The 110721-nt window shown below is 71.2% G+C and carries 111 protein-coding genes and 9 pseudogenes (1 of these 120 only partly in view); 59 read left to right on the forward strand and 61 right to left on the reverse strand.

What is annotated here, in order from left to right; translation table 11 throughout:
• The first annotated feature begins 184 nt into the window (after positions 1-184).
• Positions 185-382 carry a hypothetical protein gene (locus AB0M76_RS14550; protein WP_365953209.1) on the forward strand — a complete coding sequence of 66 codons (198 nt, stop codon included), beginning with the start codon at positions 185-187 and terminating at the stop codon, positions 380-382.
• 162 nt (positions 383-544) lie between these two features.
• Here the strand turns inward: AB0M76_RS14550 and AB0M76_RS14555 are convergent, their stop codons facing one another.
• The gene (locus AB0M76_RS14555) at positions 545-1267 is read right to left on the reverse strand and encodes a DUF4344 domain-containing metallopeptidase (protein ID WP_365953210.1); all 723 of its coding nucleotides are present in this window, start codon (positions 1265-1267) and stop codon (positions 545-547) included.
• 147 nt (positions 1268-1414) lie between these two features.
• Here AB0M76_RS14555 and AB0M76_RS14560 point away from each other — a divergent pair, with 147 nt between their 5' ends.
• Positions 1415-4651 (forward strand): tetratricopeptide repeat protein, encoded by a 3237-nt coding sequence (locus tag AB0M76_RS14560; protein ID WP_365953211.1) that lies wholly within the window; start codon positions 1415-1417, stop codon positions 4649-4651.
• Between the two features lie 195 nt (positions 4652-4846).
• Here the strand turns inward: AB0M76_RS14560 and AB0M76_RS14565 are convergent, their stop codons facing one another.
• Together AB0M76_RS14565 and mca are read right to left on the reverse strand one after the other, a co-directional pair.
• A complete protein-coding gene (locus tag AB0M76_RS14565; RefSeq protein ID WP_365953212.1) occupies positions 4847-5080 on the reverse strand; it encodes a hypothetical protein in 234 nt (77 codons plus the stop codon).
• Complete coding sequence (gene mca, locus AB0M76_RS14570) at positions 5077-5964, reverse strand: mycothiol conjugate amidase Mca (RefSeq protein ID WP_328620457.1); 888 nt, start codon at positions 5962-5964, stop codon at positions 5077-5079. The genes AB0M76_RS14565 and mca overlap by 4 nt, the downstream gene beginning before the upstream one ends.
• Positions 5965-6085: 121 nt before the next feature.
• Between mca and AB0M76_RS14575 the strand changes: the two genes are divergently transcribed.
• Both AB0M76_RS14575 and greA read left to right on the forward strand, forming a co-directional pair.
• A complete protein-coding gene (locus AB0M76_RS14575; protein ID WP_365953213.1) occupies positions 6086-6511 on the forward strand; it encodes a DUF4307 domain-containing protein in 426 nt (141 codons plus the stop codon).
• A 136-nt stretch (positions 6512-6647) separates the two neighbouring features.
• The gene (gene greA / locus AB0M76_RS14580; RefSeq protein ID WP_266664378.1) at positions 6648-7145 is read left to right on the forward strand and encodes a transcription elongation factor GreA; all 498 of its coding nucleotides are present in this window, start codon (positions 6648-6650) and stop codon (positions 7143-7145) included.
• A 66-nt stretch (positions 7146-7211) separates the two neighbouring features.
• Here greA and AB0M76_RS14585 read toward each other — a convergent pair.
• Positions 7212-7508: pseudogene (locus tag AB0M76_RS14585) on the reverse strand (ABC transporter permease); the annotation flags it as partial.
• Positions 7509-7614: 106 nt separating this feature from the next.
• Positions 7615-8847, reverse strand: coding sequence for a threonine ammonia-lyase (ilvA, locus tag AB0M76_RS14590; protein WP_365953214.1), 1233 nt, complete (start codon positions 8845-8847; stop codon positions 7615-7617).
• A gap of 249 nt (positions 8848-9096) precedes the next feature.
• Between ilvA and AB0M76_RS14595 the strand changes: the two genes are divergently transcribed.
• The 3 genes from AB0M76_RS14595 (at position 9097) to AB0M76_RS14605 (ending at position 10364) form a co-directional block, all read left to right on the forward strand.
• Positions 9097-9618, forward strand: a complete 522-nt coding sequence (locus AB0M76_RS14595; protein ID WP_053786297.1) for a MarR family transcriptional regulator — start codon at positions 9097-9099, stop codon at positions 9616-9618.
• Between the two features lie 69 nt (positions 9619-9687).
• Positions 9688-10116: a sigma factor-like helix-turn-helix DNA-binding protein gene (locus AB0M76_RS14600; RefSeq protein ID WP_365953215.1), complete on the forward strand. Its 429-nt coding sequence runs from the start codon at positions 9688-9690 to the stop codon at positions 10114-10116.
• Positions 10113-10364, forward strand: a complete 252-nt coding sequence (locus tag AB0M76_RS14605) for a hypothetical protein (protein WP_030290839.1) — start codon at positions 10113-10115, stop codon at positions 10362-10364. The genes AB0M76_RS14600 and AB0M76_RS14605 overlap by 4 nt, the downstream gene beginning before the upstream one ends.
• A 43-nt stretch (positions 10365-10407) precedes the next feature.
• On the opposite strand, the gene AB0M76_RS14610 is transcribed toward AB0M76_RS14605, so the two are convergent.
• Positions 10408-11565, reverse strand: coding sequence for a cystathionine gamma-synthase (locus AB0M76_RS14610; protein ID WP_266664390.1), 1158 nt, complete (start codon positions 11563-11565; stop codon positions 10408-10410).
• Positions 11566-11693: 128 nt separating this feature from the next.
• Between AB0M76_RS14610 and AB0M76_RS14615 the strand changes: the two genes are divergently transcribed.
• The 5 genes and pseudogenes from AB0M76_RS14615 to AB0M76_RS14635 all read left to right on the forward strand — a co-directional run.
• Positions 11694-12800: a hypothetical protein gene (locus AB0M76_RS14615; RefSeq protein WP_365953216.1), complete on the forward strand. Its 1107-nt coding sequence runs from the start codon at positions 11694-11696 to the stop codon at positions 12798-12800.
• Between the two features lie 209 nt (positions 12801-13009).
• Positions 13010-14617, forward strand: coding sequence for a M48 family metallopeptidase (locus AB0M76_RS14620; RefSeq protein WP_365953217.1), 1608 nt, complete (start codon positions 13010-13012; stop codon positions 14615-14617).
• Positions 14605-15693: a hypothetical protein gene (locus AB0M76_RS14625; RefSeq protein WP_365953218.1), complete on the forward strand. Its 1089-nt coding sequence runs from the start codon at positions 14605-14607 to the stop codon at positions 15691-15693. The genes AB0M76_RS14620 and AB0M76_RS14625 overlap by 13 nt, the downstream gene beginning before the upstream one ends.
• Before the next feature lie 87 nt (positions 15694-15780).
• Positions 15781-16446, forward strand: coding sequence for a peptide-methionine (S)-S-oxide reductase MsrA (gene msrA, locus AB0M76_RS14630; protein WP_365953219.1), 666 nt, complete (start codon positions 15781-15783; stop codon positions 16444-16446).
• Positions 16447-16546: 100 nt separating this feature from the next.
• Positions 16547-16729, forward strand: a pseudogene (locus AB0M76_RS14635) (MerR family transcriptional regulator); the annotation flags it as partial.
• Here the strand turns inward: AB0M76_RS14635 and AB0M76_RS14640 are convergent.
• Positions 16696-17742, reverse strand: a complete 1047-nt coding sequence (locus AB0M76_RS14640) for an NAD(P)-dependent alcohol dehydrogenase (protein ID WP_365953220.1) — start codon at positions 17740-17742, stop codon at positions 16696-16698. The pseudogene AB0M76_RS14635 and the gene AB0M76_RS14640 overlap by 34 nt on opposite strands.
• A gap of 168 nt (positions 17743-17910) precedes the next feature.
• Between AB0M76_RS14640 and AB0M76_RS14645 the strand changes: the two genes are divergently transcribed.
• Complete coding sequence (locus AB0M76_RS14645) at positions 17911-18894, forward strand: helix-turn-helix transcriptional regulator (RefSeq protein ID WP_365953221.1); 984 nt, start codon at positions 17911-17913, stop codon at positions 18892-18894.
• On the opposite strand, the gene AB0M76_RS14650 is transcribed toward AB0M76_RS14645, so the two are convergent.
• The 3 genes from AB0M76_RS14650 to AB0M76_RS14660 all read right to left on the reverse strand — a co-directional run bounded on the left by AB0M76_RS14650 (position 18884) and on the right by AB0M76_RS14660 (position 21807).
• Positions 18884-19915, reverse strand: a complete 1032-nt coding sequence (locus AB0M76_RS14650) for a GNAT family N-acetyltransferase (RefSeq protein ID WP_365953222.1) — start codon at positions 19913-19915, stop codon at positions 18884-18886. The two genes, AB0M76_RS14645 and AB0M76_RS14650, sit on opposite strands and share 11 nt — an antisense overlap.
• A 128-nt stretch (positions 19916-20043) precedes the next feature.
• Complete coding sequence (locus AB0M76_RS14655) at positions 20044-21315, reverse strand: Ig-like domain-containing protein (RefSeq protein WP_365953223.1); 1272 nt, start codon at positions 21313-21315, stop codon at positions 20044-20046.
• Between the two features lie 147 nt (positions 21316-21462).
• Positions 21463-21807, reverse strand: a complete 345-nt coding sequence (locus AB0M76_RS14660) for a hypothetical protein (RefSeq protein ID WP_365953224.1) — start codon at positions 21805-21807, stop codon at positions 21463-21465.
• 107 nt (positions 21808-21914) lie between these two features.
• Here AB0M76_RS14660 and AB0M76_RS14665 point away from each other — a divergent pair, with 107 nt between their 5' ends.
• Complete coding sequence (locus tag AB0M76_RS14665) at positions 21915-22265, forward strand: hypothetical protein (RefSeq protein WP_266996702.1); 351 nt, start codon at positions 21915-21917, stop codon at positions 22263-22265.
• A gap of 77 nt (positions 22266-22342) precedes the next feature.
• On the opposite strand, the gene hutH is transcribed toward AB0M76_RS14665, so the two are convergent.
• Together hutH and AB0M76_RS14675 are read right to left on the reverse strand one after the other, a co-directional pair.
• The gene (hutH, locus tag AB0M76_RS14670) at positions 22343-23884 is read right to left on the reverse strand and encodes a histidine ammonia-lyase (RefSeq protein ID WP_365953543.1); all 1542 of its coding nucleotides are present in this window, start codon (positions 23882-23884) and stop codon (positions 22343-22345) included.
• A gap of 105 nt (positions 23885-23989) precedes the next feature.
• On the reverse strand, positions 23990-25105 hold the full coding sequence (locus tag AB0M76_RS14675) for a GGDEF domain-containing protein (RefSeq protein ID WP_365953225.1): 1116 nt from the start codon (positions 25103-25105) through the stop codon (positions 23990-23992).
• Positions 25106-25337: 232 nt separating this feature from the next.
• Between AB0M76_RS14675 and AB0M76_RS14680 the strand changes: the two genes are divergently transcribed.
• The gene (locus tag AB0M76_RS14680; protein WP_365953226.1) at positions 25338-25601 is read left to right on the forward strand and encodes a hypothetical protein; all 264 of its coding nucleotides are present in this window, start codon (positions 25338-25340) and stop codon (positions 25599-25601) included.
• Positions 25602-25652: 51 nt separating this feature from the next.
• On the opposite strand, the gene AB0M76_RS14685 is transcribed toward AB0M76_RS14680, so the two are convergent.
• The 3 genes from AB0M76_RS14685 to AB0M76_RS14695 all read right to left on the reverse strand — a co-directional run bounded on the left by AB0M76_RS14685 (position 25653) and on the right by AB0M76_RS14695 (position 28670).
• The gene (locus AB0M76_RS14685; RefSeq protein ID WP_328620468.1) at positions 25653-26450 is read right to left on the reverse strand and encodes an enoyl-CoA hydratase-related protein; all 798 of its coding nucleotides are present in this window, start codon (positions 26448-26450) and stop codon (positions 25653-25655) included.
• A 26-nt stretch (positions 26451-26476) separates the two neighbouring features.
• Entirely contained in the window at positions 26477-27568 is a 1092-nt protein-coding gene (locus tag AB0M76_RS14690; protein ID WP_266633280.1) for an adenylate/guanylate cyclase domain-containing protein, read from the reverse strand.
• A gap of 223 nt (positions 27569-27791) precedes the next feature.
• Positions 27792-28670, reverse strand: a complete 879-nt coding sequence (locus AB0M76_RS14695; RefSeq protein WP_365953227.1) for a biotin--[acetyl-CoA-carboxylase] ligase — start codon at positions 28668-28670, stop codon at positions 27792-27794.
• Between the two features lie 131 nt (positions 28671-28801).
• On the opposite strand from AB0M76_RS14695, the gene AB0M76_RS14700 reads away from it, so the two are divergent.
• From AB0M76_RS14700 to AB0M76_RS14715, 4 genes are all read left to right on the forward strand, one after another.
• On the forward strand, positions 28802-30397 hold the full coding sequence (locus tag AB0M76_RS14700; protein ID WP_053786314.1) for an acyl-CoA carboxylase subunit beta: 1596 nt from the start codon (positions 28802-28804) through the stop codon (positions 30395-30397).
• A gap of 19 nt (positions 30398-30416) precedes the next feature.
• The gene (locus AB0M76_RS14705) at positions 30417-30626 is read left to right on the forward strand and encodes an acyl-CoA carboxylase epsilon subunit (protein ID WP_365953228.1); all 210 of its coding nucleotides are present in this window, start codon (positions 30417-30419) and stop codon (positions 30624-30626) included.
• A gap of 110 nt (positions 30627-30736) precedes the next feature.
• Positions 30737-30868 (forward strand): hypothetical protein, encoded by a 132-nt coding sequence (locus AB0M76_RS14710; RefSeq protein ID WP_365953229.1) that lies wholly within the window; start codon positions 30737-30739, stop codon positions 30866-30868.
• Between the two features lie 64 nt (positions 30869-30932).
• Complete coding sequence (locus AB0M76_RS14715) at positions 30933-31550, forward strand: nucleoside triphosphate pyrophosphatase (RefSeq protein WP_365953230.1); 618 nt, start codon at positions 30933-30935, stop codon at positions 31548-31550.
• Here the strand turns inward: AB0M76_RS14715 and AB0M76_RS14720 are convergent.
• Positions 31531-32046, reverse strand: a complete 516-nt coding sequence (locus AB0M76_RS14720; RefSeq protein ID WP_365953231.1) for a hypothetical protein — start codon at positions 32044-32046, stop codon at positions 31531-31533. The two genes, AB0M76_RS14715 and AB0M76_RS14720, sit on opposite strands and share 20 nt — an antisense overlap.
• 387 nt (positions 32047-32433) lie before the next feature.
• Here AB0M76_RS14720 and AB0M76_RS14725 point away from each other — a divergent pair, with 387 nt between their 5' ends.
• Positions 32434-34197 (forward strand): biotin carboxylase N-terminal domain-containing protein, encoded by a 1764-nt coding sequence (locus AB0M76_RS14725; RefSeq protein WP_365953232.1) that lies wholly within the window; start codon positions 32434-32436, stop codon positions 34195-34197.
• 192 nt (positions 34198-34389) lie between these two features.
• Here the strand turns inward: AB0M76_RS14725 and AB0M76_RS14730 are convergent, their stop codons facing one another.
• The gene (locus AB0M76_RS14730; RefSeq protein ID WP_266664432.1) at positions 34390-35340 is read right to left on the reverse strand and encodes a DeoR/GlpR family DNA-binding transcription regulator; all 951 of its coding nucleotides are present in this window, start codon (positions 35338-35340) and stop codon (positions 34390-34392) included.
• Positions 35341-35515: 175 nt separating this feature from the next.
• Positions 35516-36955 (reverse strand): NAD(P)H-quinone dehydrogenase, encoded by a 1440-nt coding sequence (locus AB0M76_RS14735; protein ID WP_365953233.1) that lies wholly within the window; start codon positions 36953-36955, stop codon positions 35516-35518.
• A 221-nt stretch (positions 36956-37176) separates the two neighbouring features.
• On the opposite strand from AB0M76_RS14735, the gene AB0M76_RS14740 reads away from it, so the two are divergent.
• The 3 genes from AB0M76_RS14740 to AB0M76_RS14750 all read left to right on the forward strand — a co-directional run bounded on the left by AB0M76_RS14740 (position 37177) and on the right by AB0M76_RS14750 (position 40261).
• On the forward strand, positions 37177-37614 hold the full coding sequence (locus AB0M76_RS14740; RefSeq protein ID WP_053786320.1) for a gamma-glutamylcyclotransferase: 438 nt from the start codon (positions 37177-37179) through the stop codon (positions 37612-37614).
• 143 nt (positions 37615-37757) lie between these two features.
• Positions 37758-38564 carry a purine-nucleoside phosphorylase gene (locus AB0M76_RS14745; RefSeq protein ID WP_365953234.1) on the forward strand — a complete coding sequence of 269 codons (807 nt, stop codon included), beginning with the start codon at positions 37758-37760 and terminating at the stop codon, positions 38562-38564.
• Positions 38565-38614: 50 nt separating this feature from the next.
• The gene (locus AB0M76_RS14750; protein WP_365953235.1) at positions 38615-40261 is read left to right on the forward strand and encodes a phospho-sugar mutase; all 1647 of its coding nucleotides are present in this window, start codon (positions 38615-38617) and stop codon (positions 40259-40261) included.
• A gap of 475 nt (positions 40262-40736) precedes the next feature.
• Here AB0M76_RS14750 and AB0M76_RS14755 read toward each other — a convergent pair.
• The 4 genes and pseudogenes from AB0M76_RS14755 to afsQ1 form a co-directional block, all read right to left on the reverse strand.
• Positions 40737-41105, reverse strand: a pseudogene (locus AB0M76_RS14755) (GNAT family N-acetyltransferase); the annotation flags it as partial.
• 14 nt (positions 41106-41119) lie between these two features.
• Entirely contained in the window at positions 41120-41737 is a 618-nt protein-coding gene (locus tag AB0M76_RS14760) for a hypothetical protein (protein ID WP_365953236.1), read from the reverse strand.
• On the reverse strand, positions 41721-43148 hold the full coding sequence (locus tag AB0M76_RS14765) for a HAMP domain-containing sensor histidine kinase (protein ID WP_365953544.1): 1428 nt from the start codon (positions 43146-43148) through the stop codon (positions 41721-41723). Before AB0M76_RS14765 ends, AB0M76_RS14760 begins: the two co-directional genes overlap by 17 nt.
• Positions 43149-43201: 53 nt before the next feature.
• Positions 43202-43879 (reverse strand): two-component system response regulator AfsQ1, encoded by a 678-nt coding sequence (afsQ1, locus tag AB0M76_RS14770; protein WP_266664443.1) that lies wholly within the window; start codon positions 43877-43879, stop codon positions 43202-43204.
• Between the two features lie 178 nt (positions 43880-44057).
• Between afsQ1 and AB0M76_RS14775 the strand changes: the two genes are divergently transcribed.
• Positions 44058-44762, forward strand: coding sequence for a SigE family RNA polymerase sigma factor (locus AB0M76_RS14775; RefSeq protein WP_365953237.1), 705 nt, complete (start codon positions 44058-44060; stop codon positions 44760-44762).
• A gap of 151 nt (positions 44763-44913) precedes the next feature.
• Here the strand turns inward: AB0M76_RS14775 and AB0M76_RS14780 are convergent, their stop codons facing one another.
• Positions 44914-45612, reverse strand: coding sequence for a uridine kinase (locus AB0M76_RS14780; RefSeq protein WP_266672769.1), 699 nt, complete (start codon positions 45610-45612; stop codon positions 44914-44916).
• A gap of 53 nt (positions 45613-45665) precedes the next feature.
• Between AB0M76_RS14780 and AB0M76_RS14785 the strand changes: the two genes are divergently transcribed.
• Positions 45666-46010, forward strand: a complete 345-nt coding sequence (locus AB0M76_RS14785) for a hypothetical protein (protein ID WP_266664445.1) — start codon at positions 45666-45668, stop codon at positions 46008-46010.
• A 109-nt stretch (positions 46011-46119) separates the two neighbouring features.
• Here the strand turns inward: AB0M76_RS14785 and AB0M76_RS14790 are convergent, their stop codons facing one another.
• Genes AB0M76_RS14790 through deoC form a run of 3 tightly spaced genes read right to left on the reverse strand, consistent with a single transcriptional unit; the run spans position 46120 to position 49428 of the window.
• Positions 46120-47031: an aldehyde dehydrogenase family protein gene (locus tag AB0M76_RS14790; RefSeq protein ID WP_365953238.1), complete on the reverse strand. Its 912-nt coding sequence runs from the start codon at positions 47029-47031 to the stop codon at positions 46120-46122.
• On the reverse strand, positions 47024-48460 hold the full coding sequence (locus AB0M76_RS14795) for an aldehyde dehydrogenase family protein (protein WP_365953239.1): 1437 nt from the start codon (positions 48458-48460) through the stop codon (positions 47024-47026). Before AB0M76_RS14795 ends, AB0M76_RS14790 begins: the two co-directional genes overlap by 8 nt.
• 5 nt (positions 48461-48465) lie before the next feature.
• Positions 48466-49428, reverse strand: a complete 963-nt coding sequence (deoC, locus tag AB0M76_RS14800) for a deoxyribose-phosphate aldolase (RefSeq protein ID WP_365953545.1) — start codon at positions 49426-49428, stop codon at positions 48466-48468.
• 295 nt (positions 49429-49723) lie between these two features.
• Here deoC and AB0M76_RS14805 point away from each other — a divergent pair, with 295 nt between their 5' ends.
• The 3 genes from AB0M76_RS14805 (at position 49724) to AB0M76_RS14815 (ending at position 51852) form a co-directional block, all read left to right on the forward strand.
• The gene (locus AB0M76_RS14805) at positions 49724-50440 is read left to right on the forward strand and encodes a hypothetical protein (protein WP_365953240.1); all 717 of its coding nucleotides are present in this window, start codon (positions 49724-49726) and stop codon (positions 50438-50440) included.
• Between the two features lie 109 nt (positions 50441-50549).
• On the forward strand, positions 50550-51182 hold the full coding sequence (locus AB0M76_RS14810; protein ID WP_365953241.1) for a class F sortase: 633 nt from the start codon (positions 50550-50552) through the stop codon (positions 51180-51182).
• Positions 51183-51207: 25 nt separating this feature from the next.
• Positions 51208-51852, forward strand: a complete 645-nt coding sequence (locus tag AB0M76_RS14815) for a PH domain-containing protein (RefSeq protein WP_365953242.1) — start codon at positions 51208-51210, stop codon at positions 51850-51852.
• A gap of 26 nt (positions 51853-51878) precedes the next feature.
• Here the strand turns inward: AB0M76_RS14815 and AB0M76_RS14820 are convergent, their stop codons facing one another.
• Positions 51879-52016 (reverse strand): hypothetical protein, encoded by a 138-nt coding sequence (locus AB0M76_RS14820; protein WP_266664464.1) that lies wholly within the window; start codon positions 52014-52016, stop codon positions 51879-51881.
• A 176-nt stretch (positions 52017-52192) separates the two neighbouring features.
• Between AB0M76_RS14820 and AB0M76_RS14825 the strand changes: the two genes are divergently transcribed.
• Together AB0M76_RS14825 and AB0M76_RS14830 are read left to right on the forward strand one after the other, a co-directional pair.
• Positions 52193-52774, forward strand: coding sequence for a VanZ family protein (locus AB0M76_RS14825; RefSeq protein WP_365953243.1), 582 nt, complete (start codon positions 52193-52195; stop codon positions 52772-52774).
• A gap of 66 nt (positions 52775-52840) precedes the next feature.
• Positions 52841-53041 carry a PspC domain-containing protein gene (locus tag AB0M76_RS14830; protein WP_365953244.1) on the forward strand — a complete coding sequence of 67 codons (201 nt, stop codon included), beginning with the start codon at positions 52841-52843 and terminating at the stop codon, positions 53039-53041.
• Positions 53042-53056: 15 nt separating this feature from the next.
• Here the strand turns inward: AB0M76_RS14830 and AB0M76_RS14835 are convergent, their stop codons facing one another.
• From AB0M76_RS14835 to AB0M76_RS14845, 3 genes are all read right to left on the reverse strand, one after another.
• Complete coding sequence (locus AB0M76_RS14835) at positions 53057-53821, reverse strand: hypothetical protein (RefSeq protein WP_365953245.1); 765 nt, start codon at positions 53819-53821, stop codon at positions 53057-53059.
• 165 nt (positions 53822-53986) lie between these two features.
• Positions 53987-54265 carry a hypothetical protein gene (locus tag AB0M76_RS14840; RefSeq protein ID WP_365953246.1) on the reverse strand — a complete coding sequence of 93 codons (279 nt, stop codon included), beginning with the start codon at positions 54263-54265 and terminating at the stop codon, positions 53987-53989.
• Between the two features lie 140 nt (positions 54266-54405).
• The gene (locus tag AB0M76_RS14845) at positions 54406-55554 is read right to left on the reverse strand and encodes an adenosine deaminase (protein WP_365953247.1); all 1149 of its coding nucleotides are present in this window, start codon (positions 55552-55554) and stop codon (positions 54406-54408) included.
• A gap of 113 nt (positions 55555-55667) precedes the next feature.
• Between AB0M76_RS14845 and AB0M76_RS14850 the strand changes: the two genes are divergently transcribed.
• Positions 55668-56399, forward strand: coding sequence for an alpha/beta hydrolase (locus AB0M76_RS14850; RefSeq protein WP_365953248.1), 732 nt, complete (start codon positions 55668-55670; stop codon positions 56397-56399).
• A gap of 97 nt (positions 56400-56496) precedes the next feature.
• Complete coding sequence (locus AB0M76_RS14855) at positions 56497-56862, forward strand: cupin domain-containing protein (protein ID WP_365953249.1); 366 nt, start codon at positions 56497-56499, stop codon at positions 56860-56862.
• A gap of 84 nt (positions 56863-56946) precedes the next feature.
• Here the strand turns inward: AB0M76_RS14855 and AB0M76_RS14860 are convergent, their stop codons facing one another.
• The gene (locus AB0M76_RS14860) at positions 56947-58407 is read right to left on the reverse strand and encodes a CehA/McbA family metallohydrolase (RefSeq protein WP_365953250.1); all 1461 of its coding nucleotides are present in this window, start codon (positions 58405-58407) and stop codon (positions 56947-56949) included.
• Positions 58408-58826: 419 nt separating this feature from the next.
• On the opposite strand from AB0M76_RS14860, the gene AB0M76_RS14865 reads away from it, so the two are divergent.
• Entirely contained in the window at positions 58827-59867 is a 1041-nt protein-coding gene (locus tag AB0M76_RS14865) for a helix-turn-helix transcriptional regulator (RefSeq protein WP_365953251.1), read from the forward strand.
• On the opposite strand, the gene AB0M76_RS14870 is transcribed toward AB0M76_RS14865, so the two are convergent.
• A complete protein-coding gene (locus AB0M76_RS14870) occupies positions 59810-60808 on the reverse strand; it encodes a LysR family transcriptional regulator (RefSeq protein ID WP_365953252.1) in 999 nt (332 codons plus the stop codon). The two genes, AB0M76_RS14865 and AB0M76_RS14870, sit on opposite strands and share 58 nt — an antisense overlap.
• A 99-nt stretch (positions 60809-60907) precedes the next feature.
• On the opposite strand from AB0M76_RS14870, the gene AB0M76_RS14875 reads away from it, so the two are divergent.
• The 3 genes from AB0M76_RS14875 to AB0M76_RS14885 all read left to right on the forward strand — a co-directional run bounded on the left by AB0M76_RS14875 (position 60908) and on the right by AB0M76_RS14885 (position 64146).
• Complete coding sequence (locus AB0M76_RS14875; protein ID WP_365953253.1) at positions 60908-62191, forward strand: MFS transporter; 1284 nt, start codon at positions 60908-60910, stop codon at positions 62189-62191.
• A 168-nt stretch (positions 62192-62359) separates the two neighbouring features.
• On the forward strand, positions 62360-63055 hold the full coding sequence (locus AB0M76_RS14880) for a L,D-transpeptidase family protein (protein ID WP_365953254.1): 696 nt from the start codon (positions 62360-62362) through the stop codon (positions 63053-63055).
• A 77-nt stretch (positions 63056-63132) separates the two neighbouring features.
• Complete coding sequence (locus tag AB0M76_RS14885; RefSeq protein ID WP_365953255.1) at positions 63133-64146, forward strand: sigma-70 family RNA polymerase sigma factor; 1014 nt, start codon at positions 63133-63135, stop codon at positions 64144-64146.
• Here AB0M76_RS14885 and AB0M76_RS14890 read toward each other — a convergent pair.
• The 12 genes and pseudogenes from AB0M76_RS14890 to AB0M76_RS14945 form a co-directional block, all read right to left on the reverse strand.
• Entirely contained in the window at positions 64033-64359 is a 327-nt protein-coding gene (locus tag AB0M76_RS14890) for an STAS domain-containing protein (RefSeq protein WP_365953546.1), read from the reverse strand. The two genes, AB0M76_RS14885 and AB0M76_RS14890, sit on opposite strands and share 114 nt — an antisense overlap.
• Before the next feature lie 111 nt (positions 64360-64470).
• A complete protein-coding gene (locus AB0M76_RS14895; protein ID WP_266664494.1) occupies positions 64471-65748 on the reverse strand; it encodes a thymidine phosphorylase in 1278 nt (425 codons plus the stop codon).
• Positions 65749-65841: 93 nt separating this feature from the next.
• Positions 65842-66240: a cytidine deaminase gene (locus AB0M76_RS14900; protein ID WP_365953256.1), complete on the reverse strand. Its 399-nt coding sequence runs from the start codon at positions 66238-66240 to the stop codon at positions 65842-65844.
• A complete protein-coding gene (locus tag AB0M76_RS14905) occupies positions 66237-67502 on the reverse strand; it encodes an ABC transporter permease (RefSeq protein ID WP_365953257.1) in 1266 nt (421 codons plus the stop codon). Before AB0M76_RS14905 ends, AB0M76_RS14900 begins: the two co-directional genes overlap by 4 nt.
• Positions 67499-68614, reverse strand: a complete 1116-nt coding sequence (locus tag AB0M76_RS14910) for an ABC transporter permease (protein ID WP_365953258.1) — start codon at positions 68612-68614, stop codon at positions 67499-67501. Before AB0M76_RS14910 ends, AB0M76_RS14905 begins: the two co-directional genes overlap by 4 nt.
• Positions 68611-70236 (reverse strand): ABC transporter ATP-binding protein, encoded by a 1626-nt coding sequence (locus tag AB0M76_RS14915; RefSeq protein ID WP_365953547.1) that lies wholly within the window; start codon positions 70234-70236, stop codon positions 68611-68613. The genes AB0M76_RS14910 and AB0M76_RS14915 overlap by 4 nt, the downstream gene beginning before the upstream one ends.
• Before the next feature lie 257 nt (positions 70237-70493).
• Positions 70494-71555 carry a BMP family ABC transporter substrate-binding protein gene (locus AB0M76_RS14920; protein WP_365953259.1) on the reverse strand — a complete coding sequence of 354 codons (1062 nt, stop codon included), beginning with the start codon at positions 71553-71555 and terminating at the stop codon, positions 70494-70496.
• 218 nt (positions 71556-71773) lie between these two features.
• A complete protein-coding gene (locus tag AB0M76_RS14925; protein WP_365953548.1) occupies positions 71774-73018 on the reverse strand; it encodes an amidohydrolase in 1245 nt (414 codons plus the stop codon).
• Between the two features lie 137 nt (positions 73019-73155).
• Entirely contained in the window at positions 73156-74421 is a 1266-nt protein-coding gene (locus tag AB0M76_RS14930; RefSeq protein ID WP_365953260.1) for a hypothetical protein, read from the reverse strand.
• 92 nt (positions 74422-74513) lie between these two features.
• On the reverse strand, positions 74514-75425 hold the full coding sequence (locus AB0M76_RS14935; RefSeq protein ID WP_030154928.1) for an N-acetylneuraminate synthase family protein: 912 nt from the start codon (positions 75423-75425) through the stop codon (positions 74514-74516).
• Positions 75426-75472: 47 nt separating this feature from the next.
• Positions 75473-76177: pseudogene (locus tag AB0M76_RS14940) on the reverse strand (acylneuraminate cytidylyltransferase family protein); the annotation flags it as partial.
• Positions 76174-77547 (reverse strand): DUF6716 putative glycosyltransferase, encoded by a 1374-nt coding sequence (locus AB0M76_RS14945; RefSeq protein ID WP_365953261.1) that lies wholly within the window; start codon positions 77545-77547, stop codon positions 76174-76176. The pseudogene AB0M76_RS14940 and the gene AB0M76_RS14945, both read right to left, overlap by 4 nt.
• Positions 77548-77723: 176 nt before the next feature.
• Between AB0M76_RS14945 and AB0M76_RS14950 the strand changes: the two genes are divergently transcribed.
• The 3 genes and pseudogenes from AB0M76_RS14950 to AB0M76_RS14960 form a co-directional block, all read left to right on the forward strand.
• A complete protein-coding gene (locus AB0M76_RS14950; RefSeq protein WP_365953549.1) occupies positions 77724-78701 on the forward strand; it encodes a glycosyltransferase family 2 protein in 978 nt (325 codons plus the stop codon).
• Positions 78701-80068, forward strand: coding sequence for a polysialyltransferase family glycosyltransferase (locus tag AB0M76_RS14955; protein ID WP_365953262.1), 1368 nt, complete (start codon positions 78701-78703; stop codon positions 80066-80068). The genes AB0M76_RS14950 and AB0M76_RS14955 overlap by 1 nt, the downstream gene beginning before the upstream one ends.
• A 79-nt stretch (positions 80069-80147) precedes the next feature.
• Positions 80148-80480, forward strand: a pseudogene (locus AB0M76_RS14960) (acyltransferase); the annotation flags it as partial.
• 33 nt (positions 80481-80513) lie between these two features.
• On the opposite strand, the gene leuE reads toward AB0M76_RS14960, so the two are convergent.
• Entirely contained in the window at positions 80514-81182 is a 669-nt protein-coding gene (leuE, locus tag AB0M76_RS14965) for a leucine efflux protein LeuE (RefSeq protein ID WP_365953263.1), read from the reverse strand.
• A 57-nt stretch (positions 81183-81239) separates the two neighbouring features.
• Complete coding sequence (locus tag AB0M76_RS14970; protein WP_365953264.1) at positions 81240-82820, reverse strand: methylmalonyl-CoA mutase family protein; 1581 nt, start codon at positions 82818-82820, stop codon at positions 81240-81242.
• Positions 82821-82997: 177 nt separating this feature from the next.
• On the opposite strand from AB0M76_RS14970, the gene AB0M76_RS14975 reads away from it, so the two are divergent.
• Complete coding sequence (locus AB0M76_RS14975) at positions 82998-83870, forward strand: L,D-transpeptidase family protein (RefSeq protein ID WP_365953265.1); 873 nt, start codon at positions 82998-83000, stop codon at positions 83868-83870.
• 314 nt (positions 83871-84184) lie between these two features.
• On the opposite strand, the gene AB0M76_RS14980 is transcribed toward AB0M76_RS14975, so the two are convergent.
• Positions 84185-85261, reverse strand: coding sequence for a hypothetical protein (locus tag AB0M76_RS14980; RefSeq protein ID WP_365953266.1), 1077 nt, complete (start codon positions 85259-85261; stop codon positions 84185-84187).
• Positions 85261-86004: an RNA polymerase sigma factor gene (locus AB0M76_RS14985; protein WP_365953550.1), complete on the reverse strand. Its 744-nt coding sequence runs from the start codon at positions 86002-86004 to the stop codon at positions 85261-85263. The genes AB0M76_RS14980 and AB0M76_RS14985 overlap by 1 nt, the downstream gene beginning before the upstream one ends.
• Before the next feature lie 365 nt (positions 86005-86369).
• Between AB0M76_RS14985 and AB0M76_RS14990 the strand changes: the two genes are divergently transcribed.
• The 7 genes from AB0M76_RS14990 to AB0M76_RS15020 all read left to right on the forward strand — a co-directional run bounded on the left by AB0M76_RS14990 (position 86370) and on the right by AB0M76_RS15020 (position 91963).
• Complete coding sequence (locus AB0M76_RS14990; RefSeq protein WP_365953267.1) at positions 86370-86993, forward strand: 2-oxo-4-hydroxy-4-carboxy-5-ureidoimidazoline decarboxylase; 624 nt, start codon at positions 86370-86372, stop codon at positions 86991-86993.
• 133 nt (positions 86994-87126) lie between these two features.
• Complete coding sequence (sdhC, locus tag AB0M76_RS14995) at positions 87127-87507, forward strand: succinate dehydrogenase, cytochrome b556 subunit (protein ID WP_078987295.1); 381 nt, start codon at positions 87127-87129, stop codon at positions 87505-87507.
• Positions 87508-87515: 8 nt separating this feature from the next.
• Positions 87516-88013, forward strand: coding sequence for a succinate dehydrogenase hydrophobic membrane anchor subunit (locus AB0M76_RS15000; RefSeq protein ID WP_365953268.1), 498 nt, complete (start codon positions 87516-87518; stop codon positions 88011-88013).
• Positions 88014-88036: 23 nt separating this feature from the next.
• Positions 88037-89791, forward strand: coding sequence for a succinate dehydrogenase flavoprotein subunit (sdhA, locus tag AB0M76_RS15005; RefSeq protein ID WP_365953269.1), 1755 nt, complete (start codon positions 88037-88039; stop codon positions 89789-89791).
• On the forward strand, positions 89791-90558 hold the full coding sequence (locus tag AB0M76_RS15010) for a succinate dehydrogenase iron-sulfur subunit (protein ID WP_365953270.1): 768 nt from the start codon (positions 89791-89793) through the stop codon (positions 90556-90558). Before sdhA ends, AB0M76_RS15010 begins: the two co-directional genes overlap by 1 nt.
• 154 nt (positions 90559-90712) lie before the next feature.
• Positions 90713-91354, forward strand: coding sequence for a Uma2 family endonuclease (locus AB0M76_RS15015; protein WP_365953271.1), 642 nt, complete (start codon positions 90713-90715; stop codon positions 91352-91354).
• Between the two features lie 42 nt (positions 91355-91396).
• On the forward strand, positions 91397-91963 hold the full coding sequence (locus AB0M76_RS15020; protein WP_365953272.1) for a hypothetical protein: 567 nt from the start codon (positions 91397-91399) through the stop codon (positions 91961-91963).
• Positions 91964-92185: 222 nt separating this feature from the next.
• Here AB0M76_RS15020 and AB0M76_RS15025 read toward each other — a convergent pair.
• A pseudogene (locus AB0M76_RS15025) lies at positions 92186-92353 on the reverse strand (DUF4132 domain-containing protein); the annotation flags it as partial.
• Between the two features lie 53 nt (positions 92354-92406).
• On the opposite strand from AB0M76_RS15025, the gene AB0M76_RS15030 reads away from it, so the two are divergent.
• Both AB0M76_RS15030 and AB0M76_RS15035 read left to right on the forward strand, forming a co-directional pair.
• On the forward strand, positions 92407-93210 hold the full coding sequence (locus AB0M76_RS15030) for an alpha/beta fold hydrolase (protein WP_365953273.1): 804 nt from the start codon (positions 92407-92409) through the stop codon (positions 93208-93210).
• Positions 93211-93246: 36 nt separating this feature from the next.
• A pseudogene (locus tag AB0M76_RS15035) lies at positions 93247-93525 on the forward strand (Uma2 family endonuclease); the annotation flags it as partial.
• Positions 93526-93529: 4 nt separating this feature from the next.
• Here AB0M76_RS15035 and AB0M76_RS15040 read toward each other — a convergent pair.
• Entirely contained in the window at positions 93530-94141 is a 612-nt protein-coding gene (locus AB0M76_RS15040; protein WP_365953274.1) for a CAP domain-containing protein, read from the reverse strand.
• Positions 94142-94276: 135 nt separating this feature from the next.
• Here AB0M76_RS15040 and AB0M76_RS15045 point away from each other — a divergent pair, with 135 nt between their 5' ends.
• On the forward strand, positions 94277-95155 hold the full coding sequence (locus AB0M76_RS15045; RefSeq protein ID WP_365953275.1) for a 5'-nucleotidase: 879 nt from the start codon (positions 94277-94279) through the stop codon (positions 95153-95155).
• Between the two features lie 67 nt (positions 95156-95222).
• On the opposite strand, the gene AB0M76_RS15050 is transcribed toward AB0M76_RS15045, so the two are convergent.
• Positions 95223-95462, reverse strand: a complete 240-nt coding sequence (locus tag AB0M76_RS15050) for a DUF397 domain-containing protein (protein ID WP_365953276.1) — start codon at positions 95460-95462, stop codon at positions 95223-95225.
• A complete protein-coding gene (locus AB0M76_RS15055; RefSeq protein ID WP_365953277.1) occupies positions 95459-96232 on the reverse strand; it encodes a helix-turn-helix transcriptional regulator in 774 nt (257 codons plus the stop codon). Before AB0M76_RS15055 ends, AB0M76_RS15050 begins: the two co-directional genes overlap by 4 nt.
• 177 nt (positions 96233-96409) lie before the next feature.
• Between AB0M76_RS15055 and AB0M76_RS15060 the strand changes: the two genes are divergently transcribed.
• The 5 genes and pseudogenes from AB0M76_RS15060 (at position 96410) to AB0M76_RS15080 (ending at position 99475) form a co-directional block, all read left to right on the forward strand.
• On the forward strand, positions 96410-96775 hold the full coding sequence (locus AB0M76_RS15060) for a hypothetical protein (protein WP_365953278.1): 366 nt from the start codon (positions 96410-96412) through the stop codon (positions 96773-96775).
• A gap of 25 nt (positions 96776-96800) precedes the next feature.
• Positions 96801-97799: pseudogene (locus tag AB0M76_RS15065) on the forward strand (protein kinase family protein).
• 87 nt (positions 97800-97886) lie between these two features.
• Complete coding sequence (locus AB0M76_RS15070; protein WP_365953279.1) at positions 97887-98291, forward strand: hypothetical protein; 405 nt, start codon at positions 97887-97889, stop codon at positions 98289-98291.
• A 3-nt stretch (positions 98292-98294) separates the two neighbouring features.
• Positions 98295-98732 (forward strand): DCC1-like thiol-disulfide oxidoreductase family protein, encoded by a 438-nt coding sequence (locus tag AB0M76_RS15075; protein WP_365953280.1) that lies wholly within the window; start codon positions 98295-98297, stop codon positions 98730-98732.
• Positions 98733-98743: 11 nt separating this feature from the next.
• A complete protein-coding gene (locus AB0M76_RS15080) occupies positions 98744-99475 on the forward strand; it encodes a TetR family transcriptional regulator (RefSeq protein WP_365953281.1) in 732 nt (243 codons plus the stop codon).
• Positions 99476-99703: 228 nt separating this feature from the next.
• On the opposite strand, the gene AB0M76_RS15085 is transcribed toward AB0M76_RS15080, so the two are convergent.
• Positions 99704-101050 (reverse strand): metallophosphoesterase, encoded by a 1347-nt coding sequence (locus tag AB0M76_RS15085; protein WP_365953551.1) that lies wholly within the window; start codon positions 101048-101050, stop codon positions 99704-99706.
• 8 nt (positions 101051-101058) lie between these two features.
• Positions 101059-101274: pseudogene (locus AB0M76_RS15090) on the reverse strand (hypothetical protein); the annotation flags it as partial.
• 206 nt (positions 101275-101480) lie between these two features.
• On the opposite strand from AB0M76_RS15090, the gene AB0M76_RS15095 reads away from it, so the two are divergent.
• Entirely contained in the window at positions 101481-101723 is a 243-nt protein-coding gene (locus AB0M76_RS15095; RefSeq protein ID WP_365953282.1) for a hypothetical protein, read from the forward strand.
• 750 nt (positions 101724-102473) lie between these two features.
• A complete protein-coding gene (locus AB0M76_RS15100; RefSeq protein WP_365953283.1) occupies positions 102474-102707 on the forward strand; it encodes a GntR family transcriptional regulator in 234 nt (77 codons plus the stop codon).
• Between the two features lie 41 nt (positions 102708-102748).
• Here AB0M76_RS15100 and AB0M76_RS15105 read toward each other — a convergent pair whose 3' ends face one another.
• From AB0M76_RS15105 to AB0M76_RS15115, 3 genes are all read right to left on the reverse strand, one after another.
• Positions 102749-103540, reverse strand: a complete 792-nt coding sequence (locus AB0M76_RS15105; RefSeq protein ID WP_365953284.1) for a protein kinase — start codon at positions 103538-103540, stop codon at positions 102749-102751.
• 121 nt (positions 103541-103661) lie between these two features.
• Positions 103662-104108: a hypothetical protein gene (locus tag AB0M76_RS15110; protein WP_365953285.1), complete on the reverse strand. Its 447-nt coding sequence runs from the start codon at positions 104106-104108 to the stop codon at positions 103662-103664.
• An 811-nt stretch (positions 104109-104919) separates the two neighbouring features.
• Positions 104920-105180: a hypothetical protein gene (locus AB0M76_RS15115; protein WP_365953286.1), complete on the reverse strand. Its 261-nt coding sequence runs from the start codon at positions 105178-105180 to the stop codon at positions 104920-104922.
• Positions 105181-105808: 628 nt separating this feature from the next.
• On the opposite strand from AB0M76_RS15115, the gene AB0M76_RS15120 reads away from it, so the two are divergent.
• Together AB0M76_RS15120 and AB0M76_RS15125 are read left to right on the forward strand one after the other, a co-directional pair.
• Positions 105809-106828, forward strand: coding sequence for a transcriptional regulator (locus tag AB0M76_RS15120; RefSeq protein WP_365953287.1), 1020 nt, complete (start codon positions 105809-105811; stop codon positions 106826-106828).
• Positions 106829-107830: 1002 nt separating this feature from the next.
• Positions 107831-108802, forward strand: a complete 972-nt coding sequence (locus tag AB0M76_RS15125) for a hypothetical protein (RefSeq protein ID WP_365953288.1) — start codon at positions 107831-107833, stop codon at positions 108800-108802.
• A 501-nt stretch (positions 108803-109303) separates the two neighbouring features.
• Here AB0M76_RS15125 and AB0M76_RS15130 read toward each other — a convergent pair.
• The 4 genes from AB0M76_RS15130 to AB0M76_RS15145 all read right to left on the reverse strand — a co-directional run.
• Positions 109304-109570, reverse strand: a complete 267-nt coding sequence (locus tag AB0M76_RS15130) for a hypothetical protein (protein ID WP_365953289.1) — start codon at positions 109568-109570, stop codon at positions 109304-109306.
• Between the two features lie 324 nt (positions 109571-109894).
• A complete protein-coding gene (locus AB0M76_RS15135) occupies positions 109895-110140 on the reverse strand; it encodes a hypothetical protein (RefSeq protein ID WP_365953290.1) in 246 nt (81 codons plus the stop codon).
• Between the two features lies 1 nt (position 110141).
• Positions 110142-110312 carry a hypothetical protein gene (locus AB0M76_RS15140; RefSeq protein WP_365953291.1) on the reverse strand — a complete coding sequence of 57 codons (171 nt, stop codon included), beginning with the start codon at positions 110310-110312 and terminating at the stop codon, positions 110142-110144.
• Positions 110309-110721, reverse strand: partial view of a sigma factor gene (locus AB0M76_RS15145; protein WP_365953292.1) — the 3' portion only. Its footprint extends 391 nt past the window's final position; only the last 413 of its 804 coding nucleotides appear in the window; the start codon falls outside the window, past its right edge — the gene reads right to left on this strand; it ends in the stop codon at positions 110309-110311. Before AB0M76_RS15145 ends, AB0M76_RS15140 begins: the two co-directional genes overlap by 4 nt.

Here is a 110721-nt window from a genome sequence, read left to right on the forward strand (position 1 = left end):
GCACGCTTGTACTGGACGTACCAGGGTGCTGCGACAACGCGGCGAGGCGCCGTGCCGGGCGGCGCGGGGGCGTGCCCCACTTCCCCGAGACCGCTCAGCGTGCACGGCTGTCTCGGCTGGTGATCACGCGGAGACGGCCGGCGAGTTCCTCGCGAGGATGGTCGGCGGTGATCCGGGAGAGACAGTGCGTCAGACGCCGGCGGCGGAAGAGATGTCGCCGTTCGCGGGGGCGGAGAGCGGCGGTTCGTGGGGGGACGCTCCCGGGCCCGTGCGGGCCGAGCAGATCATGCCGAGGATCGGCCTTGCGGCCGAGACCGCGAAGATCGAGGGGGCACGCGCGAAGCAACTCGCCCCGAACCTCGATCCATCGCGTGAGTTCTGATCACGGGTGTCGGGCGGGTTCGAGTGGTCTTTCGGGTGCGGGCAGCACGGTGTGCCGGGCGGCCGTCCGGTGCGGGTTCTCCGATGTCTTTCGGGTCGTGGGCGGGCAGGGCGGTCGCGCGGGTCAGCTGAGCATGCGCTGCCCGAGTACACGGCTGCACCCTCACCTGAGCAGCGGTCGCAGGTCGTGGGTCCAGGCGTCGCGGGCCTGGCGCCAGGTGGGGGTGCAGCCGCGGGTGCGGTCGGCCAGGTCGGGGTGGCGCTCGGGGGCCGCGCCGTGGAGCAGGCAGAGGTGGGCGGCGGCCCGGGCGGCGGGCGGTGCGTGCTCGTCGCGGCCGGGGCCGGGGTCCGCGGGCGTACGGGCGTAGGCCTCGGCGGCGGTGCGGAGCGCCCGTTCGCCGTCCGGGCCCTGGCGGATCAGCATCAGCGCGGCGAAGCGGTCGGCGGCGTCCTCCTCGGCGCGGTCCCCGCCGACCGGCAGGTCGAGCGCGTCGACGAGGGCGTGGCCGGCCTCGTGGTACAGCGTCTCGGTCATCACGTCGGCCACTTCCTCGTCCGTCGTGACGAGCTCCCGTTCCTCCGCCAGGTCGTCGTAGCAGAGCTCGATCCGCCGGGTGTCGGGGTCGTAGCCGGAGCCCTCCCCGGCGCACGAGCGGGCGAGGACGGTGACCGCGTACGGGAGGTCGAGGTAGGCGTTGAGGGCGTCGGCCGCCCGCTCCGGCAGTCGCCGCTCGCGCAGGAAGCGGGCGTGGGCGGCATCGGCCGCCGCCGGCTCCTCGTAGCGCGGTACGAATCCGCGCGGCGCGGCCTCGGGTCGTGCGTCGCAGCCGGCGGAGGCGAGGAGTACGGACACGCACAGTACGAGGGTCTTCCACCGTCGGCTCATCCGCCCAGCCTAGAACGTACATATATGCGCGCGAGCGACCGAACTTGGACCAACTCCCTCTGATCTAGCTCAAGTTCCCTCGCGCTCGCGGCAGTCCCGGCGGACACTTGGGGCACGTTGCCGGAGCTCTCTTGAGGGGGATTGCCGATGCGGGACAGCCATCGCGGTGAGGCCGAGCGGCTGTTGGAGCGGGCCGTGGACGAGGAAGTCCAGCGGGCTGCCGGGACGGGGCAACCGGTCGACAAGGCGGCGCTGCTGGCGCGCGGCCTGGAGGCGCTGGACGCGCTCGCGGCGAGCGCCGTCGAGGAGTACGAGGCGTACGTACGGGCCCTGGACGAGGCGGCGGCCGGGGACGAGTCCCTCGGCGAGGCCTTCCGGCGCGGGAACACCTCGACGGCTCTGCTCGTGACGGCGGTTGCGGCGGCCGCGGCCGTCGGGGCCGACCTGTCGCTCGGCGTGGCGGCGGGCACCGCGCTGACCGCCGGGGCCGTCACCGGCATCGCGGGGGCGGCGGCCACGGTGGCCAAGGTGACCGCCCTGCACCTGCCCGCCGCGAACCGCCGGGCCGGGGTGCGCGGCCGCCCCGGCGGGCCGGAGCAGCTGAGGCTCCAGTGGCTGACGGCGCTGGAGGTGCGCGGGATCCGTCCGTTCCTGGAGCAGCAGCGCGCGGTGGCCGCCGCGGCGCGGGTGCCCCGGCAGCCCTCCCGGCCGGCGGCTGCGTCGCTGCGCGGGACCGACCGCAGCGCGGAGGCCCGGCGGCGCAGCGTGCTGGAGCAGTCTTTCGGCCAACTCCCGCAGTCCGGGACCCTGTTCTCGGGCCGGCGGGCGGAGCTGACGCGGATCGCGCAGTGGGTGCAGGCGGCCCGGGCCAGTACGGAGACCCGCCCGGTGGTCGTGGTGCTGCACGGGGAGCCGGGCGTGGGCCGCACGGCCTTGGCGCTGCGGGCGGCGGACGCGCTGCGGGACCAGTTCCGCGGCGCCTGCGTGGTGGACCTGCGGGGCGGCTCGCTCAGCGGGGAGGCGCCGCTGTCGACCCGGGAGGCGCTGCTGCACCTGCTGAACCGGCTGGGCGCACCGCGCGAGCAGCTGCTGTTCCGCGAGGGGTTCTCTGCGGAGCAGCAGGTACGGCGCCTGGGTGAGCTGTACCACCAGCACCTCCAGGGGCTGCCGGTGACGGTGCTGCTGGACGACGCCGTGGATGCGGCGCAGGTGCGGATGCTGGTGCCGGAGCGGTCGGAGAGCCTGGTGCTGGTGACGGCGCGCGAGCCGCTGGAGCTGCCGGACCTGGCGGCGTGGGTGCATCAGCTGCCGGTGGAGCGGCTGTCGGAGCCGGAGGGCGCGGAGCTGGTGCGCGCCGGTGCGGAGGCGGCCTGCGGGGCCGCGTACGAGGAGGAGGCCGTGCGGGGGCTGTTCGCGCTCGGCGGCGGACTCCCGCTGGCCCTGCGCGTCCTGGCCCCGCTGGGGCCGGCGCCGGAGGAAGGTCCGGCCGCCGGTACGGACGGCCCCGCGGGCGCCGATGCGCTCGAGGGCGCCCTCGGGCTGGCCTACGTACGGCTGCCCGAGGAGCGGCGTCGGCTGCTGCGGCGGCTCACGCTGGCCGGGCGTGCCTCGCTCGGCCCGTCGGCCGCGGCGGCGCTGATCGACGCGGACCAGGCGGCGGCCGGGCGGCTGCTGCGCGAGCTGGCGCAGGCGGGCCTGCTGGACCCCGTACGCGGGGAGCGGTTCCGGATGCACGACGCGGTGCGCTCGTACGCGGCGGCTCGGCTCGCGGCGGACGAGGACCGGGCCGAGGCCTCGGCGGCGCACGGCCGGCTGATCCGGAACTACGCGCAGCTCGCGGACTCGGTGATCCGGATGGTCGACGGGAAGATGTCGACCCGGGCGAACCACTTCGGCGGGCACGGCTTCGCCTCGCTGGACGCGGCGCTGCGCTGGCTGGACGACGAGTCCAGCTTCATCACGGCCGCGCTGCGGCACTCGCAGGACGTGGACCAGCAGGCGGTGCTGGACCTGCTGGGCGCGCTGTGCGACTTCTGCCTGCTGCGCGGGGACCTGTACCGGCTCGGCGAGATCAACGAGCTGACGCAGGCGGTGGAGGCCGCCCGCCAGGGCGAGCCCGGCCAGGGGCGGATGGTCCGCTCGGTGCAGTGGCGTACGGGTATCGCGGCGCGCCAGCTCGGCGAGCTGGACAAGGCCCGCACCACGCTGACCTCGGTGGTCGACCAGTACATCGAGGCGCAGCAGGACGCGGGCGCGGGCATGGCGCTGATCTCGCTCGGCATCACCCTGCACCACCAGGGGCAGCTGCCGGAGGCTGCGGCCCGTATCCGCGAGGCGCTGGTGCTCCAGGAGCCGGACAAGCTGGCCGGCGACCGGGCGTGGGGGTTGCACGCGCTGGCGGCGGTGGAGCGGGACCGGGCGCACCTGGCGGAGGCGATGCAGCTGCTGGAGCAGTCGCTGGCCCTGCACCGGGAGAGCGAGAGCGTGCACGGCGAGGCCTGGGCGCACTTCCAGCTGGGGCAGGTGTACCTGCGGCTCGGCGACGTTCCGCGGGCGGAGGCGGAGCTGAAGCTCGCCCTCGAGCTGTACGGGCGTACGCGCGACGAGCGTGGTCAGGCCTGGGCACTGACCCAGCTGGGCCGGGCCCGGGTGGTGGACGGGGATCCGGGACCGGCGGTGGAGCGGCTGCGCGAGGCGCTGGCCCGGCACCGGGAGCAGGAGGACGCGCGCGGGGAGGCGTGGACGCTGTACTACCTCGGGCAGGCGCTGGAGGAGGGCGGCGAGCGCGACCAGTCGGTACGGGAGCTGGAGCGGGCCCGGACGATGTTCTCGCGGATGCGCGACGTGTACGGGCTGGCCCACGCCCGGCACCACTCGGGCCGGGTGACGCGCGACCAGCGGGCGGCGCAAACGGGGAACCTGAAGAACTCCGGGTTCGCGCGGCAGCTGCTGGTGGATGCGCGGGCGGACTTCCGGCGGATCGGGCTGGCGCACGGGGAGGCGTGGACCTGCCTGGAGCTGGCGGTGGTGGACGCGGGCAACGGCCGGGCGTCGCAGGCGCTGGGCCTGTGCGAGGAGGCGGCCCGGCTGTTCATCTCGTACGGGGACCGGCGCGGGGAGGACTGGGCCCGGTTCCTGCGCTGCACGCTGCTGCCGTACGCGCTCCCGGGCGCGGGCGTGGACGAGGCCCGGGCGGAGCTGGCGCGGCTGGCCGCGGCGCCGCATCCGATGCGGGACGGGCGTCTGGAGGACAGCCTGGACACCTATGCGGTGGTGCTGGGGCGAGGTGTGGACCCGGCGGAGGGCTGGCAGGCGTGGCGTCTCGCGCTGGTCCCGAACCTGCACTCGCGGGAGATCATGGGCGTCCCGATGCCACCGGCCTAGCCGCGGCCTAGCCGGCCGTATGACCGCGTACCGCATCAGCCGTACGGCCCGGTGGGCCGAAGACCGCCGACCGCGGTACAGCCCCGCCCGTCGCAGGACTGCCTGGCGGCCGTACGGCCCGACCGCAGACACGCGCAGTCGCCGCCCCGCCCGCGCAGCGGGAGGGCGGCGGCGCACAGCCCGGAGGACGGCTCCCTACGGAGCCTGGTCCGCGGCGGGGGCGGCGGCGGGCGCCGCTCCGGCCTCCGGGGCCTCCTTGAAGTCGACCTTGCCCATGTGGCGGCTCATCGACTTCATCAGGCCCCACACCGCGAGGGCGAGGGCCGCGAACACGATGAAGCCCAGGACTCCGGGGGTCACCTTGTTCTTGTCGAAGGTGTCACCCGCCAGCGGAAGGAGCTCGGTCAGTGCTGCCTGCGTAGCGCTCATAGCAAGGCATTCTCCCGGATGCCCGCGAAGAGGTCGGACTCGGGGAGGGAAGTGTCGACGAGCGACTTCGCGAGCTCGTACTCCTCCGTGGGCCAGACCTCCTTCTGGATCTCCATCGGCACGCGGAACCAGCCGCCGTCCGGGTCGATCTGCGTGGCGTGCGCGATGAGCGCCTTGTCGCGGATCTCGAAGAACTCGGCGCACGGCACGTGCGTGGTCAGCGTCCGCTCGGTGCGCTCGAACTCCTTCCAGCGCTCCAGCCACTCCCCGTAGGGGGACTCCATGCCGCGCGAGAGCAGCGCCTCGTGCAGGGCGATGGTGCGCGGCTTGTTGAAGCCCTGGTTGTAGTAGAGCTTCTGCGGCTGGTACGCCGGGCCGAACTCGGCCTCCGGGTACTTCTCGGTGTCGGCCGCGCCCTCGAAAGCCACCATCGAGATCTTGTGGGTCATGATGTGGTCGGGGTGCGGGTAGCCGCCGTTCTCGTCGTACGTGGTGATGACCTGCGGCCGGAACTCGCGGATCTTCTTCACGAGGCGGCCGGCCGCCTCGTCCACGTCCTCCAGGGCGAAGCAGCCCTCGGGCAGCGGGGGCAGCGGGTCGCCCTCCGGGAGGCCGGAGTCGACGTAGCCCAGCCACTCCTGCTCGATGCCGAGGATCTGGCGCGCCTCGTCCATCTCCTTGGCGCGGACCTCGTGGATGTTCTCCTCGATGTATTTGTCACCCTGGAGCTTGGGGTTGAGGATCGAGCCGCGCTCGCCCCCCGTACAGGTCACCACCAGCACGGGAACCCCCTCGGACACGTACTTGGCCATGGTGGCCGCGCCCTTGCTCGACTCGTCGTCGGGGTGGGCATGGACGGCCATCAGTCGAAGCTGCTCGGTCAAGACAGGATCCTCTTTAAGTCGTCAGGGGCATCGCCTCTTATAGTGACCGAATCGGGGGGTGGAAAAATTCCGGGGCTGCCCCTGGGATGCTGGAGTCCGGCCCTCCCGAAAGGAACGATCGATGAGTGCGGTGCGCGAGGAGCTGCCCGAGGGTCGCTACGGGCGGTCGGCGGACGAGCGTGCGGACCGGAAGCTCAAGATCGTCGGGTCGGTGCTGGGCGTCGGCCTGCTGGCCCTGGTGGGCTGGATCGGCTGGGACTACGTCGCCGGCCAGAGCGTCAGCGCCGAGGTGATCAAGTTCCAGGTGGTCTCGGACACCGAGGTGAAGGTGCACCTGGAGGTGCGCAAGGATGCCTCGGTCACCGGGGTGTGCACGCTGAGCTCCCAGAACAAGGAGCACGCCGAGGTCGGCCGCGCCGACTTCACCTTCGGGCAGAAGGACACGCGCGTGGACGAGATGCTCTCTCTGAAGACCACCGGCCGCGCGACGATGATCGAACTGGTGGGCTGCCAGGCAGCGGCGGGCACCACGCCCGCGGCAGACTGAGCTCTTTCCTGCTCACGGGCCCGATGACACACTTCATACACATGGTGTCCTCCCCCTTTTCTTCCCGAATTGTTAGGCTCGTGGTTTCGCCCGCCGCTGGCGGCTTTGAAGTCCCCTGTACCGACGAGGAGCACCCGTGACCCAGACGAGCGAGAGCGTCACCTGGCTGACCCAGGCGGCGTACGACCAGCTGAAGGCCGAGCTGGACTACCTCTCTGGTCCCGCACGCACGGAGATCGCCACCAAGATCGCAGCCGCCCGCGAGGAGGGCGACCTGCGCGAGAACGGCGGTTACCACGCGGCCAAGGAGGAGCAGGGCAAGCAGGAGCTCCGCGTCCGCCAGCTGACGCAGCTCCTCGAGAACGCAAAGGTCGGCACCGCGCCCGCCTCCGACGGCGAGGTCGCGCCCGGCACGGTCGTCACCATCGCCTTCGACGGCGACGAGGACGACACGATGTCCTTCCTGCTCGCCTCGCGCGAGTACGCGTCCGGGGACTTCGAGACCTACTCCCCGCAGTCCCCGCTGGGCACCGGTGTGATGGGCAAGAAGATCGGCGAGGAAGCCGAGTACGAGCTGCCGAACGGCAAGAAGGCCGCCGTCAAGATCCTCGACGTCAAGCCCTTCACCGGCTGATCACCCCACGACATCAGAAAGCCCCCGCCGGAGCGATCCGGCGGGGGCTTTCCCGTGTCGTGAGACCTACGCGGCCGCCGAGCGGTACTTGCGGACCGAGAGGGTCCGGAAGACCGCGATGATCAGTACGGACCACAGGACGGACGCGAGCACCGGGTGCTGCATCGGCCAGGCCGCCGGTGCCTCGTACCCCGGCGGGAAGTTGCCGAACAGCCCGCGGGCCGCCTGGACGGTCGCGCTGAAGGGGTTCCACTCGGCGATGGTCCGCAGGAAGGTCGGCATGTTGTCGGAGGGGACGAAGGCGTTCGAGATGAACGTCAGCGGGAAGAGCCAGATCAGCCCGCCCGAGGTGGCCGCCTCCGGGGCCCGGCCGTTCGGGGGACTTACGCTATCGCGTTATATCGCGTGCCGCTATGGGGCTGCGGGCCGTTCCCCGGGAACCGGTCGGCTCGGCTCAGGTCGGCTCGGCTCAGCCCATGACCGTGTACCCGGCCGCGTGCAGCGAACGCGCGACCTCAGTGCAGTGCTCCGGGCCCTTCGTCTCCAGGTGCAGTTCCACCTCCACCTCGGTGAGCCCCAGCCGCGGGTCGGTCCGTACGTGGCTCACGTCCAACACGTTCGCATCCACCACTGACAACACCCCCAGGAGACCGGCCAGCGCCCCCGGCCGGTCGGCCACGCGCAGCCGCAGCGAGAGGTAGCGGCCCGCCGCCGCCATGCCGTGCCGCAGGATCCGCTGGAGCAGCAGCGGGTCGATGTTTCCGCCGGACAGGACCGCGACCACCGGGCCGCCGCCGTACAGCTCGGGCCTGCTCAGCAGGGCGGCCACCGGGCTGCACCCGGCGGGCTCGACGACGAGCTTGGCACGCTCCAGGCAGAGCAGCAGGGCGCTGGAGAGGGCGTCCTCGGAGACCGTGCGGACGCCGTCGAGGAGGTCCGCGATGATGTTGAAGGGGATGTCGCCGGGGCGGCCGACCTTGATGCCGTCCGCCATCGTGACCGGGTTGTCGATCGAGACCGGGTGCCCGACCCGCAGCGAGGGCGGGTAGGCGGCGGCGCCCTCCGCCTGGACCCCGATCACCTTGACGTCCGGCCGCAGCGCCTTCACCGCGACCGCGATGCCCGCCGCGAGGCCGCCGCCGCCGATGCCGACGAGGATCGTCCGCACCTCCGGGCACTGCTCGAGGATCTCCAGGCCGACCGTGCCCTGGCCCGCGATGATGTCGCGGTGGTCGAACGGGTGGATGAACACCGCCCCGGTGCGGTCCGCGTACTCCTGGGCCGCCGCCAGGGTCTCGTCGACGACCTGCCCGGACATCCGCACCTCGGCGCCGTACTCCTGCGTGGCCGCCACCTTCGGCAGCGGCGCCCCCACCGGCATGAACACCGTCGAGCGGACGCCGAGGAGGGAGGAGGCCAGGGCCACGCCCTGCGCGTGGTTGCCGGCGCTGGCCGCGACGACGCCGGCGGCCCGCTGCTCGGGGCGCAGGCCCGAGATGCGCACGTACGCACCGCGCAGCTTGAAGGAGCCGGTCCGCTGGAGGTTCTCGCACTTGAAGTGGACCGGGGAGCCGGTGAGGGCGGTCAGGTGCCGGCTGCCTTCCATCGGCGTGACCCGGGCGACGCCCGAGAGCATCTTCTGGGCCCCCCGGATGTCGTCGAGGATGACCTGCGGGACGGGCACGGGCACGCGGTAGTTCATGCCGCCAGTCTCGCAGCCCGCGCAGATCACGGCGCCCGGCCGACAGCCGGGCCTGCAGCGCGGCCACGAGCCCGGCCAACGGCCCGGCGAGGAAAGCCCACAGGGGGCGAAATCCGGCCATCCGGGACGGGTCCGGGGCCCGGGTCCCAACCGCCCGCACCAGTTCTCGTACGAGGCGTACGAGCCGCCCCACGGCCGCGTACTCTGTCCCCCATCCTTGTCGGCCCCACGTGAAGAGAGCTCACGGCCATGCCTTCCACCCCGGCCAATTCCGACCTGCCCACGGCGGCCGAGGCGTCCGCCGAAGCCGGTCTCCTCGACGCGCTCCAGCACCAGGTGGCCGTCTTCGCCCGCCGCGCCGAGCAGACCCGCCTGGGCGGGGTCGGCCAGGCCCGCAACTCGATGGACCGCGCCGCGTACCTGCTGCTGAACCGGCTCGACCTGGAAGGCCCGATGGGTGTCAAGGCGCTCGCCGGCGGCATGGGCATCGACTCCTCCACCGTCACCCGCCAGGTCGCGCCGCTCGTCGACAGCGGCCTGGTCAAGCGCACTTCGCACCCGGAGGACGGGCGGGCCGTGGTCCTCGCGCTCTCCCCGCGCGGCCTCGCCCGGCTCGAGGAGGTCCGCTCCTCGCGGCGCGAGCTGATGGCCCGGGTGACCGAGGACTGGAGCGAGGACGAGCGCGAGTCCTTCACCGGGCTGCTGACCCGTTTCAACGGCTCGCTGTCGGAGCTGATGGGCGCCGTCTCGGAGGCGGGCCCCGCTTCCTGAGGACGGGCGTGAGCCGGGGCCGTCCGACCTCTTGACCGGGGCGGTCCCGCTGCCCGCACTATGTGGCCTGTGGACGACCACGGCCCGGGCACCTACGCGGAGTTCGAAGCCTTCGTCGCGGGTGCGGCGGGGCGGCTCCTGCATGTCGCCGTCCTGCTGACGGCCGAGCCGGAGACCGAACCCGCCGCCGCCCGCCGGCTGCTCGCGGACGCGCTGGCCCGTACGTACGCGAACTGGCGCCGGGTGCGCGGCGACGACCCGTACGACCACACCCGCCGGGAGCTGTGCGACGCCTTCGCCCGCACCGGCTGGCGCCACCACGGCGGCAGGGGGCTGCTCGCCCGGCTCGGCCCGCTGGAACGGCTCGTACTGGTGCTGCGCGTGTACGAGGGCGTCGCGGAGGAGGTCACCGCCGCGCAGCTGGGGCTGCCGGTCGAGCGGGTACGGGTGCTGTGCAACCGGGCCGTGGCCGCGATGCGCTCGCGGGACGTCGCATGAGCGTCCCCGACCGCAAGGAGGACCAGGTCAGGCGGCTGCTGGAGGGCCCCCACCCGGTGGTCCCGGCCGGGCTGGCGGCCAGTGCCGCGGCCCGCGGGGACCGGCTGCTGCGCCGCCGCCGGGCCCTGCGCCGGGCCGGCTGGGCCCTGCTGTTCGCGGCGGCCGTGGCCTTCGCGGTGTGGGCCTCGCTGGCCCGCCCGTGGGAGATCCCGCCGAGCGGTGTCTCCCCGCCCCTGGAGGGCTGGTGACCGCCGCTCGGCGGTTGTTGCCGTGAAGGCCGTGAAGGGGCGGTTAGCCGAGGGCCTGGGTCAGGTCCGCCAGCAGGTCGTCGGCGTTCTCGATGCCGACGGAGACGCGGACGAGGTCCGCCGGGACCTCCAGGGCCGAGCCGGCCACCGAGGCGTGGGTCATACGGCCCGGGTGCTCGATGAGGGACTCGACGCCGCCGAGGGACTCGGCCAGGGTGAAGATCTTGGTGCGGGCGCAGACATCGACCGCCGCCTGCTCCCCGCCGACGACGCAGAAGGAAATCATGCCGCCGAAGTTGCGCATCTGCTTGGCGGCGATCTCGTGGCCCGGGTGCTCGGCCAGGCCCGGGTAGAGGACCTTGTGCACCTTGGGGTGCCGGGTCAGCATCTCGGCGATCTTCGCGGCGTTCTCCGCGTGCCGGTCCATGCGGACGGCCAGCGTCTTGATGCCGCGCAGCACGATCCAGGAGTCGAAGGGGCCGGCCACGGCGCCCATCGCGTTCTGGTGGTAGGCCAGTTCCTCGCCGAGCGCAGCGTCGGCGGTGACCAGCGCGCCGCCGACCACGTCGGAGTGGCCGCCCATGTACTTGGTCAGCGAGTGCACGACCACGTCCGCGCCCAGCGCGAGGGGCTGCTGGAGGTAGGGCGAGGCGAAGGTGTTGTCCACGACCAGCTTGGCGCCGGCCGAGCGCGCGATGTCGGCGACGACCGCGATGTCGGTGATGCCGAGCAGCGGATTGGAGGGGGTCTCGACCCAGATGACCTTCGTCTTCGGGGTCAGGGCGGCCCGTACGGACGCCGCGTCGGAGGTGTCGGCCACCGACCACTCCACGCCCCAGCGGGAGACGACCTTCGCGAAGAGGCGGAAGGTGCCGCCGTACGCGTCGTTCGGGATGACCACGTGGTCGCCCGGGGAGAGCAGCGTACGCAGCAGGCAGTCCTCGGCGGCGAGCCCGGACGCGAAGGCGAGGCCGCGCCGGCCGCCCTCCAGCGCCGCGAGGTTCTCCTCCAGCGCGGTCCGGGTCGGGTTCGCGCTGCGGCTGTACTCGTAGCCGCCGCGCAGTCCGCCGACGCCGTCCTGCTTGTACGTGGACACCTGGTAGATCGGGGGCACGACCGCGCCGGTCAGCGGGTCCGCCGTGTTGCCCGCGTGGATCGCGCGGGTCTCGAAGCTCTGGTGCTCGTGGCTGTCGTCGCTCATGGGCCGATGCTATGCCCCGGCCGACGGCGAGCCCACTGCACACCCGGTGGTGCGGCAGTGCACGCCCGAAAGCGGAGCGCTCGTGCGGCATTGGCCTTTGCGCGGGTGCGTCTGGTTCGCTTGGGGGCATGGAGATTCTGTGGTTCCTGATCGCGCTCGGCCTGCTCGTGGCCGCCTTCAGCCCGTACATACGGCGCCGGCGGGGCGGCGGCGTACGCCTGGTCGCGCCGGGCAGCCCTGACGCGGCCGACCCCGAGAACTACGGTTTCGCCCGCCAGGAGCACCTGGACATCCGCGTCCCGGGCCCCGACGAGGACCTGATGGACGCCCTCGAAGCCGTACAGCGCAGCGGCCGCTGGCAGGCCGCGTCCCAACTGCTGGCCGGGACCCCGAAGGAGGGCGAGCTGCGCTGGCAGCGGGTCCAGGCCTTCGGCGGGGCGGCTGCGCTGGAACTGGTGGAGCGGCCCGGGGTGGGCGCGCAGTGGCTGAAGGCCTGGCGGCTGGAGGCGGAGAAGGACGCGGGCGGCGCGCAGGTGCACGCCGAGCTGCTGGTGCAGCAGGCGTGGCGGCACTCGGGCGGCGTGGGCTCCACGGACCACCGGATCATCCTGGAGGAGGCCCGGGAGGCGTGCCGCAAGGCGGCGCTGCCGGCCCCGGGCGACCCCGTCCCGTACATCACGGAGCTGGCGGTCGCTCGGGCGCTCGGGTACTCGGGGGCGGAGTTCGACTCCCTCTGGGCGAAGGTCATCGACGTCGCGCCGGCGCACATGGGCGCGCACCTGGCGGCCCTGCACTACTGGTGCGAGAAGTGGCACGGCTCGCGGGAGCAGGCGGATGCCTTCGCGCACGCGGCGGCGGCCCGCGCACCGCAGGGCTCGCTGCTGGCGGCGCTGCCGCTGTTCGCGGTGTACGAGCACGTCCCGGAGGTCGTCCTGACGAACTTCTGGCAGGGCGCGGTCGTGACCCGGGCGGTGGAGGGTGCGCTGTACGCGGTGCACACCGCCCGCCAGGACGACCCGATGCTGGCGCACGTACGGCACATGCTGCTGTCGTTCCTGGTGCCGATGGAGCGCTGGGCGGAGGCGATGGAGCAGGTCCGCCACATCGACGGCTACGTCGGCGCCCTGCCGTGGTCGGTCTCCCCGGACCCGGCGGCGCAGTACGCGGTGTACCGCGCCCTGGCGGTGGCGGGCTACGAGGCCAACGGCGGCTCCCCGGCGACGCTGCCGCACTGACGCGGCGGCCGCCCTGGCCCCCGCACCCCACCTCCGCCCCGCCCCCCGGCTCCCACCTGCGGAATCCCGGCGAATAAGGTTGCTGTAAAGATCTGCGGGCTGCATGATGACCCGGCGTGACCGCCCGGGCCCGGCCGACCACCGAGCGCCCCGGCACACCCGCAGCATCTGCACATGCACCACTTCATCCCGTGGGGGGATCCGTCCATATGGGCGCTTCACTGCGCGCGCTGCGCGCTCTCGTCCTGCTCGCAGGCTTTTACCTGCTCGGCTTCATCCTGCTCGGTGTGCTCGCGGCCGCCGACTGGGCCACCGTCACCTGGCTGCACGGCGGCATCGCCTTCAAGATCCTCATCGTCTCGGTGGTCCTCGCGGTCCCGATCGTGCGCGGCATGTTCATGCTCCGCACCCCCAAGGGCGACCCGCAGCCCGGCGTGCCCGTCACCGAGCAGCAGGAACCCGTCCTGTGGCAGACCGTCCGCGACATCGCGGCCCAGGTCGGCACCCGCGCCCCGGACGAGATCCTGCTGATCGACGAGGTCAACGCGGCCGTCAGCGAGGACGCCCGGCTGCTGGGCCTGAAGTCCGGCACCCGCCGCCTCTACCTGGGCCTGCCCCTGATGACCGGCCTGGACGAGATGCAGCTGCGCGCCGTACTCGCCCACGAGATGGGCCACTACGCCAACCTCGACACCCGCCTCACCCCGCTGATCGCCCGCGGCCGCGCCCAGCTGATCCGCACCATCGGGCACTTCCACGACCGCGCCGACACCAAGGTCGCCAAGGAGCGGGCCCGGCAGGAGAAGGCGGCCGAGAAGCGGCTCGCCAAGGGCAAGAAGGCCAAGGAGGTCGACACCGCCGGCCAGGGCGCGATGTACCGGGCCATGGCGAAGATCTACACGGCGTACGCGCGCTTCTACATGCGCGCCACCCTCTCCGGCAGCCGCCGCCAGGAGCTCGCCGCCGACCTGGCCTCGGTCCGCGTCGCCGGCCGCGACTCCGCCGCCTCCGCGCTGCGCGAGCTCAACGCCCTCGGCCCCGCGCACGAGTTCTACATGGACTCGTACGCCACCCTCGGCGTCGGCGCCGGCCTGCTGCCGCCCGCCGGCCAGGTCTTCGGCGGCCTGCGGCAGCTGCTCGACGCCCGCTCGGACGAACTGGACGGCCTGCGCCGCGAGCTGTCCACCGAGCCCACCTCCCCGTACGACTCGCACCCCGCGCTCGCCGAGCGCGTGGCCCGCATCGAGGCCCTGCCCGACGACGGCCGCGGCGCGCAGGCGGCCCGCCCGGCGCTGGAGCTGCTCGCCTCCCCTGAGGCCGCGCTGGCGGCGCTGGAGCACGCGGTCCTGACCCCGGAGGCGCTCGCCCTCACCCGCGTGGACTGGGCGGACCTCGTCCACGAGAGCATGACCCGGTACGTCGGCCAGGGCGCGCAGGAGATCCGCGAGGCCGTCGCCGCCGAGGGCACGGCCCCGGAGCTTGCGGCCCTGCTGGACGCCGTCGACGCCGACCCGGCGCTGCGCTGGCGGATCGCCGACCGCTTCCCGAAGTCCGAGGAGGCTGCGGCCGCCACCGGCCGCGCCGCCCGCGAGTTCACCCGCCCCGTGCTGCGGCGCGCGCTGAAGCAGCTGGTCACCGCCGAGCTGACGGCCCGCGGCGGCGCCCGCTGGCAGCTGTCCTGGTCCGACTCGGCCACCCTGCAGTACGCGGCCGACGGGTTCGAGGAGCAGCTGGAGCTCGCCCTGGACGCGCTCGTCGCGGACCTGCCCGACACCGAACCCCTGCGAAAGCTGGTGCTTGTCCGATGCTCGGCCTGATCATCCTCGGAATCCTGCTGATCAGCGGCGCCTACAAGATGCTGCGGGCCCGCAAGGGCGGCGGCGGGAAGCGCCGCTGGGCGAGCCGGGCCGACGGCCTGGCGGCGGTCGCGCTGGGCTTCGCCCCGGCCGAGCGGCTCGACACCGACAACGGGTCCCCGCTCGCGCCGGCCGACACGGCCGCCCTCGACGCCGTACGGGCGGGCGACTGGCAGGCCGGCGCGGCCTGGGCGGACGCGGCCGGGCAGAACTGGGACGAGCGCATCCGGCGCGTACGGGAACTGGCCGAGCGGGCCGCCGAGGACGACGCCTGGCTGCTGGCCTGGCGCGCGGCGCGGCCGCAGGACCCGACGGCGGCGGCGGTGCACGCGGACGCGTCGGTGCTGGTGGCGTGGAACGTGCGCGGCTCGCTGACCGCGAAGCACACCACGCAGGAGCAGTTCCGGAACTTCCACCGGCTGATCGCCGCCTCGCAGGAGGCGATGCACGAGGCCCAGCGGCTCGCCGACCCGGCGGACCCGGTGCCGTACATGCTGGAGCAGCCGGTCGCCATGGCGCTGGGGTACTCCCACGAGCGGTACGGGCAGCTGTGGGCGGAGATCGTCAAGCGCGGCCCGAAGGTGCTGGCGGCGCACACCGGCGCCCTGCAGTACTGGTGCCGCAAGTGGCGCGGCTCGCACGAGGAGGCGGAGGCGTTCGCGCAGCGGTCGGCGGCCGCGGGCGAGCCGGGTGAGCTGCTGTCGCTGCTGCCGCTGTACGCGTACCTGGAGTACGAGATGTCGGAGTCGGAGCTCGACCCGAGCGTCTACTACAAGCGGCCGGAGATCGTGGCGGCCACGGACGCGGCGCTCGCGGACGTGGCGGCGGCGGACCCGGCGGACCGGCGGGTGGCCCGGGTACGGCACATGCTGGCGTGGAACCTGTACTGGCAGGACCGGTACCCGGAGGCCGTGGAGCAGTTCCGTGCCGTCGACGGGTACATCGGGGCGACGCCGTGGACGTACTCTGCGGACGCCAAGGCGCGGTACGTGCAGGCGAGGGACTTCAGCGTGCGCCGGGCGGTCACGCAGAAATGACGAAAGTCTGACGCGGCGGCCGGGGGCGGGTCGGGGGGAATCCCGGCCCGCCCCCGCCCGTTAAGGGAGAACCACTAGGAGGGAATCATGTTCTCGTACCGCCGCACGCCCGAGCTCCCCACCCGCGAGGAGGCCCTCCGGGGCCGCGCGACCCCGCAGTTCTCACTCCCGGACCGGCACACCGTGCTCGGCAACCCCCTCGCGGGGCCCTACCCCGCCCACCTCCAGGTGGCCGACTTCGGCCTGGGCTGCTTCTGGGGCGCGGAGCGCAAGTTCTGGCAGACCCCGGGGGTGTGGACCACGCTGGCCGGCTACCAGGGCGGCTTCACCGAGAACCCGACGTACGAGGAGGTGTGCTCGGGGCAGACCGGCCACACCGAGGTCGTCCGCGTGGTCTTCGACCCGGCGCAGGTCTCGTACGCCACCCTCCTGAAGCTGTTCTGGGAGTCCCACAACCCGACCCAGGGCTTCCGCCAGGGCAACGACGTCGGCACCCAGTACCGCTCGGCGATCTACACCCACTCCGAGGCCCAGCAGGCCGAAGCCGAGTCCTCCCGCGCCGCGTACCAGCAGGTCCTGGCGTCCTCGGGCTACGGCGAGATCACGACGGCGGTCCTCCCGGCGACAGACCGCCCCCTCTGGCCGGCAGAGCCCTACCACCAGCAGTACCTCGACAAGAACCCCGACGGCTACTGCGGCATCGGCGGTACGGGCGTCAGCTGCCCGATCGGCGTGGCCAGGGCCCAAGGCTGACGCTCCTCCCGGGAGGCCCGGGCCGGTCTGCCTCCGGGCGTGGAGGGCGTGTGACGGGCGCCGAGTCGGTGGTCCGTCCCATGTCGGGTGCGTGACCGTCCTGAACTGCCTGGACGGTGACGTGGCCGCCGGGCCGCCGTCCCCGAGGGGACTGGCGGTGGCCCGGGAGCGGCTCGCGGTCCTGGAGGCGCGGATCGCCGTGCAGACGGCCGCCCGGGACCGGCTCGCCGCCGCGCTGGAGCAGGCCGGTCAGATCGTCGACGCGTCGATGACGAAGCGGTAGCGGACGTCGCTGGCCAGGACGCGCTCGTACGCCTCGTTGATCTGCTCGGCGCGGATCAGTTCGATCTCCGAGCCGAGGCCGTGCTCGGCGCAGAAGTCCAGCATCTCCTGCGTCTCGGCTATGCCGCCGATCATCGAGCCGGCGAGGGTCTTGCGGCCGGTGATGACGGAGAACAGGTTCAGCTCGACCGCCTCCTCCGGGGCGCCGACGTTGACCAGTGCCCCGTCGACCTTCAGCAGGTCGAGGTACGCGTCGAGGCCGAGCGGTGCCGCGACCGTCGAGATGACCAGGTCGAAGCTGCCGGCCAGCTTCTCGAAGGTGGTCTCGTCGCTCGTGGCGTAGTAGTGCGAGGCGCCGAGCCGCAGGCCGTCGTCCTGCTTGCGCAGGGACTGGGAGAGGACGGTGACCTCCGCGCCGAGCGCGGCGGCGATCTTCACGCCCATGTGGCCGAGGCCGCCGAGACCGACGATCGCGACCTTCTTGCCCGGGCCCGCCTGCCAGTGCTTGAGCGGGGAGTAGAGGGTGATCCCGGCGCACAGCAGCGGGGCGGCGACGTCGAGGGCGAGGCCGTCGGGGATGCGGACGGTGTAGTTCTCGTCGACGACGACGTGCGTGGAGTAGCCGCCGTACGTCGGGTCGCCCTTCTTGTCGCGGGCGTTGTATGTGCCGGTCATGCCCTGCGCGCAGTACTGCTCCTGCCCGCGCAGGCAGTACTCGCACTCGCGGCAGGAGTCGACGAAGCAGCCGACGCCGACGTGGTCGCCGACCGCGAACTTCGTGACGCCCGGGCCGGCTTCGGTGACGACACCGGCGATCTCGTGGCCCGGGACCATGGGGTAGATGCCCTCGCCCCAGCCGTCGCGGACCTGGTGGATGTCGGAGTGGCAGATGCCGGCGTACTTGATCTCGATGAGGACGTCGTGCTCGCCGACGGGGCGGCGCGGGACGGTGGTGCGCTCCAGCGGGGCCTTCGCGGCGGGAGCGGCGTAGGCGGCGACCTGGGTGACGGACATGGGTGAAGACTCCTCGAACGCTGCTGCGGACGGTCTGCGGTGCAAGCAACGATTGCGGACCGGGCCGCCGACACCCAGACCCCTGCCCTGCCTAGGACTGGCGGTCCTACCCCTGGCGGGGTCAGGAACAGGACCACGCCGCGCGGGCCGCCCGGCGATACTGGCGTCATGGACCAGCTTGATCAGCGTGCCGAACTGGGCGAGTTCCTCCGTTCCCGCCGTGCGCGGCTGCGCCCCGCGGACGTGGGCCTGCCGGACTACGGGCGCCACCGCCGCGTGCCCGGGCTGCGCCGCGAGGAGTTGGCGCAGCTGGCGGGCGTCTCGGCGGCGTACTACACGCGGCTCGAGCAGGGGCACGGGCAGAACGTGTCGGCGGAGGTGCTGGACGCGATCGCCCGCGCCCTGCGCCTGGACGGCACGGAGACGGCCCACTTGAACCACCTGGCCAGCCCCCGGCCCCGCAGGTACCGCGGCAAGCAGCACCGGGCGCAGCGCGTCCGCCCGGAGCTGCGGACGCTGTTGGACGCGATGGAGGGGGTGCCCGCGTACCTGGTGGGGCGGCGTCAGGACGTGATCGGCTGGAACCGGCTGGCGGCCGCGGTGTTCGGCGATTTCGGGGCGCTGCCGCCGCAGGAGCGGAACCTCGTACGGCAGGTGTTCCTGGACCCGGCGACGGCCGAGCTGTACGTGGAGTGGGAATGCCGGGCCTGCGAGGTGGTGAGCAACCTGCGCATGTACGCGGGCCAGCACCTGGAGGACGAGCAGCTGTCCGCGCTGGTCGGGGAGCTGTCGGTGAAGAACGAGGAGTTCCGGCGGCTGTGGGCGGCGCACACGGTGGCCGACAACAAGACGCACGGGGTGAAGCGGCTGCGGCACCCGCTGGTGGGTGAGCTGGACCTGGCCTTCGAGACCCTGGCGCTGCCGGACGACTCGGCGCAGTTCCTGGTGACCTTCCATGCCGCTGCGGGCTCCCCCTCGGCGGACGCCCTGCGGCTGCTGGCCTCGTGGTCGGCCCCGTCCGCGCCGTCCGCCCCGTCCGCGCCGTCCGCCCCGTCCGCGCCGTCCACCTCTTCCGCCCCTGCGATCCCTTCGGCCTCCTCCGCCCCGGCCCCGGCCCCGGCCCCGGCGGACGCGGACGGGGCTACAGCTTGATCTGGAAGATGCCCGCCGCGCGTTCGCGGCGGTAGCCCAGGGCGGCGTTCACCGCGCGCATCGGGGTGTTCTCGTCCGCCACCGAGGTGGCGATCTCGCGGAGGGCGGGGAAACGGGCCGTGGCCTCCCTCAGCATGCGGAGTTTGACCGTGCGCCCGAGACCGCGGCCGCGGTGGGCGGGGACGACCACGGTGTCGTACTGGAGGGCGCGCAGGGCGGCCGGGTCCGGGAGCACCAGGGACGTGTACGCGGCCACCTCGCCGGCGGGGGTCATCGCCGCGGCCATGAGCATCCGGCCGCCGCGGTCCAGGACCAGCCGTTGCACCGTGTGCAGGCGCTCCGGGGTCCAGGCCGGGGGCTGCTCGTCCATGTCCCCGGTCGGCGCGTCCTCCATCGACCCGTGGGCGACGGCGGCCGCGGCCACCCACGCGTCCGGGACCAGGCCCTCCCAGCACACCAGCTCGTAGCCCGCCGGGAGTTCGGGCTCCGCAGTCGCCGGCCCCGCCGCCACGTCGTGCCCGTCCTGCCCGCCCTGCCCGTCGTGCCCGCCCTGCACGTCCTGCACGTCCTGCACGTCCTGCACGTACCAGCCGAGCGGCAGCACGTTCTCGAAGCCCAGCGACTCGGCGAACGCCTGTCCCGCCCCGCCCAGGTCGGCCATCGTGGAGACCGAGGTGCGGCCCTGGGCCAGCAGTTCCTCGCGGACCCGGTGCCACAGGGCCGTGCCGGTCCCCCGCCGCCGCGCGTGCGGGCGTACCGTCAGCACGTCCAGCGAGGCGGTGTGCGCATTGCCGGCGTCCGTGAACAGGAGCAGGCTCGCCACGCCCTCGTCCGCCGCGAAGTGCGCGAAGCGGCCGGTGGTCGGCGCCACGCGCAGCCGCCCCGCGATCTCCACCCGGGTCGGTACGGGTACGCCGGGCAGGTCGGCGGCGTGGGCAGCGGTCAGGACCGCCGCCCAGGCGTCCACCTCGGCGTCGGTCGGCGGCACGGACAGCTGGGTGAGAGCAAGGGGCTGGGGCATGATCCGGACCTTAGCCCCTGAAACGGGCCCCTGGCCCCTGGAAAAACAGCCGATGGCGGGGAGCCTCCGTCAGGGGCTCCCCGCCATCCGCGGGTTCGGTCCGGACCAGAGGTCCGCAGGTCAGGAGGTCAGGAGGCCGCGCCGGCCTTCCAGTCCGCCCAGCTCATGTTCCAGCCGTTGAGGCCGTTGTCCGGCTTGATGGTCTTGTCCGGGGAGTTGACCACCGTGACGACGTCACCGATCAGCGAGTTGTCGTAGAACCAGGCCGCGGGCTGGTTCGGGTCGTTGGCACCCTGGGCGTCGTTCAGACCGACGCAGCCGTGGCTCGTGTTCACGCTGCCGAAGATCGAGTCCGATCCCCAGTAGTTGCCGTGGATGAACGTGCCGGACTGGGACAGCCGCATCGCGTGCGGGACGTCCTTGATGTCGTACTCGCCCTTGCCCTCGCTGTTCTTGAAGCCGACGGTCGAGCCGTCCATCCGGGTCTCCTTGAACTTCTCGGAGATCACCATCTGGCCGTTGTACGTCGGGTTCTCCGGAGAGCCCGCCGAGATCGGGATGGTCTTGAGGACCGCGCCGTCCCGGGTGACGGTCATCTTCTTCGTCTTCGCGTCGACCGTGGCGACCTGGCTGCGGCCGATCTTGAAGGTGGCGGTCCGGTTCTGCACGCCCTGGACGCCGGGGGCGCCCTGCACCCCGTCCAGCGCCAGCTTCAGCGTGACGGTGGAGCCGGCCTGCCAGTACTGCTCGGGGCGGAAGTCCAGGCGCTGCGCGCTGAACCAGTGCCCGACGACCTCCTGGCCGCTGCTGGAGGTGACGGTGATCGCCGCCTGGACCGCCTTCTGGTCCTTGATCGCCTTGTTGAAGGTGATCGAGACCGGCATGCCCACCCCGACGGTCTGGCCGTCGTCCGGTATGAACGAGCCGACGAAGCTGTTCTCCGGGGAGACGGTGGTGAAGGAGGCGTTCTCGTGCGCCTCCTTGCCGGAGGCGTCCTTGGCGGTCGCCGACAGGGCGTACTTCGTGGAGCGCTTCAGCGCGGCGTCCGGCTTCCAGCTCTTGCCGTCGGCGGCTATCTTGCCGGGCACGGCCCCGCCCTCGGAGGTCTTCAGCTCGACCGCCGTGAGGGTGCCGTCACCGACGGCGACGTTGGTCGCATCGTTCAGGCCGACGTTGGTCGTGCCGTCCTTGGGCGTGATCGTTATCTTGGCCTTGGACGCGTCCTTGGCCGCGGCCGCGTCCACGTCCGACTGGGACTTGCTGCTCCCGTCCCCGCCGCCCTTGGGCTTGTCGTCGCCACCGCCGCACGCCGAGAGCACCAGCACGCCACCGAGTACGGCGGATATGGCCACGAGGGACCTTCTCCGCCGCTTCTTGTCCGTCCTCACACGCCACTCCATCGTTGCCTGAACCCCCGAGCTTCCCCCGGCAGCCGCCGGGTGGTGCCCCGATCAAGGCAGGGAGACACGCCCCCTGCCTCGCACCAGTCAACGCGTTGAAGGCCCGGATCGGTTCCACATTCCGTTTGAATGTGTGCAACCACACGGTCAGGCGTTGTCGGTCGTCTCTTCGTCGAATTCCCCATCTTCCTCGCCCAGGTCCCACTCCATGGACTCGGGGTCGTATTCGACGGGCTCGCTGCTCCAGGAGGCCTGCGCCAGCTCCACGCCGGGGATGTCCGCGACCAGGTCAGTGGGGTCGACGAGGTACGCGAGCGCCTCCGACTCGTCCTCCCGTACGGCCGACTCCGCGTGGCCGCGCTCCTCGTCCGGCATGAACTCGTCGGCCTCGATGTGCTCGAGCGCGGCTCCGGTCAGCGCCTCGGGGTCGGGCACCTCCAGTACCAAATCCACCCGAAGCCGTACGTATCGTGATGTGTCAGAAGGGTTCATACGACGGAGACTAAGCCCGAGGAAGCCCCGACTTTCCCACGACCCGCCCTTGTCCGTAGCATCACCGCACACGGCCAATTCGCTGCTTTCGCAAGGGGGATCGCACCGTGTCCGCACGTCGACCGCTGCTCACCGCTCTCGGAGCGACCACCCTCCTCGCCGCCCTGTGGTTCGTACCCTCGGCCAACGCCACCGCACCGGGGTCCGCGGCGCCCGGTTCCACGGCGTCCGATTCCGGTTCCGCCGCGCCGGAGTCCGCGAACGCGCCCGGGCCCGGATCGGTGACGACGCTCGTGGCCGATCCCGCGGGCGCCTCCCCGCAGACCGCCGGCCAGGTGTCCCTCGGGCTCGCCGACACCGGCGGGATCGACACCACCCCGTACCTGCTGGGCGGCACGCTCTGCCTGGGCCTCGGGGCCGGGTTCGTCACCTTCTCCGTACACCGCTCGCGCGCGTAGGACCCGTACGGGCACACACCGAAGGGCCGGCCCCGGGAGACGATTCCCGGGGCCGGCCCTTCGCGGCAGCGGTACGACTAGGCGAGCGGACCCGTCACCGGCTCCACCGCGGCCACGAGGCCGCCCGTACGGACGAACGCGTCGGCAGCCGCCAGGTCGGGGGCGAGGAAACGATCCGGCCCGGGACCCTCCACACCGGCCGCCCGAGCCGCCGCGATGGCCGCCCGGCTGGCCGGGGCCGGGGTGAGCCCGTGGCGCAGCTCGATGGCCCGGGTGGCCGCGTACATCTCGATCGCGATGATGCGGGTCAGGTTGTCGACGGCGGTACGGAGCTTGCGCGCGGCCGACCAGCCCATCGAGACGTGGTCCTCCTGCATGGCGGAGGACGGGATCGAGTCGGCGGAGGCCGGCACGGCCAGCCGCTTCATCTCGCTGACCAGGGCGGCCTGCGTGTACTGGGCGATCATCAGACCGGAGTCGACACCGGCGTCGTCCGCCAGGAACGGCGGCAGGCCGTGCGAGCGGTTCTTGTCGAGCAGCCGGTCGGTGCGGCGCTCGGCGATGGAGCCGAGGTCGGCCGCCGCGATGGCCAGGAAGTCCAGCACGTACGCGACCGGCGCGCCGTGGAAGTTGCCGTTGGACTCCACACGCCCGTCGGGCAGCACCACCGGGTTGTCGACCGAGGAGGCCAGCTCGCGCGAGGCGACCCGGGCGGCGTGCGCCATGGTGTCGCGGCCCGCGCCGGCGACCTGCGGGGCGCAGCGCACCGAGTAGGCGTCCTGCACGCGGGGGGCGGACTCCTCCTGGAAGTGCCCGGTGAGCCCGGAGCCGTTCAGGACGGCGGCCATGTTCGCGGCGGAGGCACCCTGGCCCGGGTGCGGGCGGATGGCGTGCAGCTCGGGCGCCAGCACCTTCTCGGTGCCGAGGAGCGCCTCGAGGGTCAGCGCGGCGGTGATGTCGGCGGACTTGTACAGCTTGTCGAGGTCGGCGAGGGCCATGACCAGCATGCCGAGCATGCCGTCGGTGCCGTTGAGGAGGGCGAGGCCCTCCTTCTCCTTCAGCACGACGGGCTGGATCCCGGCCGCGGCGAGCAGCTCCCCGGCGGGGCGCACGACCCCGTCCGGACCCTCGGCGTCGCCTTCGCCCATCAGGGTGAGCGCGCAGTGCGAGAGCGGCGCGAGGTCGCCGGAGCAGCCGAGCGAGCCGTACTCGTGGACGACGGGCGTGATGCCGGCGTTGAGCACGTCGGCCATCGTCTGCGCGACGGACGGCCGGACGCCGGTGTGCCCGGAGGCGACGGTCTTCAGGCGCAGGAACATCAGGGCGCGCACGACCTCCCGCTCGACGCGCGGGCCCATGCCGGCGGCGTGCGAGCGGACGATGTTGCGCTGGAGCTGGGCGCGCAGCTCGGGGCTGATGTGCCGGGAGGCGAGGGCGCCGAAGCCGGTGGACACCCCGTAGACGGGTTCGGGCTTGGCGGCGAGGGCGTCGACGATCTCGCGGGCGCGGGCGAGGGCGTCGAGCGCCTCGCCGGACAGCTCGATCCGCGCGTTGCCGCGGGCGACGGCGATGACGTCCTCGGCGGTGGTCCCGGACGTCCCCACCACGACAGTGTGCATATCCATATTCAGCAGCCTACGGACTGAATCGCTTCATGTCACTAGCAAGTTTCACGAGGGCCCCTTACGCCTCCGCCACAAGGCCTACGCGGGCCTGCGCGCGGCCTACGCCCGGCCGCGGAAGCGGCGGCGCTCACCGGCCGCCTCGTCCTGGGCGGCATCGGCCAGCCGGACCACGGCGGTGTCCCGGCCTGCGACGACGGGCTTCGACGAGCGGGCGGCCTTGGCCTTGTACTGGGCGGCGTCGGCCAGCCGGAACAGCCGCCGGGAGGATTTCACGAGCCCGATCGGGTCCCCGGTGGACGCGACCCCGCACGCGACACCCTCCCCGAGCTCCAGCTCGGCGGCGCGCAGGCACAGCTCCTCGGTCACCCGCACCACCTCGTCGGCGGGGGGCCCGACGCTCACCAGGCAGAACTCGTCGCCGCCGAGCCGGGCGACGAGCGCGCCGGGCAGCATGGCCCCGCAGAGGCTGAGCACGGACCCGAACCGCTCCAGCAGCCGGTCGCCCATGGCATGCCCCTGGGTGTCGTTGACTTTCTTGAGCCCGTTCAGGTCGCATACGACGAGACTCACCACGGCGGCGCTGCGCCGGTGCTCCTCCAGGGCCGCGTCGAGCCGCATGTCGACGGCGCGGCGGTTGGCCAGGCCGGTCAGCGGATCGGTGAAGGCGAGCCGCCGGGCCTCCTCGAGCCGCTCGTTCTGCGCGAGCCCGGCCGCGACCACGGCGGCCAGGACGGCCGCGAACTCGGCGTCGTCCTCGTCGAAGTCGGGCAGGCCGTCGTCGCGGGCGACGTACAGCTCACCCCAGGCGCGCCCGCTGAGCACGACGGGCGCGACGACGCAGGTGCCGCGGCCGCGCCGGCGCAGGGCCTCGCCGCGCCGCCCCGGGCGGCCGCCGCCGGCGCTCTCCACCCAGGCGTGCGGGCCGCTGCCGCCGACCCAGCGCTCATGCAGGAACTCGGTGATCTCGGGGAAGTCGTGGACGGGGTACGACTCGTCCTCGGGGAACGTCTCCTCCCCGGCCCGCAGCTCCCCCTCGTTCACGAGGACCCGCAGCCGGCCCCGCTCGCGCTCCCACGCGGAGATCGCGGCGAACGAGCCGTCCATCGCGAGGCGGGCCCCCCGGGCGGCCGCCCGCACACTGTCGCGCGGCGCGCATGTGGCGGCCATGGCCTGCGCCAGGCCCACGACGGCTCGCAGCCGCCCGTCGACTCCCATCACCCCAGGTTAGGGAGTTTTATCCGATTTCGTGCTGCTTGATGCAGCATCAGAGCACGGGGCAGGACCTCCGGGGGAGCCGCCCGACCTGCCGGAACACACCCCCGCGCATAAAATCGAACCGGACATCCGGGCACGGGGCCACGCACGCACGAACGCCCCGACAGGCCGCCCGGGGGCAGTCCCTCGACGACACCCCGGCCGCCGCACCCTTCTGCCGTGCCGCCCCCATGTGCGCGTCGACGGCACCCTCAAGGGCAGCGGCAGCGGGACGGTCACGTACGTATGGACGAGCGGCACAGGCAAGCGGACCGAGAAGACCACGCGCTTCCCCGGCTTCTCCACGCGCGTCGAGGAATTCAGTGTGACCGCCCCGGCGCGCACGAGGCCCAAGGACCCCGCCCCCACGGTGACCGTCCAGCTCTCGGTTCCGAAGCAGGGCGGGCAGGGGGCCATCTCGTCGGAGGTGCTGCCGGTCACCCTCAAGTGCCTGTGAGCGGCACCCGCCCGCCGGTCCCTGCCCCGGTCCCGGCCCCGGCCCCTGCCCCTACTTCCCTGGCCACTGCGGCTTGCGCTTTTCGTTGAACGCCGCCACGCCCTCCGCGCGGTCTCCCGAGAAGGCCACCGTCCGCCAGGCCGCGTCCTCGATCTCCAGGCCGGCCGTCAGGTCCATCCCGTGCCCCAGCCGCAGGGCCCGCTTCGCCGCCCGCAGGCCCACCGGGGAGTTCGCCGCCATCCGGGCCGCGAGGGCAAGGGCTTCGTCCCGGTCCGTGCCCGCCGGGACCACCGAGTCCACCAGGCCCAGCGACAGCGCCTCCGCCGCCTCCACCCGCCGCGCCGTGAAGATCAGCTCCGCCGCGCGCGCCGCACCCACGCGCCGCGGCAGCAGCTGCGTGCCGCCGCCGCCCGGGATCACGCCCACGGAGACCTCCGGCAGGCCGACCACCGCCGTCTCGTCGGCCACGATCACGTCACACGCCAGCGCCAGCTCGAAGCCGCCGCCCAGCGCGAAGCCGTGCACCGCCGCGATCGTCGGCATCGGCAGCTCCAATACGCCCCCGTACGCGCCCCGCGTGGTCGGCCGCTGCTGCACCAGCTCGGCGTCCGACAGGGAGTTGCGCTCCTTGAGGTCGGCCCCGACGCAGAACGCCCGCTCCGCCGCCGACGAGAGCACGACCACCCGTACCGACGCGTCCGCCGCGAGCGCCGCGCAGGCGTCGCCGATGGCCCGCGCCATGTCCGTCGACACCGCGTTCATCGCCTTCGGCCGGTCCAGGACCAGCTCCGCGACCCCGTCGTCGCCATGCCGACGTACCGATACGAACTCCGACTGCGACTCCGACACCACAGGGCCCTCCCGGTTAACGAACGTTACCCGGGGATCTTAGGCTTCCGCCGCGTCAGCGACCAGGGCTCCACGACCCCGAGCCCGCGCACCGGCCGCTGCCACATCGGCTGGAGTGCGAAGCGGTACGCCCCGCCGCCCTCCTCGGCCTCGGCCTCCTTCTCCGAGACCGGCGCCGCGCCCGTCCGCCCCAGCTCCTCCGCCATCGCCCCGTCGACCAGCACCGCGTCCTTCGGCGCTATCGACGTCAGCCGCGAGGCCAGGTTCACGGTGGTCCCGAACACGTCGCCCATCCGGGTCGTCACCGTCCCGAACGCTATGCCGACACGCAGCTCCGGCATCTGGGCATCGGCTTCCATCGTCTCGATCAGCCGCAGCGCGATCTCCGCCGCCGTCGCCGCGTCGTCGGCGCAGTACAGCACCTCGTCACCGAGCGTCTTGATCAGCCGGCCGCCGTGCGCGGCCACCAGGTCCGCCGAGGTCGTCTCGAAGGACTCGACGAGCTCGCCGAGCTCCTCCTCCTCCAGCCGCCGCGTCAGCCGGGTGAAGCCCACCAGGTCCGCGAAGCCCACCGCAAGCCGCCGGTCGACCATCTCCTCGTCGTCCGCCACCTGCACGACCCGCCCGGTGGCCGCCGCCAGCTGGCGCCGCCACACGTAGACGAGGAACTCCTCGAGCTCCGGCAGCAGCAGCTCGACCAGCGGGTACGTGACCTCCGTACGGGTCATCCCCGGCTCCGGCGGCTCCGTGAGCCCCTCCAGGAAAGAATCGATCTGCCATTCCGCCAGCCGGGCGGTGGTCTGCCCGGTGGACCGCGCCACCTGCACGGCCATCGGCTCGCTCAGCAGCCCGGCCTCGACGAGGCCGGCGAGGCGGCGCAGCGCCAGTACGTCCGCCTCCGTCAGGGCCCTGGCCTGGCCGATGTCCGCGAAGCCCATGGCCCGCCAGAAGCGGGAGGCGAGCTCCATCGACACGCCGGCGCTGCGGGCCGCCTGGAAGGGGGTGTACCGGCGCTCCGCACCCAGGATCAGCTGCTCCAGCCGGATGGCGAGCGGGTCCGCCGTCGGCTGTGCGGTGTGATCGACCTCGTGGTGGGGAGTGTGCTGGTCACGCCCGATCGGCGTGCCCGGACCGGTGGGCCCCGAGCCGGTGGGCCCCGGGCCGCCGGGCCGGGGGGCGGACGCGCCGGACGTAGAGTCGTCGACGGTCAAGGGCCGCCTCCTGTCCATTCCGTGCGCACTGCCCTGCCGAACCGGGTGATCGCCGGGAGGACCGGGATCGCCTAAACCATACGGCAGGTGTGCCGTAGCTCACTCCCCACTCCCTGCGGCTGCGGCCGGGCTACCGCACCGACCGCAGATGCACCACGTCCCCGGCTCCCACGGTCTCGTGCCGGTCCTCGGCGGTCCGTACGACGAGCCGCCCGTCCGCGTCCACCGCTTCGGCCGTCCCGGTGAGCGTGCGGCCGCCGGGCAGGTCCGCCCGTACGTGCCGGCCGAGCGTGACGCAGTCCGCCGCGTACGCCTCCTGGAGCCCGCTGGCGGCCGGGTCGCCGCCCGCCGCCCGCCACTCCCCGTACCAGTGCTCCAGGGACCGCAGTACGGCCTTCAGCAGGGGCTCCCGGTCCGTCACGGCGGCCTTGGCGAGGATCAGCGACCCGGCTTCCGGTACGGGCAGCTCGTCCTCGGTCAGGGTGACGTTGAGCCCGATCCCGAGAACGACACCGTCGCTGACCCGCTCGGCGAGGATGCCGCCGGTCTTGCGCTCCTCCCCCTCCACGGTGACCAGCAGGTCGTTGGGCCATTTGAGGGCCGTGTCCACGCCGGCGGCCCGGGACACCCCGGTCGCGGCGGCCACCCCGGCCAGCAGGGTCAGCCACCCCCACCGCTCCTGCGGTACGGAGTCGCCCGGCTTGAGCAGGACGGAGAAGAACAGCCCGGACCGGGCCGGCGCGACCCAGCTCCGGTCGAGCCGCCCGCGCCCGGCGGTCTGCTCCTCGGCGACGAGCACGGCCCCCTCGGGCAGCTGCCCGGCCCGGGCCGCGAGATCGGTGTTGGTGGACCCGGTGGCGGCGACCACCTCGACCGAGGACCACAGCCCCCCGTCCCCGACGAGGGCCCGCTCCAGCACGGCGGCGTTCAGCGGCGGCCGGTCGAGGCTCGACCAGCGGCCGGCGGAGGCTCCGGACGGAGCTCCTCCTGATGCATCTGATGGCGTCATGCAACCCACAGTAGGTGTGTCAAACGCCGCACTGCCGAGCGCCATGCCCGCCGATACGCTACGCACCAGTAGCCAGCAGTAGTCAATCAATTGACCAGGCAGTTGACACCACACAGGGAGCCGCGACCCCGATGTCACAACCCTCAGAGCCGATCGACATGCACACGACCGCGGGCAAGATCGCGGACCTGCAGCGCCGCATCGACGAAGCCACTCACGCCGGGTCAGCGCGCGCGGTGGAGAAGCAGCACGCCAAGGGGAAGCTGACGGCACGTGAGCGGGTCGCCCTGCTGCTGGACGAGGGGTCCTTCGTCGAGCTCGACGAGTTCGCCCGGCACCGGTCGACCAACTTCGGGCTGGAGAAGACCCGCCCCTACGGCGACGGCGTCGTCACCGGCTACGGCACGGTGGACGGCCGCCCGGTGGCCGTGTTCTCGCAGGACTTCACCGTCTTCGGCGGGGCCCTCGGCGAGGTCTACGGCCAGAAGATCATGAAGGTCATGGACTTCGCGCTGAAGACCGGCTGCCCGCTCGTCGGCATCAACGACTCCGGCGGCGCCCGCATCCAGGAGGGTGTCAGCGCGCTGGGCATGTACGGCGAGATCTTCCGCCGCAACGTCCACGCCTCCGGCGTCATCCCGCAGATCAGCCTGATCGTCGGGCCCTGCGCCGGCGGCGCCGTGTACTCCCCCGCCATCACCGACTTCACCGTGATGGTCGACCAGACCTCGCACATGTTCATCACCGGCCCGGACGTCATCAAGACGGTCACCGGCGAGGACGTGGGCTTCGAGGAGCTGGGCGGCGCCCGTACCCACAACTCCACCTCGGGCGTGGCCCACCACATGGCCGGGGACGAGAAGGACGCCATCGAGTACGTCAAGAACCTGCTGGCGTACCTGCCGTCGAACAACCTCTCCGAGCCGCCCGCCTTCCCGGAGGAGGCGGACACCGAGGTCACCGAGGCCGACCGCGAGCTCGACGTCCTCATCCCGGACAGCGCGAACCAGCCGTACGACATGCACACCGTGATCGAGCACGTGCTCGACGACGCGGAGTTCCTGGAGACCCAGTCGCTCTTCGCGCCGAACATCCTCACCGGCTTCGGCCGGGTCGAGGGACACCCGGTGGGCATCGTCGCCAACCAGCCGATGCAGTTCGCCGGCTGCCTGGACATCAACGCCTCCGAGAAGGCCGCCCGCTTCGTACGGACCTGCGACGCCTTCAACATCCCGGTGCTGACGTTCGTGGACGTGCCGGGCTTCCTGCCGGGCACGGACCAGGAGTACAACGGAATCATCCGGCGCGGCGCGAAGCTGATCTACGCGTACGCCGAGGCCACCGTCCCCCTGATCACCGTCATCACCCGCAAGGCGTTCGGCGGCGCGTACGACGTCATGGGCTCCAAGCACCTCGGCGCGGACCTGAACCTGGCCTGGCCGACCGCCCAGATCGCCGTCATGGGCGCGCAGGGCGCGGTCAACATCCTGCACCGCCGCGCCATCGCCGAGGCGGAGGAGGCGGGCAACGCCGAGGAGACCCGGGCTCGGCTCATCACCGAGTACGAGGACGCGCTGCTGAACCCGTACACGGCCGCCGAGCGCGGTTACATCGATGCGGTGACCATGCCGTCCGAGACGCGGGCCCACGTGGTCAAGGGGCTGCGCCAGCTGCGCACCAAGCGCGAGTCCCTGCCCCCGAAGAAGCACGGCAACATCCCCCTCTAGGACGCTAGGAGGCAGTCCTGTGGTGATCAAGGTCGTCAAGGGGAATCCGACGCCCGAGGAGCTGGCCGCCGCACTGGCGGTGGTCCAAGCGCGCGCGGCGGTGCTGGCCTCGGCACCGTCGGGCGCGCCGCGGGTGGCGGACGAATGGTCGGCGCCCGCCCGGGTGGCGCGGCGGACGCTGCCGCAGCCTGGGCCGCGCACGTGGGCCCGTACGTACTGGCCCGGTTAGCCGGGCACCCCCGCAGTCGCCGTCCGCTCGTGAAGATGGCGTGAACGGACCGTGGCGCCTGAGTACGCGTACTCAGGCGCCGCTCCGGTCTCCAGGGCCAGGATCGAGGCATGCTCTGGTCAGACCCGAAGAACGAGCCGCCGAAGGACATGCGCGACGCGCAGGCGATGGTCCGGCGGATGACCCTGGTGGTCGTCCTCGCGATGATGGTGGTCGTGTACGTGCTCGGCGTGGGCTTCTAGGCGTGGGCTTCCAGGGGGTCCCGGTGCGTGCCGGGCGCCGGATTGCCGCCCCTACGATGGCGGCATGACTGCTGCTGCCCAGGCCAATGCCCACGCCCTCGTCCTCGCCTCCGCCTCACCCGCCCGGCTCAACCTGCTGCGGCAGGCCGGGCTGGCCCCGCACGTGATCGTCAGCAACTTCGACGAGGACGCGCTCGGCGCGGAGACCCCGGCCGAGCTGGCGCTGGCGCTGGCCGAGGCCAAGGCGGGCGTCGTGGCGGCCCTGGACGAGGCCGCGGGCGCCCTGGTGATCGGCTGCGACTCGGTGCTGGAGCTGGACGGCGAGGCGCTCGGCAAGCCGGCGGACGCCGAGGAGGCCACCGCCCGCTGGAAGTCGATGCGCGGGCGGGCCGGCGTACTGCGCACCGGGCACTGCGTGATCGACACGGCGACCGGGCGTCAGGTCTCGGCGACGGCGTCCACGACGGTCCGGTTCGGCGAGCCGACGGACGCGGAGGTGGCGGCGTACGTGGCGAGCGGCGAGCCGCTGCACGTGGCCGGGGCGTTCACCCTGGACGGGCTGTCGGCGCCGTTCATCGAGGGCATCGACGGCGACCCCGGGAACGTCATCGGGCTGTCGATGCCGCTGCTGCGCTCCCTGCTGGCCGAACTGGACGTGTCCATCACGGATTTGTGGGCCTGAGCTCCCCGAAGGGCGGAGGCGGGGTGTCCTGGACGTCCCGCCCGTCCTGGCCGTCCGGACCGCCCGGGATGCCTCCTGCGGGCGTCCCGGCCCCGCCCGGGGCCGCGTAGAGCACCAGGGTCAGGACGAGCAGGCAGAGGATCAGCATCATCACCGCGAAGGCGCCCCAGCCGACCAGGCCGACGGCGAGGGCGCCGAGCAGCCCGTGGGTGACGGCGGCGGTGACGAGCACGATGCGGGCGAAGGTGCCGGGGGCCCGGTCGCGTACGGCCGCCACGGCGAGCAGTACGGCGCACAGGAGCAGGAACGCGCCGATGCCGGCCCCCATCCCGTACGTCGCCAGGGACATGACATCCGGATCCATGCCCGCGATGGACATCGACTGGTTGTGGGTGGTCCGGCCGAGCACGAAGTGGACGAGAACGAGCACCGCCGCCTCGGCGACGAGCACGATCGCGGCCAGCCCGGCCACGAGTCTGCGCAGCACGACGCCCACGACGACCCACCCCTCCCCACACGTCCCCGGCCACAAGCCTGTTCGACGCCTGGAGGCTACTAACGGGTAAACGTACGGACAAGGGGTCCGGGCAGCTTCGTTACGTGAAGGGCCTCCGGACCGCGGACACGCAAAGAATGTGTGGGCCGTTCGTAGGGACTCGACAAAGAATCACATGGGGCCGCTGACCCGGCGGACAGAGACCTTGGATACATGACGGGGTTACTGTGCAGTTGGGGATCCCCCTGACCTGGGGCGCCACAAGGGCTTTCCTCCTTGGAGGTGGACTCGAATCACACTGCGTGTGGGCAAGGTCACCACCGGGGAAGGGTCGAAACGCCGTGTGGGCTGTCCCTAAACTCAGCTTGTTTCAAGGAGGGAGCCATCGTGCGCAAGGTGCTCATCGCCAACCGTGGCGAAATCGCTGTCCGCGTTGCTCGGGCCTGCCGGGATGCCGGAATCGCAAGCGTAGCCGTCTACGCCGATCCGGACCGGGACGCTCTGCATGTCCGCGCGGCCGACGAAGCTTTCGCGTTGGGCGGTGACACCCCGGCCGCCAGCTACTTGGACATCTCCAAGGTCCTGCAGGCCGCAGCCGATTCCGGCGCGGACGCCATCCATCCCGGATACGGCTTCCTCTCCGAGAACGCCGACTTCGCGCAGGCCGTGCTCGACGCCGGCCTGACCTGGATCGGCCCGCCGCCGCAGGCCATCCGCGACCTCGGCGACAAGGTCGCCGCCCGGCACATCGCGCAGCGCGCCGGCGCCCCGCTGGTCGCCGGTACGCCGGACCCGGTCTCGGGTGCCGACGAGGTCGTGGAGTTCGCCAAGGAGCACGGCCTGCCGATCGCGATCAAGGCCGCCTTCGGCGGCGGCGGTCGCGGTCTGAAGGTCGCCCGCAACCTCGAAGAGGTGCCGGAGCTCTACGACTCCGCCGTCCGCGAGGCCGTCGCCGCCTTCGGCCGCGGCGAGTGCTTCGTCGAGCGCTACCTCGACAAGCCGCGGCACGTCGAGACCCAGTGCCTGGCCGACAGCCACGGCAACGTGGTCGTCGTCTCCACGCGTGACTGCTCGCTGCAGCGCCGCCACCAGAAGCTGGTGGAGGAGGCTCCCGCGCCGTTCCTCTCCGAGGCCCAGAACGCGGAGCTGTACGCCGCGTCCAAGGCGATCCTGAAGGAAGCCGGCTACGTCGGCGCCGGCACCGTCGAGTTCCTGGTTTCCGCCGACGGTCTGATCTCCTTCCTGGAGGTCAACACCCGTCTGCAGGTCGAGCACCCGGTCACCGAAGAGGTCACCGGCATCGACCTGGTGCGCGAGATGTTCCGCATCGCCGACGGCGAGGAGCTCGGCTACGGCGACCCGGTGCTGCGCGGCCACTCGTTCGAGTTCCGCATCAACGGCGAGGACCCGGGCCGCGGCTTCCTGCCGGCCCCGGGCACGGTCACGAAGTTCGCCGCCCCGTCGGGCCCCGGTGTCCGCCTGGACGCGGGCGTCGAGTCCGGCTCGGTCATCGGCCCGGCCTGGGACTCCCTGCTGGCCAAGCTGATCGTCACCGGCGCCACCCGCGAGCAGGCGCTCCAGCGTGCCGCCCGCGCCCTGGCCGAGTTCGAGATCGAGGGCATGGCCACGGCCATCCCGTTCCACCGCGCGGTCGTCGCGGACCCCGCCTTCGCTCCGACGGACGGCACCCCGTTCACGGTCTTCACCCGCTGGATCGAGACCGAGTTCGTCAACGAGATCCCGGCGTTCGTGGTCCCCGCGGCGGACGACGCCGAGGACGAGCCGGGCCGCGAGACGGTGGTCGTCGAGGTCGGCGGCAAGCGCCTCGAGGTCTCGCTGCCGTCCTCGCTGGGCATGACCCTGGCGCGCACGGCCGCTGCCGGCGGTGCCAAGCCGAAGCGCCGCGCCGCCAAGAAGTCCGGCCCGGCGGCCTCCGGCGACACCCTCGCGTCCCCGATGCAGGGCACGATCGTCAAGGTCGCGGTCGAGGAGGGCCAGCAGGTCAACGAGGGCGACCTGGTCGTCGTGCTCGAGGCCATGAAGATGGAGCAGCCGCTGAATGCGCACCGCTCCGGGACGATCGTCGGCCTGACGGCCGAGGTCGGCGCCAGCCTCACCTCCGGCGCCACCATCTGCGAGATCAAGGACTGACGTCCCTGACCGGGGTTCCCGGGGCCACCGCCCCGGGGACCCCGTTTTTTCATGTGCGGCCGCTGCCGGGGTCCGGCCCTCGGAACCCCCGCGCCTCAAACGTCGGCAAGATCCAGCCTCGCCGGCGTTTGAGGCGCGGGGTCCGGGGCGGAGCCCCAGCAGCGGTGCCGCACCAACCAGCCCGGACCGCGGCTAGCGACGCCGCATGTCCGCGACGCGGGGCCGGTCCCCGGCGGCCTGCTGCTCGAGCAGCGAGGCAGGCGCGCTGCGCAGCTGGGCCGACGGTCCACCACGCCTCTGCACCGGCAGCGGGGACTCCCTGCGCGGGCGCCGGCCCACCATCCCCTCACCGCCGGAGGCAACGGCCCCGGCCACGGTGATCTGCACTCCCTGGTCGGCGAGCGCCTGCAGCTCCGTCGCCGCCCGGTCGTCGTGCGGCGGCGGCTCGTCCGTGACCAGACGGGTCATCACGTCCGTCGGCACGGTCTGGAACATGGTGTCGGTCCCGAGCTTCGTGTGGTCGGCCAGCACCACCACTTCCGCCGCGGCCTGCACCAGCGCCCGGTCCACGCTCGCACTGAGCATGTTGGACGTGGACAGCCCGCGCTCGGCGGTCAGGCCGCTCCCGGAAAGGAAGGCCCGCGACACCCGCAGCCCCTGGAGGGACTGCTCGGCACCGCTGCCGACCAGCGCGTAGTTCGAGCCCCGCAGGGTCCCGCCGGTCATGACCACCTCCACCCGGTTCGCGTGGGCCAGGGCCTGCGCGACCAGCAGCGAGTTGGTGACGACGGTCAGTCCGGGCACCCGGGCGAGCCGACGGGCCAGCTCCTGGGTCGTGGTGCCCGCGCCGACGACGACGGCCTCGCCTTCTTCGACAAGGCCGGCCGCTACGTCGGCAATGGCGGTCTTTTCCGCCGTCGCGAGATGTGACTTTTGCGGAAAGCCGGACTCCCGCGTGAAACCGCCCGGCAAAACCGCACCGCCGTGTCGGCGGTCGAGGAGTCCTTCTGCCTCCAGCGCCCGCACGTCCCGCCGTACGGTCACTTCGGAGGTCTGGACGACGCGGGCGAGCTCCCGGAGCGATACCGCTCCGTTGGCCCGCACCATTTCGAGAATCAATTGGCGACGTTCTGCAGCGAACACGAAACTGACAGTAACCCCAACGACCGTCTTGTTTCAGCTCCTTGCGCCGGAATACCGAAGTTGTCCATAAAACAGGGCGACTAGTGGTATACGCGTCCGGTCGGCCGAGTGAACGTCTCTTCACTCCCCGGCGGCCCGCCCCAAGTCCCCTTGCGACGTGGGGCGGTTGCCTTTCTCACGCCTCGCCGGCGGCCTTCCGCGTGTGCAGCTGGCGCGCCACCTCGGCGATCGATCCCGACAGCGAGGGGTACACCGTGAACGCTTTTGCGATCTGCTCGACGGTCAGGTTGTTGTCGACGGCGATCGAGATCGGGTGAATGAGCTCGCTCGCGCGCGGCGACACGACCACACCGCCCACGACGATCCCGGTGCCGGGGCGGCAGAACAGCTTCACGAAGCCGTCCCGGATGCCCTGCATCTTGGCGCGCGGGTTGCGCAGCAGCGGGAGCTTCACCACGCGGGCGTCGATCTTGCCGGCGTCGACGTCGGCCTGGGTGTAGCCGACGGTGGCGATCTCAGGGTCGGTGAAGACGTTCGAGGAGACCGTCTTGAGGTTCAGCGGGGCCACGGCGTCGCCGAGGAAGTGGTACATCGCGATGCGGCCCTGCATGGCGGCGACGGAGGCCAGCGCGAAGATGCCGGTCACGTCGCCGGCCGCGTACACGCCGGGCGCGGACGTACGGGAGACCTTGTCGGTCCAGATGTGCCCGGAGTCCTTGAGCCGCACCCCGGACTCCTCCAGGTTCATGTTCGCCGTGTTCGGCACGGCACCGACCGCCATCAGGCAGTGCGTGCCGGTGATGACCCGGCCGTCGGCGAGGGTGACCTCGACCCGGTCGCCGACGCGCTTGGCGGACTCGGCGCGGGAGCGGCCGATGACGTTCATGCCGCGGCGGCGGAAGACGTCCTCGAGGACGGCGGCCGCATCCGGGTCCTCGCCGGGCAGCACCCGGTCGCGGGAGGAGACCAGGGTCACCCGGGAGCCGAGGGCCTGGTACGCGCCGGCGAACTCGGCGCCGGTGACACCCGAGCCGACCACGATGAGCTCCTCGGGGAGCTCGTCCAGGTCGTAGACCTGGGTCCAGTTCAGGATCCGCTCGCCGTCGGGCATCGCGTCCAGGATCTCGCGGGGGTGGCCGCCGGTCGCGATCAGCACGGCGTCGGCCGTCAGGATCGTCTCGGTGCCGTCGGCGGCGGTGACGATGACGTCGCGCGTGCCGTCGATGCCCTGCGGGCCGCCGAGCTTGCCGCGGCCCCGTACGACGCGGGCGCCGGCCCGGGTGACGGAGGCGGTGATGTCGTGCGACTGGGCGAGCGCGAGTCGCTTGACGCGCCGGTTCACCTTGCCGAGGTCGACGCCGACGACGCGCGCGGCCTGCTCGATGTGCGGGGTGTCGTCGGCGACGACGATGCCCAGCTCCTCGTACGACGAGTCGAAGGTCGTCATGACCTCGGCGGTCGCGATGAGAGTCTTGGAGGGCACGCAGTCGGTCAGCACCGACGCGCCACCCAGACCGTCGCAGTCGACGACGGTCACCTCCGCGCCGAGCTGGGCCCCCACGAGGGCCGCCTCATACCCGCCGGGTCCGCCGCCGATGATCACGATCCGGGTCACGAAAACTCCGCCTCACGTCTACCCGGCCGGCTGCCGCCCCGGCCGGGGCTTCCGGGGGGTCTCCCCGGGGGATGCATTCCGTGCCCCATTGTCCCGCACGCTTCAAGGTGCTTCTCCCAGGGTCCGGCCTCCCCCAGACTACGTCCGGGGGGACCCCCAGGCGCGGTCCGGGCACCATCCGGGCACGCGGCCATCCCCGCCCCTCCCGTACCCTCGACCTCATGTCGCTCTACGCCGCGTACGCCGGCAACCTCGACCCGCGGCTGATGACGCGCCGCGCTCCGCATTCGCCGCTGCGCGGCACGGGCTGGATCAACGACTGGCGGCTGACCTTCGGCGGTGAGCAGATGGGGTGGGAGGGCGCCCTCGCCACGATCGTCGAGGCCCCGCGGCACCAGGTGTTCGTCGCTCTGTACGACATCGCGCCGCTGGACGAGGACTCCATGGACCGGTGGGAGGGCGTCGGGCTCGACATCTACCGCCGGATGCGGATCCGCGTCCACACGCTGGACGGCGAGGAGGCGGCGTGGTGCTACGTACTGAACGGCTACGAGGGCGGCCTGCCCTCGGCGCGGTACCTCGGTGAGATCGCCGACGCGGCCGAATCGGCGGGTGCGCCGCACGACTACGTGATGGAACTGCGCAAGCGCCCCTGCTGAGGCCCCTCGGCGCGCGAGCTCCCGAGCTGCGCCGGCGATGCGTCGGACAGCGGTCGATTCGGTGGAAACGACAAGACAACGATCCGAACACCGTGAGCTGCGCCATCTACGCGCGTAGGCAATGCTCGGCTACGCTCGTCTGCGTGAACGCATCTGTTACCGACCCCTTCGCCGACGCCACCGCCGCAGCCGCCCGCCTGCGTGAGCTGACCGGCGCCGAAACCCACGATGTCGCCCTCGTCATGGGCTCCGGCTGGGCCCCCGCCGCAGAGGCGCTGGGCGCGCCCGAGGCCGAGTTCCCCGTCACCGAGCTGCCCGGCTTCCCGCCGCCCGCGGTCGAGGGCCACGGCGGCAAGATCCGCTCGTACAAGATCGGCGACAAGCGTGCGCTGCTCTTCCTCGGCCGGACCCACTACTACGAGGGCCGCGGCGTCGCCGCCGTCGCCCACGGGGTGCGCACCGCCGTCGCCGCCGGCTGCAAGACCATCGTCCTGACCAACGGCTGCGGCGGTCTGCGCGAGGGCATGAAGCCCGGCCAGCCCGTCCTGATCAGCGACCACCTCAACCTGACGGCCGCCTCGCCGATCGTCGGCGCGAACTTCGTGGACCTGACCGACCTGTACTCGCCGCGCCTGCGCGCGATGTGCAAGGAGATCGACGAGACCCTCGAAGAGGGCGTCTACGTCCAGTTCCCCGGCCCGCACTACGAGACCCCGGCCGAGATCAACATGATCCGCGTCATGGGCGCCGACCTGGTCGGCATGTCCACGGTCCTCGAGGCGATCGCCGCCCGCGAGGCCGGCGCCGAGGTGCTCGGCATCTCCCTGGTCACCAACCTGGCGGCGGGCCTCTCCGGCGAGCCGCTGAACCACGAAGAGGTGCTCCAGGCCGGCCGTGACTCGGCCTCGCGCATGGGCAAGCTGCTGACCCAGGTCCTCGCCCGCATCTGAGGCATCGGCACCGTACGAGAAAAGAACGTACGAGAGACAAGGCGGAAGTAGTGCAGGAACAGGACGACCTGATCACCCGGGCCCAGGCCTGGCTGGCGGAGGACCCGGACCCGGAGACGGCCGAGGAGCTCGCGACGATCATCGAAGCCGGGGACGTCACGGAGCTGGCGGACCGGTTCTCCGGCACCCTCCAGTTCGGCACGGCCGGACTGCGCGGCGAGATCGGCGCGGGCCCGATGCGGATGAACCGCTCGGTGGTCATCCGGGCCGCTGCCGGCCTCGCGGCCTACCTGAAGGCCCAGGGCCACGCCGGCGGCCTGGTCGTCGTCGGCTACGACGCGCGGTACAAGTCCGCGGACTTCGCCCGCGACACCGCCGCCGTGATGACCGGCGCGGGCCTGCGCGCGGCCGTCCTGCCCCGCCCGCTGCCGACGCCCGTCCTCGCGTACGCCATACGGCACCTGGGTGCCGTCGCCGGCGTCGAGGTGACCGCGAGCCACAACCCGCCCCGGGACAACGGCTACAAGGTCTACCTCGGCGACGGCTCGCAGATCGTGTCCCCCGCGGACACGGAGATCGCCGCGGAGATCGGGCGCGTGGAGACCCTCGCCTCGGTCCCCCGTCCGGAGTCCGGCTGGGAGGACCTCGGCGACGAGGTCCTGGAGGCCTACCTGGCCCGTACGGACGCCGTCCTGACCCCCGGCTCCCCCCGGGGCGTGCGGACCGTCTACACGGCCATGCACGGCGTCGGCAAGGACGTCGTCCTGGCCGCCTTCGCCCGCGCCGGCTTCCCGGCCCCGGTCCTCGTGGCCGAGCAGGCGGAGCCGGACCCGGCCTTCCCGACGGTGGCCTTCCCGAACCCGGAGGAGCCGGGCGCCATGGACCTGGCCTTCGCCAAGGCCGCCGAGGCGGGCCCGGACATCGTGATCGCGAACGACCCGGACGCGGACCGCTGCGCGGTGGCCGTCCCCACCGTGGACGGCTGGCGCATGCTCCGCGGCGACGAGGTCGGCGCACTGCTGGCGGCCCACCTGGTCCACAAGGGTGCGCAGGGCGTCTTCGCGGAGTCGATCGTGTCGTCCTCGCTCCTGGGCCGGATCGCGGAGGCTGCGGGCGTCGGCTACGAGGAGACCCTCACCGGCTTCAAGTGGATCGCCCGCGTGGAGGGCCTGCGCTACGGCTACGAGGAGGCGCTCGGCTACTGCGTGGACCCCGAGGGCGTCCGCGACAAGGACGGCATCACCGCCGCCCTGCTGGTGGCGGAGCTGGCCTCGGAGCTCAAGGAGCAGGGCCGCACGCTGACCGACCTGCTGGACGACCTGGCGATGGAGCACGGCCTGCACGCCACCGACCAGCTGTCGGTCCGCGTCTCGGACCTGTCGGTCATCGCCTCGGCGATGGCTGCGCTGCGGGCGGAGCCGCCGGTGTCGCTGGCGGGCCTGCGGGTCTCCTCGGCGGAGGACCTGAACCGGGGCACGGCGACGCTGCCGCCCACGGACGGCCTGCGCTACTACCTGGAGGGCGACTACAAGGCCCGGGTGATCGTGCGGCCGTCGGGCACGGAGCCGAAGCTGAAGTGCTACCTGGAGGTCGTGGTCCCGGTGTCCGAGGCCTCCGACCTGGCGTCGGCCCGCGTCCGCGGCCAGGAGATCCTGGACGCGATCAAGAAGGACCTGTCGGCAGCCGCCGGCATCTGAGTTCCTCCCGCGCCGCTCGCGCGGCTCGGCCCCGAGGGGCCGCTCCTTCTTGACGCGGCCCTCGCACGGCTCGGCCCCAAGGGGCCTCCCCGGCTTCGCGCCGCTGCGCCGGACTCCGTCCGTCGGGTGCAGTCCAGGGGCTTCGGCCCCTGCCCGGCCCCCTGAGCTCCGGCTCGGGGGGCCGCCGACGTTGCCGGGGGCGGTACCTCGCTTGCGGCTCGGGCCGGCCATCACCCCTCGAGGTACCGGGCTCCGTCAGTAGTCGCCCACCCGCCCCCCGGGTGCGGGTCCGGGGGCGGGGAGCCGTGTCCCCCGGGCCCGTCTCAGAGTGGGTTTGGGGGTTTACCGTCAGTCCCTTCGTCCTTCCGGTCCGTGTCGGCCCGTCATGGGCGCTCACTTCGTTCGCGTCGCTACGCGATCGCCTTCGGCGACCCTTGTTTCGCAGATCTCGGCGTCCGGCGGCCGCCCCGGGCGTTCAGCCGAGGTTGAGCAGCATCACGTCGTGCAGGGGTGCGCAGGCCCACGGGCGTGCATCACCCACCTTGCGGTACCCCCATGCGCGATACGCGGCCACGGCCACTTCGCTGTCCGGGTGGACGTTGAGCAGGACCCGTTCGGCGTCGACGGTGGCGATCAAGGTTTCGTGCAGACGGCGGGCGACACCCTGTCGACGCCAGGCGGCGCGCACGGCGAGTTCCATCAGGCCGAAGGTACGGCGGCCGTCCTCGCGACGCATGTCCTCAGGCACCGGCTCCGTGAGCTGGTCCCACCAACCGGTGTGCGGGCCGAGAGGGTACCCGTACGCCATGCCGACCGGCTGGCCGCCTTCAGCCGTCGCCAGCGCTCCGAGGAAAGTGCTCAGGAAGGAGTAGGGCTGGCCGTCGGGCGGACCAGTTCGCCCAGGGTGGGGACCGATTCCGGGCGGGAGCGGACCGCTTCCGTGCACTCCCACGCCCGCGGCGGATCCGCGTCCGGCCCGCCCAGCACCACCGGCCCCGGCCCCGCCGACACCGCCTCGCTGCCCGCCAGCGTGCACACCACCTGCGACAGCGCCACCGGCGGCAGGTCCTCGGGCTTGCGGCTGAGCCGGATCGTGCCCGCCGGGTCGCCCGGGCGCGCCGGCGCGACCGTCAGCCCGTCGGGGACCGACGTCGTGAAGCCCGCGTCCCGCTCCTCCGCCGACGGCTCCCGCTCCAGCGCCTCCAGCAGCGCCTCGGCGACCAGCACCACGGGGTCGCGTACCGGCTTCTTCTCCGGCACCGGCACCACCCGCTCCACGCCGACCAGCTGCGATCCGCACACGAGCTCCACCGTGGCCCGGAAGCCCTGTACCCCGGTCTGCAGCTCCGGGGTGTCGCACGACACCCGCGAAGGCGCCGGACCGACGTCCACCGGCACCGTCGTCGCCCTGATCCCGCATCCGGAGACCAGCCCCACCAGGGCCAACAGCACTGCCGCCCTATACGTCCGCGTCACCGGCGATCACCTTCCCCACGTCCACCGGCAGCCGCAGCGTGAACAGCGCGCCGCCCCCCGGCCCGTTGGCGGCGGTGATGTCGCCACCGTGGATGTGCGCGTTCTCCACGGCGATCGACAGGCCCAGCCCGCTTCCGTCCGACTTCGGCCGCGAGGCGCTCGCCTTGTAGAACCGGTCGAAGACGTGCGGCAGCACCTCCTCGGGGATGCCCGGCCCGTTGTCCTGGACCGCGATCACCAGCCACTCGCCCTCGACGACCACCGACACCCGCACCGGCGAGCCGCCGTGCTTGAGCGCGTTGCCGATCAGGTTGGCGAGGATGACGTCGAGCCGGCGCGGGTCGAGCCGCGCCACGATGCCGCGCTCGGCATCGAGTTCGACCGCGTCGAGCCACGCCCGCGCGTCGATGCACGCCGTCACCTGGTCGGCGACGTCCACGTCGTCCAGCACGAGCCGCGCCGTCCCCGCGTCGAAGCGGGTGACCTCCATCAGGTTCTCCACCAGGATGTTCAGCCGCCGGGTCTCGCTGACCACCAGCGCCACCGCCGGTGCGATCATCGGATCGAGGTCTTCGACCTCCTCCTCCAGCACCTCGGCGACCGCCGTCAACGCCGTCAGCGGAGTGCGCAGTTCGTGCGACATGTCCGCGACGAAACGCCGGCTGGCCTCCTCCCGGGCGCTCATGTCGGCGACCTTCTTCTCCAGCGCCTCGGCCGTCTTGTTGAACGTGTGCGACAGATCGGCGAGTTCGTCGGTCCCCGACACGTCGAGCCGGTGGTCCAGCTCGCCCTCGCCGAGGCGCCGCGCCGCGTCCCCCAGCCGCTGTACGGGCTTGAGGACGGTCCGGGCCGCGGCCTGCGCCAGCAGCGCCGACCCGAGCAGCGCGAGACCCGTGGCGATGGTCAGCGACCAGCCCAGCGCGTTCAGGTCGTCCCGCTCCTGCGCCAGGGACTTGTACATGTAGCCGGTCGGCCCACCGCCCACGATCCGCGTCCCGCCGACCAGGTACGGATTGCCGCGCGGCTTCGTCCGCTGCCAGTACATGTGGTACTCGGAGTCGTTGGCCGCCGTCGCCTTCTGCTGGTCGTTCACCGCGCGCTGCAGCGAGGCCGGTACGTCGTCCAGCCCGAAGGAGTCGGGACCGGCCGCGCCGAACACCTTGCGGCCGCCCCGCTCGTCGACCAGCAGCACGCTGTAGCCGGGGCTGCTGCCCGCCATCAGCTCGGCGGTGCGCTGCATCTCCTCGGGCGTCGGGTCGGCGGGCAGTGCCGCGGCCCGGTTCTGCATCTCCTGGCGGAAGTCGCCGAGGGCCGCGTCCTGGGTACGGGTGAGCACCGCCTCGCGGTTGAGCCAGTACGCGATCCCGGACGCGGAGACCGCGGCCACCAGCGCGACCAGGCAGAACACCATCAGGAGCCGCAGCCGCAGGCTGGTCCAGCGCCGGCCCGCGAACAGAGCTTTGATCACTGCGGCGAGTCCAGCCGGTAGCCGACGCCACGGACGGTCCGGATGAGGGTGGGCGAGGACGGCACTTCCTCGACCTTGGCGCGCAGCCGCTGGACGCAGGCGTCCACGAGCCGGGAGTCGCCGAGGTAGTCGTGCTCCCAGACCAGCCGCAGCAGTTGCTGCCGGGAGAGCGCCTGCCCGGGCCGGCGGCTGAGCTCCAGGAGCAGCCGCAGCTCGGTCGGCGTCAGCTGGAGGTCCTCGCCGTTCTTCGTGACCGTCATCGCGGACCGGTCGATGACCAGGGACCCGAAGACCGCGGAATCGGTGGACTCCCGTTCCCCGCGGCGCAGCACGGCCCGGATCCGGGCGTCGAGCACCCGTCCCTGGACCGGCTTGACGACGTAGTCGTCGGCTCCGGACTCCAGGCCCACCACCACGTCGATGTCGTCACTGCGCGCGGTGAGCAGGATGATCGGCAGCTGGTCGGTGCGGCGGATCCGCCGGCACACCTCGAAACCGTCGATCCCGGGCAGCATCACGTCCAGCACGATCAGGTCCGGCCGCTGCTCGCGCAGCAGTTTCAGGCCGTCCTCGCCCGTCGCCGCGGTGGCCACACGGTGGCCCTGGCGAGACAGGGAGAGTTCGAGGGCCGTGCGGATGGCGTCGTCGTCCTCGATCAGCAACAGGAAAGGCACGGGCTCATTCTGTCCCATGGACCGTTCGGAGTTCGACCGTCGGGTGCATGGGATCGCACAGAGGTCGCTGTGACAGGCCTGTGACAGTCGGCGGACACCCCGGTTAAGTCCGCCGGGCAGTCTTCTACCAACGAAACCGAGCAGGATCCGAAGCAGACTCCACGACGGGGGGCGCGAGATGAACACGCTGCACAGCACCACCACCAGCGCGGTTGTCACGCGGCTGCACGATGTGAACCGCCGGGCAGGTGTCCGTTCGGTGACGGTCGCCCGTCCGCGGCCGGCGCACACGGTGGCCATCGACGCGAACACGTACCGCCCTTCCGTCCCGGAGCAGCACACGCCCGAGCTCTCCTCCACCTCGGAGGCCGAGTTCACGGCGTACGTCCGGGAGCGGCGGGCCGCCCTGTACGCGACGGCCTTCCACCTGACCGGTGACCGTTACGAGGCCGAGGACCTGCTGCAGAGCGCGCTGTTCTCCACGTACCGCGCCTGGGACCGGATCAGCGACAAGGCGGCCGTCGGCGGGTACCTGCGGCGCACGATGACGAACCTGCACATCAGCGCGTGGCGCCGGCGGAAGCTGAACGAGTACCCGACCGAGGAGCTCCCGGAGACGGCCTCGGACACGGACGCGATGCGGGGTACGGAGCTGCGCGCGGTGCTGTGGCAGGCGCTGGCCCGCATCCCGGAGCCGCAGCGCACGATGCTGGTGCTGCGGTACTACGAGGGCCGTACGGACCCGGAGATCGCGGAGATCCTGGGTATCAGCGTCGGCACCGTGAAGTCGAGCATCTGGCGGTCGCTGCGGCGCCTGCGGGACGACGAGGTGCTGAGCTTCGGCCGCGACGAGGCGGAGTCCTTCGAGGAGCTCGTCGCGTAACGCGGCACACCACAGACCATGGGCCAGGGGGCCCGTCCTACGGGGGTGGGACGGGGGCCTGCGGGGGGAGAAGGCGGGATCAGGCGGCCGGGGGTCCGCATGATCCCGCCTTCTCGTATGTCCGGCCCCGCCGGCACCGCAGAACCGGCGGCTACGCCGGGGCGGCCGCACGGTGGCGGCCTGCTGCGCAGGCCGCCAGGCGGCCCAAGGCCTCGTCGCGGCCGCAGGCGTACGCGCCGAGGGCGGTGTGCCGGGCCACGATGCCCCGCTCCGCCCGCATCAGCCGCCAGCCCCTGCGCAGCAGGAACGGCAGCGACTTGCGGCCCTCGCGCAGGTCCCGCATCAGCCTGCGCCGGAACGTCGTCGACGGCCGCCCGCGCAGGCAGATGGCGTCCGCCAGCAGCCCCAGTTCCTGGCACCGGGCCACTATGTCCGCCGCGAAGATCCCCTCCGCGATGAAGAGCGGGGTGCGGGAGATGTCCAGCGTCTCGGTACCCGTACGGGAGGACGTCGCGATGGAGTACACCGGCACCTCGGTACGGCCTGCCGCGCAGAGTTCCACGATCGCGGCGACCGCCACGTCCGCGTCCCAGGACAGCGGGGAGTCCCAGTCGATGTCGGAGCTGCCCTCGACCAGCGGGAGGGTCGGGTCGTCAGCCTCCTTGTAGAAGTCGTCCAGGCGCAGCACCGGCAGCCCGGAACGGGCAGCCAACCTGGACTTGCCGGAGCCCGAAGGCCCGGTCAACAGGACGACACGCGTAGGCAAAGGAGAGGAAGAGCTCACGGGACACCAGTCTGAACCATTCCCCCGCGCAGGGGATGCCTCCGGTGGCCGGTTGGTATCCAGGATCACACCTCGACTACGCTGCGTGCGCACGCGACTACGACCTCAGGCGGGATCCCATGGCACGTCACGCAGCCCCCGGCAGCTCCACGCTGCGCTCCGCAGGCCTCACGCTCTCCATGGCCGGTGCGGCCCTGGCCATGGCCGCCGGCGGCGCCCAGGCCGGTGAGCTCTCGGTCCCGGCGGCCCTCGCCGGGGTCGCCGACCCCATCGCGAACCTCAAGGTGAACCCCCTCGCACACACCGGCGTGGACCCGCTCGACAACGGCGTGGCCACCAAGGTCGCCGACTTCCCGGCGGTCGGCACCACCATGGTCACGGGCATCCTGACGCAGGGGCCGTCCCTCGGCGAGCTGCCCGAGGCGACCGCGTCCTCGCTGCTCGGCCCGCTGCTGCCGAAGTAGCCGGAGGCACCAGGGTGCGAAAAGGCCCCGGCAGCACGGGGGACGCTGCCGGGGCCGGTTTCGGAGGGGCCCTTCCAGTGCCTGACGCGGCACTGGTACAAGGGTCGGCCTAGTACGAGGATCCGCCCGAGCCCAGCGAGCCCGTGGGGTGCCAGACCGTCTTCGTCTCCAGGAACGCCGTCATGCGCGACGTGCCCGGGTCGGCGCTCCAGTCGTCCACAGGCTGTGGACGCAGGACGCGCTTGAGGTTGTCGGCCGCCGCGATCTCCAGCTCCTTGGCCAGCGCCGCATCGGCTCCGGCCAGGTCGATCGCGTTGACGTCCTGGTGGGACGCCAGGTGCGGGCCCATCTCGCCGGCCTTGCCGGACAGGATGTTGACGACGCCGCCCGGCAGGTCGGAGGTGGCCAGCACCTCGCCCAGGGAAAGGGCCGGAAGCGGCGCGTTCTCGCTGGCGATGACGACGGCGGTGTTGCCCGTCGCGATCACCGGGGCGATCACCGAGATCAGGCCCAGGAAGGACGAGTCCTGCGGGGCCACGACCGTGACGACACCGGTCGGCTCCGGGGTGGAGAGGTTGAAGAACGGGCCCGCGACCGGGTTGGCCCCGCCCACGATCTGGGCGATCTTGTCGGTCCAGCCCGCGTACCAGACCCAGCGGTCGATGGCCGCGTCGACGACCGCGGCCGCCTTCGACTTGGACAGGCCCTCGGCCTCGCCGACCTCGCGGACGAACTGCTCGCGGCGGCCCTCCAGCATCTCGGCGATGCGGTAGAGGATCTGCCCGCGGTTGTACGCGGTCGCGCCCGACCAGCCGCCGAAGGCCTTGCGGGCCGCGACGACCGCGTCACGCGCGTCCTTGCGGGAGGACAGGGGGGCGTTGGCCAGCCACTTGCCCTTGCCCCCGCCCGATGTTTTGGCGCTCACCTCGTACACCCGGCCGCTCTCGGAGCGGGGGAACTTGCCCCCGACGTACAGCTTGTAGGTCTTGAAGACGCTCAGACGCGTCGAAGACTCAGACATCGAGGTAGCCCTCCAGGCCGTGACGGCCGCCTTCGCGCCCGAAGCCCGACTCCTTGTAGCCGCCGAAGGGCGAGGTCGGGTCGAACTTGTTGAACGTGTTGGCCCAGACGACACCGGCGCGGAGCTTGTTCGCGACCGCGAGGATGCGCGAGCCCTTCTCCGTCCAGATGCCGGCGGACAGGCCGTACTGGCTGTTGTTGGCCTTGGCGACGGCCTCGTCCGGCGTACGGAAGGTCAGCACGGACAGCACCGGGCCGAAGATCTCGTCGCGGGCGACGGTGTGCGCCTGGGTGACGTTCGTGAAGAGCGTCGGGGCGAACCAGTAGCCGGAGGACGGCAGCTCGCACGCCGGGGACCAGCGCTCGGCGCCCTCGGCCTCGCCGGTCTCGGCGAGCGCGGTGATCCGGGCCAGCTGCTCGGCGGAGTTGATCGCACCGATGTCGGTGTTCTTGTCGAGCGGGTCGCCCAGGCGCAGGGTGGTCAGGCGGCGCTTGAGGGAGTCCAGCAGCTCGTCGTGGATCGACTCCTGGACCAGCAGGCGCGAGCCCGCGCAGCAGACCTGGCCCTGGTTGAAGAAGATGCCGTTGACGATGCCCTCGACGGCCTGGTCGATGGGGGCGTCGTCGAAGACGATGTTGGCGCCCTTGCCGCCCAGCTCCAGGGTGACCTTCTTGTCCGTACCGGCGATCTGGCGGGCGATGGCCTTGCCGACCGCGGTCGAGCCGGTGAAGGCGACCTTGTTGACGTCGGGGTGCTCGACGAGGGCCGCGCCCGCGTCCCCGTAACCCGTGAGGATGTTGACGACACCCTTGGGCAGGCCCGCCTGGCGGCAGATGTCCGCGAAGAAGAGCGCGGAGAGCGGGGTGGTCTCGGCGGGCTTGAGGACGACCGTGTTGCCGGTGGCGAGCGCCGGGGCGATCTTCCACGCCAGCATCAGCAGCGGGAAGTTCCACGGGATGACCTGGCCGGCCACGCCAAGCGGGCGCGGGTTCGCGCCGTACCCCGCGTGGTCGAGCTTGTCGGCCCAGCCCGCGTAGTAGAAGAAGTGCGCGGCGACGAGCGGGAGGTCCGCGTCGCGGGTCTCCTTGATCGGCTTGCCGTTGTCCAGGGTCTCCAGGACGGCCAGCTCGCGGCTGCGCTCCTGGATGATCCGGGCGATGCGGAAGAGGTACTTGGCGCGCTCGGAGCCGGGCAGCGCGGACCAGGTCGCGAACGCCTTGCGGGCGGCCTTGACCGCGCGGTCGACGTCGGCGGCGCCGGCCTGGGCGACCTCGGCGAGGACCTCCTCGGACGACGGCGAGACGGTCTTGAAGACCTTGCCGTCGGCGGCGTCGGTGAACTCACCGTCGATGAAGAGCCCGTACGAGGGGGCGATGTCGACGACCGAGCGGGACTCGGGAGCCGGTGCGTACTCGAATACAGATGCCATGGTGATCAGTCCACCGTCACGTAGTCGGGACCGGAGTAACGGCCGGTGCTCAGCTTCTGGCGCTGCATCAACAGGTCGTTGAGCAGGCTGGAGGCGCCGAAGCGGAACCAGTGGTTGGTCAGCCAGTCCTCGCCCACGGTCTCGTTGACCAGGACCAGGAACTTGATGGCGTCCTTGGTGGTCCGGATGCCGCCGGCCGGCTTCACGCCGATCTGGATTCCAGTCTGCGCCTTGAAGTCGCGGACGGCCTCGAGCATCAGCAGTGTGTTGGCGGGGGTGGCGTTGACGCCGACCTTGCCGGTGGAGGTCTTGATGAAGTCGGCGCCCGCGAGCATGCCGATCCAGGAGGCCCGGCGGATGTTGTCGTACGTCGACAGCTCGCCGGTCTCGAAGATGACCTTGAGGCGGGCGGTGGTGCCGTCGGGGCGTACGCACGCCTCCTTGACGGCCTTGATCAGCTCGTACGTCTCCAGGTAGCGGCCGGCGAGGAAGGCGCCACGGTCGATGACCATGTCGATCTCGTCGGCGCCGGCGGCGACGGCGTCACGGGTGTCCGCGAGCTTGACGGGCAGCGCGGCGCGGCCGGCCGGGAAGGCCGTCGCGACGGAGGCCACCTTGACGTCGGCGCCGTTCAGGGCGGCCTTGGCGATGGCCACCATGTCGGGGTAGACGCAGACCGCGGCGGCCATGGGAGTCGTACGGTCGGTCGGGTCGGGATTGGCGGCCTTGGCGGAGAGCGCTCGGACCTTGCCCGGGGTGTCCGCACCCTCAAGCGTGGTCAGGTCGATCATCGAAATGGCCAGGTCGATGGCGTACGCCTTGGCCGTGGTCTTGATCGAACGGGTACCGAGCGCGGCCGCGCGGGCCTCCAGGCCGACGGCGTCTACGCCGGGCAGCCCGTGCAGGAAGCGGCGCAGCGCGCTGTCGGACGTCGTCACGTCAGCGAATGCGGTGAGGATGGTGGGCATGGTCACCAGATGAGCATATCTACGCGCGTAGCTGCCTGTCACCCCCCGCGGGCGCACATATGTGCGGGACCGGTCACATCCGGGCGGGGCGGGCATCCGGACCCGGCCCCGGCTGCGGACCGCTGACCTCCGCTTTTGCTGTTACACGGCGAAGACAGGAACCCGATCGTCCGGTCGAACAAGATCCGTAAATTTCTCTTCAGCAGCCCGCCAGACCTCACCGGATGAAAGCCCGACAGAGAAAACGCGGCATGCGACTCTCCCCTTATCCGCGACACAGCTTCCAGGAGTCGTTATGCGTTCCGCCCTCCGCACCTCGATCGTCACCGCCGCCCTCGCCGGGGCCCTGCTCGCGCCGGCCACGACCGCGCTCGCCGCGACCGCCCCGCAGGCCGTCACCTCGGTCTCCGCGGTGACCTCGGTCTCCGCGGCCTCGTCGGACAAGGACCGCTACGACGGCGAGGTCGTTCTCGTCGGCAAGAACCGGATCGCGGTGCTGCGCAACGAGTCCGAGGGCCCCGAGGTCTGGATCCGCGCCGTGGGCGACAACTGGAAGCCGGCCGACGGCTGGGCGGGCCGCGTGCTGGCGAAGCTGGACCTCTCCAACCGCCGCGCGGTGATCGAGGACACCGAGTACACGCTCACCGACGCGGGCGACTACGGGCTCAACGTCCACCGGAAGGGCGAGGGGGCTTCGGACTTCTACCTGCTGCCGAAGGGCGCGCCGACCACCACGCCGTCGACCAAGCCCTCCGCCAAGCCGTCCGCGCAGCCGACCGCCAAGACCCCTGCCACGACCTCCGTCAAGCCGGTCGCCGACGTGAAGGCGCAGACCGGGGCGCAGACCGTGGTCGTACCCAAGGGCGGGGTGGCCGCCGGGGCCGAGTTCGCCGCCGAGGACACCGACAACAGCACCACCGTGGCCGCCGGCGCGGGTCTCGTCGCGATCTTCGCCGGGCTGGGTGTGGCCCTGCTGGCCCGCGGCCGCCGCGCCGCCCGCAGCCGGGGCTGACGGCCCGCAGCCGGGCCTGACCTGCCCGTTCCGACCCGTTCCCTCCCGTTCCTGCCTCCGGCGGGCCACCTCCTCGGTGGCCCGCCGGGCCCGTTTCCCGGAGCACCCCATGGCCCACCGCGTCCGTCCCCTGCTCGCCGCCGCCCTCTTCGGCCCGCTCGCCCTCGCCGCCCTGACCGGCTGCGGCGGCGCACCGGCCGCGTCGGCGCCCCCGCCCGCGCCCCGCATCGCCGCGGCCCCGGCGGCGGTCCCGTCCGCCCCGACGGCGTCGGCCGCGCCCGTCGCCCCGCTGCCCGCCTCGGAGCCCGTACGGGTACGGATCCCCGCGGCCGCGGTGGACGCGGGCCCGCTGCTGGAATTGGGCCTGGCCGCCGACGGCAGCGTCGAGGTGCCCTCCGTCGCGAACGGGGACCGGATCGGCTGGTACACGAAGGGCGTCACCCCGGGCGAGACCGGACCGGCCGTGCTCATCGGGCACTTCGACACCGCGCGCGGCCCGGCCGTCCTGCGCAACGTCTCGAAGATCCGCACCGGTGACGAGATCACCGTCTCCCGGGCGGACGGCACGACCGCCGTCTTCCGGGTGCGCGAGCTGGAACAGGTCGACAAGAAGAGCTTCCCGACCGCCAAGGTGTACGGGAACACCGCGCGCCCCGAGCTTCGGCTGATCACCTGCGGCGGCGAGATCACCGACGGCCACCGCCCCGACAACATCATCGTGTACGCCGATCTCGTGGGCTGAGACGGCTTGAGGCAGAATCGGGCGCATGAGCAGCCAGCAGCCCACTGACGAACCGGTGTACGACGACCGGGTCTACCGCTCCCCCATGGCCGCCGTCACCGGCGTTCTGCTGCTCGCGCTCATCGCGTGGCTGTGCGGGGACGCCATCGTGCGGGGATCGGGGAACGCCCCGTGGTTCGCCGCGGCGATCGCCCTGCTGGCCGTACCGCTGGCCGTCGCCTTCACCATCCGCCCGGCGGTCTTCGCCAACGACAACCGGATGCGCGTACGGAACCCGTTCCGGATCATCGAGCTGCCCTGGGCCGCCGTGGACGCGGTGCGTGCCGGGTACTCGGCGGAGGTGCTGGCCGAGGGGTCGAAGTACCAGCTGTGGTCCGTCCCGGTCTCGCTGCGCGAGCGGAAGAAGGCGAGCCGGCAGCAGTTCTCCCGCCGCGGCGGGCTCACCGGCAAGGGACTCGGCTCGCCCGAGGGCGGCGACACGGCGGCCGCCGCCGTCGAACCGCAGCGGGCCCACGCGGACCAGGTGGTGGACGAACTGCGGGAGCTGGCCGAGCGCGGCGCCTCGCGGGCCGGCGCCCAGGGCAGCGTGCGCGTGCGGTGGTCGTACGAGGTCATCGCGCCCGCCGTCGCGGGCGCGGTATTCCTGATCGTCCTCCTCGCCACCCGCTGACGGCGGGCCCCGGCGGCGGCGCCGGGCTATGCGCGGGGGACGCCGAGGCCGGCGAGGGCCGCGGCCAGTGCGCGGCCGCAGAACCCGGCCACGATCGTGTGCAGCGGCCGTCGTACGCCGCCGTTCGCCGCTGTGCGTCGTACGGGGCTGCGTCGTGCGGGCATGGCTGTTCTCCTTCGGCTGCCACCGGTGGGCCGCGCCCACTGTGCGGGTCCGCAGCGGTACCGGAGGCGGGTGCGTCACCGACCCGCCGGGGTTTCATCCGATCGGATCGTCATATGCCGCCTGCTCGCCGGATCCGACCGGAACCGCAGCCACCGGGCGCTGCGTCCTCGCAGGTGTGCAGCGCAATGAGGTCGGCCGCAGTGCCGCCACCGCCATTCACCTCCGGCTCCGACTCCTGGGCGGGGGGCTGCTGGTCGCTCATCTCCTCCTCGTCGCCTGGCTGACCCTGCGGCCCCTGGACGTGCCCTGGGCGTCCGCCGCCAATCTGACCCCGCTGGAGGGGATCCGGGCGGACCTCTCGTACGGACCGCTCGAGGCGGTCCGGCGGATCGGGGAGGGGCTGGCGCTGCTCGCCCCGCTCGGGGTGCTGCTGCCGCTCGTCAACGGGAACCTGGCGCCCTCGCCGCTGGCCGCGTGGTCCTCACTGGGCCGGACCGCCGCCGCGGGCGTGCTGGTCTCGCTCAGCATCGAGATGCTCCAGAGCGCCGTGCCCGGGCAGGTGGTCGACGTGGACTCGGTCCTGCTGAACGGCCTCGGCGTGGTGCTCGCGCACGCGGCCGTCGTACCGGCGCTGCGTGCGCGGCTGCGGCGCTCGCAGCGGTCGCAGCGCTCCTCTCAGGGCTCTACCCCGAGAATTCCCAGGGTCGGCCTCGGTCCGTGGACCGACGTTCTGTCCGCAGTGCCGCGGGAGTATTGAGGTATCGCGGGAGCCCGCCATTACCGACGGTTCTGGTGGCCCGCTGATCCCACAGAGGAGAAACCCATGAGCGCCATTGCCCGCCCCCGTGACGGCCGCTGGATCGGCGGCGTCTGCGCCGGACTGGCGCGCCGCTTCGGAATTTCCGCGAATACGATGCGCCTGATATTCGTCGTCTCGTGCCTGCTGCCCGGCCCGCAGTTCCTGATCTACCTGGCGTTGTGGGTGCTCCTGCCGAACGAGAAGTCCGCCTCCAGCGCCTGGTAGCACGTCCGGGGCTGCTCAGCCCGCGCTGCGGACCTTCTCGAGCTGCTTGTCCGCCACCTCGTGCGGGACCTGTGGCTTCTGCTGGGCCGCGGCCGCCGCCACGTTGAGGGCCATCAGCCGCACGACGGTGGCGCCCTGGCGTACGACGACCACGTGGACCTGCGCGGAGACGCCCTGGGCGGCCGCGGTCGTGGTCCAGCTGACGCTCTCGTCGCCGGCCGCCTTGTACTCGGCCGGCCGTACGTCGCGGTAGCTGCCGCTCTGCTTCTCGACGGTGGCGGAGAAGCCCGTACCGCAGGCGGCGACGGCGTCCTTCAGCCGGGCGATCAGCGCCTTGGCGTCGCTTTCGGCGTAGGAGCTGACGGAGGCGGAGACGGCCAGTCCGACCTGCTTCTGGGAGCCGACGCCCCGGTTGACGGTCTCGCGGGCGGCCGGGTCGGGCTTGTCGCCCATGATGTCGGCCAGGGGCTGGCAGGCCTTGCGGTCGGCCTGCGGCTGGCCGTCGGGGGCGTTCGGGTTCTTGCCCTGCGCGGAGACCTGGTAGCCGGGCAGATCGCCCTGTTCGAGCGCGGAGCGCTCCAGCTTGCTCGCCCCGGCCTTCGGTGCGGCCGAGCCGCTCGGGGCGCCGCCCGGGGACGCGGCGGGGGCGGAGCCCTTCGGGTCGGGCGCCTTGCCGGCCGCGGGGACGCCCTCGCTGCTGCATCCCACGGCTCCCAGAAGGAGGGCGGGGAGCAGGGCGGCGGTGGCCGCTCCGACCGTGACTCGTTCGTTCAAGCGCATGACCGATGACCTCATACCCAGTGCGTCGGCGGGCAGTTGGTGGTGATCGTGGCACACGGCGCGACGTGGCACACACCCGATCGAACCGGCGTGCGCCACGTGCGTGCGTGTACGAAGAATCCGCGGACGAATCGCGGACGAATCCGCCTGCGGATCCGGCGGGGATCAGCCGCCGAGCGCGCCACCGATGGGCAGGCCGCCGAGCGTGGGGCCGACCGCCTCGGTGAGCTGGTTGAGGGGGGCGGCCGGGTCGCTGGACTGCTGGCCACCCTCGGGGCTCACCTGCTGCTGGCTCGTGAGCCCCTGGGTGGCGCCGGTGACGGTGCCCAGGGCGTCGGACAGGCCGATGGCGGGCACGGCGGCCGACGCGGAACCCGCGGCGGCGGCGACGAAGGCGGCACCGAGGGCGGCGGCACCGAGAGTCTTGGCAGCTGACTTCTTCATGAAGATTTAGTCCTTGCGACGGGGAATTGAGCGGCTCCGCAAACTAGTCACTTCAAACCCCCGGCCGCAAACATACGTAAATACGAGAAAGCGCCCGGGGATTGCTGTCCCCGGACGCTTTCCTTACGTCATGCCGTGGCCTAGACCGAGACAGAACCGCTGGTCGAAGCGGTCTGCTGGAACAGCCATTCCGACTTCAGCTCCGCGTAACCGGGCTTGATGACCTCGTTGATCATGGCCAGTCGTTCATCGAAAGGAATGAACGCGGACTTCATCGCATTGACGGTGAACCACTGCATGTCGTCGAGCGTGTAGCCGAAGGTGTCGACCAGGTGCTCGAACTCGCGGCTCATGCTGGTGCCGCTCATCAGCCGGTTGTCGGTGTTGACCGTCAGGCGGAAGTGCAGCTTGCGCAGCAGGCCGATCGGGTGCTCGGCGTACGAGGCGGCCGCGGCGGTCTGCAGGTTCGAGGTGGGGCACATCTCCAGGGGGATGCGCTTGTCCCGGACGTACGAGGCCAGCCGGCCCAGCTTCACCGAGCCGTCGGCGGAGACCTCGATGTCGTCGATGATCTTCACGCCGTGGCCCAGGCGGTCGGCGCCGCACCACTGCAGGGCCTGCCAGATCGACGGCAGACCGAAGGCCTCACCCGCATGAATGGTGAAGTGGTTGTTCTCGCGCTTGAGGTACTCGAACGCGTCGAGGTGGCGGGTGGGAGGGAACCCGGCCTCGGCGCCGGCGATGTCGAAGCCGACCACGCCGTTGTCGCGGTAGCGGTTCGCCAATTCGGCGATCTCCAGGGCGCGGGCGGCGTGGCGCATCGCGGTGAGCAGCGCGCCCACGCGGATGCGGCGGCCGCTCGCCTTCGCGCGGCGCTCGCCCTCGCGGAAGCCGTCGTTCACTGCCTCGACGACCTCTTCGAGGGTCAGGCCGGCTTCCAGGTGCTGCTCGGGGGCGTAGCGGATCTCGGCGTACACGACGCCGTCCTCGGCCAGGTCCTCGGCGCACTCGGCGGCGACGCGGAACAGCGCCGCCTTCGTCTGCATGACGGCGCACGTGTGCGCGAACGTCTCCAGATAGCGGGGCAGGGAGCCGGAGTCGGCGGCTTCGCGGAACCAGATGCCGAGCTTGTCGGCGTCCGTCTCGGGAAGGCTCTCGTAGCCGGCCTCGCGGGCCAGCTCGATGATGGTCCCGGGGCGCAGGCCACCGTCGAGGTGGTCGTGGAGCAGCGCCTTCGGGGAGCGGCGGATCTGATCCGGGGTCGGCAGGTTGGGGGTCTCGCTCGTCATCCGGGCACTCTACTCCTACGCGCGTAGAGCAGCGCGTCGGCGACAGGGGTCGATATGCAACAGAGACCGTACGGACGGGTCGCGTACACCTGTCAGTCTGAGAATGTTCCGCCATGGCACAGCATGCGCCGCCGGCGCGCGGGGCCCGCCTGGGGCGGGCGGCCGGGGCGAACGGCTCGGTCTCGACGGGAAGCACAGTCAACGGAGCGGTCCTCCTGCTCCCCGGAGCGTCCAGATTGTTCCCCGGTCCGGTGCGCCCGCTCGCGCGGGCACTGGCCCGGGCGGGCGGGGCGGACGGGCTGGTCGCGCACACGGTCCTGCACGGCCGGGGGGCCTGCCGGGAGGACGACGCCCGGTGGGCGGCCGACGAGGTGGTGCGCCGGTACGGGGACGTGCCGGTGTGCCTCGTCGGCTACGACGCGGGCGGCCGGGCGGCGCTGCTGGCCGCGGGCCACGACGCCGTCAACTCGGTGCTGGCGCTTGCCCCTTCCTTAGGCGAGGTGGTCTCGGCGGATTCCCCGGAACCGGTGAAGCAGCTGTCGGGGCGGCAGGTGCTGATCGTGCACGGGACGAACGACGCGCACAGCGATCCTGAAGCATCGTTTCGGCTGGCGGCGCAGGCGAAGAAGGCGAACCGGGCGACGTGCCGGTTCGAGGTCCACTCGGACGGGCACCGGCTGCGGGAGCACCAGGCGGAAGTCGTGGCGCTGTCCGTGGATTTCGTCATGGGGGCGATGTTCTCGGGGCGGTACTCGCGGCCCGTGACGGACGCGCTGGCGGCGCCGCCGCCGCTGGGGCTGCGGATGCCGCTCGCCTCCGGGTTCGGACGGTCGCTGCGGGGCTGACCTGCGGGGGCTGCGCCGCGAGCGGATGAGGCGCCCGGCCGTCGGACGTATGGTGAGGAGTGGACTCGGGGTCCTTCTCCGCGGGAGGCGGTTCGGCATGGCCGGGATCGTGCGCAAGAGCTTCGACCAGGCGGACGAGACCCGTCCGTTCGAAGACGGCAAGGGCAGGCTCGACGTGATCCAGACGGACGGCGGCGCCGTGGGCCGCGCGGTCTTTGAGCCGGGCTGGCGCTGGTCGGAACACATCAAGCCGCTGGTGGGCACGGACAGCTGCGAGGCCGCGCACACGGGTTACGTGGTGAGCGGCCGGATGAAGGTCGTCATGAACGACGGGAGCAGTGAGGAGTACGGCCCCGGCGACCTCATGGAGATCGCGCCCGGACACGACGCCTGGGTCGTCGGCGACGAGCAGTGCGTCGCGGTGGACTGGACCGGCTTCGGCCAGTACGCGAAGCCGGCCTGACATCCCCGTCGCGTCCCCGTCGCATCCCCGTCACGTCACCGGTCACATCGCTGGTCACCTCACCGGTCACGTCAGCCGGTCACGTCACCCCGCGGGCAGCCACACCGGGTTCGTGAACGCCGCCGGGGCGCCCGGCAGGGGCGGGGCCGCGGCGGGGTGGCGGACCTCGGCCCGGACGTAGGCGGAGCGGGCCGGGGTGGTGTGCCATTCCAGGGTGGTGGCGTCGGGGGCCGTGACGGCCAGGCCCTGATCGGTGATCAGCCGTAGTTCGCAGCCCGGGGCGCCCGTGACCGTGAGCCGGATCAGCACGTCCGCGTCCGGGGTCACCCGCAGGCGCTCCCCGATGCCGGCACGCTCCCCGCGCCCTCCGAAGGCCTCGAAGCCGACCGTGACCTGCGCGGATTCCGCGGCGTAGGACCGGCCGGCCCGTATCCCGGCGAGTACGGCCTCCCGGGTCAGGTCCTCGGCGAGGACCACGGTCTGCGGGCCGCCGATGCGGTCCGGATCGCGGTGGTGGTCGCTGTTGGCCACGGCCGGCAGCCAACGCTCGCCGTCGGCGCCGCGCAGAGTGGCGTCCCAGGAGGCCAGGGAGACCTCGTCGTCCGGGGTCCACGGGCCGTTCCAGACCTCGACCGCGTCGGCCTCGCCGAAGCCGAACTTCCAGGCGCAGCCGATGCAGGTGGCGTGCGGGTGGGCGGGCACGACCAGCCCACCCGCGCCCCGTATGGCACGGGCGAACCGGCCGAAGCGGCCCTCGCGCGCCCGGTAGCGCCAGTCGACGAAGGTCCCCGGGTCGGTGCCGACCGCCAGGACGTGGCCGGTGCGGGTGGTGATCTCCTCGCCGGTCAGGATCAGCAGGTCCGGCGAGAGCGCGTCGGCCCAGGCGGCGTGCGCGGAGTGGGTGTTGTGCTCCGAGGAGTTGATGAAGTCCAGGCCGGCGGCCCGGGCGAGGCCGGCGATCTCGGCCGGGGTGCGGCGCCCGTCGGAGTGCACCGAGTGGATGTGGCAGTCGCCCCGGTACCAGGCCCGGCCGCGGCCGCAGGCCCGCTGGGGCGGGTAGACGGGGCGGGGGGTGCGGCCCGGGTCCCCGAAGGTGAAGCGTGCGGTGATCTCGTACGGGAGCCCCTGCGGGGCCACGGTGTACGGGCCGAGCAGGATGTGCCAGCGGTCGGCTTCGATCGGGCCGGGCACGTAGCCGGGGGTCGCGTCGTCGGCGCGCAGGAAGAACTCGCTGCGGGCGCCGCCTGACCAGCCGCGGAAGCCGCGGCCGCCGAGGGCGGTGCCGTGCTGGTCGAAGATGCCCATGTCGAGGGCATTTCCGGGGGTGCCGGGCGGTACGGGCGGCTTCCCGTACGTGTACGCCACCCTTAACTCGCGTACACCGCGCGGCACATCGAGGGGTATCTCGACGAAGTCCGGGGCGCCCGGGGGGATCGTGCCGGTCAGGATGCGGGTGTCCGGCGAGGGGGCGGACAGGTGCGGGGTGGCGGCTGCGGCGGCACCGGACGCACCGGTCGCCAGAACTTCACGTCTCGTGAGGGCCATGCCTCCACGGTGGCGGCGGTACGTGAATCCCGTGTGAATCCGGGGTGAGGGGTACCGGCTGCCCGAGCAGGGCCACGGCCCGGTGCACGCCGGGCGGCGGTGGTCGCGCCGGTCCGTCCGTACCCGCCGCTCCGTCCCCTCACGGTCGGAGGGCACCGGCGGACCTCCCCCAGCTACCGCTGGGAGGTGCCCCCGGCGCGACCACCACGGCGGGCCGCGGGCTCGGCAGGACCGCCATGGGCCCCCGCCCGGTCCTGCGAACCAGCTCCCGCTCCCCCGTCACCGCGTTTCCCCCTTCACCCGGTGTGACCACTGTGCCGGTTCGGTATATCCGGAAGGCGCCCGATCGGGGGTCGTCTTGCCGCCTTGCGGGAACACGAGGGGTTTATAAACATCCGCAAGCCGGGACGAATACGCATATGCCAGCCGACGAAGCCGACCAGCCACGCGGGGGCGACCTGAGCCGCGCCGCCCGGCGGCTGTACGCGTACGCCGTGGAGCGGCATTCGTTCGCCGCGGCCGAGGCCACCGAGGCCCTCGGGGCGCGGGCGGCCGCGGCGATCACCGAGCTGGCCGCCGCGCACCTGCTCCAGCGGGCCTCCGGCGACGGTCCCGAGCGGTGGAGCGCCGTGGCGCCGCGGGCGGCGGCCGCCCGGGCGCTGGCCCCGCTGGCCCTGCTCGTACGGGAGACCCACGACGAGATGGACCGGCTGCGCGGGCGACTGGAGACGCTGGTCCCGGCGTACGAGGCGGGAGCGGCACACCTCGAACGCAACGGGTCGGGGCGGGCGAAGCTGGAGCTGATCACGGACCTGGGAGCGGTGCGCGGGCTGATCGCGGAGCTGGTCGCGGGGTGCGAGCGGGAGCTGCTGACCTCGCAGCCGGGCGGGGGCCGGCCGGTGGAGACGCTGGAAGAGGCGATCGGGCGGGACGAGTCGCTGCTGGCGCGCGGGGTGCGGATGCGCACGATCTACCAGCACACGGCCCGCTACTCGCGGCCCACGGCGGCGTACGTGGAGCGGGTGACGGCGCTGGGCGCGCAGGTGCGGACGCTGGGCGACGCCCTGATGCGGATGCTGATCTTCGACGGGCACACGGGGCTGATGGCGGTGCCGGACCGCAGCGGGGCGGCGCTGGTGGTGCGCGAGCCGGCGGTCGTGCACTTCATGACGTCGGCGTTCGAGCGGTGCTGGGTGGAAGCGGGGCCGTTCCCCACGACGGTGAGCCCGGACGCGGCCCGCTCGCTCTCGGACGAGCTGCGGCAGACGATCGTGCGGCTGCTGTCGGAGGGTCTGGAGGACAAGGTGATCGCGCGCCGGCTGGGCATGTCGGAGCGGACCTGCCAGCGCCACATCGCGGAGATCATGCGGGCGGTGGGCGCCAAGTCCCGTTTCCAGGCGGGCTATTTGCTCTCCTCGGCGGCGTCTCCCGCCGCCTCCGGGGACGAAGCCGGATCCTGACCGGGGTGCCAGCCGTGCAGCTCCGGGATCAGCCGGCCGCGACGGGACAGCAGGAAGCGCTTGAACTCGGCGACGGGCGGGGTGTCGGGGTGGCCGTCGAGCCAGGCGACGCCGATCTCGCGGACCGCGCGCGGAGCCGTCACCGTCAGCTCGACCACGCCGGGGCGGGCCACGGCCGGCGGCGGCAGCAGGGCCACGCCGAGGCCTGCCGCGACCAGGCCGCGCAGGGTCTCGGCCTCCTCGCCCTCGAAGGCCACGCGCGGGGTGAACCCGGCCTCTGCGCACAGATCGTCGGTGATGCGGCGCATGCCGTAGCCGGGCTCCAGGGTGACGAAGGTTTCCTCGGCTGCCTCGGCGAGGCGGATGCGCTTGCGGGTGGCCAGGCGGTGGTCGTCGGGGACCACCAGGCGCAGGCGCTGCACGTCCAGGCGGCGGGCGACCAGGTCGGGGGCGTCGGGGAGCGGTGAGGTGAGGCAGAGGTCGAGCTCGCCGGCCCGCAGCTTCTCGAGCATGGCCTCGCCGTAGTTCTGCACCAGGGAGAAGCGCACGCGCGGGTGGTCGGCGCGGAAGGCGCGGATCAGGCCGGGTACGGTCTCGGGGCCGAGGGTGTGGAGGAAGCCGAACGCCACCTTGCCGAAGGCCGGGTCGGCGTCCTGCTGCACCGACTCGGCGGCGCGGGCGATTTCGGCGAGGGCCCGCTCGGCCGACGCGAGGAAGGTCCGGCCGGCCGTGGTGAGCGCGACGGTGCGGCCCTTGCGGGCGAACAGCGTGACGCCGAGGTCCTGTTCGAGCCGGACCATGGCCCGGGACAGGGTGGACTGCGGGACGCCCAGCTCGTGCGCGGCGCGGGTGACGTGCTCGTGGCGGGCGACGGCGGCGAAGTACGCCAGGCGCGGGGCCAGCAAAGCTGTCACCGCGATGTCTTCTTCGTAACGGTTCATTTACAGGCGCCCCTCTGAGCTGCGGTCATGCATCAGTGGATTGATTATCGCGATTCTGTGCATTGGACGCATGAAACGGGACGGGTCTACGGTCGTTGCATGCCTCCCGTTCATACCGGGGCGCCCGTCACCACGGGTGCCTCCACCCCGTCGTCCCCTGCCGCACCGGAACCCCGCTCCCCCGGCCGCCCCGGCTACCGCCGCATGAGCCTCGCGCTCTTCGCCGCCGGACTCGCGACGTTCGCCCTCCTCTACTCCACCCAGGCGCTGCTGCCCGCGATCTCCGACGGGTTCGGGGTGACGGCGGGTCAGGCCAGCTGGACCGTGTCCGCGGCCACCGGCGCACTCGCCCTGTTCGTCCTGCCCCTCAGCGCGCTCTCCGAGCGCTTCGGGCGGACCCGGATGATGACGGTCTCCATGCTGGTCGCCGTCGGCGTCGGGCTCCTGGTGCCGTTCGCGCCGAACCTGGAGTGGCTGGTGGCGCTGCGCGCCGTCCAGGGTGCGGCGATCGCCGGCATCCCGGCCTCGGCGATGGCGTACCTGGCGGAGGAGGTCAAGCCGAAGGCGCTGGTGGGCGCGATCGGCCTGTTCGTGGCGGGCAATTCCATCGGCGGCATGAGCGGGCGCCTCGTCACCGGCTGGGCGGCCCAGGTGTGGGGCTGGCGGGGCGGGCTGCTGGCCGTCGGCCTGATGTCCCTGGCGTGCGCGGCGGCCTTCCTGGTGCTGCTCCCCCGGGCCCGGTTCTTCCGCCCGGCCTCGCTGAACCCGCGCGCGGTCGGCCGTACGGTCGCCGGGCACCTGCGGGATCCGCTGCTGCTGCGCCTGTACGGGATCGGCGCGCTGTTCATGACCGTCTTCGGGGCCGTGTACACCGTCATCGGCTACCGGCTGGTCGACGAGCCGTTCTCCCTCGGGCAGGGCGTGATCGGCTCGATCTTCCTGATCTACCTGGTCGGCACGGTCTCCTCGGCCGCCGCCGGGCAGCTGGTGGCCCGGACGGGGCGGCGCGGCGCGCTGTACCTGGCGGTGACCACGACCGCCCTGGGCCTGCTGCTGTCCCTGGCGGACTCGCTCGCCGCGATCCTGCTCGGCCTGGTCCTGATCACCGCCGGCTTCTTCGCGGGCCACGCGGTGGCGTCCGCCGCGGTGAGCCGGACCGCGACGTCGGGCCGCGCGCAGGCCTCGGCGCTGTACCAGTCGGCGTACTACCTGGGCTCCAGCGCGGGCGGCACGCTCGGCGCGCTCGCCTACCACTCGGCGGGCTGGGCGGCCACGGTGGGCATCGCGCTGCTGGCCGTGCTCGGCGTCGTGTCGATCACCCTGTACGGCTCGCACGCGGCCCGCGCGGAGCGCCGCCTCACCTCGCTGGCGACCGCACGCTGATACGGCCGCGCGCGGATCGCCCGTACGGCATCGGTACGAGCGGAATTACGGAGCCCGGAGGCGCAAGCCGCCCCGGGCTCCGGCGCGTTGCCCCTCCCCGCCGGGAAGGCATGAGGAGGTGGGAGGGAGTCCGACGTGAAATCCATGCGGATGCGTACGGGGCGGCGGATGCGTACAGGGCGACGTGCGGCGGCGGTGGTCTGCGGGGCGGTGGCGCTCGCGGCCCCGCTGGTGGTCGGCGGGGGCGGGGCGGCGCAGGCCGCCGGCTCGTGCAACGTGACCACGGGGCCGTACCAGCGGCAGGCGGAGCAGTTCCTGGGGCGGCCGGTCGACGGGTGGCAGTCCGCGGCCGACTGCCAGGCGGTCAAGGCGTTCCAGGCGAAGCACGGGATCACCCCGACCGCGGGGTACGCGGGGCCGCTGACCTGGCAGACGATGAGCACGATGCTGGCGCAGCGGGCGGCGGGCACGACGCCGAACAAGGACGGGAAGTGCCCGGTGAATCTGGGCCGGATCGCCTGCGTCGACCTGACCCGCCAGCTCAGCTGGGTCCAGGACGGCGCCATGCTGAAGTACGGCCCGGTGCCGGTCCGCACCGGGAAGGCCGGCACCGAGACCCGGACCGGGCTGAAGCGGATCTACTACCGGAGCATCGACCACTGGTCGACGATCTACGACGTGGCGATGCCGTACGCGCAGTTCTTCGACAACGGGATCGCCTTCCACTCCGTCGAGAAGAGCATGTGGAACCCGCCGGGGTCCGGCGGCTGCGTGAACATGCGGGCCGCGGACGCGAAGGCGTACTGGAACCTGCTGGTCAAGGGCGACGACGTGTACGTGTACGGCCGCAAGCCCGGTACCTAGTGCCGGGCTTTCCGGCTGCCGTTGTCAGCCCCCTCCGGTAGTTTTCGAGGTATCGGACCGACTGGGGGAAGACAGCCATGAGTGACCTCGCCACGGGCATCGAGTCCGACCTGGATGCGGCGATGGACCGCTACCGGGTCGAGCTCACCGGCTACTGCTACCGCATGCTCGGCTCCTCCTTCGACGCCGAGGACGCGGTGCAGGACACGTACGTCCGCGCCTGGCGCAGCTTCGAGAAGTTCGAGGGCCGGTCCTCGCTGCGCTCGTGGCTGTACCGGATCGCCACCAACGTCTGTCTGGACCTGCTGAGCGCGGGGACCAAGCGGGCCCGCCCGATGGACCTCAGCGCCCCGCAGCACCAGGCGTCCGCGGTGCTGAGCCAGTCGCCGGAGGCGACGTGGCTGGAGCCGGTCCCGGACGGGCGGGTGCTGCCGCAGACCGCCGATCCGGCGGAGATGGCGCTGGCGAAGGAATCCGTACGCCTCGCCTTCGTGGCGGCGCTGCAGCACCTGCCGGCGAAGCAGCGGGCGGTGCTCATCCTGCGCGAGGTGCTGGCGTGGAAGGCGGACGAGGTCGCGGCGCTGCTGGAGACCACGGTGGCCTCGGTGAACAGCGCCCTGCAGCGGGCCCGGGCCACGATGTCCGCCACCCGCATGCGCGAGAGCGAGGCGGCGGACCCGCTGGACGCGGAGCAGGTGAAGCTGCTGGAGCAGTACCTCTCGGCCTTCGAGGCGTATGACATCTCGCGGCTGACCACCCTGCTGCACGAGGACGCGGTGCTGTCGATGCCGCCGTTCGACCTGTGGCTGCAGGGGCATGCGGACATCGCGGGGTGGCATCTGAACCAGGGCATCGGCTGCAAGGGCTCCCGCCTGGTCCCGACCACGGCGAACGGCCTGCCGGCCTTCGGCCAGTACCGGCCCCGGGAGGACGGGAAGCCGGGGCACGTGCCATGGGCTCTCCAGGTCCTGGAGATCTCAGACGGCAAGATCGTCGGGCTCAACGCCTTCCTGGACACCGACCGCTGGTTCCCCCTCTTCGGCCTCCCCGAACAGCTCGAGGAGTCCGACGAGGTCCAGCAGGGCGCGTAGCTCGGGCCGGGCGCCGGTCACCCGGAACGCCCGCCCCCGCGCGGCGAGCCGCAGCCGGGCCAGCGCTTCGACGACCCCCAGGTCAGGAGCGGTGACGGCGCCGACGTCGCACTCCACGGCCTCCGCCCCTGCCTCGTACAGCCGGGCCAGGCGGGCGCACAGCCCGTCCACGTCCTGCGCGGTCGGTCCGGGCTCGGGCAGCACCAGTCGCATGATCTCCACGCAGGGGTGACTGCCGGGCCCACCCGAACTCATCGGTGAGCGGAAAGACGTCGGCGCGGCTCCGGACGGGGAGCCGCGCCGACGCGTTGGGGGGGCCGCAGGTCAGGCGATGCGGTCCAGGACGATCGGCGTGGCGGAGAACGCCGTGCCGGCCGGGGCGATGTCGTACGTGCCCTCCAGGGAGGCCAGGGCGTAGTCGAACTTCTCCGGGGTGTCCGTGTGCAGCGTCATCAGCGGCTGGCCGGCCACCACGGTGTCGCCCGGCTTGGCGTGCAGCTCGATGCCCGCGCCCGCCTGCACCGGGTCCTCCTTGCGCGCGCGGCCGGCGCCCAGGCGCCAGGCGCCGACGCCGACGCCGTACGCGTCCAGCCGGGTCAGCACGCCCGACTCGGGGGCGGTGACGACGTGCTGCTCGCGGGCCACCGGGAGGGCCGCGTCCGGGTCGCCGCCCTGGGCCGCGATCATCCGGCGCCAGACGTCCATCGCGGAGCCGTCGGCCAGCGCCTTGGCCGGGTCGGCGTCCTTGATGCCCGCCGCGTCCAGCATCTCGCGGGCCAGCGCCAGGGTCAGCTCGACGACGTCGGAGGGGCCGCCGCCGGCCAGGACCTCGACCGACTCGCGGATCTCCAGCGCGTTGCCGGCGGTCAGGCCGAGCGGGGTGGACATGTCGGTGAGCAGGGCGATCGTCTTGACGCCGCTGTCCGTACCGAGGGCGACCATCGTCGAGGCGAGCTCGCGCGCGTCCTCGATGTTCTTCATGAACGCGCCGGTGCCGACCTTCACGTCGAGGACGAGCGAGCCGGTGCCCTCGGCGATCTTCTTCGACATGATCGAGGAGGCGATCAGCGGGATGGCCTCGACGGTGCCCGTCACGTCGCGCAGCGCGTACAGCTTCTTGTCGGCGGGGGCCAGGCCGTCGCCCGCCGCGCAGATGACCGCGCCGGTGGTGTCGAGGACGTGCAGCATCTCCTCGTTGGAGAGCAGCGCGCGCCAGCCGGGGATCGACTCCAGCTTGTCCAGGGTGCCGCCGGTGTGGCCGAGGCCGCGGCCCGACAGCTGCGGCACGGCCGCGCCGCACGCGGCGACGAGCGGGGCCAGCGGGAGGGTGATCTTGTCGCCGACACCGCCCGTGGAGTGCTTGTCGGCGGTCGGGCGGGACAGGGAGTCGAAGTTCATCCGCTCGCCCGACGCGATCATCGCGGCGGTCCAGCGCTTGATCTCGGACCGGTTCATGCCGTTCAGCAGGATGGCCATCGCCAGCGCCGACATCTGCTCGTCGGCGACGACACCGCGCGTGTACGCGTCGATGACCCAGTCGATCTGCTCGGGGCTCAGCTCGCCGCGATCCCGCTTGGTGCGGATGACGGAGATGACGTCCATGTGGTGCTTCCTTCTACGCGCATAGAGATGAGGGGAAAGAAAGTCGGACGGGAGACGGCCCCTCGCCCGGGGGGCGAAGGGCCGTCGGCACGGCTATCTCAGGTGGTCCGGCCCGAAGGCCTGCGGCAGCATCTCGGCCAGCGGAAGGATCCCCTTCGGGGTCTCCACCAGCAGTTCCGGCCCGCCGAACTCGAAGAGCAGCTGGCGGCAGCGCCCGCACGGGACGAGGTTCTCGCCCTTGCCGTCCACGCACGTGAAGTGCGTCAGGCGGCCGCCGCCCGTGGCCTGGAGCGCGGAGACCATCCCGCACTCGGCGCACAGGCTGAGCCCGTAGCTGGCGTTCTCCACGTTGCAGCCGACCACGGTGCGGCCGTCGTCGACGAGGGCGGCGGCACCGACCGGGAAGCCGGAGTACGGGGCGTACGCCCGGGACATGGCCTCCCGGGCGGCGGCCCGCAGGGCCTCCCAGTCGGCGGTGGGCGCCGTCGTCACTTGCCCTGGCCCTTGCGGTACGGCATGCCGTCCGCCTTCGGCATCCGCAGCCGCTGCGCGGAGAGCGCGAGCACCAGGAGCGTAGTGACGTACGGGGCCGCGTCCACGAACTGGCTCGGCACCGCGTCGGTCAGCGCGTACCAGAGGAACAGGCCAACGGCGCACCCGGCCGCAATGGCGGCCTGGACGTGCTTCTTCTTGTACAGCTGCCAGACGACGGCCACCACGAGCAGGATCGCGAGGAGCAGCAGCATCGCGTGGACGTTCTCGGAGCCGCCGCGCAGCTTGAGGCTGTAGGTGAAGCCGAACAGGCCGGCGCCGAGGGCCATGCCGCCCGGCATCCAGTTACCGAAGATCATCGCGGCGAGGCCGATGTAGCCGCGGCCGCCGGTCTGCCCCTCCTGGTAGATGCCGGTGGAGACGATCGCGAGGAACGCGCCGCCCAGGCCGGCCATCGCACCGGAGACGACCACGGCGATGTACTTGTACTTGTAGACGTTGACGCCGAGGGACTCGGCGGCGATCGGGTTCTCACCGCAGGAGCGCAGCCGCAGGCCGAAGGACGTGCGCCACAGCACCCACCAGGTGGCGGGGATCAGCAGGATCGCCACGACGGTCAGCAGCGACAGGTTGGTGACGAGACCGCCGAGGATGCCGGCGAGGTCCGAGATCAGGAACCAGTGCTTGCCCTGGAGCGTGGCCAACCCGTCCGACATTCCTGGGATGGTGATCTCGTTGATCGGGTCGATGCGCGGGGACTGCTTGGAGGAGCCGCCCGGGGCCTTGTCGAAGGTGAAGTTCGACAGGTACTGGGTGAAGCCGATGGCCAGGATGTTGACCGCCACACCGGAGACGATGTGGTTGACGTTGAACGTGACCGTGATGATCGCGTGCAGCAGGCCGCCGATGGCGCCGCCGATGATGCCCATCGCGACGCCGGTCCACGGGCCCCACTGGTAGCCGGCCCAGGCGCCGAACCAGGTGCCGAGGATCATCATGCCCTCGAGGCCGATGTTGACGACGCCTGCGCGCTCGGCCCACAGGCCGCCGAGGCCGGCCATGGCGATCGGCACGGCGAGCTGGAGGGCACCGGAGACCTGGCCGACGGAGGTCAGGTCATTGGCGCCGGAGATGACCCGGACCAGCGAGATCAGGGCGAGACCGCCCGCGATGATCAGCAGGATCCAGGGCAGGGTGAGCTTGCGGCGGCCGCCGTTCTTCTTGGGCGCGGCGCTCGTCGCGGAAACGGTGCTGGTGCTCACGCCGCAACCTCCTTGTCGGTCTTGATGGCGTGGCCGGCGGCCAGCTCCTCGCCGACCTTCTGCTGCTGGCGGCGGATGCCGTAGCGGCGGACGAGCTCGTAGCTGACGACGACCGCGATCACGATCAGGCCCTGCATGATCGTGCCGATCTCCTTGGCGTAGCCGTTCTGGTCGAGACCGGCGGACGCCTTGTCGATGAAGGCGATCAGGAGGGCGGAGAAGAAGATGCCGAGCGGGTTGTTGCGGCCCAGCAGCGCGATGGTGATGCCGGTGAAGCCGACGCCCAGCGGGAAGGACAGGTTGTACGTGTGGGACTCGCCGAGCAGCAGCGGCATGCCGGTGAGGCCGGCGACCGCGCCCGAGATGAGCATCGACGTCATGATCATCTTCTTGGCGTCGACGCCGGAGGCCTGGGCGGCGGACTCGCTGGCGCCGGTGGCGCGCAGGTCGAAGCCGAACCGGGTCCGGTTGAGGACGAACCAGTAGACGATGCCGAGGGCGAAGGCCACGAAGGTGAAGCCGTAGACCTCCAGGCCGTCACCCATGGTCAGGGACGGAAACCAGCCCGACTCGGCGATCTCGCCGGTGGTCAGGTCGTTGGAGCCGGCCGGCTGCACGCCCAGGTTCTTGGGCAGGATCAGCCAGGCGATCACGGCGGTCGCGATGGCGTTGAGCATGATCGTGGAGACGACCTCGCTCACACCGCGCTTGGCCTTGAGGATGCCCGCGATGCCGGCCCAGAAGGCACCGGTGAGCATGGCCACGGCCACGATCAGCAGGATGTGCAGCGGACCCGGCAGCGTGACCGCGGTACCGACGACGGCCGAGACCATCGCTGCGAGGCGGTACTGGCCGTCCACACCGATGTTGAAGAGGTTCATCCGGAAGCCGATGGCCACGGCCAGGGCTGCCAGGTAGTAGATGCCGGCCTGGTTGATGATCAGGACCTGGACGTCCTCGTAACTGGCCTGCTCGACCATGATGCGCAGCGGCTCGATCGGGTCCACGCCCGAGGCGGCCAGCACGATCATGGTCAGCAGGAAGGCGCTGACCAGCGCGAACACCGGGCCGGCGGCAGCGAGGAGCAGCCGGTCCTTGTCGAATTTCTTCATCGTGCCTCGTCCTCCGTCGTGTCACCGTCGGCATCGGCGGAGTGGTTGTCGGATACGTCCAGGTGGCCGCGCGCGGCACCCGTCATGGCGGTGCCGAGCTCCTCCGGCGTGATGGTCGCCGGGTCGGCGTCCGCGACCAGGCGGCCGCGGTAGATGACGCGCAGGGTGTCGGACAGGCCGATCAGCTCGTCCAGGTCGGCGGAGATCAGGAGCACGGCCAGGCCCTCGCGGCGGGCCTCGCGGATCGCGTCCCAGATCTGCGCCTGCGCGCCGACGTCCACACCACGGGTGGGGTGGGCGGCAATGAGGAACTTCGGGTTGTGGCTCATCTCGCGGCCGACGATCAGCTTCTGCTGGTTGCCGCCGGAGAGGGAGGCCGCGGTCACGTCGATGCCGGGCGTGCGCACGTCGTACTCGCGCACGATCCGCTCGGTGTCCTTGCGGGCGGCCTTCGGGTCGAGGATGCCCTTCTTGGAGTTGGGCGCCTCGGTGACGTGGCCGAGGATGCGGTTCTCCCAGAGCGAGGACTCCAGCAGCAGGCCGTGGCGGTGGCGGTCCTCGGGGATGTACCCGATGCCGCCCTCGCGGCGCTTGCGCACCGGCGACTTCGTGATGTCGCGACCGTCAAGGGTGATCACGCCCGAGTCGGCGGAGTTCATGCCCATCAGGGCTTCGATGAGCTCCGTCTGGCCGTTGCCCTCGACACCCGCGATGCCGAGGATCTCGCCCTTGTGGATGGTGAAGTTGATGTCGTCGAGCAGGAGCCGGCCGGTCTCGAGGTGCTCGTGGAGGTAGGAGTCCTCCGGGTCCGTCGGGGCCATGGTCTCCGGCTCGACGACGGCGGCGTCGGACGCGGCGAGGGTCAGGCTCTCGACGGTCAGCATCGGGACGTCCGTGACCGTCGACTCGCGGGTCTCCGGCGAAGGCAGCTCGCTGCCGACCATGAGCTCGGCGAGCTGCTTGGTCGTCGCGGTCTTCGGGTCGGCGGTGCCGACGGTGGTGCCGCGGCGGATGACGGTGATGTCGTCGGCGACCTTGAGCACCTCGCCCAGCTTGTGCGAGATGAAGATGACGGTCAGGCCCTCGGCCTTGAGCTCGCGCAGGTTGTCGAAGAGTGCGTCGACTTCCTGCGGCACGAGCACGGCGGTGGGCTCGTCGAGGATGAGGGTGCGGGCGCCACGGTAGAGGACCTTGAGGATCTCCACGCGCTGCCGGTCGGCGACGCCGAGGTCCTCGACCAGGGCGTCCGGTCGCACGCCGAGGCCGTACGCGTCCGAGATCTCCAGGATCTTCTTGCGGGCCTTGCCGCCGATGCCGTACAGCTTCTCGCCGCCGAGAACCACGTTCTCCAGGACGGTGAGGTTGTCGGCGAGCATGAAGTGCTGGTGCACCATGCCGATGCCCCGGGCGATGGCCTCGCCGGGGTTGGCGAAGGTGACCTGCTCCCCGTCGATGGCGATGGTGCCCTCGTCCGGCTTCTGCATGCCGTAGAGGATCTTCATCAGGGTCGACTTGCCGGCGCCGTTCTCACCGATGAGGGCGTGGACCGTGCCCTTGCGGACGGTGATGGCGATGTCCTTGTTGGCGACGACGCCGGGGAAACGCTTGGTGATGCCGTGCAGTTCTACGGCGGGGGGGCTGGACGCGTTGATGACGCACTCTCCTTGGCGCGGAAGGAGCTGGAAAAGCCAAGTTGGCAGGGGGACAGGGCGGGGAGAGAAGGTATCGCGTCCACGATGCCTCTACGCGCGTAGCACTGTCGAAAGTGAAAACTTGCGGCCAACTGGCCACAAGGATCACGGAACACGGCTCGGGGCCCGGGAGCGGTGGAGACCGCTTCCCGGACCCCGGAGACCACTACTGCAGGTCAGAGACTGCCTTACGGGGCGGTCTTGACGTTGATCTTCTTGGCGATGATCTCGGCCTTGGCCTTCTCGACGGCAGCGGTCACGTCGGCCATCTTCTTGTACTCCGGGTTGGAGTCGGCCAGGCCCACGCCGTTCTTGTCGAGGCCGTAGCGGACCTCGCCGTTCTCCGGCTTGCCGTCCTCAACGGACTTGATCACGTTGTAGACCGCGCCGGACACGTCCTTGGTGACCGAGGTCAGGATGTGGTCCTTGTACTTGGCCAGACCGGCCTGGTTGTACTGGTCCGAGTCGACGCCGATGGCCCACTTGCCGGCGGTGGCGGTGGCCTCGATCGCGCCGGAGCCGGCGAGACCGGCGGCGGAGTAGATCACGTCGGCACCGTTGTCGAGCTGGCCCTTGGCAGCGGCCTTGCCCAGGTCGGGCTTGGCGAAACCGGAGAAGTCCGGCGGCTGGGTCAGGTAGGTCGACAGCACCTTGGCGTTCGGGTTGGTGTCCTTGACGCCCTGGGTGAAGCCCGCCTCGAACTTCTTGATCAGCGGAACCTCGACACCGCCGATGAAACCGACCGTGCCGGTCTTGGAGGCCTTGGCGGCGGCGACGCCGGCCAGGTAGGAGCCCTGCTCCTCGTTGAAGACCAGGTTCGCGATGTTCTTGTCGGTCACCGAGGTGTCGTCGATGATCGCGAACGTGGTGTTCGGGAACTTCGGGGCGACCTTCTTGATGGCCGGGGCGTACGAGAAGCCAACGCCGATGACCGGGTTGTTGCCCTTGCGCGCCAGCTCGGTGAGGCGCTGGACCTTGTCGGCCTCGCTCTCGCCTTCGGTGGGCTCCGCCTCGGCGCCCTTGATCTTCAGTTCCTTCTCAGCCTTGTCCAGACCCGCGAACGCGGCGTCGTTGAACGACTGGTCGCCACGGCCGCCGATGTCGTAGGCGATGGCGGCGGACTTCGCACCACCCGACTCCGAGGGGGAGGCGGAGGTGTCGGACGACTTCTTTCCGCCACAGGCGGTGGCGGAGAGGGCCAGCGCCGCGGACGCGATGCCCACGGTGGCGATCCTGGTGATCCGGCGCAAGGGGAGGCTCCTTCAAAACCTGACCGAAGCGCCACGACCGGCGCTGGTTTAGCGGCGATCGTAACGCGCGTAGATGTCAGTTAAAGGGCCGTTCATGAGTCGTTATCGGATCGTCGTGAATCGGACAGTGACCGATCGGTGACTGCCCAGACGTCCAGCCCTTGTGTACCAAGGGCTGGACAGGTGTGACGGAAGGCGCTCAGATGTTGTAGGAATTTTTACCCGATCGGCCTCGAACGCCGCCCGTCGAGCAGTGCGGCGGCCGTGAAGAACTCCACGCCGACCCCGATCGCGGACTCGTCCACGTCGAAGTCGCCCCGGTGCAGGTCCCTCTTGGCGCTCGCGCCGGGGGTGTGCACGCCGAGCCGGGCCATGGCTCCGGGCACGTGCTCGAGGTACCAGGAGAAGTCCTCGCCGCCGAGGCTCTGCTCGGTGTCCTCGACGGACTCCTTGCCGAGCCGGGCCTCCATCGACTCGCGCAGCAGCTCGGTGACCACCGGGTCGTTGACGACCGGCGGCACCCCGCGCACGTAGGTGATCTCCGACTTGGCGCGGTGCATCCCGGCGATCTCGTCGATCGCGGCGTGGATCTGGTCGGGCGCCTCGTGCCAGGCGTTGATGTCCAGGCAGCGGATGGTTCCGGACAGCTCGGCGTGCATCGGGATCACGTTGCAGGCGTGCCCGGCCTCGATCCGGCCCCAGGTGATGGACATGCCCGAGCGGGCGTCCATCCGGCGGGACAGCACGGCCGGCAGGTCGACGGCGACCCGGGCGGCGGCCGTGACCAGGTCGGTGGTCAGGTGCGGGCGGGCGGTGTGCCCGCCCGGGCCGGCCAGCGTGATCTCCAGCCGGTCGCAGGCCGAGGTGATGGGCCCGGTCCGCAGTCCGATCTTCCCGGCGTCGACCCGCGGATCGCAGTGCACCGCGACGATCCGGCCCACGCCGTCCAGGACACCGGATTCGATGGCGTCGGTGGCTCCGCCGGGCAGCACCTCCTCGGCGGGCTGGAACAGCAGCCGCACGGGGCGGGGCAGCAGGCCCTGCCGGTCGAGGTCGGCGAGGACCAGGCCCGCGCCGAGGACGACCGCGGTGTGCACGTCGTGGCCGCAGGCGTGGGCGCGGTCGGGGAAGGTCGAGCGGTACGCGATGTGGGTCTTGGTGTCAGGAATGGGCAGGGCGTCGATGTCTGCGCGCAGGGCCAGCATCGGCCGGCCCCCGTCCCAGGTGCCCACGTCACAGATCAGGCCGGTTCCGGACTTCAGCACGCGGGGGCGCAGGCCGGCTTTCTCCAGCCGGGCCTTGATCGCCGCCGTAGTGCGGAACTCCTGGTGTCCTAGCTCGGGGTGCATGTGCAAGTCCCGGCGGAAGGCGATCAGTTCGGCACGCAGGTGGTCCGGAAGCTTGCCGGGCAGCTCGGGCCGGTCGGGCGTGCCGGGCAGGGCGGTCTGGGACTCGCGGGACATCAACTGGTTCACCCGTTGAAGGGTAGGCCCACCTATGGGCCAACTGGCTGGAGATCACCAAAAGTTCATGCCGTTAGGGGAAAAAAACCAGACCTCTGGACGCATGACCGGATGCACCTGGGGGTACACTCGCGCGCTCATCCGGCCGCAGAGGCCGTCTGGGCAGGGAGTCTGTGCACATCACGGGCGGTCTCGGTGACCCCGGCGAGGAAGCTGCGGGCCCGCGGCGAGGCGGAGCCGGCGAGCCAGGCCGGGTCGACATCGCATACAGCGACGGTCACACCGGTACCGGTCAGCGCGTACGGCAGGGTGTGGACGACGGTGGACGGAAAGCTGACGATCGTCCGGCCGACGGGTCCGCGCCGGGCGATCAGCTCCAGCGGCAGGTCCGGGCGGACGATCTCGAGCCCGGTCGCCTCGCTGAGCGCGCGCAGCTTCTGCGCGGACTCCCGGCGGTGCGCGAAGTAGCGGGTGGCCCCGTGCTCCAGGGTCAGGGCGCGTACGGCGTCCAGGTAGCGGGCCGGGTCGACCACGCCGGTCTCCACGAGGGAGGTGCCGACGAGGTCGGTGCCCTTGGTCAGGCGCGGCGGGCCGAACCGGGAGCGGGTCCAGGCGAACTCGTTGACCCGCAGCGTCATCGCGCCGTGGACGGTGACGGGCATCGAGCTGAACACCTCTACGCGGCGCCCCTTGCCCGCGGCCGGGGTGAAGCGGCGCCGGGCGGTGGCCGAGACCGGTGCGTACGCGAGCTCGCGGACGCGGCCGGGCAGGCCTCCGCCGCCGACCCGGTGCCAGCGTACGAGGCGCTCGCCGCGGCCGGTCTGGGCCACGAACTCCATGGTGGCGGTCCCGTCGTCGACCACCACGAGCTCCTCGGCCCGTACGAGGGTGAGCAGGAGCTGCACGTACCGGGAGAAGGGGTCGCCGACGACGACCCGGCGGGCCGCGCGCACGTCCCGGGCGAGCGCGGCGAGCGCCCTGAAGGGCGCGAGCGGGCCGCCGCGGGCCTCCTGCCAGGCGACCTCGTACCCCTCGTCCCGCGCGAGGCCCGCCATCCGGCGCAGCTGGCCGCGGGACATGGGGTCGGTGGGGGGCAGTACGACGATCCGCAGCCAGGACGCTGCGCTCGCCGGACCGGACCCGCCGCCGAGGCCGACCGCAGGCCGTTCGGTTTCCGAGGCCGGGCTCGGGGCTGTGAACCGGCCCGGCCGGCCAAGGGCGGGGCGGGGAGAGCCGCCCTCTTCGGGTCCGCGGGAGGCGATCGGGCCCGGCTGGCGGGGGACGCCGGCCAGCCGGACGGCACCGCCCGGTGTGGACACGGCTTCGGCGTACGCCCACTCCAGCACGTTCAGCAGCTGGACCGGACTCTCGACGAAAGCCAGGGTGGAGGCTGAGGGGGTCACCACGTACTCCTCGTCAGGGGCGGGGCGGAGCGTCGTACCGGACGGACACCGGGCGGGGCGGCGGAAGGGCCGAGGGGCCGAGGGGCCGCAGCTCAGACCGAGGCGAGTTCGCCCTGGACCCGGCGGAGCTTCTTCATGGGGCCGAGCTCGGAGTCGTAGACGCGCTTGATGCCGTCGCCGAGGGCGGTCTCGATGGTGCGGATGTCGCGGACCAGGCGGGCGAGGCCGCCCGGCTCCACGGAGGCGGCCTGGTCGGAGCCCCACATGGCGCGGTCGAGGGTGATGTGCCGCTCGACGAAGGTGGCGCCGAGGGCGACGGCCGCGAGGGTGGTCTGCAGGCCCGTCTCGTGGCCGGAGTAGCCGATCGGGACGTTGGGGTACTCCTCCTGCAGGGTGTTGATGACCCGCAGGTTGAGCTCCTCCGCCTTGGCCGGGTACGTCGAAGTGGCATGGCAGAGCAGGATGTTGTCGCTGCCGAGCACCTCCACCGCGTGCCGGATCTGCTTCGGGGTGGACATGCCGGTGGAGAGGACGACGGTACGGCCGGTGGCGCGCAGGGCGCGCAGCAGCTCGTCGTCGGTGAGGGAGGCGGAGGCCACCTTGTGGGCGGGGACGTCGAACTTCTCCAGGAAGGCGACGGCCTCGGTGTCCCACGGGGAGGCGAACCAGTCGATGCCGCGCTTGGCGCAGTGTTCGTCGATGGAGCGGTACTCGGCCTCGCCGAACTCCACGCGGTGGCGGTAGTCGATGTACGTCATCCGGCCCCAGGGGGTGTCCCGCTCGATGTCCCACTGGTCGCGCGGGGTGCAGATCTCCGGGGTGCGCTTCTGGAACTTCACGGCGTCGCAGCCCGCTTCGGCGGCGGCGTCGATGAGGGCGAACGCGTTGCCGAGGTCGCCGTTGTGGTTGATGCCGATCTCGCCGACGACGTAGACGGGGCGGCCGGGGCCGGCGGTGCGCGAGCCGAAGGTGCGCAGGCGGGAGTTGGGGGTGGCGACGGTCATGGCAGCTCAGGTCCTTCGTTCGGTGCGTGGGGGTGCAGAGGGGGTGTGAACAAGGGGGCGAGGAGGCGGGCGCGGGCCAGGTCGTGCGGGTCGTCGATCTCCAGGACCCGTGCGGGGTCGGTGGCGACGGGGAGGGTGCGCCCGAAGAAGCGGTGCCGGGCGGTACGGAAGCCGGCGGCGTCCATGGCGTAGGCGGCGCCGGTCTCCAGCAGGTCCTGGGGCCGGTCCTGCCTGCGGGGGCGTACGGCCTTGTCGTGGTTGACGCCGCTGCCGGCGCCGTCGGCCGCCTCCCGCCAGAGGAAGCCGTGGAAGGGGGCGACGGTCAGGGCCGAGTCGGCCGCGCCGGATGCGACGGCGGCGGCGACCGACTCGACGTCGGAGGAGGTCAGGAAGGGGCTGGTGCACTGGACGAGGAGGACGACGTCCACGGTGAGGGAGTGCAGTTCCTCGAAGGCGTCGAGCGCGTGCAGCACGGCGGCTTCGCTGCTCGCGGTGTCCCCGGAGATCGCCGCGGGCCGGCGGATCGCGTCGGCCCCGGCGGTGCGGGCGGCGTCGGCGATGGGCCCGGCGTCGGTGGAGACCACGACGTCGGTGACGGTGGCGGCGCCCCGGCAGGCCTGGACGGCCCGGACGACGAGCGGGACTCCGGCCACCTCGGCGAGGTTCTTCCCCGGGACGCCCTTGGAGCCGCCCCGGGCCGGAATCACGGCCAGTACGCGCCGGCGGGCGGCGGAGTTCGCGGCGGGGCTCACAGCTCCCCCATCCGGCGGATCATCGGGGCCACGCGCTGGACCCCGTGCCGGTACGCCCCGCGGGCAGCCTCACGCAGGTGCGAGCGGAGCCAGCGGCGCAGCCGGGACTCGCCGCCGCTCTCCCGGACGGCGCCGGGCAGCGGGGTCCCGTCGGGGGCGAGATGGTGCCGGGCCAGGATCCCGGGCAGGTAACCGGGCGCGGTGACCTGCGTGTAGTAGGGGGCGACGGCGGGGAGGACCGGGAGGTCCAGCAGTTCGCCGAGCCGGGCGCGGGCGGCGGCGAAGGGGTCCTCGGCGCCGGACGCACCCGTCACACCCTGGTCGGCCAGCCAGTCCGGGTCGCCCTGCGGCAGCAGGCCTGCGTCGAGCTGGTCCCAGGAAGCCAGGCAGCCCGAGCCGAGGAAGTGGTGGTTGCCGAGCACCTCGCGGATGCCGAGGTCGGTGAGGACGGCCGTCGGGATCCCGCGGTGCAGGGACTCCAGGGCGGCCGTGGAGGAGACGGTGACCAGCAGGTCGGTGCCGTCCAGGACCTCGCCCATGTTCCCGTACACCAGCCGGCAGTTGGCGGGCAGTCCGCCGGGGATCCGCTCGGCGAGCCGCTGGTAGGGCTGCTCCTCCAGGTGCGTGGTGTGCTCCCCGGGCCGGCTGCGCAGCTTGATCAGCACCTCGCGCTCCGGGTGCAGCCGGGCGTGCCGGGCGGCCCGCTCCAGCAGGTACGCACGGTCGGTGCGGCTCTCGGGGACGGAGGGCTGCACGGCGAAGACGACCGTGTGCGCGCGGCTGCCGGCCTTCTCGTACGCCGCTCCGTCAAGAAACGGCAGTGCTGTCTCCGTGACGGCGCCGGCGTCCGCGCCGACGCCCTCGTAGACCGCGCGGAAGCGTCCCGCGTCGTACCGGGAGTTGGCGAGGACGAGGTCGGCCCCGTGCCGCAGCAGCAGCCCGTCGGCGAGCTTCTCGTATACGACGCCCACGTACCCGGTGACGAGGACGGGGCGGGCGGCGGGCTCGGGCCACAGGGCGCGGACCCCGTGCAGGACGGCCTGGGCGGCCCCGCCGACGAGGGCGAGGACGACGACGTCGTACTTCTCGCGCTCGATCTCCGCGAGGAACTGTGCGCAGGTCACCTCGGAGAGCCGGTCCGCCTGGACGCCCACTTCGCCGAGCTGGCGCGCGGTCGGCGTGGCCCGGCCGCGGAGCAGGAATCCGGTGAGGTGCGGCTCTCCCCCGGCTCCCGCCGGGGGTGACCCCAGCGCGAGGCGGCGGGCGGTGAGTGCGCCCCATTTCCATCGCGTATCGGAATCGGCGAGTACGGCGACGCGGAGGGCAGTCCGGGGATGACTACGAGATGCTGCGCGATTACTGGCTGGCACCCGGCAGAAGCTATTCCGCAATTTCGGTGATCGGCCCAACGAACGTACAACAGCGGGTTAACAACCCGTCTACGTCATGCGAAACCGCACGGGTTAACGCGCCCGCCGTGCGTCGTTCACATGGAATCCGCATACGGGCCATGGTGAATGCCGGACGACGCCTTAATGTCTCGCGGGTGCTCAAGCTCTCTGTTGTCGTGCCGTTCTACAACGTGCAGACATACGCACCGGATGCCCTGAAAAGCCTCGAACTCAACGCCCGGGACGATTTCGAGTTCCTGCTCGTCGACGACTGTTCGACGGACGGGACGCCCGAACTCCTGGAGCGGGCGGCGCGCGAGCTGCCGGGGGCGGTGCTCCTCAGACACGAACGGAACGGCGGCCTGGCCACCGCCCGGAACACCGGCCTGGACGCGGCCCGCGGCGAGTACGTGACGTTCCTGGACGGCGACGACTGGCTGGCGCCCGGCCACCTGGCCCGCACACTGGCCGTCATAGAGGCTCTGAGCTGCGATTTCGTCCGCAACGACCATGTCCAGGTGACCGGCCGCACCCGCTCGGTGCAGCGCGTCCCGTACGGTCCGCAGCTGGTCGTCGGCGATCCGCGGAGCGGGATCCTGCCCGCATCCCGGGCCACCTCGGTCGACTACCCGTACGCCTGGGCAGGCATGTACCACCGGCGGCTGCTGGACCGCGGGCTGCTGCACTTCACCGACGGGCTGCGGACGGCGGAGGACCGGCCGTGGATCTGGCGGCTGCACCGGGAGGCCGAGTCGTTCGCGGCGGTCGGGCTGCCGGGGATCTTCTACCGGCGCGGGGTCGCGACCTCGCTCACGCAGATCAAGGACGAGCGCCAGCTCGATTTCATCAAGGCATTCGACCAGGTTCTGGCCGATACGACAGAAGACCGAGAAAGCGATCTTCTGCTCCCGAAAGCCGTCCGAACATATTGTGCAATTATCGCGCACCATATCGGCACCATCGAAAGGTATGAACCGGCCGTGGCCAAGAAACTCCGTTCGATGAGCACGGCCGCGCTCGGACGCATGCCCCAGGACGTACTGGACCAGGCCCTGAATACGATGGACGCCGACCGCGCCGGAGTGCTGCGCCGCTTGCGCCGCCGACCCGCACGAGCGGGAGCCGCGCTCTGATGGCGACCCATGACACCGCCCCCTGCACGCAGGTCTTCCTCGCCTCCACGCTCTACGGGATGGCCACGCTCGCCGCCGGCATCGACGCGGGCAGCTTCCCGCCGGCCGGCCGCCGCATCCTGCTCACCAGCAACCACGCCCTCACCGCCGAGGTCTCCCCCGGCCTCGCCGCCATGCCGGGCTTCGCAGCGCTGCGCACCCGCTTCGACGAGGTGCTCGACTGGAACGCCGCCATCGCCCCGCAGCACCCCAGCGCCTGGGCCCCGCGCCCCGAGGACGTCCCCCTGTGGGAACGCCAGCTCCGCGCGATCTGGGGACTGGGCGAGGACCGCGTCGAGATCATCGTGGAGTCAATCCAGGTCCCGCCCGCCCGGACCCTGTGCACGCTGTTCCCCGGCGCCGCCGTCGACGTCTACGCCGACGGGCTGATGAGCTACGGACCCACCCGCTTCCGCCTCGACCCGCAGCTCGGCATGCGCGTGCGCCGCGTCCTGCACCTGGACCTGGTGCCGGGTCTGGAGCCGCTGCTGCTCACCGAGTTCGACGTACCGCCGGAGCTGGTCCCGACGGCGGAGTTCCTCAAGGTACTCGGCGAACTCCCCTCGCACGGGCCCGAGTTGGACGGGATCGGCGAGGCACCGGCGCTGCTGCTGGGCCAGTACCTCTCCGCCCTCGAACTCCTCTCCCCGCAGGAGGAGGAGGACCTCCACGTGGAGATGGTCCGGGGTGCGTACGCCCTCGGCCACCGGGAGCTCGTCTTCAAGCCCCACCCCAGCGCCCCCGCCGAGTACTCCCGCCGCGCCGAGGCCGAGGCCGAGCGGCTCGGCGCCCGCCTCACCGTCATGGCCACCCCGGTCCTGGCCGAGACCCTCTACCAGCGGCTGCGCCCCGCCCTGGTCGTCGGCTGCTTCTCCACCGGGCTGCTCACCGCCGCCACCCTGTACGGGCTGCCCGTCGCGCGCACCGGGACCGAGGCCATACTGGCCCGCCTCGCCCCGTACCAGAACAGCAACCGGATCCCGCTCACGGTGGTCGACGCGCTGCTCCCCGCCCTCGCGGACGCCGAGGCCGTCGCCGGCTGGAGCGCACCCGGCCCCGACGAGGTCCGGGACGGGCCGGCCGGGCTGCTCACCGCGGTCGGGTTCACCATGCAGCCGCAGATCCTGGCGCCGCGCCGCACGGACGCCGAACGCTATCTCGCCGCCCATCTGGACGACCGCACCCGGCGCTACTTCAAACGCCGCCGGCTGACCACCCTCGGGCTGCCCGGCGGCATCCCGGCCCAGCTGTCCTTCCTGCCGCGCAGCCCGGCCGTCCGCCGCGTGGTCCGCCGGCTGAAGCGGCTGCGCGCGGCCCGCCCGCGGTGACTGCGACCGCCACCACGGAGACCACCGCTCCGGCTCCTCGTGCCGAGGCAGCCGGGCGGTTACGGGCCCTGGACGGGTCTTCTCGTACCGCAGCGCGGTGGTGATCATCGCGGTGGTCACGGCCGGCTTCGCGGCGGTGGCCCTGGTGGCGCTCGGCCGGGCAGGCGGGCGGGCCGCCGGCGGGTGGGCCGGGTGGCGGTGGCTGCCGCCGGCCGGGGCCCTGACGTACCCCTTCTACCTGGTCCACGAGCACCTCGGCTGGGTGCTCATCGCAGCCCTGCACCGGCGGGCGGGCCTGCCGCCCGGGATGGTGTTCGCGCTGACGGTGGCGGCCGTGCTGGCGCTGGCCTGGGCCGTCCACCGCGGGGTGGAACGCCCGCTGGGCCCGCGGCTGCGCCGAGCCCTCAGCTGAGCAGTCGGCGGAGCAGTCGGCCGGGCAGTCGGCTCAGCTGACGGCGAGCTTGGCGGCGAAGCCGAGGAACAGCACGCCCGCCGCCGAGGTGGCCCCGGCCGAGAGCCGCTTGCGACGCCGGAAGGCGGCGGACAGCCGGGTGCCGCCGAAGATCAGCAGGGTCAGGTACAGGAAGCTGCCGAGCTGGAGCAGCACGCCCAGCAGGAGGAACGAGAGCGCCGGGTAGGCGTACGAGGGATCCACGAACTGCACGAAGAAGGAGACGAGGAACAGGATCGCCTTGGGGTTGAACAGGCTGATCAGCAGCGCCCGCCGGTACGGCCGCTCCCCCTCGGCGCCCTCGGCCGCGGCGCCCTCGGCCGCGGCCGACGCCTCGGCCTGTTCGTCCCGCTCGGCCCGCGAGCGCCACAGCGCCCACGCACCGCGCATCATCCCGACGGCCAGCCAGGTCAGGTACCCGGCGCCGAGCACCTTGACGATGCCGAAGGCCACCGGACTGGTCTGGAGCAGTGCCCCCGCCCCGGCGGCGGCGAGCACCATCAGCACGGCGTCGCCGGTGAACACCCCGGCGGCGGCCTTGTACCCGGTGCGCACGCCGCGGCGCGCCGCGACGGACAGCACGTACAGCGAGTTCGGCCCCGGCAGCAAAATGATCAGTATGAGCCCGACGAGGTAGGTCGGCAGATCGGTGACACCCAGCATGAGCAGGAGTGTCCCATAGGGATGCACCTGTCGTGGCTTGATTTCACCATGTGGATATCACCATGTGGAATCCGCCGGTTCGTACGTACCCCACACCTCCCGCAGGGCGTTGCAGACCTCGCCCACCGTGGCGCGGGCGCGCAGGGCCTCCTTCATGGGATGGAGCACATTCGCCGTGCCGGCTGCCGCCTCGCGGAGCGCGGCCAGCGCCGTCGACACCGCCTCGGCATCGCGGCTCGCGCGCAAGGCGGCCAGCGCCTGCCGCTGCCGGTTCTCGATCTCCGGGTCGACGCGGAGCGGCTCGTACCGCTCCTCCTGCTCCAGCGCGAACCGGTTGACCCCGACCACCACGCGCTCGCCGTCGTCCGTCTCCCGTGCGATGCGGTACGCGTTCCGCTCGATCTCCCCCTTCTGGAAGCCGGTCTCGATCGCGGCCACCGCCCCGCCCAGGTCCTCGACCCTCTGCATCAGCGCGAGCGCCGCCGCCTCGACCTCGTCCGTCATCCGCTCCACCGCGTACGACCCGGCGAAGGGGTCGACGGTGTGCGGCACGTCCGTCTCGTACGCCAGCACCTGCTGTGTCCGCAGCGCCAGCCGCGCCGATTTCTCCGTCGGCAGGGCGATCGCCTCGTCGAAGGAGTTCGTGTGCAGCGACTGCGTGCCGCCCAGCACCGCCCCGAGTGCCTGCACGGCCACCCGTACGAGATTCAGCTCCGGCTGCTGCGCCGTCAGCTGGACCCCGGCCGTCTGGGTGTGGAAACGCAGCATCAGCGACTTCGGGTTCCGGGCGCCGAACTCCTCGCGCATGACCCGGGCCCAGATCCGCCGCGCGGCCCGGAACTTCGCGACCTCCTCCAGCAGCGTGGTGCGGGCGACGAAGAAGAAGGAGAGGCGCGGGGCGAACTCGTCGACCTCCATCCCGGCGGCCAGCGCCGTCCGTACGTACGCGATCCCGTCCGCCAGCGTGAAGCCGATCTCCTGCGCGGGCGAGGCCCCGGCCTCGGCCATGTGGTAGCCGGAGATGGAGATGGTGTTCCAGCGGGGGATCTCGGCCTTGCAGTAGCGGAAGGTGTCGGCCGTCAGCCGAAGCGAGGGCTCGGGCGGGAAGATGTACGTGCCGCGCGCGATGTACTCCTTGAGCACGTCGTTCTGGACGGTCCCGGTCAGCTGCCCGCCGTCGATCCCGTGCTCCTCGGCGACCAGCTGGTACATCAGCAGCAGCAGAGCCGCGGGGGCGTTGATCGTCATGGACGTGGAGACCCGGTCGAGCGGGATCCCGTCGAACAGCACCCGCATGTCCTCGACCGAGTCGATCGCGACGCCGACCTTGCCGACCTCCCCGTGTGCGAGCGGCGCGTCGGAGTCGTGCCCCATCTGCGTCGGCAGGTCGAAGGCGACGGACAGCCCGGTGCCGCCGCCGGCGATGAGCTGCCGGTAGCGGGCGTTGGATTCGGCCGCCGTCCCGAACCCGGCGTACTGCCGCATCGTCCACGGCTTGCCGGTGTACATCGTCGGGTAGACCCCTCGCGTGTACGGATACGCCCCTGGTTCACCCAGTTTGCCCTCGGGATCCCACCCCGTCAGATCGCCGGGCCCGTAAACGGGTTCGATCGGAAATCCGCTCTCAGTACTCGCCATGTGACGAAGCCCTCCATAGAGCAAACGGCCCCGGGGCTGATAAAAACTCCCCGCGACGGCTCCGGCCGTCCCCTGACGGCCGCTGGTCACAATGGCGCAACATCCCTGGATCGTCTGCAACTCTCCACGCCCGCCAGGCATCACCTAGATACACGACGTAGAAATCGGGGGACTGCAATGCACCGCCAGAGAGTCATAGTCCGCACGCTCGGAGTGGCCACCGCCGTCGCGCTCGCCGCGACCGCCTGCGGGCCCCAGAAGACGGAGCCGGCCGGCTCCGCCTCTTCGGTTCCGTCCGCGTCCGCGGCGGGTTCCACCCCCGAGAGCTCCCCGTCGACGGACAACAAGCCCGCCGACGCCTCGCCCTCGCCGTCCGCCTCGCAGTCGGCCTCGCCGTCCGCGTCTCCCTCGCCGACGGTCAAGGCCGTCATGGCGAACGGCGACGAGAGCGAACAGGTGCGCGAGCTCCAGGCCCGCCTGAAGCAGCTCAAGTACATGACGGTCGCGCCCACCGGCTTCTACGGCTCGAAGACGACCGCCGCGGTCAAGGCCTTCCAGACGAAGAACGGCCTGACGGCGTCCGGTGCGGTCGACGAGGCCACCTGGAAGAAGATCCAGAGCCTCAGCAAGAAGCCCACCGCCGACGAGCTGCGCCCGCCGACCGTCAACGAGGTCGACGCGCCGGACCCGCGCTGCATGACGGGCCGCGTCATGTGCATCAGCAAGGAGAGCCGCACGCTCGCCTGGATGATCGACGGCAAGATCGTCTCCACCCTGGACGTCCGCTTCGGCTCCGAGAACACCCCGACCCGTGAGGGCGAGTTCAAGGTGGAGTGGAAGGCCAAGGAATGGACGTCGACCATCTACCACACGCCGATGCCGTACTCCATGTTCTTCAGCCAGGGTCAGGCGGTGCACTACTCCGCCGACTTCGCGGCCCGCGGCTACGCCGGCGCCTCGCACGGCTGCGTGAACGTCCGGGACAAGGGCAAGCTCGCTTCGCTGTTCGACCAGGTGCACGTCGGCGACAAGGTTGTCGTCTACTGGTGATCCCGGGCGATCCGCGTGATGGCGATGGGCCCCGGGCGATCCCGGTGATCCCGGCGATCCGGTCGAAGAAGTAAAAGGCGCGGGCAGGGCCGGGGGAACGAACCCCGCCCGCGCCGGGTGCGCAGAGCCCAGGGGTACGGGGGGAACCCCGGCTCATGCGCGGCCGATGACCAGTCGGCTCGTTATGTACTGCGCCGCAGGTTCGAAAAGTGTTACAGCCCGTTCACCCCGCCGCTCGGAACCCGCTCGAGGAGTGCTCGCGGACCACCCGAAGGAACGCCTGACGGAACGCCTGACAGCTGTAGCGGCAGCCGTCAGCGCGGCGTGCGGGCCACCGGGGACGATGCGACCGGGCTCGCCGGGACGAACGTCGGGGCCTTGAGTACGGGGCTCCCGTCGTCGGCCGTGCGCGGAACGGTCGGCGCGCCGCTCCGGACGGGCCCGTCGAGCAGCGCCTCGCAGAAGTGCGGGATGCGCGCGAGTCCTTGCGCCAGCTTCGAGAGCCGCTCGCGGCGGTCGGAGGTCATGTGCCCCGACCGGTAGGCCTCGCACAGGTCCACCGCCTTGAGGCGGCTCTGCTTGTCCGCGTCCTTCAGCGAGGTGGTCCCGCCGGCGGAGGTGTCCTTGCCGTCCTTCGCGCCCGTGCCGCCCGCATCGTCCTGGCCGGCGCTGCCGCCGGACGAGGTGCCGGGTCCGGTTCCGAATCCCTGGACCGCGCCCGCGTCCGCGCCCGGCGTCTGAGCCGTGCCCGGGCTGGGCGCCGAGCCGTCGGTGCCGCGGAGCGGGGTGGGGCGCAGCTGCGGTGCGAGGGTCGGGCCCGCGGTGTCGCCGGCCGTCGTCCGGTTCTCGTCGGCGCTGAGGGAGACCGCGGGTGCGGGTCCCGCCGTGTCGTTCGTGACCCGGTCCAGCAGGCCGGCCCCGGCGGCGACCGCCAGGCTGCCGACGGCGACGCCGGCCAGTGCGGCGACCAGGGCGAAGCGCGCCGGTCGGCTGCGCCGGGACGCGGCGACGGTGAGGGGGACGGCGGCCGTGCCGAGTTCCACGAGGGGGGTGGTGTCGGCGCCGGCCGGTGCATACATCCGGGGCGCTGCGGCTATCGCGGACACCCCGGGCGCCGAAGGCACCCCGGACGCCCCGCCCGCCGAAGCAACCCCGGACGCCCCGCCCGCGACGGTTCCGCCGCGCGCCGCGCGAAAGGCTGCCACTGCGGCGGCCTCGCCGGACAGTTCCACCCCGGCGGGCGGCTGCGGCGCGGCCAGCATGTCGAGAGCGGCCCGCAGCCGGGCCTCCGCTTCGTGGGCACGCCGGTCGGCGCCAGGTGCGGCCGGGCCGCCACGCAGCACTCGTTCCGCCGCGGCCTTGTCCAGCCACCTGTTGCGCTCGTCGGCCATCACATGTCCTTCTGCGTCCGCCAACGTGAATGCGTCACACCGGTTTGCTCCACGAGGCCACTGCCCCGGCCGCGCTGAGCGGGTACGGCGTCGAGATCGCTCCCGCCCCTGCCGTCCCGCGCCTGGCCACCGGCATTATGGCCGACCGGCTCCGCCGCATCCGACCCCGGATCCAGGTCCGGCGCGAAGCCGCCCTCCTGGCCGAGCAGCTCGGCCAGTTTCTTCAGGCCCCGGTGGGCTGCGGTGCGTACCGCGCCGGGGCGCTTGCCCAGGGTCTCGGCCGCGCTCTTGGCGTCCAGGCCGACCACGACGCGGAGCACCACGGCCTCGGCCTGGTCCTGCGGAAGCTGTGCGATCAGCGCCATGGTCCGGCCGGTCGACAGGGCCTCCATCGCCTCGCCGGCGGTGTCGCTGTCGGCGGCGCGGCCCGTCAGTTCGGTCTCGTCGCCGCCGATGGCGGGGCGGCGCCCGCGCATACGGATGTGGTCGAGGGCCCGGTTGCGGCCGATCCGGGCGGCCCAGCCGCGGAAGCGGTCGGCGTCGCCGGTGAAGGAGTCGAGGTCGCGGGCGATCTGCAGCCAGGCCTCAGAGGTCACGTCCTCGGCGTCGGCGTCCCCGACGAGCGTGCGTACGTAACCGAGCAGGCGTGGGTGCACGGCGCGGTACACAGCACGGAACCCGCTCTCGTCACCGCCCTGTGCCGCGAGCACCGCGGCGGTCAGCTCCGCGTCGTCCCCCAGCAAAGTCCCCAACCCGTTCACTGTCCTGTACGTGTGGCGCAAATCAGCACGTTACGGCTTTCAAGTACCTTCGTCCACGTGGTGCACGGGGAGCAACCAATCGTGCGCGAAGCGGGGTGTGACACAAAACGCACTCGCGGCGCTGACAGGGGTACGGGCTTGTCGCACGAGCCCGTACGGACGGCGACCGGGGCCTCTCCTGTGGGGGGTGGCGGCCTCGGTCGCCTTCCTCATCTCCCTCTGCCCCTCCCTGCACCGCCGCCGCTCCCGGCTTTCCGGCGCGCCGCCCGTCATCACGTCATCCTTTCGGCTCACTTCCGGGTGAAAACCTCGGATGGGTACGACACACCCGGCCCGGCGTCGCTAGCGTGGCGGTACACCCGCGCCACGCCCCGAGGAGCCCCCCGCTGTCCAGCCATCTCCCGGCACAGGCCCGCGGCTCCTCCGATCCTTCTCACGACTCCGGGCTGGCGCGGTTCAACACCCTCTCCCCCGAAGCCGCCGAGGCCGTCCTGCTGCACTGCTGCGGGAGCCGGCGCTGGGCCCTGCGGGTGGCGACCCACCGCCCCTACCCGGATCCCGGTGCGCTGCTGGCCGCCGCCGCCGAGGCCTCGTACGACCTCTCCCAGGCGGATCTGAGCGAGGCGCTGGCCTCGGAGTTCCCGGTGGAGCTGGACCACGGGGCCTCGTACGCCGCGCTCCTGGCGCTCGACGCGGCCCATGCGGAGTACGAGCGCAAGTTCGGCCGCGCCTTCGTGATCTGCCTGGACGGGCATCCGCCGGAGGAGCAGGCGGACCAGCTGCTGACCGCGATCCGGCGGCGGATGGAGCTCGAGGCGGACGAGGAGCGGTCGATCTCGGCGGACGAGCTGCGCCGCCTCGCCCAGGTCCGGCTCGCCGACCTGACACATTGGCTGACCTCGCCGGACGGGGTTTCTGCCGCGAATTCGGGCTATTCGCCCCTGTGGGATAGTCCGTCCGTGCCTGTTTGATCACACCGATGGACCCGGCGCGAGGGAACCGACAAAGCGTCGCTACGATGTCCGGGGCCGGAGGACCGTACCCGGCCGGGCCCGACCGACAAAGAAGCCGGCTGGCCCCCGCCCCGCTTCCGGAGGGTTTTCCGTGCCGGCTGGAACGTTGTACCGCGGCCGGGAAGGAATGTGGTCCTGGGTGGCTCATCGAGTCACCGGCGTCCTCATCTTCTTCTTCCTGTTCGTACACGTCCTCGACACCGCTCTCGTCCGCGTCTCCCCCGAGGCGTACGACGATGTCGTGGCTACCTACAAGACTCCGATCGTTGCGCTGATGGAGTACGGCCTCGTGGCCGCCATCCTCTTCCACGCGCTCAACGGTCTCCGTGTGATCGCCGTGGACTTCTGGTCCAAGGGCCCCCGTCTCCAGAAGCAGATGCTCTGGGGCGTGATGATCGTCTGGATCATCCTGATGGCCGGGGCCCTGTACCCCGTCCTCGGTCACGCAGCTGCTGAACTGTTCGGGAAGTGACACGCGCCATGTCTTCGAACAACACGGTTTCTGACACTTCTTCCGCCCAGGCCATCGGCGACGTGGAGGGCGTGAGCCTCTACGACGTCGACAACCCGGCGCCGTACATCGAGGCCCCGCGCAAGCGCACGGGCAAGACCCCGCGCTCGACCCGCGGCAACTTCGAGATGGCCGCGTGGCTCTTCATGCGCCTCTCGGGCATCGTCCTCGTCGTCCTGGTCATCGGCCACCTCCTGATCCAGCTGGTGCTGGACGGCGGCGTCTCCAAGGTCGGCTTCGCCTTCGTGGCCGGCCGCTGGGCGTCCCCGTTCTGGCAGGTCTGGGACCTGCTGATGCTGTGGCTGGCCATGCTGCACGGCGCCAACGGCCTGCGTACCGTCATCAACGACTACGCGGAGCGCGCCAACACGCGGCTGTGGCTGAAGGGCCTGCTCTACACCGCCACCGTGTTCACCATCCTTCTGGGCACGCTGGTGATCTTCACCTTCGACCCGAACATCCGCTAGGCAACGGGGCTGAGGCGAATCCAATGAAGATCCACAAGTACGACACCGTCATCGTCGGCGCAGGTGGCGCCGGCATGCGCGCCGCCATCGAGTCGACGAAGCGCAGCCGCACCGCGGTGCTGACGAAGCTCTACCCCACCCGCTCCCACACGGGTGCCGCGCAGGGCGGCATGGCCGCCGCGCTGGCGAACGTGGAAGAGGACAACTGGGAGTGGCACACCTTCGACACGGTCAAGGGCGGTGACTACCTGGTCGACCAGGACGCCGCCGAGATCCTGGCGAAGGAGGCCATCGACGCGGTCCTCGACCTGGAGAAGATGGGCCTGCCGTTCAACCGCACCCCGGACGGCACCATCGACCAGCGCCGCTTCGGCGGCCACTCGCGCAACCACGGCGAGGCCCCGGTCCGCCGGTCCTGCTACGCCGCGGACCGCACGGGCCACATGATCCTCCAGACGCTGTACCAGAACTGCGTCAAGGAGGGCGTGGAGTTCTTCAACGAGTTCTACGTCCTGGACCAGCTGATCGTCGAGGAGGACGGCGTCAAGAAGTCGGCCGGTGTGGTCGCGTACGAGCTCGCCACCGGCGAGATCCACGTGTTCCAGGCGAAGGCCGTCATCTACGCCTCCGGCGGCACCGGCAAGTTCTTCAAGGTGACCTCCAACGCGCACACCCTCACGGGTGACGGCCAGGCGGCCTGCTACCGCCGCGGCCTGCCGCTCGAGGACATGGAGTTCTTCCAGTTCCACCCGACGGGCATCTGGCGCATGGGCATCCTGCTGACGGAGGGCGCCCGCGGTGAGGGCGGCATCCTCCGCAACAAGGACGGCGAGCGCTTCATGGAGAAGTACGCGCCGGTCATGAAGGACCTCGCGTCCCGTGACGTCGTCTCGCGCTCCATCTACACCGAGATCCGTGAGGGCCGCGGCTGCGGTCCTGCCGGTGACCACGTGTACCTGGACCTGACGCACCTGCCGCCGGAGCAGCTCGACGCGAAGCTCCCGGACATCACCGAGTTCGCGCGTACGTACCTGGGCATCGAGCCGTACACGGACCCGATCCCGATCCAGCCCACCGCGCACTACGCCATGGGCGGCATCCCGACGAACGTCGAGGGTGAGGTCCTCAGCGACAACACCACCGTCGTCCCGGGCCTGTACGCGGCCGGCGAGGTCGCCTGTGTCTCCGTGCACGGCGCCAACCGCCTCGGCACCAACTCGCTGCTGGACATCAACGTGTTCGGCAAGCGCTCCGGTATCGCCGCGGCGAAGTACTCGCAGGAGAACGACTACGTCGAGCTCCCCGAGAACCCGGCACAGCAGGTCATCGACCTGGTCGAGCAGCTGCGCAACTCCACGGGCAAGGAGCGGGTCGCCGAGCTGCGCCTGGAGCTCCAGGAGACGATGGACGCCTGCGTGATGGTGTTCCGTACGGAGCAGACCATCAAGACCGCGGTCGAGAAGATCGCGGAGCTGCGCGAGCGCTACAAGAACGTGTCCGTCCAGGACAAGGGCAAGCGCTTCAACACGGACCTGCTGGAGGCCATCGAGCTGGGCAACCTGCTCGACCTGGCCGAGGTCATGGCCGTGTCCGCGCTGGCGCGCAAGGAGTCCCGCGGCGGTCACTACCGCGAGGACTACCCGAACCGCGACGACGTCAACTTCATGCGCCACACCATGGCGTACCGCGAGGTCGACGACAACGGTCAGGACTCCGTCCGGCTGGACTACAAGCCCGTCGTCGTCACCCGCTACCAGCCGATGGAGCGTAAGTACTGATGGCCACCCCGACCCTGTCCAAGACGGACGAGATGGAAGAGGCGGCCGCCGCCTCCCCCTTCATCACGGTCACGTTCCGGATCCGCCGCTACAACCCCGAGATCTCGGACGAGGCGCAGTGGCAGGACTTCCAGATCGAGATCGACCCGAAGGAGCGCGTGCTCGACGGTCTCCACAAGATCAAGTGGGACCTCGACGGCACGCTGACCTTCCGCCGGTCGTGCGCGCACGGCATCTGCGGCTCCGACGCGATGCGGATCAACGGCAAGAACAGGCTCGCCTGCAAGACGCTGATCAAGGACATCAACCCGGAGAAGCCGATCACCGTCGAGGCCATCAAGGGCCTCACGGTGATGAAGGACCTCGTCGTCGACATGGACCCCTTCTTCCAGGCGTACCGCGACGTCATGCCGTTCCTGGTCACCAAGGGCAACGAGCCGACGCGTGAGCGTCTGCAGTCGGCCGAGGACCGCGAGCGGTTCGACGACACGACGAAGTGCATCCTGTGTGCGGCGTGCACCTCGTCGTGCCCGGTGTTCTGGAACGACGGCCAGTACTTCGGCCCGGCGGCGATCGTCAACGCCCACCGCTTCATCTTCGACTCGCGTGACGAGGCCGGCGAGCAGCGGCTGGAGATCCTGAACGACAAGGACGGCGTGTGGCGCTGCCGCACGACCTTCAACTGCACCGATGCCTGCCCGCGCGGCATCGAGGTCACGAAGGCGATCCAGGAAGTCAAGCGCGCCCTGATCACTCGCCGCTTCTGACCTGGCGGTCCGCGTTTCGTACGAGGGCCCCGCTCACCGGTTTTCACCGGGGAGCGGGGCCCTCGCCCGTTCGGGCGAACGCACGGCATCCGGCGGCCGAGCCGGTTCCCGTCCTACGATGATGCTCTCGACAGCAGCCCACGGGAGGCACGTGATGTCCGCAGCACCCGCTGAGCAGCCCTACGGCGAACCGCAGACCGAGCGCTCACTCCTTGATGAGGCCAACGCGCTCGTGGAGCGGCTCCCCGGCTACCGAGTCGAGATCATCGGGGGGCAGATCCTCGTGTCCCCACCAGCAGACGGCGCCCACGGGCGGGGCCTGACCGACCTCATGTTGCCCTTCCTCACTGCGGGGCTGCACGGAGAAGAGTCGACGGTCGTCCAGGCAGTTGGCCTCTGGCTCCCCGACGGGCGCGAGGACTACGCCATCCCGGACCTCTCCGTGGTCGACGCGGATTTCGAAGACCACCTCGTCGAGAACAACTGCTACGACCCCGTCTCCTTCCGCCTGGTCCTGGAGGTCACCTCCAGCAACTACAAGACGGACCTGCGGACGAAGGTCAGCGCCTACGCCAACGCCAAGATCCCGGTCTACGTGATCGTCGACCGCAGGCACAACCGCCTGCACGTCCTCACCGATCCGGCCCAGGGCGAGTACGCCACCCACCGCGTCCACGCCCCCGGTGAGCTCGTCACCCTCCCCGAGTCGATCGGTGCCAAGGTGACCCTGGACGTGGCCGCGGTCCTCACCGCCGCGCGGCGCAAGCCCGAAAGCGAAGAGGGCGACCTCTCCTGACCGGGGTACGAGGTCGGGCAGGGCTGTGGAAAGATCGAGCGCATGAGCGAGCAGCAGCCGAATCCGTACTCAGGTGACAACGGGGCTCCAGGGGGCCCGGGTTATGGATATCCGCAGGGATATCCGGCGACTCCGGGGGGCCCCGGGTACGGGTACCCGGCCACTCCGCCCGCGCCCGGCTACCAGCCGACCGTCGGCGGCGCCGGCATCCCGGCCCCGGGGCAGCCCCCGATGATGCCGCCCGTGCAGCCTCCGGCCTACGGCGGCGGGTCCGGGCTGGCCCTCGGCGACATCACCATCGCCGGGGACCAGATCATGACCCCCTCGGGCCCGATGCCGCTCAAGGGCGCCATGTGGAACGCCTCGGACCTCTCCCGCACCGAGACGAAGATCCCGGCGCACGCCATCGTGCTCGCGGTCATCTTCTTCCTGTTCTGCCTGCTCGGCCTGCTCTTCCTCCTCATGAAGGAGAAGACCACCACCGGCTACATCCAGGTCACCGTCACCAGCGGCGGCCGCCACCACTCCACGATGATCCCGGCGGTCGACGCGGGAACGTACCCCTGGGTGATGAACCAGATCAACTACGCCCGTTCCCTCAGTATCTGACGGGTGATCGCCTGGTCGGTGATGCCGGTGTCGTCCGCCAGCACCATCGCCTTGCTGAGGATCAGGGCGAGCGTCCGGTCCCCCTCGAAGGGCAGGCAGCCGGTCTCCGTCCCGGAGGCCGCGCGCGCCGCCGGGAGTACGTGCCGGTGCGGAGCTCGGCGTCGGGAGCGGGTACACCTCGCGGTGGGCCTGCTTGAACGGCTGGGTGATGCCGTGCCGTTCGAGCCAGTCCTGCCAGGCCGCGACCTCGGCCGGCTCGCGGTCGATGGGATGCCAGAGCGTCACCTCGGCGCCCGCGGTGACCGGGGTGTCGGCGAGGGCGCACAGCTCGCCGTCGGCGAAGCCGACCGGGGTGCCGTCCACCACCCACAGCAGGCTCTGACAGCGCATCGGCTGCCTGATATCCAGGGGCGGTTGGCCCGCGTCTCGGACAGGATGCCCTCATGACTCCCGTGCACCCCATGAACCCCAAGAACCCCGTGAACGCCGTGAACCCCCTCCTTGCGCATGACGTCGCCGGCCCGGCGAACGGCCCGGCGCTGGTCCTGCTCCACTCCTCCGTCTGCGACCGCCGGATGTGGGAGCCGCAGTGGGGCCCGCTCGCCGAGGCCGGATTCCGGGTCGTCCGGGCCGACTTCCGTACCTGCGGGGACTCGCCGCCGGCCGTCGCGCCCTACCGCGATGCGGACGACGTACTGGACCTGCTGGACTCCCTCGGCATCGAACGGGCCGCCTTCGCCGGGTCCTCGTACGGCGGCCGTGTCGCCCTGGGGATCGCGTCCCTGCACCCGGAGCGGGTGTCCGCACTGGCCCTGCTCTGCTCCGCCGTCCCCGCGCAGCAGCGCGGCCCGGCCCTCCGGAAGGTCGCCGACGCGGAGGACGCACTGCTGGAGGCGGGGGACGTCGCGGGGGCGGTGGAGCTGATGGTGGACACCTGGCTCGGCCCGTCGGCGGACGAGGAGGCCCGCGCGCTCGTACGGACCATGCAGCGCCGCATCTTCGACGTGGCGCTGACCGTGGAGGGGCACCACGAGCTCCCGGAGCACGAGATCGACCTCGGGGCCGTCGCCGCCCCGACCCTTGCGATCGGCGGCGCCCACGACGTCGAGGACTTCCGCGACATCGCCGCCGACCTCGCGCACCGCATCCCCGGCGCCCGCCACCTGGAACTCCCCTGGGCGGGCCACCTCCCGTCCCTGGAACGCCCGCAGGACACGACGGCCCTGCTGCTGGACTTCCTGCGGTGATGGCGGCCTGGATCGCCGAAGTGGCCACCGAGCCGCTCGTGCAACTTCAACACCGACCTACGCTTCAAGGTCGGCGCGTACGCCCAAGCCGTGATCCCGGTCTACGTGATCGTGAACCGGAAGCACCAGCGGGTGCACGTCCTCACCGAGCCCGCCGGAGGCGAGTACGGGAGCCACCGGGTGTACGCGCCCGGCGAGCTGGCCACCCTGCCCGACAGCCTCGGCGCCAAGGTCACGCTCGATGTCGAGGAGCTGCTGGCTGCCGGCCGGCCGCAGCCGAGGAAGCGCGCCCCGCAGGATCCCGACGCCGAGTGACCGGTCACTGCTGGCAGCGGCCGAACGTCACGACGTAGGTGCCGGCCTGGCTCGCGCCCGCCCCTGCGCGGTCCGCCGCGCCCGGCTGGGCCCAGGCGCCGATCTCCCGCATCGACGGGTCGAGGACGATCTGCCGGTGGCCGTACGTGCTGACGTTCACCCACCAGTTGACCGCGGCGTTCGGGGTCCCCGAGCCGCCCCAGCCCGTGTACGTGATCTCGGCGTAGCCCCACGACCTGGGGTTCGGGCAGTAGCCCGCGGCCTTGATCCGGGTCCCCGGTGTCGAACCGGTCTGCGGGTTGGTGTGCGAATCCTTGTCCGGGCCCCACCACTTCAGCTGCACGGCCGCGGCCGAGTGCTGCTGCGCCGCATTCGTCAGGGCCTGGTTCACGGTGAGGGCCGGCAGCCCCCGCTGCGTGCGCTGGGCGTTGATGAGGCAGATCACCGCGTTCCGCGCGGCGCTGTCGTTGCTGCTGGCCGGCGCCCGGGCAGCGGCCGCAGCATCGCATGTGACGGCCGTCGCCGGCGCCGCCGAGACCGGTACGAGTGCCGCCGACAGGATTCCGGCCACGGCCAGGGTCCGTGCGGTTCGGATGAGTGAAACGTGCCTGCTCAAGGAGGTCCACCTCCCCTTTCACGCCCCCGCCCCTCCAGGCTGCCACCGACCCCGCCGCCCCGCCATCCGGGCCCCGCCGCAGGCGTACGGCCCGGCGCGTCGACACCGGCCCCGCCCGGCGGGACCATTCCCCCCGTGACGAGGCACTCGCACTCCAAGAGCACGCATCCGGACCTCAGTTCTCACCACGTCGGGCGCCGGACGTTCCTCACCGCCATGGGAACCGCCGCAGCCACCTTCGCCACCGGCATCCCCGCCCACGCCACCGACCTGGTCGCCGACTGGGCGCTGTGGGCGGGGCGCCGCCCGACCGACCCCGAGAACGACGCCAACATCCACCCCAACATCCCGGCCCAGCTCGCCCTGGTCGCCGCGGCACCGCGCGTCGGCCAGGCCATCATCGCGGGCGACCTGGTCCGCGACACGGCCTCCGGCGGCGCCGTCACGTTCGGCCGCACCTGGAAGGCCGTCGGCTTCGGCGACCCGATCGTCAGCGCGACGGTGACCGGCCGGCAGATCCACGACGCCCTCGAGCAGCAGTGGACGATCGCGGCGAGCGGGGAGCTGCTGTTCGCGCCGTTGGCCGGCTCCAAGAACGTCCGCTACACCTTCTACACCCTGGGCAGGATCGGCGACCGCGTGAACCCGGCCGACGTGTTCATCGACGGTGTCCCGCTGAACCTCACCGGCACCTACCGCCTCGCGTTCCCCTCGTACACCTTCCTCGCGAACGACGGCTACGGCGCGCTGGGTGGCTTCCAGGCCCCGTACCGCCACCAGCGCGACTTCGAGAGCTTCGTCGCGTACATCCGCGAGACGCAGACCCTGACCCCGGCCCCCCTGAACCGCGTCACCGCCGCCAACACCACCCGCCGCGGTGCCGAGGTCGGCATCGTCCTGGAACCCGCCCCCCTCCTCCTCCCCGACGGCACCCCGATGCCCCGCCCCGAGGCCGCGATCGTCTCGGCGGACCGCCCCCACACCGACCGCGCCGGCCTCCGGCCGCCCTGCTGATCCGCCCGCGCTCCCCTGAGGGCCGCTGCGCCGCCGATCACGTGATTCACCGTCGGTGAGGTCGGGACTACGACCGGACGTACGCCGTGAAGGCGGCCCAGGCCGTTGTGGCGACTGTGAAGGCGGGGCGGGTGACGTCCTTGGAGTCCCGCACGTGGACGGCCGAGGCGCACTCCGCCACCTCCACACATTTACCGCCGTCGCCACCGCTGTAGCTGCTCTTGCTCCAGGCGAGGGCCACTTCGACGCACTCCCCGCCGGAGCCGCCGCTGTAACTGCTCTTGAACCATGCCAGTTCGGTGCTCATCGCTCCCCCAATAACTGCTCGATCAGGTGCGTCGACTCCCGCGGTGTGAGGGCCAACCCTCGGATGCTCGCATGGCGTTGAACCATCCCGCTGACCGCCTCGGGCTTCTGGATCAACCAGCTGTGCTCCTGCACCTCAACATAGCCAACCATTCGGTACTGGGGCACTTCCACGAGGGTCATCGAGCCATCCGAACCAACTGGCTCCTCACAGTCCAGGGGCACCACCTGGATGCAGACGTGAGGGAGTCGACCGACCTCCAGCAGGTGGCGGATCTGGTCCCGCCACACGGATTCTCCGCCGGTCTTCCGCAAGAGCACCGACTGTTCGATCACGAAGCACAGTTCGGGCGCCGGATCCCGATGGAGGAGCTTTTGCCTCACCAACCGGTCTGCCAGCCGCTTTTCGATCTCCTCGGCAGGCACCGTCGGCCGATACGCCTCGAACAGCCTGCGCGCGTAGGCCTCCGTCTGTAAGAGCCCATGCAGCATGTGTGTGGAGTACACCCACAGGCTCACCGCTTTGGCCTCGATGGACGTGAAGTTGCTGTACTGCGGCGAGTGCCGCTCCTCCTCCAGGTAGGGGACGACCGCCATCAGTACGCCATTGGCGTTGAAGATTTCGTCGAGCTGCACCACCATGCCCGGATCAATGGCCCGGTCGCCCCGCTCGAACGCCCCGATCGCCGAGCCCGAGAAGTTGGTCTGGCTTCCCAGTTCCGCACGGGAGACCCCGTTCTTCTCGCGCAGGGTCCGGATCTGGGCGCCCAAGCCGCGTCGCAGCGCAGAGGGGAGGGGTTCACTCGGGTTCACAGGGTCGGCCACAGCTTCACAGCCCTTCTCGCATAGCCGTCCGTAACGGCTCGACTACTTTTCAGCGTAGGCCCGCGCCCACAACCCTTGCCGCATGAACGAGGAAATCCCGCCACCCCCCTGGGCCCCCGACTGGTGCCCGATTCCGGATTCGAATTGCGGCTCGCCGGAGTCCACTTCGATGCCGTCCGGATCCAGGGGCAGCTCGGCGAGGAAGTCGCCAAGAGCCTCTGCCAGCTCAGCAACTACGACCCCGGGCCGATCGTGTACGAGCTCACCGGGTACCGGTGGATGTACTTCCTGCTCCCGCCCCACACCGCCCGCGCCCGGACCTGGCCGACGTACGCGCAGCGGTACACCTCCCGCACCCGGAACGCCTCCGCGTACGTCGGCGTACCCGCCCCGTACGGGACCACCTGGCCCCTCGCCTGGCGTTCCGTGCCGACCCGCGAGGCCCCGTACGTGGACCCGGATCTGCTGGAAAAGGTGACCGGGGTGTGACGTGCCCGCCGGTAGCGTCGCCCGGATGCACCGAGAGCGACTCACGGCGTACTCCGCCGTCTCCACCCGCCTGTCCCTGCTGAGCGACCACCGGCTCCGCGCACTGACGGCCGCCGCGACACCCCTCAGGTCCGGTATCGGCGGCCGGCCCGCCGAGTTGGACATCGACGGGACGCGGGTCTTCGTCAAGCGCGTGCCGCTGACCGACATCGAGCTGCTGCCGCGCAACGTACGGTCCACGGCGAACCTCTTCGGACTGCCGCTGCACTACCAGTACGGGGTCGGCTCGGCCGGGTTCGGGGCCTGGCGGGAGCTCGCCGCGCACGCCATGACCACCGGCTGGGTGATCGAGGGCGCGTACGACGGCTTTCCGCTGATGTACCACTGGCGGGTACTGCCCGACCGCCCGCCCGGAGGCGACGGCATCGACGCGGCCGTCGCCCGGTGAGAGGGGTCGGACGCCGTGCGCCGGCGGCTGGAGGCCATCGGTCGGGCCTCGTACAGCCTGGTGCTCTTCCTGGAGCACGTGCCGCACCGGCTCGGCACCTGGCTGGCCGGGCACCCCGCGTACGACTGGGCCGACCGGGCCCTGCTCCGCGGGGCGGAGTTCATGAGCTCGCGCGGACTGGTCCACTTCGACGCCCACTTCCACAACGTGCTGACCGACGGCGAGCTCATCCACTTCGCCGACTTCGGGCTCGCGCTCAGCACCCGCTTCGAGCTGGCGCCCGACGAGGCCCGGTTCCTGACGGAGCACCTGGGCTACGACCGGGCGTACACCGCGAGCCACCTCCTGCGGTACCACCTGCCCGGCGCCGACGAGCGCGACGACCTGGAGCACGAGGCCTTCCTACGGGAGTGGATCGCGGGGCGCGGGCGCGGCGGGGTGCCGGCCGAGGCCGCCGCGCTGCTCGACCGGCACGCGGCGACGGGGCTCGTGACGGCAGGCTTCCACCGGCGGCTGGTGACGGAGAGCAAGCGGACGCCGTTCCCGGCAGGGGCGGTCGCGGAGGCCTCGAAGTAGCTCTCCCCAGAAAGCTTGAACCTGTTCAAAAAGAGGTCTACAGTCAGTCCTGCCAACAAGTTGAACACGTTCAAGGGGGGCGAGGGCATGGACCTCACCGTCATCGCATACGTCATCTACCTGCTCGTCAGCATCGCGCTGACCGTCTGGGTGGCCCGCACGCTCAGCCGCAACGGGCGCATCTTCATCGCCGACGTCCTGCACGGGAACGAGAAGCTCGCGGACGCCGTGAACCACCTCCTGGTGGTCGGCTTCTACCTCGTCAACATCGGCTTCGTGACGCTCTACCTGCGCTCGGACGTCAGCATCGACACCGCCCGCCGGCTCTTCGAGGCGCTGTCGGTCAAGATCGGTGTCGTCCTGCTCGTCCTCGGCATCATGCACCTCGGCAACGTCTGGGTGCTGAACAAGATGCGCCGCCGCGGGATCATGGAGCGTCAGCAGACCCCGCCGGTCGCCCCGCAGGGGTGGACCGCTCCGGCCGGGGCCTGACCGATGGCCGCGGCAACGACGGCCACGCACCACCTGACGGTGCTGTACGACGCCAACTGCCCGCTCTGCGTCCACATCCGGCACTGGCTCCTCGGGCAGCGCTGGCTGGTACCGCTCCGGCTGATCCCGGCCGGGTCCTACGAGGCGCAGCGGCGCTACCCGCAGCTCGACCACGCGTCGACGCTCCGCGAGATCACCGTCATCGGGGACGGCGGGCAGGTGTGGACCGGGACCGACGCCTTCATCGTGTGCCTGTGGGCGCTGGCGGAGCACCGGCCGAAGGCGAACTGGCTCGCCACCTCGGCGGGCCGGCCCTTCGCCCGGGCCGCCATGTACACCGCCTCGGCATGGCGGCAGGCCGTACGGACCGAGCCCGGGTCGGAGGGCGAAGTGGAGCCCGAGGCACCGGCCTGTGACGACCACTGCGCCGTACCCGGATAGGCTCGTACACCGTGACTGATCAGAAGGCTCCCAAGAGCGAGCAGACCCGCACGCTCATCCTCGAAACCGCGCTCCGTCTCTTCCAGGAGCGCGGCTTCGACAAGACGACCATGCGGGCCATCGCCAAGGAGGCCGGGGTCTCGGTCGGCAACGCCTACTACTACTTCGCCTCGAAGGAACACCTCGTCCAGGGGTTCTACGACCGGATCGGCGCTGCACACCAGGCGGCGGTCCGGCCCATCCTGGACAGCGAGACCGATCTGCAGAAGCGGCTCGCGGGCGTGCTGACGAGCTGGCTGGACATCGCGGCGCCGTACCACGAGTTCGCCTCGCAGTTCTTCAAGAACGCGGCGGACCCGGAGAGCCCGCTCAGCCCGTTCTCCCCCGAATCGGAACCCGCGCGCAAGGCCGCGATCGACATGCACCGCGAGGTGCTGGCGGGCGCGAAGACGAAGGTCCCGGACGAGCTGGCCGACGTGCTGCCGGAGCTGATGTGGCTCTCGCAGATGGGGCTCGTCCTCTACTGGGTCTTCGACCGGTCCCCGAACAGTGAGAAGACGCGGCGGCTCGCGGAGCGCGGCGCGCAGCTGACGACTCGGGGCATCGTCCTGGCCAGGTTCCGGGTGCTGCGGCCGCTGGTGCGCGAGGTCCACGAGCTGTTCGCGGACTTCCTGCCGGGCATGGCGCAGACGGTGGTGTCGAGGAAGAAGCGGGCCTCGGACCCGGACCCCGGGCCGGCGTAGCGCCCTGGGTGGCGCCGCTTGCGTACCGGCTGGAGCCAGTTGAGCTCCCACAGGCGCCGGCCCCCGGTGCCGTCGCACTGGTACGCGGTGAGCTTCTGGCCGAGGGCATGCGAATGCCCTGGATGTGACCGTTCATCGGATCCCCATGTCCGATTAACGGTCATCCCATCAGGGAAATTGGGCCCCGGGAAGGCCGATTCACGGCGGGTCGTCACCGGTTGCGACCGGTCAGGCCTGATACGAGGCGAGTTCGACGACCGTGATGTCGGACGGAGCGCCGACCCGGACCGGGGGTCCCCAGGCGCCCGCGCCACGGGAGACGTAGAGCTGCGTGTCGCCGTAGCGCTCGAGGCCGGCGACGGTGGGGTTGGCGAGCTCGGCGAGGTAGTTGCCCGGCCAGAGCTGGCCGCCGTGGGTGTGCCCGGAGAGCTGGAGGTCGACGCCGTGTCGCACGGCGTCGTGGATGACGACGGGCTGGTGGGCCATGAGCACGGCGGCGCGGGCCCGGTCGCGGTCGCCGAGGGCCGCGACGAAGTCCGGGCCGTGGCCCTCGGTCTCCCCCTGCACGTCGTTGACCCCGGCGAGGTCGAAGTACGGGAGCGCCCGGCGGGCGTTCTCCAGGGGCGTGAGGCCGAGCTCGCGGACGTGGTCGATCCACTGCTGGGCGCCCGAGAAGTACTCGTGGTTGCCGGTGACGAAGTACGAGCCGTGCCGCGCGCGGAGCCGGCGCAGCGGCTCGGCGGCGCTGCCGAGGTCGTGGACGTTGCCGTCCACGAGGTCGCCGACGACGGCGATGAGGTCGGGCTGCGTGCGGTTGATCGTCTCGACGATGCGGGTGGTGTGGGCGTGGCCGAGGACCGGGCCGAGGTGGATGTCGCTGACGACGGCGATCCGGAAGCCGTGCGCGGCGCGGGGGAGTTTGGCGAGGGGGACTTGGACGCGCTTGACGCGGGGGCCGCGGAGGACGCCGTACGTGCCGTAGCCGACGGTGCCGGTGGCTGCGAGGGCGGCGGCGCCGCCGATCGCTCGTGCGACGAATTGGCGTCGGGTCGCCCCTGCGGGGTCCTGGACCGCCGGGCTCAGGCTCTGCTCGCGCGGGAGCGGGTCGTCGAGGGCGGTCGCAGGGCCCTGCGGGGCTTCTCCCCTACCCGCCCTTCCACCGTTCCCCGGGCTCCGCCCGGACCCGGAAAGACCCGGGGGCTCTGCCCCCGGACCCCCGCGCCTCAGACGCCGGAGGGGCTGGGGTGACTGGAGGGGCTGGATGTGCGCAGGCGCTCGGCGGAGGAGGAGGGCTCGGACCGGTTCGGCGAGCAGCATCGCCAGTGCCAGGTACAGGAGGACCGCGAGCCACATGTAACCCGGCCAGGCCACGGACTGTTGGAGCCAGAAGGGGGCACCGGCGCGGCCCGTGGTGAGGGCGGCCAGCGAGAGGAGCGGCAGGGTGAACGCGAGGGTGGTGCCGATCCGGCGCGCCGTGCCGCGCGGGACCGTCGTATCGCGGACCAGACGGATCCACAGCCAGCGGTGGACCAGGACCAGCAGGGCCAGGACCAGCACCGCGATCACCGCGAACATGGCGATCTTCACGCGTCCGGACCCGCGTCCGGATCCGCGTCCGAACCCCGGCGTGATTCACGCCGCAGAGCGAGGACGCCGCGCAACCCGATCACACCAACGGCCGTCCCCAGGAGAAAGGAGGCGATGGCCAGGAGAAGGTGTACCCAGAAGTAGGCCGTCGGCTCGCCCGCCGCGTCGAATGCCAGACCGCTGGCGTCCTTCCACAGGTTCCGGACGAAAGTTGCCCAGGACAGTCGGACACCCTTGCAACCTAGCGTATTGGCTGGTCGGGGCGCTAGAGAGCCCGCGCGGGCGGGTCCCCACATGGGGCGCGGGGCGCCGATGGCCAGTGTCGTCATGGGCCAATTCAACACCCCCGCCTAAGGGGCCACAGCGCCGGTTACATACTGGTGGGGAACGTCTCGCCCCCTTCTCGAAGGACATTCCCGTGAAGCTCAGCCGCGCCGCCTCTTGGTTCCTTGCAGCGTTCGGCGTCTGGTCATGGGTTATCTGGACGACGTTCGCTAAGAACCTGTGGAAGGACGGCAGCGGCCTTGCCTTCGATGACGCAGGAGACCCGACGGCGTACTTCTGGGTGCACCTGACTCTTGCTGTGGTGTCGTTCATTCTCGGGACGGCGGTTGGCGTGATCGGGCTGCGAAGCGTGCTCGCATACCGCAAGGCCAGGTAAGCGAAAGCCCCGCCCAGCGCATGGCCAGACGGGGCTTCTTGATGCTTGTGGGGCGCTACGGCCAGTGAAGCTCTCCCGGCATCGGGCCGGGGGTCAGCTCCTCCGCGTGCTCCGGACACGCCCACAAGGTCGTTCCAGGGCCGCTAGCGCTTTCAATGCGACGGACGGCTATTGGGGCCGTCGTGAGCTGATGGCACTTCACGCAAAGCGCTACGTCTCCGGTCGGGGGCGCGACTTGCAATCCTTCGACGGTCATGCGGCTGCCCCTGCCGTGTAACGCGAGTGGTCAGGTCCCGCGAGACCTTGCCAGTAGTCCACGCCGATCGTGACGAATGCTGCTGCGTAGCGCCTCTCCAGTTCTTCGACGGAGCACGTACGAAGCCGCATGGTCGCTTCGGCCGGTCGGAAGATTTCCCGCACCTGCGCTGCACTCGGGCCCGTCCAGGGTCGGGACCAGGGGCTCACTGAAGACGCGGGAACGGGGCGTTCTGCCAGATACTCCGCGCTGTGCCTGCCGGGCCGGCTGGGGGCGAGAAGGGACATCACCGCGGCAAGGATGTGGTGGATAAGATTGCGCATAGTCGGTCAGCTCCCTAAAGCTGTTTCGGCTGAGCCCCGGCGGACCGTTCCAGCGGTCTTCCGGGGCGCTTTCGTTTGGCGACGCTAGCCGTACCTGTATACCCCTGTCTACACCTAGCTATAGGTAGGCATGACTATGTCCAGATGCCGCCCCCTGTGTACGGTCGGTGCGTGGAGTACGACCCAACGCGCCCCAAGTGGGTTCAGATTGCCGACGTGATCCGGACGCGCATTGCGTCCGGTGAGTACGCACCCCTACACCAGCTGTCCGAAGTGCAGATGGAGCGGGAGTTTGGCGTGACTCGGGTGACCGTCAGGAAGGCCACCGCGGCACTCCGCGAAGAGGGGTTGATCACGACGACGCCGGGCATTGGATCCTTCGTCGCGGGGCGCCATGCTGGCTAGCCCCACCCCAGCACCCCAGGAGTAGGGCAGCCCATAGCGCGCTACATGGCCGCTCTCAGCTCCTCGCACACTTCTGTGCTGGACGGCCGGTCGGCAATGCGCCGACTCATCATCGCTTCGATCAGCTTCCCCAGCACCCCGGGCACGTTTACGTCCCGATGCGGCTTGTCCACGATGGCGCGGCGCTGCTCCCAGCGCTCAGCGTCATCCGGGTAATCCACGTGACGACTGCCGGTCGCACTGATGAACAGGGACGCCCCCAGGCCGTAGACGTCAGACTCGCGCGTCGGCACGGCGTAGCCGGTGCGCAGGACTGATCCCGAGATTTCCGGGGCTTCGTAGTGCACCAAACAGCCGTGGTACGAGAAATCGTACTCACGCGGGACCTTGCCGCCCTGGGCAAGGCCAAGGTCAATCAGGAAGGTTCCCGCCGACCGCCCAATGACGAAGTGCGCCGGCTGGACGTCACCGTGAACCCAGCCCTTCTCGTGAAGGGTTGCCAGTGCGACGGCGCACGAAAGAGCTTCGCCCAAATCGGGGGTGGGCGGGCTGGTCTCGAAGCGGTGCGGCTCCCACAGTTCATAGAGGCTGTCGCCGTTGCGCCAAGGCTGAGCGTTCCATGTGCCGTGCTCCCACTCGGCGCTGAGGATGCGCTCAGGGGTGAGCTGGCGAAGAACAGCGGCTTCCCGTGCGGGTGCAAGGGCCGTCCAGGTGTGCGTCTTCGACGGGTAGCCGACTTTGACGGCGTACGGACCGAAGCCTGTTTCGACCTTCCACACTGAGGACCCGCGGCGATTGGCAACCAGTGTCTTCGCCTTCGGGTTGAGGATCATGAGCGCACCGTTCGGCGGTTCAAACGGTCCTTGCAAGTGCATGTGATCACCTCCAATGGCGGAGCCGACCACCGGGCTTGGTGGTCGGCTCCGCGCGGTTCACGAGTATGGCGTCTGCGGGTCAGGCGGCCCGGTAGTCCCGGCCACAGTCCGAGTCGCACTGAGCGGCGCTCTGGCCGTCCACGATCCACAGGTCATCCATGACCATGAAGCCGGCCGCCTTCATGGCGTGAGCGGTGGCCTGTACCTCCTCGAGCACCCGGCCCCCGCCACCCGGACGGGGGTTGTGTTCCAGGAACACCCCCGCGTGCTTCTCGCAGAACTCGCGGTAGTCGCGGGTGTGCAGGATGAACCCGTGAAGGCCCTTGTCCACGTCGTCCGACGGCACCATCTTGACCGTGGCCGTACCGACGGTGGCGAGGAACGCGAGCGCCTGATCCGTGATGCGCTCCGCGCGGCCCCGGTCGGTCTCCCCGAAGTGGGCCAGCACGAAGTCAGCGATGCTGTCGAACAGTGCGGCCTCAACGAGGGAGCGGCCCGTCTTGAGGTCTTCCGATACTGCGGTCATTGCTGGTTCCTCCTGGTTAGTGGAGTGCTGGACTAGCTGTCGCCCCGGGCGCCTGTGTCGTTAGCACCTTCCTGTGCGCCCGGGGCGTACCCATCCCGTGAGGGGTGGGAGCATGCCCGCCCCTGCCAGGGGTCTTGCGCCGTGGGGTTGCGGATTGGCCAACCCGGCAGGGGGGAGTCAGTGGAAATGCGAAGTGGTCGCTAAGACCCTGTAGTCGGGGGTGAAGTCCCCCACCGGAAGTAGGGCAAGGTGGAGCCGTGTTCGGCCGTCGCGCTTTCCCCAAAAAGCAACCAGCCAGCCGCCCCCTTCGGGAATCTCGCGAAGCGACATGGCGTGGAGCTGGTCCCGGTTGTGAGCTTCCAACGCGCAGATCAACACGTCGGGGACGTCGCCGGCATAGGGGCTGGTGTCTGGATGGCAGCGCCGGGAGATGTGCGCTTGATGCACTCGCCACCATGCCCTTGCCCCGCATGTGTGAGTGCTGGGGGTGCGACCGCTCAACGTCTCATCACCAGCGCCGCCCCGAGGAAGAGACCGATGGAGCCGCTGATCATGATGATTACGAGCGGGCCCGCAAAGGACGCCACTCGGTCGTAGGCACGGCGGGTTGCCGACCGGCGCGAACGCACGTCGTGCACCGGGTCCGACACGGTTGGATTGCGTCTCTTGCCAGCACGAGAACTAGCGGCGGGTGCACCACCGAGAACCACCCTCTCAAGCTCCCCCGGAAGTTCGTCCAGCTCACGGGCGACAAACTCGCGGAAGCCCCGCTGTATGGCCGTTCGTTCCGCCTCGCTGAGCCGTTCACTGCTCACGGCTGCCCCCGGAACACGTCGCTGCTGTCCCTGACACCAAGCCGCACCCTGAGCTGATCTACTTCGTTCGGCTTCCTGGCGTCGGTCGGGTGCACCTGAAATTCGTAGCCCCCGCCTACCGGGCGCACGTGGAACACGTCGTCCAGGTAGTCCATGACGGTGCCCAGCCGGCCAGTGGGACCGTCTTTGACGAGCTGCCCAACGAAGGGTTCCCAAACGGTCTCTTGAGGGTCCTCAGGGCACTCGGGGGTACTCACGGCGTGCTCCTCAGTCTCACCGCAACGTGCGCCAACATGAGTGCGTCGCGGTCCCGTGCCAGAGCGGGTACGTCCAGCCAGTCCGGCGCCAGGCGGTGGAAGCTACGTGCGGCTATCGCGCTAGCCAGATCCACCATGTTGGCGGCCGTGCTGGTGGTCCTGGTGGTGCCGGGGGTGCTGGTCATCACGTTGCCTCCTCCTGACGTTGACGAACAGCAAACCGCTACAGGGAGTGCGGGGGTAGTTTCAGAGGGGTGGCATACCGTGGCACTTCGAAGGGCGAGGCGACACCGTGACAAAAGACGCGAATGAACCGTTAGCTGACGCACTCGGACGCTCGGGGCTCAGCAAGCGCGAGCTTGCACGACGGGTCCATGCCCGCGCAGTGGAGTGCGGGCATCCACACATTGCCCCCGATGCCACAGCGGTTCGTCGGTGGCTTGGAGGGGCTCAGGTTCGTTTGCCGCTGCCTACTCTCATCGCAGAAGTGCTATCAGACCACTTTGGGTACCGGCTCACGACTTGGGAACTCGGTCTCGCAGAACGGCCGGACCTTGACCGGTCGTTGAAGTACAGCCCATCGTTCAAGGTGACAGTCGATTCGGTGACTGAGCTTGGGAGAGCGGACATGAACAAGGCCACTCGGCGGCAGCTTCTTGCCGCTGCACCCTTCGCCGTTGCGGCCGGGGTTGGACCGTCGCGCGACTGGTTGGTCAACACGCTGGACCAGGATCCGGAGCCCGGCCCACGCGTCCGGCTTGAGGACGTCTCCACCGTTCGCAACATGTTCGCGCAGTTCCAGCAGATGGACGTGATGCAGGGGGGTGGAAGCGGCCGGCTTGCCCTCACCGAGTACATGAACAACCACGTGTACCCGCTGCTGCGCCGTACGCACTCGGAGGACGTGAGGCGGGCCCTTTGTGTCGCAGCAAGCGAGCAAACGTACTTGCTCGGCTGGATGGCGTTTGATGACGGGGAGCACGGCATTGCCCAGCGATACCTGATTCAGGCATTGCGGCTTGCCGAAGAATCCCGAGACGCAGCCCTCGGCGCACACGTCCTTGCCGGACTTGCCGATCAGGCAACTCTTACGGGTGATCCGGCGGAAGGAAGGCGGTACGCGCAAGCCGGCCGCCACGGACTCCGGGGGCAGTCGGCGGCGTGCCTGGCCGACCTGTGGGCACTGGAAGCCAGGGCGCTTGCGGCGCTCAAGGACAAGACGGCTACGGCAAGGGCGGTGGCTGAGTCGGAGCGCGCGTTCTCCACCGTGGACCCGTCCACCGAGCCGGAGTGGGCCAAGTTCATTGACCGTGCCTACCTGCACGGCGAGTACGCCAACGCGTTTCGCGATCTTGACGACCCTGCCAGCGCAGCAGAGCACGCGCGGGAGTCGATTCACGATGCGAACAAGCAGAATCGCGCTCGACGTGGTGCACTTTCGTACGCCGCGCTTGCGGCAGCCCATCTGCAAAAGCGAGAGCTGGATGCGGCCTACAAGGCGGGTGTTCGAACCCTGGAGCTGACGCGTCGTGTCCGCTCTTCCCGGTGCGTAGAGGCTGTGCAAGATGTGCAGCGCCGCATGATTCCGTTTGGCCACGATCGGCTAGTAGCGGACTTCAATGACCGGGTACGCGACTTGGCTGCGTAGACCAAAAGCGGCTCGAGCCTCAGTGTCGTCAAGGTCTCGGATTGACGAAGTCTTCCGGAAGTCTCTAGCCGCTCCGCGGACGGTCTGGCAGCCTGAGACCGCAGAAAGCCCCACCAGGGCATCGCAACTGTCCTGGTGGGGCTTTTTGTCATGCGGCTACTGCCGCCGGCATGGTTTCGGGCCAGTGCGTCCATGGCTCACTGGCCGGTACGAGACGGCCGGATTCGCTGGACTCCGCCCACTCGTAGTGACCGATGAGCGCCCCGTTCGGAACTGCGCGAACCAGGACCCGGAACCGCTTTGCCGGGTGCCCGGTCAGCAGACGCGCCGCCATCGTCGTGTACGTGCACAGCGCTCTGAGTAGCTGTGCCTCGCTGTTGATGTAGTCATGGGCGTCGGCCATGTACGGCCCGACCGGACGCCACTCCCAGCGTGAGCCCCGCTTGACGAAAACCTGTACTTCTAGCCGCGCCGTCGGCGCTGCCCCGTGCTCCATCATCCCAACCCCCGTTAGAGCAAAAGGGCCGGGCGTACCTCCCGTGTGCGCCCGGCCCCTGATGGTGCGTAAGTCAGTGGTGACTAGGTCCACTGACTATCGAGTGGGGCGGCAATAGTCACAGGCGCCGTCTCCGTGGGGGCTGGGGGTACAGGCACCGCATCCCAGCGGGAATCCGCGTTGGCAGCGGCGGCACCGCCCAGGACCAGAACGGCGCTGCCGACGACGGCAGCTATACCCCTCAGGACCCGGGCTCGAGGCTCAAATTTCTTCACTGAAAACTCCCTTGACAAATACTTCGCATCACCTAACGTGAGCAAACCATGGACTGTGACTTTCGGTACATATCGAGCGGTGCAACCGTTTGAACTTGCAGGCTGTCAAGTACATATGCAGACCGCATATGCCTTCGAGTCACGTTCTGTAGCTTGACGGGCACAGGCGCACCACAGCAAGCGCCAATGGGGTAGACGGTTCACAGCCGAAATTTTTTCAGGGGGCAAACGGTGATCAACTCGGACAAGGGGCGCAGAAAACCTTTCATTTCAGACGTAGCGCGCGAACTTCTCGGACGGCTGCACGCCGGCGAGCGCGCCAGCCGGGGAGAACCGGGCCTTGACGAGTTGCTGGCCCTGGGGCTGGCGTCGTGGGGGACGTCGGCGGGAACGTACATCGCGACGGACGCACGCACCGCGGAACGGTCGTACACACAGCGGGTCGCGCGGGACATCAGGGCAGCCATGCGAAGCGCTGAGGCCATGGCGGCACTTGCGGATGAGCTAACCGCGATGACCAACACCCCTGGGGCCAGTGGCGTTTGCGTTCTCGATGACGTCGATGACGTCGTTGTGGAGATCGGTCGTGCCACGACGGCCGCCACCAAGTGCATGCTCACGGCCCACCCGCGGATTCGGTCGCAGGAGACGTTGGATCTGGCTTGGGAGACCGACCGTGCTCTTCGTGAGAAGGGGCTCACGTTCCGAACGATCTATCTGGACAACGCGCGAAGCCGGCAGCCGGAAGCGGAGTACGTTGCCCGGATGACTGCCATCGGTGGGGAGATCCGCACTGCGCTGCCGCCCTTTGAGCGCATGGTCATTGTTGACGAACGGGTCGTCTTCCTGACGGATCACCACGGGGACCCGGCGCGCATCCCCGCCTTGATGGTGACCCACCCCAGCCTTGTCACGACGTTCGTGCACGTCTTCAATCAGCAGTGGGACCGGGCTGAGCCTTGGAACGGCGAGCCCCGCGCAACGGATTCCCTGACCACGCCGCGAAGCCGGCGGATGCTTCGCCGCTTGGCTGAGAACAAAAACATCAAGGCCATTGCCGGGGAGCTGGACGTCAGCCCCTCAACGCTGTACGCCGATCTCAAGGGCCTGTACGCGGCTACCGGAACGACTTCGGAGTTTGGACTTGGGATGTGGTGGGCCACGTCCGAACAGGCACGGCAGGAGCGTGAGAAGGACCGGTGACCCGCTTAGGTAACGCAAAAAGGCCCCCGCCATCTGGCGGGGGCTTCGTTGTAAGTCGTGCATGATTATGCGTTGCCGATGGTGGCCGCGTAGCGGCTTCCTTTTGCCCCGTAGGGGCTGAGCCCGCGCCGAAGGCGCTTAGGGGGCTCAGGGCGCTTGCGCCCCGCCCGCCAGGGCGGTTCTTTGCCTGCCCGCGCCGAAGGCGCTTAGGGGGCAGGCTTCCGCTATGGTCGCCCGTGGCCGTAGGCCACACAGGGGGCGACTCAGCCCGTAGAGCTGTCGATTAGGCACGGGAAAACCCCCGCCATCGCAACTGGCGGGGGCTCCCTCTGTCAGTAGTCGCGCGAGTGTCGAGCCTCGTAGATGCCGGCGTCTTCATCGACCGGCCACGCGTCGGCCCCGTTGTCTACGACGATGGGGCACCTTTGGTTTCCGCGCGGTTCGCGGTCCACGCAGTTGAAGTAACCGTTGTCACACACAAGACAATTGGTCATGGCTGCCTCACATCCACTTCATGCCGCAGGTGTCCCACGGTTGTACGTCGTTGTCGTACATGTACTCAGCGGTGATGAAGCGGGCTTCATCACGGTCCACGCGGCCCGCTACGTCCGCCAGGGTGGACCACCTGAGGACCACGATTCGGGTCTCTCCGTCGCGCCGCTTCCACACGACGGCCGGACGGTCCTCAACCCGTCCAATGGTCAGGGTGTCTATCACCGTGCTTTTCCCAAGCGTGTACTCATGCATGGGGGTGAAGACCTCGGACACTGTGACTCCCTTCGATCGCCCCGGGTCCCGGGGACGGGGACAGGTAGCCACACGGGGACGAGTGCTCAAAGCCCCGGTGCGCCCCGTAGGGGCAGGGGCTTTGACTCTTCCGGTGAACGCGCCGTAGGCGCCCGGAAGAGCGGTCCGCGCTTGCGCGGACTGGTTACCGGTGAACGCCCCGAAGGGGCCCGGTAACCACCCGAAGGGCCGCCAGGCCCGTAGGGCGGCTCACGGTCACGTGTGGCAACCTGCCCCCGCCCCCGGGCTAGTGTCTTGACCTTCGCTGCGCCCTGCTGCGCCCCACCCCGTCACGTGACGTGGTGCTCACCACTTCGGATGCGGCTGCCTCAGAGTGGCGGTGCGGAGCGGGGACCGGTCCACGGCCTCAGCGGAGTTGGCAGCGTCGATGATCCACGCTGCGAAGTTCCGCGCCTCAACGGGCGTGAGCTTCACCCGGTCACCCGGTACGGCCAGACTCAGGAAGTTCGGTTCACGGTCGCTGTGCCACGCGAGCACACGCCCCCCGTTCTTCGCCGTCAGCGTCGCCTTCGTCTCGCGGGTCACGACCATGTCACTTCTCCTTCTGAGCGTTGAGGGCACGCAGGTAGCGGAGTGCGTCACCGCGGGACATGTAGACCGTGGCAACGCTGCGCCCTTCCGGGTTGCGCAAGTGGAGATCCATTCCGGCATTGGCTGGCATGGCCGTGATGGTGCTGCCGTCGGCAGTCGTGTAGGTGATCACGCGGCGGCCTCCCACAGCTCCGCGAAGCGGACCTTGGCCTTGCTGCGGATGATGCGGACCTGACTCCGCGGTATCCCGTAGTCGGCTGCAAGTTCGTCGTCATGCTCGGCGCCGTAGTAGCTGACGGGCACGATGCCGGTAAGGGCCATGAGGACGGTTTCTTGATGGCCGCCCATGCGGGCCAGCGTGCGGCGGACCTTGACGGACGTCTGGTTGCGGCGCTCCCGCTCGAAGTCGCTGGGCTCAAGGAGGTCGGCGGGCACTTCGGCCTTGGATGCGAGCGCGTCAGCGAGGGTGAACGTTTCTGCGCCTTCGCTCTGGCCAAGGGGAGCGTCCAGGTACTCAACGCCCTGCCAGCTCAGCCGTGCGGCGTAGGCCGTCTCTGCGCACAGCCGTCGGTCCCCCAGGA

This window comes from Streptomyces sp. NPDC051364, from assembly GCF_040682115.1.
Lineage (GTDB): Bacteria > Actinomycetota > Actinomycetes > Streptomycetales > Streptomycetaceae > Streptomyces.

Excerpts from the sequence above, each read along its gene's own strand:
- AB0M76_RS14890 (WP_365953546.1), bottom strand. The coding sequence starts at position 64,359 with ATGCGACTGGTGCTGCCCGAGCCCGGACCGACCGCGCAGGACGTGGAC.
- AB0M76_RS14565 (WP_365953212.1), bottom strand. The coding sequence starts at position 5,080 with ATGAGCGCTACGCAGGCAGCACTGACCGAGCTCCTTCCGCTGGCGGGT.
- AB0M76_RS14605 (WP_030290839.1), top strand. The coding sequence starts at position 10,113 with ATGAGCGTCCCCGACCGCAAGGAGGACCAGGTCAGGCGGCTGCTGGAG.
- AB0M76_RS15030 (WP_365953273.1), top strand. The coding sequence starts at position 92,407 with ATGACTCCCGTGCACCCCATGAACCCCAAGAACCCCGTGAACGCCGTG.
- AB0M76_RS14650 (WP_365953222.1), bottom strand. The coding sequence starts at position 19,915 with ATGCCCCAGCCCCTTGCTCTCACCCAGCTGTCCGTGCCGCCGACCGAC.
- AB0M76_RS14595 (WP_053786297.1), top strand. The coding sequence starts at position 9,097 with ATGCCTTCCACCCCGGCCAATTCCGACCTGCCCACGGCGGCCGAGGCG.
- AB0M76_RS15050 (WP_365953276.1), bottom strand. The coding sequence starts at position 95,462 with ATGAGCACCGAACTGGCATGGTTCAAGAGCAGTTACAGCGGCGGCTCC.
- AB0M76_RS14620 (WP_365953217.1), top strand. The coding sequence starts at position 13,010 with ATGGGCGCTTCACTGCGCGCGCTGCGCGCTCTCGTCCTGCTCGCAGGC.
- AB0M76_RS14675 (WP_365953225.1), bottom strand. The coding sequence starts at position 25,105 with ATGGGAGTCGACGGGCGGCTGCGAGCCGTCGTGGGCCTGGCGCAGGCC.
- AB0M76_RS14885 (WP_365953255.1), top strand. The coding sequence starts at position 63,133 with ATGAGTGACCTCGCCACGGGCATCGAGTCCGACCTGGATGCGGCGATG.
- AB0M76_RS15075 (WP_365953280.1), top strand. The coding sequence starts at position 98,295 with ATGGCCGCGGCAACGACGGCCACGCACCACCTGACGGTGCTGTACGAC.
- AB0M76_RS15135 (WP_365953290.1), bottom strand. The coding sequence starts at position 110,140 with ATGGTCGTGACCCGCGAGACGAAGGCGACGCTGACGGCGAAGAACGGG.
- AB0M76_RS14795 (WP_365953239.1), bottom strand. The coding sequence starts at position 48,460 with ATGGCATCTGTATTCGAGTACGCACCGGCTCCCGAGTCCCGCTCGGTC.
- AB0M76_RS14875 (WP_365953253.1), top strand. The coding sequence starts at position 60,908 with ATGCCTCCCGTTCATACCGGGGCGCCCGTCACCACGGGTGCCTCCACC.
- AB0M76_RS14710 (WP_365953229.1), top strand. The coding sequence starts at position 30,737 with ATGCTCTGGTCAGACCCGAAGAACGAGCCGCCGAAGGACATGCGCGAC.
- AB0M76_RS14765 (WP_365953544.1), bottom strand. The coding sequence starts at position 43,148 with ATGGTGTTCTGCCTGGTCGCGCTGGTGGCCGCGGTCTCCGCGTCCGGG.
- AB0M76_RS14870 (WP_365953252.1), bottom strand. The coding sequence starts at position 60,808 with ATGAACCGTTACGAAGAAGACATCGCGGTGACAGCTTTGCTGGCCCCG.
- AB0M76_RS14925 (WP_365953548.1), bottom strand. The coding sequence starts at position 73,018 with ATGTCCCGCGAGTCCCAGACCGCCCTGCCCGGCACGCCCGACCGGCCC.
- msrA (WP_365953219.1), top strand. The coding sequence starts at position 15,781 with ATGTTCTCGTACCGCCGCACGCCCGAGCTCCCCACCCGCGAGGAGGCC.
- AB0M76_RS14970 (WP_365953264.1), bottom strand. The coding sequence starts at position 82,820 with ATGGCGAGTACTGAGAGCGGATTTCCGATCGAACCCGTTTACGGGCCC.
- hutH (WP_365953543.1), bottom strand. The coding sequence starts at position 23,884 with ATGCACACTGTCGTGGTGGGGACGTCCGGGACCACCGCCGAGGACGTC.
- AB0M76_RS14810 (WP_365953241.1), top strand. The coding sequence starts at position 50,550 with ATGGCCCACCGCGTCCGTCCCCTGCTCGCCGCCGCCCTCTTCGGCCCG.
- AB0M76_RS14775 (WP_365953237.1), top strand. The coding sequence starts at position 44,058 with ATGAACACGCTGCACAGCACCACCACCAGCGCGGTTGTCACGCGGCTG.
- AB0M76_RS14865 (WP_365953251.1), top strand. The coding sequence starts at position 58,827 with ATGCCAGCCGACGAAGCCGACCAGCCACGCGGGGGCGACCTGAGCCGC.
- ilvA (WP_365953214.1), bottom strand. The coding sequence starts at position 8,847 with ATGAACTACCGCGTGCCCGTGCCCGTCCCGCAGGTCATCCTCGACGAC.
- AB0M76_RS14575 (WP_365953213.1), top strand. The coding sequence starts at position 6,086 with ATGAGTGCGGTGCGCGAGGAGCTGCCCGAGGGTCGCTACGGGCGGTCG.
- AB0M76_RS14790 (WP_365953238.1), bottom strand. The coding sequence starts at position 47,031 with ATGTCTGAGTCTTCGACGCGTCTGAGCGTCTTCAAGACCTACAAGCTG.
- AB0M76_RS14560 (WP_365953211.1), top strand. The coding sequence starts at position 1,415 with ATGCGGGACAGCCATCGCGGTGAGGCCGAGCGGCTGTTGGAGCGGGCC.
- AB0M76_RS14815 (WP_365953242.1), top strand. The coding sequence starts at position 51,208 with ATGAGCAGCCAGCAGCCCACTGACGAACCGGTGTACGACGACCGGGTC.
- AB0M76_RS14955 (WP_365953262.1), top strand. The coding sequence starts at position 78,701 with ATGGCGACCCATGACACCGCCCCCTGCACGCAGGTCTTCCTCGCCTCC.
- AB0M76_RS14895 (WP_266664494.1), bottom strand. The coding sequence starts at position 65,748 with ATGGACGTCATCTCCGTCATCCGCACCAAGCGGGATCGCGGCGAGCTG.
- AB0M76_RS14645 (WP_365953221.1), top strand. The coding sequence starts at position 17,911 with ATGGACCAGCTTGATCAGCGTGCCGAACTGGGCGAGTTCCTCCGTTCC.
- AB0M76_RS14615 (WP_365953216.1), top strand. The coding sequence starts at position 11,694 with ATGGAGATTCTGTGGTTCCTGATCGCGCTCGGCCTGCTCGTGGCCGCC.
- AB0M76_RS14625 (WP_365953218.1), top strand. The coding sequence starts at position 14,605 with ATGCTCGGCCTGATCATCCTCGGAATCCTGCTGATCAGCGGCGCCTAC.
- AB0M76_RS14660 (WP_365953224.1), bottom strand. The coding sequence starts at position 21,807 with ATGAACCCTTCTGACACATCACGATACGTACGGCTTCGGGTGGATTTG.
- AB0M76_RS14555 (WP_365953210.1), bottom strand. The coding sequence starts at position 1,267 with ATGAGCCGACGGTGGAAGACCCTCGTACTGTGCGTGTCCGTACTCCTC.
- AB0M76_RS15085 (WP_365953551.1), bottom strand. The coding sequence starts at position 101,050 with ATGTTCGCGGTGATCGCGGTGCTGGTCCTGGCCCTGCTGGTCCTGGTC.
- AB0M76_RS14980 (WP_365953266.1), bottom strand. The coding sequence starts at position 85,261 with ATGGCCGACGAGCGCAACAGGTGGCTGGACAAGGCCGCGGCGGAACGA.
- AB0M76_RS14740 (WP_053786320.1), top strand. The coding sequence starts at position 37,177 with ATGTCGCTCTACGCCGCGTACGCCGGCAACCTCGACCCGCGGCTGATG.
- AB0M76_RS15015 (WP_365953271.1), top strand. The coding sequence starts at position 90,713 with ATGTCCGCAGCACCCGCTGAGCAGCCCTACGGCGAACCGCAGACCGAG.
- AB0M76_RS14655 (WP_365953223.1), bottom strand. The coding sequence starts at position 21,315 with ATGGAGTGGCGTGTGAGGACGGACAAGAAGCGGCGGAGAAGGTCCCTC.
- AB0M76_RS14860 (WP_365953250.1), bottom strand. The coding sequence starts at position 58,407 with ATGGCCCTCACGAGACGTGAAGTTCTGGCGACCGGTGCGTCCGGTGCC.
- AB0M76_RS14840 (WP_365953246.1), bottom strand. The coding sequence starts at position 54,265 with ATGAAGAAGTCAGCTGCCAAGACTCTCGGTGCCGCCGCCCTCGGTGCC.
- AB0M76_RS14785 (WP_266664445.1), top strand. The coding sequence starts at position 45,666 with ATGGCACGTCACGCAGCCCCCGGCAGCTCCACGCTGCGCTCCGCAGGC.
- sdhA (WP_365953269.1), top strand. The coding sequence starts at position 88,037 with ATGAAGATCCACAAGTACGACACCGTCATCGTCGGCGCAGGTGGCGCC.
- leuE (WP_365953263.1), bottom strand. The coding sequence starts at position 81,182 with ATGCTGGGTGTCACCGATCTGCCGACCTACCTCGTCGGGCTCATACTG.
- AB0M76_RS15110 (WP_365953285.1), bottom strand. The coding sequence starts at position 104,108 with ATGACCGCAGTATCGGAAGACCTCAAGACGGGCCGCTCCCTCGTTGAG.
- AB0M76_RS14695 (WP_365953227.1), bottom strand. The coding sequence starts at position 28,670 with ATGACGCCATCAGATGCATCAGGAGGAGCTCCGTCCGGAGCCTCCGCC.
- AB0M76_RS14820 (WP_266664464.1), bottom strand. The coding sequence starts at position 52,016 with ATGCCCGCACGACGCAGCCCCGTACGACGCACAGCGGCGAACGGCGGC.
- AB0M76_RS15020 (WP_365953272.1), top strand. The coding sequence starts at position 91,397 with ATGAGCGAGCAGCAGCCGAATCCGTACTCAGGTGACAACGGGGCTCCA.
- deoC (WP_365953545.1), bottom strand. The coding sequence starts at position 49,428 with ATGCCCACCATCCTCACCGCATTCGCTGACGTGACGACGTCCGACAGC.
- AB0M76_RS14910 (WP_365953258.1), bottom strand. The coding sequence starts at position 68,614 with ATGAAGAAATTCGACAAGGACCGGCTGCTCCTCGCTGCCGCCGGCCCG.
- AB0M76_RS15105 (WP_365953284.1), bottom strand. The coding sequence starts at position 103,540 with ATGATCCTCAACCCGAAGGCGAAGACACTGGTTGCCAATCGCCGCGGG.
- AB0M76_RS14805 (WP_365953240.1), top strand. The coding sequence starts at position 49,724 with ATGCGTTCCGCCCTCCGCACCTCGATCGTCACCGCCGCCCTCGCCGGG.
- AB0M76_RS15120 (WP_365953287.1), top strand. The coding sequence starts at position 105,809 with ATGAACAAGGCCACTCGGCGGCAGCTTCTTGCCGCTGCACCCTTCGCC.
- AB0M76_RS14715 (WP_365953230.1), top strand. The coding sequence starts at position 30,933 with ATGACTGCTGCTGCCCAGGCCAATGCCCACGCCCTCGTCCTCGCCTCC.
- AB0M76_RS14845 (WP_365953247.1), bottom strand. The coding sequence starts at position 55,554 with ATGACGAGCGAGACCCCCAACCTGCCGACCCCGGATCAGATCCGCCGC.
- AB0M76_RS14640 (WP_365953220.1), bottom strand. The coding sequence starts at position 17,742 with ATGTCCGTCACCCAGGTCGCCGCCTACGCCGCTCCCGCCGCGAAGGCC.
- AB0M76_RS14830 (WP_365953244.1), top strand. The coding sequence starts at position 52,841 with ATGAGCGCCATTGCCCGCCCCCGTGACGGCCGCTGGATCGGCGGCGTC.
- AB0M76_RS14610 (WP_266664390.1), bottom strand. The coding sequence starts at position 11,565 with ATGAGCGACGACAGCCACGAGCACCAGAGCTTCGAGACCCGCGCGATC.
- AB0M76_RS15070 (WP_365953279.1), top strand. The coding sequence starts at position 97,887 with ATGGACCTCACCGTCATCGCATACGTCATCTACCTGCTCGTCAGCATC.
- AB0M76_RS14880 (WP_365953254.1), top strand. The coding sequence starts at position 62,360 with ATGCGTACAGGGCGACGTGCGGCGGCGGTGGTCTGCGGGGCGGTGGCG.
- AB0M76_RS14835 (WP_365953245.1), bottom strand. The coding sequence starts at position 53,821 with ATGCGCTTGAACGAACGAGTCACGGTCGGAGCGGCCACCGCCGCCCTG.
- AB0M76_RS14700 (WP_053786314.1), top strand. The coding sequence starts at position 28,802 with ATGTCACAACCCTCAGAGCCGATCGACATGCACACGACCGCGGGCAAG.
- AB0M76_RS14975 (WP_365953265.1), top strand. The coding sequence starts at position 82,998 with ATGCACCGCCAGAGAGTCATAGTCCGCACGCTCGGAGTGGCCACCGCC.
- AB0M76_RS15000 (WP_365953268.1), top strand. The coding sequence starts at position 87,516 with ATGTCTTCGAACAACACGGTTTCTGACACTTCTTCCGCCCAGGCCATC.
- AB0M76_RS15010 (WP_365953270.1), top strand. The coding sequence starts at position 89,791 with ATGGCCACCCCGACCCTGTCCAAGACGGACGAGATGGAAGAGGCGGCC.
- AB0M76_RS14850 (WP_365953248.1), top strand. The coding sequence starts at position 55,668 with ATGGCACAGCATGCGCCGCCGGCGCGCGGGGCCCGCCTGGGGCGGGCG.
- AB0M76_RS14855 (WP_365953249.1), top strand. The coding sequence starts at position 56,497 with ATGGCCGGGATCGTGCGCAAGAGCTTCGACCAGGCGGACGAGACCCGT.
- AB0M76_RS14935 (WP_030154928.1), bottom strand. The coding sequence starts at position 75,425 with ATGACCGTCGCCACCCCCAACTCCCGCCTGCGCACCTTCGGCTCGCGC.